The organism is Rosistilla carotiformis (assembly GCF_007753095.1).
In the GTDB taxonomy this organism is placed as follows: domain Bacteria; phylum Planctomycetota; class Planctomycetia; order Pirellulales; family Pirellulaceae; genus Rosistilla; species Rosistilla carotiformis.
This window is the reverse complement of the sequence record NZ_CP036348.1, coordinates 519,043-634,385: the sequence shown is the minus strand read 5'-3', so window position 1 is coordinate 634,385 and position 115,343 is coordinate 519,043. Positions and strand designations below refer to the sequence as shown.

Sequence of the window (115,343 nt, the reverse complement as noted above, 5' to 3'; positions counted from 1 at the left end):
ACAAGGTCAGCGTAACGACGCCGACCGACGCCCCCGACCCATCGGGGCAAGCCAAAGAACCGATTCCCGCGAAATACAATTCCAAGACCGAATTGGTTGTTGAAGTCACCGCTGGCTCCAATGACATCCTGCTCGAACTGACTTCGAAATAGTCATTCCAGCTCTCCTGCCAACGGGCAATGACGCCCCACGCAGCCTGCAACACTACACGTTTTTCTTATTCCTTTTCGTGGAGATATTCAATCGTGAAAAAACGCAATCCTCAACGAAGCCGTGGCGGCTTCACGCTTGTCGAATTGTTGGTGGTGATCGCCATCATCGGGATCTTGGTCGGCTTACTGCTACCCGCGGTGCAGGCAGCCCGTGAAGCAGCTCGCCGGATGCAATGCGGTAACAATCTGAAACAGATTGGCTTGGCGATGCACAACTATCACGACACTTACCGGGTCTTCCCCTCGGGATGTTTGGACAGCAACCCCGCCACAAGCACGCCTGTCGATGCTGCGAACAACAACAACGGACTCGGCTGGGCGACCTGCCTGCTACCATTCATCGAACAATCCCCACTGTACGATCAGATCGGCTCGGAAACCGGCAGCTTTGGCCGGTCGTGGCAAGATAAAAACGGCGATGGCACGACCAACGACCCCATCGATTCGTCAAAGGTAGTCGTCGATGCCTACGTTTGCCCTTCCGACCCAATGTCTGGGATTAATTCGGACAAATCGAATTACGGCAAATCGAACTACCTGGCAATTGCAGGGCACTCGGCGGTGCAACGAACGGGCAGCGGGGCGGACAAACCGACCCAAAACGGAATGTTCTACGAAAATTCAAAACGTAGCTTTCGCGACGTGACCGACGGAACGAGCAACACGATGTTTGTTTCGGAACGAACGACCAAGAACGACCGCGTCGGCTCGCTGCAATGCGGCGGCACCGACTGCAACTGGGCGGGTGGAATCTGGATCGGTCCGCGGCTAAACGGCAGCTCGGTTGGCTGGGATACTGGCGTCCAATTGCTGGACATCACCAACGTGGGCGGAGGTTCGTTAACCTATGGCCTCGGACGCACCACCGCCTCTTGGGCTGACGACTGGTCCGCCAAGGGCTGCCATCCAGGCGGGATGCAAGCGACTCTGGGAGACGGTTCGGTTCGGTTCATCACTGAAACGATCGATCTGACGATCTACCGCTACCTGCACACGCCTCAAGACGGCAATGTGATCGGCCCCTACTAAGCTCACGGTCCGAATGCGAATTTGAAGCCAGCAGGGCGTTGCGAACGACACATCGAGTGTTGGGCGCGACGCCCTTTTTCGTTTCTCAACGTCTGCATTGCGAAACAGCACCGGATCGCGGCCAACGTGGAAGTTGAGCCCCTCGCAACGCCCCCTCCTGTCGGCCGCGTGCATCCACACCAACTTTGACTAGAATATCTCCATGCTCCTTTCCGCAACGCCTTCCTGAGTCCCGCGCGATGTCAAAATCTAATCTGTCCGTGACACGGATCCCTCGATGCCTTGCCGTCTGGTGTGCGATCGCCTGGCCCGGTGCCTTGTGCGCCGAAGAGGTCGAGATCGATCGGTTTGAACGAACGACGGTCTACAGTGAACTGACACAGCCGATGGAATTGGAAATCGCTCCGGACGGGAGCATCTTCCTGATCGAAATCGCAGGTCTGGTCAAGCAGATCGATCCGCTAACGAGCAAGGCAACCGTCGTCGGAAAGCTGGAGGTCACCACCGCTCAGGAGAATGGTTTGATCGGCATGGCGTTGGATCCCAACTTCGCCGAAAACGGCTGGATCTACCTGCAGTACTCTCCACCCGATTTCTCGGGGCAACATGTCAGCCGGTTCGATTTCCGCGATGGCCAGATCGATTTGGCGAGCGAGAAGTTGATGTTCAAGTATGAAGAACAGCGACGCGAGTGCTGCCACCACGCTGGATCGCTGGAGTTTGGCCCCGACGGAAACCTGTTCATCGGCACCGGTGACAACACGAATCCCTTCAAGGATTCGCAAGGCTTCGCGCCGATCGACCAGCGCGAAGACCGGGGACCGTGGGACGCACAACGGACTGCGGGAAACACGAAGAACTACAACGGCAAAGTGCTGCGGATCCGCCCCGAGCCCGATGGCAGTTATTCGATCCCCGACGGCAACCTGTTCCCCAAGGACGGTTCGATCGGACATCCCGAGATCTACGTGATGGGTTGCCGCAATCCGTGGCGGATCAGCGTCGATCAAAAAACGGGATACCTGTATTGGGGCGACGTCGGCCCCGATGCCGGCAGCGACAACGATCGCGGCCCCCGGGGCTACGACGAAGTCAATCAAGCCAAGGCGGCCGGCAACTTCGGCTGGCCTTACTTCATCGGCAATAACTTTGCGTATCCGATGATCGATTTTGCCAGCGGCGAAATCCACCCCGCGCAAGACCCTGGCAAACCGATCAACGAATCGGTCAACAACACCGGCAACCGAGAGCTTCCACCAGCGCAGCCGGCGATGATCTATTACCCCGCCGCGCCGTCGCCGGAGTTCCCCGAAGTCGCTTCGGGTGGTCGAACCGCCTGCGCCGGGCCGGTCTATCACTACGATGCCCAATCGAAATCGACCACCAAGTTTCCCGCAGCCTATGACGGAACGTTGTTTGCGTTCGAATGGTCGCGGCACTGGATCATGGCCGTTCACATGGACAAAGACTCCAACGTCGAGCGGTTGGAACCGTTCCTGCCCGAGATGAAATTCGCCCGCCCGATCGACTTGCAGTTCGACGCGGCGGGAGCGCTGTACGTGATCGAATACGGCGAGACCTGGGGCGTCAATCCCGACGCGCGACTGGTCCGAATCGATTACGTCCGCGGCAACCGTTCTCCCGTGGCGGTGGCCAGCGCCGAGAGCACCGTCGGCCGCGAACCGTTGATCGTCAAACTGTCAGCCGCCGATTCATACGACAAAGATGGCGACAGCCTAACCTATCAATGGACATCGGTTCGCTCGGGCGTCACGCCTCCGGTACGGAAGCCGATCGCGACCGCGGCGACCGCCGAAGCCAGCTTCGAAGAGCCGGGAGTCTACACGATCGAATTGACAGTGACCGATCCATCGGGCGCAAGCAGCAGCATGTCGCTGCCCGTGATCGTGGGGAACGCGCGACCGGAAGTGAAGTTCCTGGAACCGCAGAACGGCGACTTCTTCAGCCCCGGCAAACCGATTCGTTACCGATTGCAGGTACGCGACATCGAGGATGGGACCAGCGATTTTGATGAAGCCGAAGAGGAGGGATGGCACTTGATCGAAGGTCTTGCCCCCACGCGGCTGTTTGTTGAAGCGAGCGCCGTCGCCGATGAATCGGCCGCGGCAAACGTTCCTCCGGGTCTCGCATTGATCCGCAAAAGCGATTGCCTGAATTGCCACGCAGCGAACCGTCGACTGGTCGGCCCCAGCTTTGTCGAGATCGCAAACAAATATCGCGACCAGCCGCACGAGATCGAAAAATCGGTAGCTCGCGTGCGCCAGGGATCGACCGGCGTGTGGGGCAAGATCGGGATGCTGCCGCACGGGCAACACACCGAAGCCGAAGTGCTACAGATGGTCCAATACGTCTACGCGGCGACCGCCGACGCCTCCGCCCCAACCGCTCAAGGATTCAACAACGAATTGGTTGCCATCGAGACGCCCGGCAAGATGCGACTCGAAGCGACCTACACCGACTTGGGCCGCGATGAGATTCCTAAATTGATCGGGACCGCGGAAGTCGTTTTGCGCAGCCGCAACTTGCAAGCCGAATCGGCCGACGAGATCTCCGGGGCGCGCGAGCTCGGGTCGGGCAAAGCGCAAGGGAAGAAGTTCATCGGCGCGATCAACCACGATGCTTTTCTAAAGTTCAACGATATTCCGTTCGATGAGCTCACGTCGATCGCCGTCCGCGTGACGAGCGCCGGGGCAGGGGGGACGATCGAAGTCCGCCGCGGCAAGGTCGACGGCCCGCTGTTGGGCAGCGTGATGGTCGAGGTCAACGGCAGCTGGGACGCGTATGAAGAGAAACAGATCGAGATCGATCCGAGCAGCGGCCGCGATTCACTGTTCATCGTCTTTAAAAACGAAGAGCAGCGGGGCGGCCTGATGAACATCGATTCCCTGCGACTCGAGTAGTCGCGCGACTCGAGGTGAGGTTCCTTGCCGATTCGGCGCGCACAGGTCCTGGAAGAGTGGTCTCTTCTAAAGCTCAAGCGACCACTCTTCCCGTTCAAACCTTTTGCGGAGCGCCCCGATGAACACGACACCGCCCCACGGCGAAACGAGCCCGAGTCGGACATTGATCCCATGGCCGCTGAAGCTGGCCTACACGGCGTTTACAGCGGTTCTGACCGTCTATTACTGGCGAGAGTACGGGCCGACCAACTTCCTGTACTTCTGCGACGTCGCGTTGTTCCTGGCAGCGATTGCGGTCTGGACTGAAAAACCGATCTATGCCTCGATGGCCGCCGTCGGAATCACGATCCCACAACTGATGTGGCAGATCGATTTTCTAGCCGCTTTTGCCGGAGTCCGGATCATCGGGATGACCGACTACATGTTCGACGATTCGATCTCGTTGATAGCCCGCGGACTCTCGTTCTTCCACTTTTGGCTGCCGATCCTACTGTTGTATCTCGTCTGGCGACTGGGATACGACCGCCGTGCACTGATCGGATGGACGATCATCGCCTGGACGGTGATGCTGATCGCCTACTTTGCCTTACCCGGGCCGGGCGATCCGTTGGCGTTCCCCAACCAACCGCACAACGTGAACTACGTCTATGGTCCCGATCCCGACACGGCGCAGACCTGGATGCCCGGATGGGCGTGGCTCAGTTGCCTGATGCTGGGTCTGCCAGCCCTGGTCTACCTGCCAACGCACGCGGCGTTGGCGTACTGGGACAAACAAACCCGGAGCACTCGCGTTGCCGCCGCACCGAAGCCCCGGGTGCAGGCAACCATGTAAGACTTTTAAGTCTTCTTCCCTCGCCACGCCGGCTTTCGCTTTCGGGCATTCGGATGATGTTTGACGGTCAAAGAATCGTCCGCCTTAAGGTCCAATTGCTTAGTGTAAGGACGGTTGGTCCGCCGGACGACGGTGGCGCGCAGATTGTCTTTTTCCCGCAGATGCTCCTGGTTAATCTCGAATTCGACGACCATCCCGATCTCGGGCAACATATCGCGATCGCTCTCCCAAACCGACATGTGGAAAAACACATCGCCACGAAAATCCTCGCCGCTGATAAACCCAAAGTTCTTCACAGGGTCGATGTTGCGGATTTCGCCAACTCGCTTGCGTTGGATGTATTCGTCGTCGTATCGGATGTTCAAAGTAGAGGTCTCACGTATCAAGCAATCGATGCGGACTAGCGCCGCGGGTTCCGATCCCGCATTCTAATTCAAAGCGGGATGCCGCGGAATGTGCTTTGCGCCGACCAAATGCGCTAAATGCAGCGTTGCCGATTTCCTAGCCAGGTCGGACCACATCCGTTCATCGGGTTCAAAGACCGCTTCGGGGGTCGCCGGAAGCACCCGCCACAATTCACTGGACAATTGCGACTGAAGATCTTTGATCGACCATTGCACATGCCCCACGATCAATCGGCAGGACAAGCTAGCATCTGCCAACAGTCGCTGCATGTGCTTTTGGCTGGAAGCCATATAGAGGCCGGCTCCCGTTTCCATTTCGGCCAGGTCGGCGCAGTCGTGCAGCGCAAAGACCGGCCCCACGTGTGGCCCCCCGAAATGGAGGCTCTGCTTAATCAACAGCGCCGGCGAATTCTCCTGTGGAACTCGTACTTCACCAAACAGAGGTCGGTTCAGAACGACTCCGATCACATTCTCTTGATCTTGGTGCAGCAGCAAGCAAACGCTTCGTTGAAACAGAGTTCCGTCCAACGCGGGGGCTGCAACTAACAAATTTCCAACGACTGAATTTTCCATTTTTGCAGTAAAATACAGATAACTGGGCCTTGAAGCTGGGCAAGCCTGTCAAACGGGCAGGTGCTTGAAATGCCAGGGCTCAGTTGTTGCAAAAATTGGGCCAATTGCGAGAAGAGAGGCAGAGAAGGGGACAGCGCAAAAAAAGAGGGTCATGGAAAGGCCCTCCCTGCCCGTCCATGACCCATCAATCGCTGGAACGATGGCACCGTCGTTCCACCCTCCCAATCCATGGTACTTTTGTTATCGGCAAGCTCCCCCAGCGGGCATTGAATAATTTGATCGAAAGCTGGAAATTCGTCGGTTAGCGGGGGATCGCTGGAGCTTTCCGCTGGGCCTGCTGAACAGATGTATTGTTTGGCGTCGAACAGCATTCGTCTGGCTGGGGACAGGCTTCCACACATTCCGGCTCGGCTGGGCAACAAACGGCCCGGGGCTGATGCAAGGTCGGTCCCGTGTAGCATTCTGGAGGTGCTGGCATCACCCGACTGCGACGCAATTGCAAGCTTTCCCGCATCTTCTCCGCAGGGTAGGTCGCCCACAGTCCTCGGTGGTGGCTTTCCGCTCGATAGACGCTTTCGATACTGCAGTCGACAAGCGGATCGCGGCCAATCGGTGGCGGAGGAACGCAGGGATCACGGCCGAAGAATGCCGCCATACAACATGCCTGGTCGCATCCGTCTTGGCATTCCACACACGCCGCCGGGCATGCTGGACCGCTGCATCCGCACGCAACGGCTTCTTCGTCCGACAAAATCTGGTTGAAGTCGACAGACATCGCCCCCTCGGCCGCAGGCGGATCCAGCACCGAGACTTCATTCGATTGAGGGATCGGCGGTGGTGGCACCGGATGCTGCATCAGTTGCGGCGCTGCCTGTTGGATCGGTTGCGGATAGCTTGTCGCCGGCTGAATCACGCGAATCGCTGATCCTGCCGCGGGTTGAGGGGCCGCAGCCGGGGATTGCGCCATCCGGTACGACTGTCGAGGATACCCTTGCCCCCAAGCGGGCAAATGCATCGCTGAAAGTACCAGACCGATTGTCAGAAGCTTCGCATGCATGTTCCGCATCCTTACACCATCCCAAACGCTAACCTTAAACACCCGTGAACACCTAGCCATAATGGGATATCGGCCGATCGCAGCGTGCAGACAAATGGGAACGCCCGGGAACGCGTGAGTAATGGGCATGGACATCGGGTCAGACACATTGCAGCGATTAAACGCATTGCCCCTTGCGAATCGATCGCAACGGCAAACGAACCGCAAATGAACCCGGCCAGCCTATTGTTCCAAACGTTTCACCGATTCGAGTAGATGCTCGCGGAGGATCTGTCGCCGCTGGGGTGAATCGAGCTTATCGCCGTTGAGTTCGGTGACATAAAAGACATCCACGACTTGATCGAGATGGGTCGAGATCTTGGCAAAATTCAGGACGACGCCGAGATTTGCCAACGCCTTGGCGATCGTGAACAGCAACCCGGGCCGATCGTAGGCGAACAGCGAAATGATCGTTGAACGCTCGGAGGTTTCGTTATCAAAAGTGACCCGCGTCGGCAACTGCTGCACTCCGGTGACCTGTTTCACGGCTGCCCGATTCCAACGTCGCCGGAACGTGGGGACCGGGATCTCATCGGCAGCTAAATTCTCCACGATGGCTTTGCAGACCGCATTCCGCCGCGCCTGGGACGTTTCCACTGCGTCGGGGTCGTTAACCAGGAACCGATCCCACGCCAGATTATCCCCCACGGTTTCGATGTCGGCGCGCAAGATCTCCAACCCCATTCCCGAGAGCGCCCCGGTGATCCGCGAAAAGGTGCCGATCGGGCGATCGTCCTGGCGAATGATCACCGTGTATTCCAACGCATGGCTGTCGGGAATCGAGCGGGGAATCACGACCGCAACGCGCTCGGTGTTGTTCAACTTGTCGGCCAACATCAGCTCTTCCAAAAGCTCATCGGCATCGTGATGTCGCAACATCGATGGCGACATGCCTTTGACACACTCGAAAATCGCCGGCGATGCGTTTGCTTTCTCCAACGCGGTCAACAATCGATTTTTGGTTTCCAGCACAGAGATGTCGGGATCGTCGGGCAATTCGCCGGTGCGGAAGTAGCGTTTCGTGTTTTCGTAAAGCTCCCGCAGCAGGCTCAACTTCCAGTCGGTTAAAACATCGGGGCCGACCGCCGTTAAGTCGGCGATCGTGTGCAGCACCAACATATCCAGACGCTGGGGCGACCCGACTTCCGACGCAAACATCGTTAGCATGTCGGGGTCGTTTAAGTTGTGTCGAAATGCGGTATGCGCCATCAGCAAGTGCTTGTGCACCATCCATCCCAACAATTCGCGGTCGTCTTCGGACATGTGCAACAGATCGGCCGTCTCCTCGGCGATTCGCTTGCCAACGTCGCTGTGATCCTCCTCAAACCCTTTCCCCAGATCGTGGATCAACAGACTCAGATGCAACCGCGTTTTATCTTTGATACTTCGATAAATCTGCCCCGGCCAATCGTCGTTGTCGATCAAGTGCGTCGCCGCTTCGACAGCCCGGATCGAATGCGCATCGACGGTATATTTGTGGTATTGATTGAATTGCAACAACCGCCGGGCATGCTTCATGCCTGGAATGATCTGCTCCAACACACGCAGTTCGTTCAACCGGCGCAACAGGTCCGCCAAACGCCCCGGCTGACTGATCAACGATAAAAAGTGTTGCGTCGTTTCTAGCGTTGGCGATTCGGGCTGCCGCACACGCATCGCGGTACGAATCGCTTGCCACGATTGATGCCGGATCCGCAGACAGCGTTGGTTGGCGATATCCATCAGATGCAACACGTCGGCGACACTGTTGGCAACGCGCTCCAGCGAACGTGGCTTGATCCAGATGTGATAGGGCCCGACCTTGAAGTCTTCGTCGACGGTCTTAGAAAACGTGCGATCGATCGCCGCACCAAATACCGAGCGGTTGCGGCAGGTATCGCGGAAATGCGACACGGCGTACCGGACTTCGCCGGTGTGTTCGAAATAGTCCCGCATGAACTCTTCGACAGGCAGCATCCCGGTTTCGCCGCGATACCCCCAACGATCCGCGATCTCAATTTGCAGATGCCGATCCAATAGATCCTGACTCTGTTTGCCCGACATGAAATGCAGTTCGTTGCGCAGCCGTAACAGAAACGAATTGCCCCGTTTCACATGGCGATAGTCGTCTTCGTTGAAGACTCCCAAATCGACAAGCTTTTCGATATCGGTTTCGCCCGCGTTGACAAACCCCAACCAGCGAATCATTTGAACGTCGCGCAACGTGCCTCGCGAACGTTTCACATTGGGCCGCAAAAGATAGGACGATTCCCCCCACTTTTCCCGCTCCTCCAACCGCGCCGCGATGATTCCGTTGGTCAACCGGGTCTTGCGACGCATCGCCCGCTGCCGCAGGGAATGGAAGAAGCGTTCAAAATGGTCTTGGTTGCCGTCCAATAAACGCGCTTCACAAAGCGACGTAAAGACAGGGATTTCTTTCCAAGCCCAAGCGTAGGCCTCGGCGGCGGTGCGCGCCGAAAATCCCAGCACATAGCCGACGTCGACGATATCGCGCGACAGCTGACTGATCAGCGGATTGATGTGCTTTTCCACCCTCGGGGTATGCAGCAACATCAGGTCGATATCGGAAAATGGGGACAACACCCCGCGGCCGTAACTGCCGTGAGCGATCAAGACCAGTTGATCGCTCAGATGCTCCAACTGGGCATCGCGAAGGCACTGCTGATAAAGCTCGACGACGATCTCATCGGCTAGCTGCGACAGCGCGGCGGAGACTTGCGGCCCCGGCGATCCACCATCGTGTTGAATTCGAAGCTTCTCTCGTTCGACGAGCAGGAATTGCTTCGAGCGTTGAACCACCTCACGTACAGGTGTCGTGCCAACCATATCAACCTAGCGGCAAGGAAAGGCTTGCCTCCGAAAAGGAGCAGGTAGTGTGCGACCCGCCATCACACGATAAAGATCGTCTTCCGCGATCCCAACTTTTACAGCGCGTCTTCGCCCCGTTCGCCGGTGCGAATGCGAATCGAATCTTCCAGATTGGTGACAAAAATCTTGCCATCGCCAATCTGGCCGGTCTGTGCCGTTTCCAAAATGGTATCGACGACGGTCTGCAAATTTTCATCGCTGCAGACGACTTCGATCTTTACTTTGGGGACAAAGTCGACGGCATATTCGGTGCCACGGTAAATCTCCGTATGCCCTTTCTGCCGCCCGAAACCGCGGACTTCACTGGCAGTCATGCCGTGAATCCCCTGCTCCGTCAATGCGTTTTTCACATCTTCCAGCTTGAAGTGGCGGACAATAGCTTCAATTTTCTTCACAGTAAAGTTCCTTTCGGAGACAGCAAGCCAACGATTCTCTGGGCGTCAAACTTCCGTTCGGGTCCGCCGCACTCGACAAATTGTAACATCGCGTGGCCAACCTTGGCGATACCGCGACGCCCCCCGTAAATCAGGGTATTTTTCATGCACTAACAATGCAATCGCATTCCCAGCAGCGGGTCGACCTTTGCTACCGCTACGCAATCGTTTCGCCAACCCAAATCGTATCGGCGATCCCGCCACGATGATTGATCGCTCGCGCAAGCACAAACAGGTAATCGCTCAAGCGATTCAGATAGATGACCACCGCCTGATACCCTTCGTCCGGATAGGCGTTCACCAACCTCACGGCAAGCCGTTCGGCGCGTCGGCCCACGGTTCGGGCCTGATGCACGCTGGCGGCCGCCACGCTTCCGCCAGGCAAGATGAAGTGCTCCAACGGCGGCAACGCTTCCTCGTGCCCATCGATCCACTGCTCCAACCGGGCGACGTCGTCCGATCCGACCAACCGAATCTTCAGTCGCTCGGGTTGCGTTGTCGCCAGCCGCGCGCCCACGGTAAACAGATCGGCTTGCACCCGTTCCAATTGTGCCGCGATGTCAGAATCCAAGGGATGTGCCCGGGCCACCCCCAAGATCGAATTCAATTCGTCGACCGTTCCAAAGGTGTCGATCCGGAGGTCGTCTTTGCCGACGCGGGGTCCGGCGAACAATCCGGTCGTTCCCGAATCGCCCGTGCGCGTATAGATCTTCATTTTGTCTTATTCTTTGTATAGCATCCGTTTGTCGACTGGCTTTGGGGAACCACCGCCAACGGGCCGCGCTGTTGAGTAGATCACGGCGGGAAATCGTGTCTCCCCACCAAACCCTTCACTCTATCACGCAAGGCAAGGCCCACGAAGCCTCCTGAATCCCATGATCCAAGCCGCTGGTTACCTCGTCTTTCGCGACCATCCGCGACGTCAGTTCCTGCTGATGCGACATGCCGACCGCTGGGACTTGCCCAAAGGGCACGTCGACGACGGCGAATCGATCCTGCAGACCGCCCGCCGCGAACTGTGGGAAGAAACCGGCATCGGCGCGAATGACTTCGTTCACGACAAGGACTTCTTATTTCAGATCCAGTACCGCGTCAAAGGCCGAAAATCGGGCAAGCCTCGCGACAAACGGGTCTCGATCTTCCTGGCTCAATTGACATCCGATGTCGAAATCGTGCCGACCGAACATCCTGGCTTCGAATGGTTCGATTGGGCGCCCCCGCACCAAATCCAACCGCAAACGATCGACCCGCTGCTGGCTTATGCGGAAGCCTTTTTCGATCAACACAACGCCACACAGCGATAAGCACAACCGAGACGGGCGATCAGTCTTTGATCGCGACGTCGATCTGCCCCATCACCTGTAAGACCGGCAGCAGACAACGGTATTCATTGCCCGAAGCCAAATCGGAAGAGACGACCATGATCCGATCGGCAAAGCGGGGCGGCTCGGCCAACGTCGCATCCAACACCTGCCAGCGATCCCCCGTCCAGATCAACGTCCACATGTGATAGGCCATCAACGGTTGCGTTTCCCCATCGGCGGGCGGCAGCATCAACAACCCCGCCGCCACGCGCGACGGAATACCAGCCGCCCGGCAGAGCGCTGCCAACAGAATCGCATGCTCGGTACAATCGCCTTCCGCTTCGGTGGCGACTTGCGCTGCCGACAGGAAACCGCGAGAGAAGTTCTTTTTACGAACGTGCCGGTGGACTCCCAACCGCAGCGTTTCCGCCTTTTGTTCGAGACTTGTCGATTCCGTTACCAACAAGCTTTTGAGCATTTGCAAAATCGTCGGATGATCGCTTTGGATCAATGCATTCGCGATTTCATCCTGTTCGCCAACCGGCTTGCTGTCAGCCGACAACGCGCCACTCCCATCGCAGACCGCTAAAACAGTGCGGCCGTCGATCGCAGTCACCGACTGGCTTGGCGAGCTTTCGAACAATGGAACGGGGTCTTCGGTTTGATGCTGAATGCGATAGGCAATCGGTGATCGTTTACGAATCGAAGACCAATCGTCGTCGGTCCGCACACGGATCGCGGTCGCAGTCAATAGATCATGCTTGGGCGTCCCCACCCGAGTCGCCGTTTCGCGATTGGTGCGAAAGGTGGAAAAATCGAGTGCGGGAGTATAGGTCTTCAGCACTTCGCCCAACTCGTTTGCCCACAGCAACTGGCTCAACATCACCTGATCGCCCACTTTCACCGTCGATTCGATCTCCAACAATTGCTTCGTATCGCCCTCCAGCATCGCGACATTGATCCGGTCGATCGCTTTTAAGTGAATCGTCCCCAACACATTCTGGATCGGCATTAAAGCACGCAGCAAACGCGTTTCTCCCGGCTGCATCGGTTTGCCGCGCAACGATTGCTGGAGTGCGAAAGGACCACGACTTTTCGCATCCCAGGGGATCGAATGCGTTTCCTTTTGGTCGCCACGACGCACCGTGATGTTCAATTGGTTGTAGCCCACCGCGCCTCGGCTGAGCACGATGTCTCCCCCCCGACTCAGCTCGCTCTCGAATTCCTGAAACGCCCCGCTGACGCTTTCGAGACTCGTTTGCTTCAGCCACTGTTGGACCACCTGCTTGCCGCGGCGAATCTTTAATTGTTCCTCCATGCTGAATCGCACATACGCCTCCCCCCCGCCAACCGGTTCGACTTTGGAAACACTGAATCCAATCGGTTCGCGGCCAACCAAATAGGCGTCCCACCACTCGAGTTCGCGGTCGACAATCTCCGCGGGGGCTTCGACCTGTTGTTGCTGGGCCTCTTTCGGCGCGATCGGCTGCGGAGTCGCTTCGACTTTGCCCTCTTCGGCAAAGTCGCGTGTTTCGCCTTCGGCATCGGCACCAAGCATCGGTCGCTGAGGCACTCGATCGCATCCGACAGCCGCGATCACACCCACAACGAACAACAGACACCACGACCAACTAGGCAACGTCCGCAATTGGGAAAAAAAAGGTTTCGATGCGTCGGGCATAGGTCGTGTCAGCCAAAGGGGGGTCGAGTGTCGGAACCAGGTCTCCAAATCCGCCACGAGGTAACGGTTGTGCCGAATCTGCGGCGTCGGCCGGTGGATTGGCGCGATGTTACCAACATTAATCAATCTACACGATTTAAGGATCGGGCGAATTTTGGGGTTTCGCAAAAAAATACGACAGAAGAAGCATTTGAGATCAACAACCGCTGTCGGATAGGTGACCTAACGTTGGGTATCAACCAAACTGATCCACCCATGCCGTACGCGGACGTTGTCGTTCGGGTACGTAAACGATGAGAGATACTATGGGCTTTCTGAAGCGCATCCTTCGCACTGGCGGTCCCGACACAACCACGAAAGAGGCATCGCCTGCCAGCTTCCAACAACTTTCCGAGGAAGAACTGCGCACTCACCTGGGCATTGCTACCTACGGAGCGTTCGAATTGACCGACGCGATTCGGCCTTCGTACGACTTGCAAGTGGTTCCCCGGCAGGGCTTCCGCCGCGATCAATACGTCGACGACGCATCCTCCACCAAGGTGCCCGTGCTGATGGCGTCGGCATCTCGCAACAACCTGATGCATCTGTTCATGGACCTCATCGAAACGCTGGGTCCAGTTGTCGATGTCGTCTTAGAAACCAGCCATCAGGCCGGCAATGGACACAACGACCTGTATCGCGAACACATCGACATGCCCGTTCTTAAAAGCACCCTTTGGGACTTCGAGGAACTGTTGCTGAACGATGGTTGCACCGGGATCGCGATCGTTAACCCGCGACGCAAACAGGAAGTCCAGTTCGACGAACACAAGCTGTTGATCTGCTACGGCGATCCGTTGAAAGACTTCGAACAGTCGTTGATCGCGCACGACGTCTACCCCGACAACGACATCCGTTTTGTCACCGAAGCGGAACACGTTCACAGCAGCAACGAAAAGTTCCAGCAGCAGTTCGAAGTCCTCAAGACGCGACTGGGCATGGACGACACGTGGTAGCTGCCGCGTTGTCGATCACAAGTTCGCTTGCGGTCGCTTCCACAACGAAAATCGGGATCGCGTCCCGACCAGCCAACCGCCGAGCGAGCGTTTCCCGCTGCGTAGGCACCGACCTCCACGCAACGCGAACCACGCGTTCGGTAGAAGTCTCGATTGGCATTCGCCTCGCGGATGCCGACGGTTATCGCACCAAGTCTTCTCCGCTAGAATCAGGGCATGAACTGCGATCTTCAGTCCAGCATTCCCGAGTGGATTATCGAGCACCCTGAGACGACACGCGTCTTCAGCGATCTTGGCCTGGACACCAGCTGCGCCGGCAAATCTTTGCAATACGTCTGCCAACACCAAGGCCTTCATCCCGCCACGGTCTTGCAATCCCTCGCCGACGCGATTGGGAAGGAACGGGACGTGGATGCGGCGAACCCGTTCGACGGACGGAATTGACGAATCTCCATGTCGGCAATACGCTTAGCTGCACCACGGGCCACCATCAGAAGTCTTTTCCGCGCCGATTCGGTATCGCCATGAAGCTCACCACGCAAACCGATTACGCTTTGCGGACGCTCATGTACTTGGCAACGCGCAGCACACGCGCGAACGTCGCCGACGTGGCCACACTGTATGGAATCTCGATCAATCACGTCGCCAAAGTCGTTAACTTGCTGGCTCGCGGGGGCTACATCCGCAGCACGCGCGGAATCGGCGGCGGGATCGAACTGGCACAACATCCCAGCGAGATTCGTTTGGGGGAAGTGATTGAGAAGATCGAAGGCGATCTGCATCTGTTATCGTGTGTCGGCGAGGATCGCAGCTGTGCGATCGATGCGTTCTGCAAACTGAAGGGCGTTTTGGCCGAAGCCGAACGTGTGCAGCGGGCTTATCTGGACACCATCACGCTCGCCGATGTGGCCCCCAGTCGCCGACAACTCGATCGCGTCGACTGAACCCTCGTCAACAAGCGCCGCCGTCGGCGAACCGACATTGGCGGCGAAGTCTTCACACGATCAGTGCGAGGTCGATTCCAACGCCGCTTGCGAAGCGTTGGGCCCGCACTTGCCAGGAATCGTTGGCACCGATTGATCAAACGAATCGATCCGTGCGACCTGCACCGTTTCCACCACGAAGGTCACACGATGCTCGGTTTGCGCTTCGCGCCGCAAGTAATCCATCATCAGATCACAAGCCTCTTTGGGGGCGATCACTTCGATTCGCACCTGCGGCTTCGGTTGCCCTGCGTTCTCAATCAGTTCGTGCCGGCCAGCCCCCATACAAGGAATCGACGTAAAGCCACTGGCTCCCAATCGGATCAAGGCGGCTTCGAGCTCCTGTTCGTTCTCTGGAGCGGTCATCACGGTCAGCCGCCGCACCGTACACAACCCCTTGCGGCGAGCTGATTGCGCGTGTCCGGCGAACGGCTGATGGGATTCGAGCCCGATGGTGGTGAAGATCAGCCCCTGTTGTTCGAAGTCGTTCTCCATCTCATGCAACTTATCCATCACCGTATGGTCGACCAACTGGACCGCCGAAAGGTCCAATTCGATGTTCTTACGTTCCAGCAAACCCAGACGTTCGATTTGACGACGGATCGGAATCCAGTTGCTAAAGACAGCCGAATTATAAGCGGTCAATCGTACGGTCTGACCATCGTCCTCGGAGACTTCGATCTCGGGTTTAAACAACGAACGCAAGGAGACGCCGTTGGCCATGTGGATCACCACCTTGGTCGCAATCCCAATCGCGATCCCGATCAATAGATCGGTCGCCAGTACCGCGACCAGTGTCACCACAAAGATCACCAACTGTTCGCGGCCGATCTTCCATACGTTCATGAATTCGGTGGGATGGGCCAGACGAAAACCGGTGTAGATCAGCATCGCCGCCAACGCCGCCATCGGGATCCGGTGCAAGACCATGGGAATGAACGCCACACAAACCAACAGAAACATCCCGTGCCAGAAATCGGCGAACCGCGTGCGGGCCCCGTTGTCGATGTTGGCTTTGCTACGCACGATCTCCGAAATCATCGGCAGCCCCCCGACCATGGAGCAACACAGATTACCGACCCCCACGGCAACCATGTCGCGATCCATATTGGTCTTTCGTCTCCAAGGATCGATGATATCGACCGCCTTGGCACTCAGCAGAGATTCCAGGCTCCCGATGATGAAGAACATGAACACCCACTTCCAAGCCACCGGTTGCTGCAACGCCGAGAAATCGGGAAGCGTCAACGAATCGAACATCCCAAACACGTGGCGGGGCATCTCCACCAGATAGTTTTCTCCCAGCTGGTATTCGTGGTTTTGCAACGTATACGAATGCTCGTGCATCAGATCGAACGACATGCCCATCGGAATCGCCACGATCAACACGATCAACGGCGAAGGCAAGACCTTCAACATCGGAAACTTCCGACCGACCACGGGCCAGATGAACATGATCAGCACGCTGGTTAAACCGATTGCAGCAATCGCCGGGTTCGCCGCCGCAATGAACTCAGGAATCTTGCGCAACAATTCCAACGGCCCCCCCGAAGCACTCACGCCCAGGGCTACCGGAATCTGTTTTGCGATGATGATCACACCAATCGCGGCCAACATTCCATGAACCGCCGAGATCGGAAAGAACTCACCCAAGATCCCCGCGCGGAAGATACCAAAGAAGACTTGCAAGACGGCCGCAGCCACGCCCACGGCCAACGCCGCGCGGTAGGCGTCCATGTCGGTTTCAGTCCACCCGCCAACCGTTCCATCGCCGCCAAACGCATTGATACAACCGACGGCAATGACGATCAAACCGGCCGCCGGCCCTTTGATGGTCAGTTCCGAATTGCTGATCAGCGTAGCGACCACCGAACCAATAATCGCGGTGAAGATACCGGCGATCGGCGGGTACCCGCTGGCGATCGAAATGCCCAAACACAACGGCAATGCGATCAGAAAGACCAACAGCCCCGAGATCAAATCGTTTTTGAAATACTTGGTGAACCCCTGCAGATTTCCTCGCGGGATTTCTTTGTTGGTTGCGACGGGCGCGGTCATGGTCACTGCTTTCTTGGAGAGAGGTTAAACCTGATTTGGATGTCGCGGTGAATCACAGCCACCACGTTGGATTCGATTCATTGAACGGAAACTTCGCCGCGGGGAACGATTTCCCGCTCGGCATCGGCCACATGCGCTGCAGTCATCGGATTGGTTTGCCGTTGCCGGGTGAGCGCTTCGGCAGCGTGATACCGCGACGCGACCCCCGGCTGCGGCACCAAGCCGCCTCCTAAGATCAACAGCGTCACGATCAATACCGCCACGCGTTCGGCAGGTCGCGCGTGCATCGGCACCAGCGTGCGGTTGTGGTGTCCGGTGAAGATTCGAAAGTAGGCAAAAAGGACCGTGATTCCGCTGAGCGCCGCGGCGATCACCACCATCGTTCCCACCAGTGGATAGACCTCGACGGCCCCTTCGATCAACAGCTCCATCCCGACAAAGCCGACCGTGGCCGGAAACCCGATCGACGCCAAGCCCGTCAGCAGAAAGAAGCCCGCCAACATCGGCATTTGACGGCACAGGCCGTGAAAATCGGCCAGCGAGACGCGGGAGATGCGAGCTTCGATACATCGAAGCGTGATTCCAAATCCGGTCAACGAAAGCCCGACCGACAACCACAAACACAACGCGCCGGTCAGACCGATCGGGGTAACCAGTTCCAAGCCCACCAGCACCAAAGACGATTGACTCAACAACAAAAAACAAAACATCCGCCTTGCTTCGCGTTGAATGAGCGCCATGGCGCCGCCATACACAGCCGTCACCAAGGAAAGTACGGCGATGCTTTGCAACGCCCACGACGGAGCCATCGGTAACACCAACCGCATCACGGCATAGGCCCCCACCAGCGGCGTCGTGAACAGGATCGCCGTGCCGAACGTGGCCTTTTCAAACAGATCGGTCATCCACAAGTGCAACGGGAAGATGCCACTTCGCAGCAGTGCCGCCGCAGTTAGCAACGCTCCGGCAATCAAGACCTGCGACGATCCCGCTTCGACGCGATTCAACCAGCCGAAGCCCACCACCAAAAGCATCGCGAAGACAGCCATGTGCAACACATAGATCCGCGTACAGCGTTGGCGTCGACGCAGCTCCAAATACGGCGGGATCGTGCCGGCGATCAGCAGCCCAATCAACGTCCACGACGACCGACAGCTGAAGGTCGCCAACACGAGCGTCTCGGAAATCAGCGTCAGTTTCAACGAAAACCGCGGCGCCTTGGTCCGCAGCGTCGACATCACCGTGACTAAAAAGATCAACGCTGCCAGCGGCAACTGGAACGCACTCAATTCGTCGACGACAAAGATATCGCGTTGAAACAACCAATCGAGAAACAACCAATGGTCGTGTGCTTCAAACGAACCGATCGAGACAAAGTCGACAAGTTCGCCAACGGTTAACGCCAACGTCACCCCGCAGATGGCGATTGCGTGCTGCAACACCGTCTCGCGATTGCCTAGCAGATGAATCCACAAGGCTCCAAACAAGGGAACCAGAATGGAAACTTCGATCCAAGGAAAATGAAGTTCAGGCATTGGTGCGAATCAATAGGTTGATTGGGTTTCGAAAACAGCGAGGGGCAGGGCACAAGCAAGTCGCGACGGCGGTCAGGCGACGTTCTTCAAATCTTCGGGGTGCAAGTCGGCGCTATCGGATTCACGCGATGGCTCATTCGAAATCGCGTCGGTGATCCGACGTTCCATCCGATCGAACCAGCCGAACGTTTGCAGGAATGGTCGCACGATCCATTTATCCAACGCGAGGTCCATGAATCCGCGATCGAACCCGAACCGGTAGCACCAACGTTGCACGCTCGCCGGCAACGACTTGGCTCCCGCCCACGGCGGATGCGGCAAACGCATGCCGATCTTGTTTTCCAGTTCGTTGTAATCGCGCAACAGAGTCGGCGCTCGCAACAGCTGCATCGTTCGCATACAGGCGTGACCGATGATGTGAATCAATGCCAAGTAGCGGAGCCCTAAGCCAATTTCCACCACAATGATTCCGACCTGCGTCAGCGAAGCGTAGGCCAGTGAAACCTTGATATCGTTCTGAACGCGCGACATCACTGCGCCACACGCAGCGGAAACGCCCCCCAACGCGATCACCATCAACTGCAATGTCAACGAAGCATCGAGGATCGGACTCAACCGCAACAGCAAGAAGGCCCCCAAGTGAACCGACAGCGCCCCGTAGAAGATCGCACTCGACGGCGTCGGTCCCTCCATCGCCCGCGGCAACCATCCGCTGAACGGAAACAACGCCGATTTTCCCGCCGCCGCGATCAGCAACAGCGACCCGACCAGCAAAGCCTGACTGGAACTGATCGCCGCGGTTCCTTCAGGCCACACGCCCGAACTCATCAAGCCACCAAAATCTCCTTCGCCACTCAAGTGGTGCATCGTGATCGCGGCGATCAAAAATGCGGCGTCGGACAAGCGATAGATCGACCACACGCGTTGCCCGTTGCGGACCGGATTGACCCGTTCATGAAAGTACGCGACCAACAGCGCCGACGAGAGCCCCACCAACTCCCAACCAACAAACAACGCTTCGATCGTGCCGGCCAACGATGACAACACCATCCCGCAAAAGAAGACGGCGTAATACAAGAAGAAGCGACGATAACCTTCCTCGCGATGCAGGTAGCGGCGAGTGAACGCACCGACAACACCGCACAACACGCACGACAACATCAGGAAGGGAATGCTCAACCGATCGAAAACGAACTTCACGTGAAAGTGAAAATCCTGTTCGGGGATCGTGACCCAGTTCCCTAGCTCGATCGGGACATAACGAATCCCCGTCGCCAGCATCAGGACCAGAATGCCAATCGCTGGCAGCAACGAGAACAGCACCGCGGCCTGGGTCAGCCGCGAGATCGAGGATTCGCTGAGCGACCAATTGAACAAGGCCGACAGCCCCAGGATCGCCAGTAGGATCGCGGGGCTGGCAACGACCGCTGTTCCCAGCAACTGAAAGATCGTATCGAGGTAATTCATGATGGCTTCTAAATGCGATGACCCGCGGAGTGGATCGTTGGGGCGTGTTGGCTAAACCGGATTTCCAATGGATGCAAATCCCAAGTGGCCGCGTTGTCCGCGATACCACTGGATCGACGAATCGACTTGCGGCAACTCGGTCGATTCGGGCGTGTAGGGCTGGTACTTTCCTTTGACATACCGCAACAGATTCGATGTCGCCGGATCGATCAGCGCCAACTGCACCCAGTTCCCTTGAATCAACCGCGCGATCCCAGGGTTCTCTGCGATGATCTTGTCCATTTTCTCGGGCGTCGTTTCGATGATGAAAAGGATCCGCACCGGCTCGTGAATCTCGACCATCTGCTGTGATAGTCCCGGTCGCAGATCGCTAGCCGCCCCCGTCATCACCCCCAGCAGCGACGCGACGTTGTGCGGCAGCTTCGACCCGCAGCCGTAACCTTCCACGTCGACCGTCGAGAAGTAATATTCCAGGTTGATGCCAGCACAAACGGGAATCGCCGCCTGTAGAATCCGCGTCAACACGCTGACGTCTTCGTCGTCGACCGACGGATCGTATTGCGTCAAAAACACGCGTCGATCCATGAACAGTCCACGCGTCCATTCGCGACGTCCCACCGTCACCAAAGCGTTTGTCGCGTGATTGTATTCGGGGCGTGCCTGCGACAGATCTTCGGCCCGCTGCTCGACATGCTCCAGCGCCGCCGCAGGTGTTAGATCCAACGGGGCCGATTCAAATCGCCGCGAACGTTCATGGGCGTTCCGCGCCCGCGTCTCGTTCACACTCTGTTCGATGCGACGAAACAAGGGACGATGGGTGCGAGGCAATAGATCCAAATCGTAGTAGTCGACGTCGTCGTTGCAGGTGTTGTGAAAGGCACCGACGAAACGGACGTCTTCGGGAATTTCGATGCCACGCTCGGCCACCAACCTGCGCACTCGAGGATCATTGGCCATCGTGGCAAAGGCCCGCGCGTTGGGGCCTCCGCGGCCACCGCTACAGGCCCCGCAGTTGTAAGCCGATTCATGCGGATTGTTCAAACTGCCGCTTCCGTGACCGAAAAAGACCAGGATTGCTGGAAAGTTATCGACGCAGCCGATGTCTTGAAGAATCCGAACAACGATCGCCGCCATTTCCGGCACGCTATACCCCAACGACTCCGGGTCCGATCCAGGCTCCGCCGCCGTGCGTTCGATATGCAGCTCCGTCGCGGGAGGACGCACCAACGTACCGACCGATTCCCGGATCCGCGACGTTAAGCGTGGCGCGAGAATCCGAGCGACCATCGGGAAGGTCGCCACAGCCCCGAAGATGCCTGTCACCCAACCACCGATCAAGGTTCGCGAATGGGCATGCACCTGGTGCGTGAACCATCCGATCTGACGCCGCCGCTGGGCACGTCGTTCGCTGACATCAACGGCTGAAAACAAAGGCTCTTCACGCACATAGTGCTGGGGTGTAATGATCGCGGGGCAGAGCGGTCGGTAGTGGGCATGATCGGCACCCTGGTAATACATCGCCACCGCGTAGAAACCAGCCGCCGACGCCGTCTCACATTCCGGATCGACCTCTTCCAAATGCCGCCGAAACGATTCCTCCCGATCGTCGATACAGAAGATCGCGATAAACGCCGGCTTGCTTGGGGCAGGGGGGGGAAGTTCGCGACGCCGCCGCGAATGGATCGCCAACGCGTCGAGCGTGGCCACTTGGTAGTGACGCTCGTAGGCGGCGTGCAAAATCCGCCGACGTTCGGTGGAATCGAACAATTCGATCTCGCGGACCAAACACGCCCATTGCTTACTGGTCATGGCGACCAAACTTTCGGGCGTCCAGCCTCCCGACTGCGCTAACTGAAAGACGGTGTAAGTTCGTTCGTCCGTCGAAGCGCCCCGTCGTCGCGGAAGCCTGCGAGTAGCCAGGCTTCGAATTTGGTGAAAGTCGCGAGTGCCCAATAGCCGCTGGCCAAGATCGGCAATTGCCCAGCGCTCAAGAATCAAACGAATCGCCAGGTATTCGTTCAACGAACCCGACGGAATCGGATGCGGCAACCAGGGCGTATTCGTTTCGGTCTGCCAGATCATCCCCGCCCAGCCCCGCAGCGCCAGCAACGTGCCGCACAGCGTTTCATCGACGTCGTTCGCCGCGATCCCCAACGCTGCCAGCGAATCGGCGATCGATGCCAAAGGATCCAACTCACCGGCCGCTATCGGTTGCAGCGCCTCGCGAATCCCTTGCATCCAGGCGGGCTTCACCGCCATTGGCTGCAGATACAATTTCGCAAACGCGATGGCAAATCCCTGTTCGCGATCCGGAAGCGACCAATCCGCAAACCCCTGATCGAGAAAGGCACCGCAAAACCGAATCATCACCTCGTTAACGGTGACATCGGTATCCTCACCGCATGCCTCCAACAACAAGTCGCGCAAGCGGACCGGATCGGTTTGGCGGGGGCCAGGCAAATTCGCCGCTTCGACACCGTCGCGGCAGACTCGCCACAACAGTCTCAAAACGAAAGCTTCCCACTCCGCATCGGACCACGTTTGAATCGAGTCGCAACGAGACTCGGCGAGCACCGTTTCGACCACCGAGGGCCGTTGGGACGCGGTTTCACCGACCGGCAGTTCCCGTTTGGTGATGTCGCGATGCCGCATCACCCAGCTGCGTGTGTGGGCAATCATCTGCTCGCGGCGTTGCTGCGAGATGTCCGCTTGAAATCGCTTCAACAAGTCCGACTCAGCCAACAACCACTTCAATTCGGCGTCGGGAGCGGAGTGCAATTTCATCTGCAACATCGCCAATTGCAACGTGTAACGCGTCCCAAAGCTGGCGACCAATTCGTCGGCGGCCTCATCCAGATCATCCATCAAAACCTGGCGGAGATCGTCGACCGAGATACGGCCACGTTGCAATTCGCTGCGATAGCGGTCTTCGGTCAAATAGGGCTGACACCCAAAGCGTTTGCCACCGACAAGCACCGCCTCTTCAAACGGCAGATGCTCCAAGGAGTGCAGGGTGTTGTGATGCACGAAGATCGAGATCGGTCCCTGTGCTGGCAAGTAATGGATCGCATGATCGATGGCATGTCGCAAACGGTCGAGGCTGCAACGCTCCGAAGCCTTGGCGTTGGAAGCGTCCTGTGACGACAGGATCGAAGTTGCATCGTGCATCAGAGTCTTCCTGAATCGCGAGGCTTGAAAGAAAGACGGGAGAACATGCGATGGAATCGCTACGCACGTAGTGCGGAATACATGCTGGCGATAAAGCAACGAGTATGCCAATCGAGGATGAATCGACGCAGGTTCCGATCTACGCGGTTCGACCGGGCAAATACCTTGGTTTTCTCTCTACCACCGACCTGAGGCAGATTGTCGCATCGCGGCGTGTGCGCGGGAATTCTGCAATCCTCTGCAGACGCGTGCAAAGAATTGCAGACGATTCATGTTTGCCTTCATTTGCACTGCGACAGGCCTATAATGAGCCGTTTGCCGATCGAGCGACGCAACGCCCCCAGCCAACGCGAACTTCTCATGAATCGAAAGCTAACGCGAATTGTCGCACTCACCTTATGGGGATGTTTGTCGGCAGCAGCGATGCCCCCCAGGCTCAGCATTGCTCAGCAAAGCGTTACCGATACCAATGCGTCGATCGCTGCACACCGTGTTCCCACCCAGCATCTACCCAACGCGGTGCAAGTCAGCAGCCAAGTGATCTCGGGGGGGCTACCGGAGGGCGAACAGGCGTTTGCGGAACTGCAGTCGCTGGGAATCAAGACGATTATCAGCGTCGATGGGGCCCAGCCGGATGTCGAAATGGCGAAGCGGTTCGGCTTGCGCTACGTTCACTTGCCTCACGGTTACAACGGCATCTCGACCGAGCGCACGCAGGAATTGGCCAAAGCCGTTCGCGTTCTTGAGAGTCCGATCTACATCCATTGCCATCACGGCAAACACCGCAGTCCGGCGGCAGCCGCAGTCGCCTGTATCGCCGCGGGACAGATCCCCGCCGCGGACGCCACGGCGATCCTGGAACTGGCGGGAACCAGTCGCAATTACCAAGGTCTTTATCGCGCGGCGATCGCGGCTCAACCAATCGCCTCCACCACCCTCGACGCGTTGGAAGTCGATTACAAGTCGAAGGTCGACCCTCCGCCGATGGTCGAACAAATGATTGCCATCGAGCACGCGCACGATCATTTAAAGCAATTCGCCGCCGACGCATGGAAGGCTTCTCCCAAGCATCCCGATCTCGATCCGGCACACGAAGCGTTATTGCTACGCGAACACTTCACCGAAATGCTCCGTGGAGAAATCGAGCGGCAATCGCCCGAGGCATTCTTGGAATCGATCCGCGACAGCCGGGATGCCGCGGCAGGTCTGGAAGCGGCGATCCGATCAGGTCTTCCGCATCGTGCGCGCCAGGCATTTGTAAATCGCATCCAGGCGAACTGCGTCGCCTGCCATCGTCGATTCCGGGACGTTCCGTTGTCCGAGTGAGCGCTTCGCGAGACGATCGAATCTCCCGCCACCATCCACACCCGGGATCGTCGTCGCAGACCGCGGTCGTCGATCGGATACGCTTTCGACTAGAAATCCACTTGGGCACGCATCGCGTAGAGTCCCGCTTGGCTGTCGCCATAGATGGGATTGTCCAACATCGCGTAGATGTAGTTGAACTGGAACTTGGTATAGGGGTTCAGATACCAGTTCAATCCGGCTGTCAGATCGTTCAACGTTCCGCCCAAAATGTCATCGTCGGTGAGGTCCAAATAGGACCAACGCCCTGCGATTTCCCACGCCCCGCAACCGCCACCGCGACCAACGCTGTTGTTGGGAATCACCCGGCCGAACACACCGTACTTCCCGTTATAGGTCCGCGACTCGCCGGTCAAGAAGTATCCCACTTGCGAATACGCTCCGGAGAATGCGACCGTGGATTGATCGGGGCGATCGACGACGGCGAAGAAAAACTCGTTTTGCGAGTAGAACGAACCAAGGGCTGTCGCAAATTCGACATTAAACAGATTGCTGTTGTTCGCCTGAAAGACTCCCGTGTCGACAAATGGCGGCAGAAACGTGGGGGCTGTCGCAGGCACACCGCCGCCGGTTTCGAACACGCCGAGCTCGGGCTGATTACGATATTGGAAGCTGTCGTTTGAGGGATCGACAAAGCTGTAGCCGCCACCGACATGGACCAGACCTTGGCCAGGGCCATTGTTAAGCAACGCCCCGGTCACCCGAGTCGCCATGCCATAGCCGCCGTTATCTCCGATGTTGCCACCATTAAAATCGGTGGGGAAACGGAATCCTGAAACCGCCCAAGTCATGACCTCATCGCTGTCATGACCATATAACATCGCACCGATCTGACGAAACGGCAGGAAGGCGAAGGGGAGGGCGCGCTCCATAAAAGTCATCTCCTTGACGCTCGTCAGTCCATCCATTCCAAAGGGCTGGCGAAACTGGCCGATTCGCAAATTGTTCGATCCGACCACGTCATCGATATCCAACCAGACATCCATAAAGCTTGGCCGCCCAGGGAAACCGAAATCCATCTCCAGCATATAGCTGACGTTGTCCCACGCTTGACCGGTTGCGGCCAAGCGGGCGCGGCGGAAATCCGCACCGTCTTGAATGTCTCCCACGACCGGATCACCGTCACCCAGCGTCGTCCGGTTGGCTTGGCTCTGATCGATCCAAAACGCATCGGCATGCATGAAGCCGGTCACTCGAACCGTTGGATATTTGGGCTTCGGCGGGAGGACGGGTTCGGGATTGCAAACCGCGGGAGACATCGCGCCCGCCCGGAGCTCATCGATCTGTTGTTGCAACCGCTGCAGTTCCAACTGAACGCTCGATTCGCTTGCCGCCCGTGAATCGTCGGGGACAACGGGTAGCATTGGGGGCTCGTCGGCGGCGAGCGCCACGTGACAGAAGAGCAGCGTGAATCCCATCGATGTCAACGTCCTGCGACACCAATCGCGAATACGTGGCGTTTGAACCAGACGGCAATCCATCACCCTGACTCCCCTTTCCATTCGACCTCTCGTTCCCAAGCATCCCTGGAGAACATACGACACAACTCGGCCAATCAAACCAAGCCGCTACACCCTTAAAATCCGATCCCATACAACCCGAACAACCGTCGAGGCGGCTCTGCAATAATTCGCAGACTGTCTGCAATTCATTGCAGACACGACGGCCCGAAGCCATCGAAAACCGACGTTCTCAGCTCCGGACGAATCCCGGCGTGCCGCCCTCCTCCAACCGCCGGAGAAGCTTAGGGTAAGGTCGCCGCATCAAAAGCATCTTCCATGCCAATCGCGACTGCTCCGTGGAGCGGACGGTTGGGCAACTTCCGGTGATGCCCTATATATGATGCAAGCGTTGCAGCTTCACTCTTCCGCCCCATCCCGTTCCCCAGGCGTCTCATCGCCCAAGCCACCGATGTTTGAAATTCACGATGGACGCATTGGCCGCGGGATCCGCCGCATCGCAGTATTGCTCGCGATTCTGAGCCTGACGTCGTTACTGCTGACCACCAAGATCCTCAGCGACGTCCACCATGAGCATGGCATCATGGCCCGCTTGGTGCTGCATCTGCCGCCCAGCGATGCCGTCGCCGCCGAGGGCCTGCTTGGGGAGTTGCGGCTCGATCGGATGCTGACCATCCTGCTGGTCGTCAACCTGATTGGCACGACGATTGCTTTGGCACTTGTCGTCCGCGGTTACCTGAGCAGCGAGCGGTCGCTGCGGGCCGTCAAAGTCCTCGCTACCGATATCCTTGCCAGCATGGATGCCGGAGTAATCACCACCGACCGCAACGGCATGATCAGCAGCACCAATCCTCGCGCACAGACGCTGATCGGCATGCCCGATGAAGGTGTCGGACATTTTCTGTCCGACTTGGGCGAATCGCACGCGCTACTGGATTCGATCTGCGCCGAAGTCCGCACGTACCACGAAGCCATTCGCGACCGCGACTATCGGGTCACCGAAAACGGGCACCGCCACACGTTTCGCGCCGGATGCACGCTTCTAAGCAATCAGCAGGGGGAAGATATCGGCACCGTGTTATATGTCCGCGATGTCACCGAGAAGGCGTTGATCGAAGAACGGCTGCGGAGAATGGAACGCTACATGGGGCTCGGCTCGTTGGCCGCTGGACTGCAACATGAAATCAAAAACCCGCTAAGCGCTGTTTCGATTCACATTCAATTGCTGTGCGAGCATCTCGCGACCGAGCCATTTGATCCGGAAGTTGCAGAACTGCTGGAAGTCCTGCAAACCGAAGTGCTTCGGATCAACAACGTCCTGGACGGGTTCCGCAATTACGCTTCGACCTCCGAGATCGGCCGATCCGCGGTCGACGTCACGCTGCTGATCGACAAATTGGTGCGGTTGCTTTGCCCGCAAGCCGACCGGCAGGGGGTGAAGATCAAAATCGAATCCCCGTGCGAAATGCTCGGTTTGATCCAAGCCGATTCCGTCCGATTAGAACAGGTCTTCTTAAACCTCGCCCTCAACGCGATGGCCGCGATGCCCAACGGCGGCCTGCTGCGATTCCGAGTCAGCCAACAGAACGACCAGATCCGCATCGATGTCGCTGATTCGGGCATCGGCATTCCCGCGGAGATTCAATCGCAGGTCTTTGATCCCTACTTCACCACCCGCAACGACGGAACCGGCATGGGGTTAGCGCTTTGCGACAAGATCGTCCAACAACATGATGGCAGCATCGATTTTCGCAGCAGTCCCGAGGGAACCGAATTCACCGTGCTACTGCCCCGAGGAACCCAGGAATGAAGTCATCCGAATTTAGCGTGCTGATCGTCGACGATGAACCCAACATCCGGTCGGGACTCGCCAAGGGTTTGAAAGGGGAAGCGGAACGTGTCGACATCGCCAGCGATGCCGAAGAGGCGTTGGCCAAGTTTGAACAATGGAGCTATCCGCTGGTGATTGCCGATGTGCGGCTGGGAGGCAAGATCGATGGGATCGAATTGGTTCGCCAAACGGCCCACAAGTATCCCGAGACCGCCGTCATCGTAATCACCGCGCACGGAACCGTGGAAACGGCGGTCGACGCGATGCGAGCCGGCGCGTTCGATTTTATCTCCAAACCGCTCGACCTGAACCTAGTCCGGCAACAGGTCCGCAAAGCCCGCCAACACTACGAACTGCGAATCGAGAACCAACAACTGCGCAGCCGCTTGGCCGACGCGGGGCAGATCTCCAACATCCTGGGGACCTGCGCCGCGATGCAGGATGTGTTTCATCAGATCCGCCAAGTTGCCACGACCGAAGCGACCGTGATGATCCAAGGAGAGAGCGGCACGGGGAAGGAATTGATCGCCCGAGCCGTCCACGATCTAAGCCCCCGCAACGGCGGACCGTTTGTTGCAGTCAATCTCGGTGCGATGCCCGAATCGCTGCTCGAGAGCGAATTGTTTGGACACGAGAAAGGATCCTTCAGCGGCGCGTCGCGGCAGAAGCCTGGCTGTTTTGAACAGGCCAGCGGCGGAACGTTGTTCCTGGATGAAGTCACCGAGATGTCGGCCAAGAGCCAAGTCGATCTGCTGCGCGTGCTCGAATCGGGACAATTCATTCGCGTCGGTGGCGAAGAACTGCTCTCGGCCAATGTCCGCATCGTCTCGGCGACCAACAAATCGGTTCCGGCGCTGATCGATGACGGCAGCTTCCGTGAGGATCTGTTCTACCGCCTCAACGTGATCCCAATCGAAGTCCCTTCGCTGCGACAACGACGCGAAGACATCCCGCTGCTGGTCGAACACTTCTTAAACCACTTCTGCGATCGGCACGGACGCCCCTTGAAACAGATCTCCCCTGAAGCGATGCAAACGCTAGTCGCTGCGCCTTGGCCAGGCAATGTCCGACAACTTCGCAACGTCGTCGAACGGATGGTCGTCACCCATACCGACGCCATCATCCACGACCACCAACTGCCGTTGGAACTGCAACAAAAGTCGGGATCGAATTCCCGCGCGACGCTCGCTTGCACTTTGTCCGACGCCGTCGAGCACTGCGAACGCGAAACGATCTCCGCCGCGCTGGCGGCTTGCGACTGCCATCGCGAAAACACCGCCAAGCGACTGGGGATCAGCATCCGCACGCTGCACTACAAGATGGGGCGCTATGGATTGCATTGAACGGCGTTCACCAAGCCAAAGCATCCAACCTTCGTCAGTCGCCAGCACCATCGAGACGCAAGCGTTCATCGCTGGCCACTTGTTTGTCGATCCGTTTCTGCAGTGTCGCTTGCCAACTGGGTGACAATGCGGCGACCGCGGCTAACCGCGACGCGTCATCGAGATTCTGCTTGTCGTGATGCATCACGCGATTGGCGGCTTCGATCGTCCAGGGATCCGAGGATCGATCGACCAATCCCAAACGCATCCCAGGTCCGACCAATCCTTCTTCGAGCACCCGAAAATACCAACCCGTCCGCCCCGTCTGCTGCACTTGATAGGCGAGGTCCTTGATCCCCCAGCGCCGCGCCAATTTCCAACACGGCTGACGCGGTTGAGATACCTGCACGACCGCATCGCCGACCGACCAAACGTCACCGATACAAACGTCCTGCTCGGTCAGATCGGAAACTGTAAAGTTCTCGCCAAAGGCACCGGCCCTCAGATCTTCGAGTCCCAGCGTTTCACGCCAGGTCGGAAAGTGATCTGCCGAATAGACACAGACCGCCTTGTGCGGCCCACCATGATTGACGAGATCGGCTTGGCCGTCGCCCTGAAGATTCGTCGTCCCTAGCCACAGCGGTTCACCGACCGGTTCTTTCCAGAACCCCGTCACCCAAGGCTTCTCCGCCGGGATGATTCGTGGCAGCCCAATCTGGACCGAAATCAGTTCCGCGTGGCATTGCACGGTCATCGATTCAGCGCCTCCAGCGCTGCACGCTTTTCCTCGATGAAACGCACATGATGCTGCAGATGATGGGTGATCTTTTCCAGCAGCGACGCCAGCGTTTGTGGTCCGGCTTCATTGTGATTCCCGATCCGCTGGAAATCGGCAGCGTCCAGCGTGCGGAGGATCCGAGCCATCGAGGCGCGCACCGCTTCGACCAATTGCAATTCCTCAACGGCATCACGCTGATCGTAGGCCAACGCCGCAGCAAACTGGTCGGGATCGCCCGCGAAAAAAGTGGGCTCCTGCTCAGCGATCACCCGCTTCATCCGATCGGCGTACACCAATTCAAAGTCCGCAACGTGGCAAATCACCTGACGCGTCGACCACTTTCCCGGGATCGGTGTCGCGTCCAATTGAGCACTGGTCAGACCGGTGACCGCCGCACGCAACTGCGCCCCGCCGGCAAGGTATTCATCGATCAATGGATTCGACGCCATGATGGACTCCTCAGGGTTCCCAAGCAAAATTCAGCAACGAAACGATCGTAGATTCCGCGGCCCAGCACCGGGGTCGCCACAACACTTCGCCAGACCGCATCACCGCTGCGATGGGGAATGCTCCAATTTCAGCGGCATCGAAATCAATAGCCCCGCGGTCCGATTGTGCGTGCTGGTGCGGTGTTTGACATGACATTTGAGGCACTGCGATGCTAATCGAATCGGGCCGGCGAAGCGATAACGGTCCCCCTCGACGCCGTCAAAATAAGGCTTACCGGCTGCGAGCGCCTTGACCGCCGCGCGTTCAAAGGCGTCCTCTGGGCGATGGTCGACATTCACGATGTCGGTATTCACCACTAACCATTTTAAATCGACTTGAAAACTATCGGCCAGTGCTTCGAAGACATCCTCCAACGAAGCCGACGGGATCGTGTGCGAATCGTCTTCGTCGAAAAAGTCGCGATGCACCACCTGCAAGGTCCCGTGCAGCGTCTCGTGCAACAACGTCGCTCGGCTACGCGCTTCCGAGAGCGTCGCAGGCGCGGCGACCTCCATGGCGGTCGGCTCCCCAGTCGGCTCATCGGCGGACACCGCTAGCAACGAGAAGCCGAAAGCCAACAACAATCCGATCGCTGTGAATCGATATTTCATCGTGGGGTCCAAAACAATGAGGCGAGAGAGGGCAGGGCAGGGGGGATGCGTAAGCGACACCGAGCTAGCTTAATCCGAGAGGCGGCAAAGCTGCAGATTCGATACATGTTTCTAACGCGTGCCACTTCAAGGGTCAACACAAAGCGACCACACCGATTGCCGCAACGCAGAGCATCGGTTGCTTGCAATAACGCCGCCCCACCGGCTAACGCTAGCAAACGAGGCTGAAAACGCAACGATTGCCACACCCGGGGGATTCGGTGCGCGCCGAACCGGCCCGATTGTGACGAATGAACTTGACAGTTCCACGGCTCGATGGGAGATTCCCCGACGTATCACTTCAACCACTGTGACAAGGATGTCGTTTGATGGACGAGGAACTCGCGTTTATTGATATTCACTGCCATTTGCTGCCGGGTATCGATGATGGCGCTAGGGACTGGGATGAATCGCTGGCCATGGCTCGGATTGCCGTTCAGGATGGCATTCGCTGCTCCGTATTGACTCCGCATCAATTGGGGCAATACTCGCTGACCACAGGCGAAGAGATCCGACGACTGACAGCCGAATTCCAAACCCGTCTTCAAGAGCAAGGTATTCGCCTGGCTGTTCGTCCGGGGGCGGATGTCCGCATCGATCTGGACATGATCCAACGGCTGGCCAGCGGCGACTGCGTTTCGCTAGCGGATCGTCGCAAGCACGTACTGTTGGAATTGCCACACGAACTCTACTTTCCTTTGGAACCGGTGATCGCCAATCTGAAGAAGCTTGGCATGGTCGGCATTTTGTCGCATCCCGAACGGAACGAGGGGATCTTGAAGCGGCCCGAATTGATTCCGCCATTGGTCGAAGCGGGCTGCTTGATGCAGATCACCGCCGACAGCCTGACAGGCGTTTTCGGGAGCGCTCCGAAGAAGATGAGTGAATGGATGTTGCAAAACGGGCTCACCCATTTCATCGCCTCGGACGCCCATGGCACCCGCCGTCGCAAGCCCCTGATGCGACGCAGCTTTGAACGAGCCAGCGAACTGGTGGGCGAACCGTATGCAAAAGCGATCTGCTGCCACAATCCGCTGGCCGTGGTAAACGGACAAGCGGTTGCCAAATTGCCTCAGGTGCGCCGACGCGGCTGGATGGAACGGATCCTCAAACGCCAAGCCGCCTAGACCGGTCGCGTGCCTCGCGACCTCAACGCCACTCTCCCGACCGACCTGCACGCCGACGGTGATCGCTTGAATACAAACCACCTCCTTCGCGCAACGCTGCTGATCGCCGCGGCGTTGTGCAGCCGCGGCGTCGACGCGCAATCCACTTCGGCCGATCGGTGGCCCTTTGAAGCGCAGATCGGCCAATTTGCAATCCACTCGGACTTTAACGTTGCCGCCAACCCGCAGTTCGTTGCCCAGCTGGGATCGCTGCAAGCGGACCTGAAAAAGACGCTGCAAATCGAGATCTATCCCGAACCCATTCATTTGATCCTGTTTGAACATCAGGCGAACTATCAAGGCTACATGCAGCGGTATTTCCCTACGGTTCCGTTTCGCAGGGCGCTGTTCATCAAACGCCGCGGCCCGGGGATGGTCTTTGCTTACAAGAGCGACCAGATGTATGTCGACTTGCGGCACGAGACGAGCCATGCGCTGCTGAACGCATCGCTTCCCTACGTTCCGCTGTGGCTCGACGAAGGACTTGCCGAGTACTTTGAAAGTCCGCCAACGGGCAATGCGAGACAACATACTCACCAAGCCACCACTCGACGGAAAGCCTTCTGGCGGCAAGTCCCCACCATCGAATCACTGGAAGCGGTCGGCGACCTCACCGCAATGGGTGCCACGGAATACCAAGAAGCATGGTCGTGGGTCCATTTTCTTCTACACGAGAGCGACCAATCGCGGGGCGTGCTGATTCGCTTCCTGCAAGAACTTCAGGCGCATTCTCCACCGGGGCAGCTGAGCCGCCGCGTTGCCACGGAACTACCCGACTGGAAAGAACGCTATCTGGCCCATTTCCAACGCTAGTGCCGCAGTGATTTCCTCCCGTCCGCAGCCTTCTGGAGGGGGAAAGTCGAAATTTCCGCGCACCCGCTTAGGATTGTGCAAGGTTCCTGTCGCACGCTTTGTAGCGACACTCAGGCGGCGTAAACCGCCCTCACCGATCCACGAGGACTCCGCATTACGTGCAACAATCATCCCATCAGAGGGGCATTGCACGTCTCAACGGCAAGTTGCTTGCCAAACGGCGGACATCCTAGGATCGCATTGATCGGCTGCAAATCGTGCAATAGAGCACACTTTGCACGACGGAGCATTTAGAATAGTGGTAGCGATATACGATATTGAACGAGGATTCACTGAGTACGAATTGTCTCGGGCCCCGTTTAAAAGGAAGAGAAGCAATGCCATCCCCACATCTGGGACCCCCGATCGGACGACACAAAATGACACTATGCCCACAAACGATTACGCGAATCGCAGTGGTCTTCGCCGCGCTGCTCCCGACGAGTTGGATCGCTGCTCAATCGAATGTCCCCAGCCAGACCCAATTGATTGACAAGCACATCAAGCAGGGCTGGATCGATTACGAACTGAAGCCATCGCCTACATCCCCCGATGGGAAGTGGTGCCGTCGCGTCTATCTAGACATCATTGGACGGATCCCGACGCCCGAGGAATTGGATGCGTTCCTGCAAGACAAAGGTGCCGACAAAGATCAACGCCTCGTCAACAGCCTGTTGCACGATGACCGCTACACCGAAGAGTATGCCCGCAATTGGGCGACCATCTGGACCAACATCCTGATCGGTCAAACCGGTGGGAACGAGCGTAATTCGCTGACCAGCCGCGCGGGAATGAGCAAGTACCTCCGCGATTCATTCGCTCGCAACAAACCTTACAACGACATGGTTTTTGAATTGGTCACTGCCACCGGCAGCACCAAGCCAGGAACCGAAAACTTCAATGGCGCGACCAACTTCCTCGCGATGAAGGTCAACGAGGACCAAGCGACGTTGGCGACCTCGTCCACATCGCGGATCTTCATGGGCCTGCAAGTACAATGCACCCAGTGCCACAACCATCCATTTAACCAATGGAAGCAACAGAAATTCTGGGAGTTCAATTCGTTCTTCCGTCAGACACGGGCATTGCGACGCTACGTCTCCGGAACGCGCGACGTCTCCCACGCGGAATTGGTCGACGAAGATTTTGCTGGCGAAGCAGGTGATCCTTCCAAAGCGATCGTCTTCTATGAACTCCGCAACGGCCTGACTCGAACCGCCGGCCCTGTCTTCATGGACGGTACCGAAGTCGATGTCAGTGGATATGTCAGCGATGTCAATCGCCGTGAAGCGCTCGGGAAGATGATGATCGAGAGCGAGTTCATGGACAAGATGATCGTGAATCGCATGTGGGCTCATTTCATGGGCTACGCATTCACCAAGCCTGTCGATGACTTGGGTCCGCACAACGTCGCTTCGCACCCGCAATTGTTGAACGAACTGGGTGCCGAATTCCGCAAATCCAGTTTTGACCTGAAGCAACTGATCCAATGGATCGCACTCAGCGAACCGTACCGCTTGAGCAGCCAGACCACCGGTTCAAACGCCTCGGACGATCCGCAACAAGGCGAACCGCCAAAGTTCACGCACTTCTACCTGCGTCAGATGTCGGCCGAACAACTGTATCAATCGTTGGTTTCCACGAACAAGGCGAGCGGACAAGGCTCGTACGAACAACAAGAAGAGAAGCGGAACCAATGGCTGCAACAGTTCGTGTCGGCCTTCGGAACCGACGAGGGAGACGAATCGACATCCTTTAACGGATCGATCCCACAAGCCCTGATGATGTTCAATGGAGATCTCGTCAAAAACGCGACCTCGGTCGAAAACGGCACGTTCCTGGGCGATTTGTCTCGGCAAAACCTCAAACCGGCAGACAAAGTCCATCGCCTGTTCCTGGCTGGAATGGGGCGACGCGCAACGCGTGACGAATTGACAATCGCAAATAAGTTGCTGGGCGCTCGCAAGGGAGACCAGGCCGAGATGCTACAAGATCTGTGGTGGTCGATCCTCAACAGCAACGAATTCATCCTTAACCACTAAACCGATTTACTCCCGGCGTGCCCCCGTATCGCCGGCCCCAATACAGCCTGTCTCGTCGACACGCACAACACTCGCAACAGCCCCACTGGAGACACCCGATGTTTAACAGTCAATGGTCCACCCCCGCCGGGATGACTCGCCGGCACTTTATGAATCACATGGCGGGCGCATCGGCCGCCATGGCGGGCACCGCATTTTCGTTGGGACAAACGCTCAAAGCGAATGCCGATGTGCTTAAGAAAAACCGCAAGGCGGCAATCCTGTTGTGGATGGGCGGCGGCCCTTCGACGATGGATATCTGGGATCTGAAACCAGGCGCACCGACCGGTGGTCCGTTCAAACCGATCAGCACTTCGGGTGACGTGCAGATCTGCGAGCACATGCCTCTGATGGCCAAGCAGATGCATCACATGGCGGTCATCCGATCGATGAGCACACGCGAAGCGGATCACGAGCGCGGCCGCTACTACATGCACACCGGATTTGTCCCCAACCCCAACATCGAACACCCTAGCTATGGCTCGGTGCTGGCACACGAATTGATTAACCAACGCCCCGAACTGGAGATCCCTCCCTTCGTGACCGTCGGTGGTGGTAGCGCAGGCCCCGGTTTCCTCGGCATGGCTTGGGCCCCTTTTGCTGTCACCAGCAATGGCCAAATCCGCAACTTGCAGATGCGTCTGGAACAACAACGTTTGATGCAACGCATGGCCGCACTCGATTTGATCGAGAAGGACTTCGTCAAGAAGAACCGTGGCACCGCGGCGGAAGACCACCAAAAGGTTTTGAAGAAGACCTTCGACCTGATGTCCAGCGATCAGATGCGAGCCTTTAAGGTCGACGAAGAACCCGAAGAGGTCAAAGAACGCTACGGCGCAACGGGCATGGGAATGGGTGGTCGTGGCTTTGGCCAAGGCTGCCTGCTGGCACGGCGGTTGGTCGAAGCGGGTGTTCCGTTTGTCGAAGTTGACCTTGGCGGCTGGGACAACCACGCCGACATCTTCAATACCCTGTCGGACCAACGCCTGCCCGTCCTCGACAAGGCGATGAGCGCGTTGACCGAAGATTTGGAACAACGCGGCATGCTGCAGGACACGGCCATCATCTGGATGGGTGAATTCAGCCGGACACCTCGCATTAACCAAAACGCCGGTCGCGACCACTGGGCCCGATCGTGGAGCGTGGTCGTTGGCGGTGCGGGAATCAAGGGTGGCATCGCGGTCGGTGAGACCAATAGCGATGGTACCGTCGTTGAAACCGAGCCGTACAGCTCCGAAGACGTGATGACATCGGTTTGCAATGCCCTTGGCATCTCACCCGACACGACGTATACCGCAAACAACCGCCGACCGATGAAGATCGCTGGCGGCGGCAAGATCATCAAAGACTTGTTCGCTTAGGACGAACGTTGAATGGTTTGGATCTCGCTCGCCCCGGAGGTTCAGAAGATATCAGCAAGCGATTGGATTGATCGGCAGTGTCGCAGGAAAGCGGAACTGATTTAAGCCCGCAGGAGTTGATCGTGCGCCATCAAGTTGGCGTGTGGAGATACCTGCGCTTACTCGGTTGCGACAACGCGACAGCCGACGACTTAACGCAGGAGACGTTCCTAACGATCCTGCGAAGACCACCGTTTAATCAGTTCAGCGACGAAGCGACGGCCGCCTACCTGCGGCGGATCGCTCGGAATTTGTTTATCTCACTGAAACGACGTGACAAACGAATGCATCTGGTTTCGGCGATCGAATCGCTCGATGCGGTTTGGGATCGTTGGATCGGTGCAGAAGAGGATGGCGAGGAATTTGTCAGCGCATTGAAAGATTGCCTCAATGGACTGACCGAAAGAGCCCAATTGGCACTGCGGATGCGGTTTACCGATGACGCCAACCGAGCGGACATTGGCGAACAATTGGGAATTACCGAACACGGTGCGAAAAATTTGGTGCAGCGAGCAAAACAGCAACTAAAAGAATGCGTTCAAACCAAACTGACATGAACGATCCAGCCTTCGACCAATTGCTGGAAACCATGCTTTGCGAAGCCCAAGATCAGGCTGCCGCGCCGGATGTCTCTGCGCAGGTACTGGCAATCCTGGAAGCTGAACGCAACCCCGTGGTCGGCTTACCGCAGATCGATACCACTCGCAATGTCAAGCGACGTTCGGATGCTTGGCTGCCGATGACCCTCGCCGCAGCGTTGCTAATCGCGATCTCTGGATACGTCTGGGAGCTGAACAACGGTCGCCCGCAACCGGCGGATACTTCAACGGTTGCTCACAACGCCCCCCCCAAGCCTCAAGCCGGCGCGGCCGCATCAAAACAAACCACCGGCACAGCGGACCCTCACGGCGCCGCCCGATCGACGCAACCCGCTGCTCCCGACAAAGCGATTGTCACGAACACGCCGCCGCGTGGGCATTTTGAAATTGGTCTGAACGACCTCCCGTTCAACACACCTGCGACAGTCCCCGCAAGCGAGCCACAACAACCTGCGATTGCCAAGCAGCCGAAGATCGACCGCCTGCCCCCCGATGAGATCATTCATCGCGTCGACGAACTGCTGGCCCAGGCGTGGCGTCGGATGGATATCCAACCACAGAACGAGATCTCGACCGATGAATTGACGCAGCGTTTGGCGAATGTCGTTGCTGGCCGTTCCCAGGGTGAGAAGCTCGACGCCCAAGCGGCCCGTCATTTGATCGCCAATGATACCGCCGCACTGATCGACGGTTACATCGACAACCAACAAACGGCGAATCATCTGGGCACACGCTGGGCGCAACATCTGCTTGGGGAAGCGGCGTGGCGTCGAATGTCCGAAGCGCAGCGAACCGCTGCCGGCAAGCTGTTCGCTGGCAACTTCCGTGGCGAACAACCTTTCGATACGCTCGTTCAGGAAATGCTCACTTCCGAGGGCCCTTCGTCCCCGGACGACCCCGCGTTTGAACCGGCAACGCTCTGGAAGTCGGGTTTGGCCGGAGCGAGTGCGATTCCGCTGACCAACCAATTTTGTGATGTGCTGCTAGATCTGGACGTTGCCTGTGGACGCTGCCACACGCATCCGCTGGAAGGCAACATCACGCAGCGCAACTACTGGAACCTCAATGCCATCTTCCAAACCGGCGTTCAATGGCAGTTAGGAAACCAAGGCGAACTGGAGATCGCTCAAGACCTGGAGCGAGATCGGTCGAAGGATGCCGTATTTTATGAGTCTCCCGACGGAATTCAAATGGTCGCCTCGCCCGCGGTCGTCGACGACTGGATCGGCGGTTCGGGAGCCACTAACGGACCGACAAACCTGCGCGAATTGGCGGCAGAGATCGAGCACAGCGATCGCTTAGCGCGGGCCACGATCAACGGCCTTTGGAAGGTCATCTACGGCAACCGCCTGGTAGGCCGGACCAGCGACCCGCTGGCACCGCCAGCCGACGAGGCGTTTGTGGCAGCACGAAATCTGATGGCTCAACAATTGCGAGCGTACAACTACGACCTCGGCGCGGCGGCGGCTTGGATGATTTCGGCACAGCCCATGCGACTGCAGTCGACGCTGTCGCTCTTCGATCAAGACTCTCTGTTTGCTAGCGAAGCGATCCTTAACAGCGCGGAAATCCAACAGCGTGCATTCGCCGGGTTTGCCAACGAACCACGGAATTGGTCGTTCGAAGAATTGATCGTGGCGACCGAAACGTTTAACAAAGCGAGTGGCCAGGGCTCTTTGGTGGCGCCCGCGGCACTGCTGGCTCAAGCGACCGATAGCAACGCCCCCGCCAAACCCGATCAAAAATCGAAAGCCCAACTGCGGCTCGAATCACTCCGCCGCGCGTTCCCAGCGAACGATGCTGCCAACACGCTGCCAGCGGGCTGGCTAGCTTCATTGAGCAAAAAACGCGGTTTCGAGCAGCAGGCGAAACATCTTTTCTATGTCGCGGGAAATCCACAAGTCAGCGATCAACAGATGGCAGCGGCCAAGCGGATTCGCCTCCTGACCGACACCGATGAAGCGGCACTGAACCAACTTTGGTGGGCGATTCGCTTGAGCGATGGCACTCCTTAACCGGAGTTAAATATGCCGATTTCCCTGACGATTTGCGTCACTCTTCCCGCCCGAACCGATCCCGCGGTGTCCCCATGACACGCATTGGTCCGCACCGCATTGCTTGCCTCCCGCCCCTTCCCGAATCCCCGCCTCCACGCCGGACACCTCCCCAACGGCACTTTTGCTATCAGTCGATCGAACTTGTGATATCTTGATCCCTGTTCTACTATGAACATCGTGGATCAAGGTTCGCCTGTCCGACGCCACGTGTCTTTACCAAATCGGAACTCAAGTATGGCTTCAATGACGTCCCCCAAAACTCGCTTTGTCCGGCCACTGTTGCTGTCGGCCTTTTGCACGATCACCTTCCTCGGCCCGCAAATCAATCCTTGCCTTGGTGAAGATCTTGTCGCGCCGACCAAGACCGACCAGAACGTGGCGAAGATCGTCGCGGCCCTACTGGAACGACGTCACGTATCGCGGACGGCGTTGAACGACGAACTGAGCGCTCGTGCGATGGAACTGTTCCTGAAGTCGCTCGACCCCATGAAGCTCTACTTCTACCAATCCGACGTTGATGAATTCAGCAAATACAATGTCACGATCGACGACATGGTCAAAGGGGGCGATCTCGATGTTGCCTACGTGGTCTTCAAACGCTTCCTACAACGGATCGATGAACGCGTCGCGGTCGCCGAAACCTTGCTGACCGAAGACTTCGACTTCACCGCCGACGAATCGATTGTTGTGGAACCCGATGCCGCTCGCTATCCAACGTCTCCCGAAGAGGCGAAAGATCGTTGGCGTCGTCAGATCAAATTCAATCTACTTGTCGCCAAAGATGAAGCCGTCGAACGGAAACGCAAAGCGGAAGAATCGGGCAAAGAATACAAACCGACCAAAGAAGACCTCGAAGACCCGAAAGCCAAACTGCTGCGTCGCTACAAGCGGAATCAAAAGCGTTGGCACGAGACCGATTCGGACCAACTGCTGGAGTTGTTCCTGACCTCGGTCACGACCAGCTACGACCCGCACACAACCTTCATGTCGCCCAAATCGCTCGACAACTTCCGGATCATGATGCGTCTGAACCTGGAAGGGATCGGCGCCGCGCTGCGTGAGAAAGATGGCTACACCGTCGTCTCGCGAGTGATCCCCGGTGGCGCCGCCGACAAGCAAGGCGAACTGAAGGCAGACGACTACATCGTCAGTGTAGGGCAGGGGACCGATGGCGAAATGGTCGACATCGTCGAAATGCCACTGGACGATGTGGTCGAGCAAATCCGCGGCCATGCGGGCACGATCGTTCAATTGGGCATCAAATCGGGCGGTACTGGCGAAACGAAGATCCTCACGATCACGCGCGCCAAGGTCGAGCTCGAAGACAGCGCTGCACGCAGCCAGGTTGTTGAGACCGATGGCGAAACCGGCCCCAAAATGAAGATCGGCTACATCAGCCTGCCCAGTTTCTACCTGGACATGGAAGCCGCTCGCCGCAACGCTCGCGATTACCGCAGCAGCACCAAGGACGTTCGCGATCGCTTGAATGAATTCAAAGACGAGGGGATCGCCGCGGTGGTCTTGGACCTACGGATGAACGGCGGCGGCAGCTTGACCGAAGCGATCAACCTGACCGGCCTGTTTATCGACGAAGGCCCTGTCGTCCAAGTGAAAGACAGTGATGGACAGGTCACCCCGTATGCCGATGAAGACAGTGGCGTCGCTTGGGACGGACCGCTTGTCGTTCTGACCAGCAAGTTCAGCGCAAGTGCCAGCGAAATCCTGGCCGGTGCAATCCAAGATTATGGACGCGGCATCGTCGTCGGCGACCTGGCGACTCACGGCAAGGGAACCGTCCAAACCCTGATGGATCTTGGCCAAGAGATCCTGCGCAGCAATCGCGCGCCGAACTTCGGCGCCTTGAAAGTCACGCTGCAACAGTTTTATCTGCCCGATGGCGAAAGCACTCAAAAGGAAGGTGTGAAAGCCGACATCATCCTGCCTTCGCTGACCACGCACATGGACGTGGGCGAAGCGGACCTGGAGTATGCCCTGGAACACGATCGTGTCGAAAAAACCAAGCATCGCAAGTACAACATGATGAGCAGCGATGTTCTGAATAGCGTACGAACCAATTCCGCCAAACGCATCGAGCAGTCCGAGGACTTCATCGATCTGCTGCGACGTATTGAATCGTACCAACGGCAGAAATCGGAGAAGTTTGTCTCGCTGCAAGAAGACAAGTTCTTCGCCCGACGCAAAGAACTCGATTCGCAGAAGGAAGAGGAGAAACAATTGTTGGACGCCGAAATGCCCGACGATGAAGTCTTCCGCCACAACTTCTACAACGACGAAGTCTTGAATATCACTCGCGATTACGTCGAAGCACTCAAGCGTCAGAACTTGGCACGAGCCAACTGAACGCAAGCGAATTGATCGATTCAACAACAGGTGGTGTTCCCTTTCCCGGCGGACATCACCTGTTTTCTTTTGCGCCACGCTACCGACAACGTACCCAACACTCGCGCCGTGCCCGCCTCGCAACAACGGGCTCTACACAGTGCAGCCCGCATCGAGGCTATCGACGTGGTGCGACCAAGATGGCATCGACGATGACGTAGTTCTTCGCCTTCTCGATAGCCACTTCGACCGACGCCTTCGCCGGCGAGAAGGAATACGTCCCCAAGCTGTTCCAAACACCGCCATCGCGCTCTTGATCGACGTGGACGGTCTTCGTTCCATCGTTGTGAGCGATGACAAACGGGACATCCTTCGCCCGTTGCCCTCGGGCACTCCACATCGCAAAGATCTCGTAAGTCCTTTCCTCAGCCAGGTTCAAATCGAAGCGAACCGCGCCACCAGCTGATGGATCGAGAACGAGATAGCTGTCGCCATGCCGCTCGGAATCGCGGTCGCTCGATCTCCAAGGCCCGGTGACGGTCACTTGATCGCTGTTGCCGGCATCCAGGATCGTATCGCCAGCTTGCGGCTGATACGGCGGCGGGACGGCCAGCGGTTTATCGGGCATCGTTAACGCGTCGATATCCTCCAGCTTGATCTTCAACACTTCCACCGTCTGCTTTTGCGTGGCGAAGGCGACCAGCAGATGGCCGTCCTGTTGAATCACATGGGGATAATCGACATGCCGCCCGCCAGCGAGATAGCCCATCTTCGTGAAGACAACACCGTCGTCGCTAACCGAAAGGGCCAACGGATCGCGTCGCTTTGGATGCGGATTGGAGACCAACACAAAGCGACCATCCGCCAACTGAACTCCGCTGAACTTCGACCGCGCATCGGGAAAATCGGTGCGGTGCGGCCGACTCCAGGTCCGACCGTTGTCTTCGGAAAACGAACGGTACAGATAGCCGCTGCGATGATTGTCGCGGAACAGCGCGGTCAAACGGCCATCGGGCAGCACCCACCAATAAGGCTCTTCGGCCGCCAGCCCTTGACTGGACCCAAGCACAGGAAACGAATCCCAGTCGTCGATCGCGTCGACGCCACCGACCAAAAAATCGACGCCACGTTTCTTGTAGTCGTACGTTCGACGCGACATCATCCAATCGCCACCGGGTAACAACTTGGGCGGGAAGTTGTTGATGGCGTTTTCGTGCACCAAGGCATGGTCGTTCCAAACGCCCTCGCGATCATCCCAGCGGAATGCCCGCAACTGGAGGCTTTTGCCGAAGAAGCCAGCCCCTTCGTCGAGCGAACACAGAGCGAGCAGTTCGCCATCGCGCTGCCAGAAGCCACGCGAGATCCAACGAAAGCCTTCGCTGCTGCGCGTGTTGTAATATCTCGAACCCTTCCCCGATCCCGGCAGTTCGGGCGTCAGGTATCGCGGCTTGCTCCATTCGAGCCCGTCCTTGCTGGTCGCGTACGAAACGCGCTGCCCAACACGATCCTCGACCGCTGGGCCATCGCTCCACATCGCCCAGTATCTCCCATCGTGGAAGGTCAAATAATTGTGCTGATGCACACCCTTGGACTTCCGAACATCGCTGATCACGACATGCTGCGACGGTATCCTCGGCAGGTTGTCGAAATCGATCCGATGAGGATCTTCCGGAACCCAGTCGCCCGAGAACATCACGGTGGAATACTCCTTGGCGACAGGTTCGTCCGCCCGAACAATCGAAGCTATCAGCCCCAAGACGAACAACAAAGGAAAGGCTGCAGAGCGAAACATCATGACAAACTCCAGGCGAGCAAAGGGAGAAGGGCAGGGGAGCCATGATGATAAACGCTCTGGGGCGGTGAGGTGAAATCGGCCGGGGATTCTCCTTCGGTCACGGTTCGAAAAGGAGCGAATGTCAACGACAACTTCGCACAAGGTTTAGCCTCGCTCGAAACTACTCGACACCCGCTTCAAGCTTCTTCTTGACGTCTTTAGAAAGCTGCTTGGCCTTTTTTTTGACCTGAGCTTCATCGCCCATGGTTGGATACTGTTGAACAAGCGCGGCTTCGCCCATCAGTCCCGCCTCTTCAAGCCCCATGGTCAGCCCCGTCAGCATTTCTTCATCGAACTGCCCCGTGGCGGCAATTTGATCGATGGTCGCAACCAATTGAGTCTTCTCGACAGGAGCGGGCAGCTCCACAACTTCTTCGGCTCCACATCCGATGGTAAAGGCGAGAAGAGACACAAATACAAAACGCATGATCGATTTCCTTTTGATGTAAATAGAGCCGTCGTTCCCATCAGAACCGGGAACGACGGCAGTGATTTTATTAAGAGCAGACGAATCGATTAGTATTCGCCTAGCGGGTTTCCGTCAGCAATCGAAGCCAAGTCGCGGTAGGTGATCAGGTCGATCGTTTCGCTGATAAAGTGAGACGATCCATCTCCAAACGCAAACTGGACTCCGCCCGGATGGGCACTGCTGAAGTTGTAGTTGCCAGCCTTACCATTAAGGCTGTAGTAAACCGACGCGTTGGCGATCGCATTGTTGTGGTAGTACGTACCCGTAGAATAGGCGCCGATCCAAATCGTCCCCTTTTTCACAAAGCCGCGACTCGCCTGATCGACGGTGCTCCGCTCACCAATGATCATCGCATTGCTCAGCCCGTCCAGCATGTCACGAAAGCGAATGAAGGAGTGATCGTAGAAGGTTCCGTTTGCACCACCCGAAGCAATGTAGTGTGCTCCCCCCACGCCGGTATAATTCGACTTACCGTATCCACCGAGATTTTCATTGATGCCACGCGAAGGGTCGGAAGGGCAGACGTAGGAATCCAAAACCATCTTCGCGTATGGCGTCGGCACTGCCGCGGTGCCAGTAGTCATTTCAGGCAACGTATACCAAGTCACATTGTACGCGCCCACGCTTTTCATCCCGTCGTAGACGGCCGATTGCTCGATGAACGGAAGTAGATACGTCGGCCACCCCATGCGATTCTGATTGGTCGAATCATCGATCCACCCTGGCGGCAGGGAGTTATATGTGTCGTGGTAATTGTGCAAAGCCAGGCCCATCTGCTTGATGTTGTTACTACACTGCATCCGACGCGCTGCTTCGCGTGCGGCCTGAACCGCCGGCAACAACAGACCAACCAAAATGCCGATGATGGCGATCACCACCAACAACTCGACGAGCGTAAACGCGTTTCTATTCTTAGTCGTTTTCATGTTTCACTTCCGAAAGGAGAGAGAGTTTTTCTGCAATGAAGGACAGAGCAAGAAGTGCTTCCCGATACTGGAACTGCGGCAAGTCTTGCGAGACGTCATCCGAAGCAATTCTTGATATGTCGTTTAGTCACGATCGCCGCGTCCCGATCGCATCTCAGATCCGGCGATGCACCTCAGAACCACCGAAACACGGCGAGAGATGGACAATCTATCCGGACACCATCTCTTGTCAATTTGCAACGGCACCACCAGCGAGAAGTTCACTATTTATTAACGTTTCCTGCAACGATGGCGTTATCCAAAACACGCAGCAGCTAAACTCGCACCAGACCAAACCTTGCAGAACGAACAAGAGCGGACTTTATATCCAACACGCAGCGAAGTGCGGGGGGCGCGCCTCCTCAAGTAGCGTATTTTTCGATCCGAACAGCAACGACGCGACCAGGCCCCACCACGAAAAGACAGGATGTCTCGCGAGCTAGACCAACTGGAGCGCCTGAGTTAGCAGACGGTCATCGCCATCGACCTGGTCCGCTTCCACACGTAGATAGACGTGCTCCTGCGCCGACGACTTCCCTTCGGGCAAGGCCCACGAGATCGCCTCACCCGCTTGTTCGTGAACGACGCCCTTCGCCGAAACAACTCGCAACTTGCTGGGGCCGCCTGAAATCTCCACATCCAACTTCCCATCGGCTGAACAGTGGAACCGCTTCAGTTCCAAAACACCATCCAAAGAAGCGTAGAAGTTGCCGTTGCGATAGGCTCGCAAACAGGCCGCTGGCATTTCGCTGGCGGGAGTCGCCGCATCGACCAACAACACGTTGCGGCCTTGAAACGCAGGATCGGAATTGTGGGCGTGATCGGAAACGGAGAAACCGTAACAGCGACGACCAGTTGCCAACACGGCATCCCATTCGTCCAACGACCAACCCGTTTGACTGAGAAATTCCGCGGTGCTATTCCAGATCTCAATTCCCATCACGCGCGGATCGAAATCCAAGAATTCCATTATTTGTTTTGGCGAAGTGTGACTCCACTTCGGATGGTTGATCGTGATCCCGCCACCATCGGCAAACTGCAGCCCATCCAACATCCGCCCAAATGCTTCGCGCCACGGCATCCCCGTCCCCATCGCATAGCCGTGGTTGTTCAGTTTGTAGTAACTGCGAACATCAAACGTTCCACTTGCGAAGTTTGATCCGACGGCGTTGAAGTGACCGTTGCAATCGGTCATCGAATGATGTTCCGCATTGGGACACAAAATGACTTCGGGAAGAATCTGCGTGAAACAAGGATTCCCCGATTGGAACGGCATCTTCTCCTGCATCGCAGTGGGAAGTTCATCGAACCAACCGGTCTCCGGATCGCGGATGATCTCGTTCCACGCGAATTCCCGCTCGACGTAGCCTTCCCCCTTGAGTGTGCAGAAGTCCTGCCCAACCTTCCACTGCCCAATCTGTTCGGTAGGGGAACAGGGAGCCGACGGGTAGTAGTTCGAAATCGCCAAGTGCGTCAGCCCGCGGCGACACAGCAAGTCGAGCGAGCGTTGCGAGCGACAATGGGCATGCGTCACCGAACCGATTCGCCGACAACGGTCCCAATCGATCTGCGCGTAAGGCTGGTCTTCCCGCGCGGCCGAACTGGCACCCCAACTGGAGCGCGGCTGCAAAATGCCAACTCCGGTTCCGGCGGCAAGCGATAGAAAGTTCCGACGGGTCGAAGCAATACGAGGCAATGAGGGCATGTTGTCTTAAAACTGAGTGGTGGGAGGCGGTCTTGGGCGGGAAACTTCAGGGGACCGAAAGTTCTATCAGCCACAATGCCCCAATGGCAACAATCGCGACCGCCAGTCACGACAAAATTCGCTCACTCTTAACCTGTCCTTCGCGAACCGTTCCTCGAACCAGAAACGACCAACCAGCACACCAGTCACAAACCGCTCAGCCCCCAGCCCCACATTAATCAACACCGTCCAAGATGCCGATTCGCAGGAGACCGGGGCAGGGCAGGGGGGGGATACATTTGCGCGATGCCAAACACTTGCCGGATGATCGCTTCCGGAAATCTGGCCACGGATTGGCGCGATGCAACGAAAGATGCCACCACAAAAGCAGAGGCGGCGTGAACAGCATGGCTCCGCCGGTGAGCCAACCGGAACGTGTTAGATGCAGTACTCGATCGTCTCGGGGCTGGCCACGCGAATCGGTTTCTGTTTGAGGATCGTTTGGACGACCGCCATCGCTTGCTGGCGAAGCTCGGGAACGGCAATCGTTTCCCACAGAGTCCCCTTCAAAATCGGACCGATCGCATACAGAAACGACGACGGGCGATCATCATCCCCAACGACCGCGAAGTCATCGGTGACGGCGATTCCCATGTCCATCGCATCCGGCTTGGCGATGCCGCGATCGAACAGGGCGCGATACAGCGGAATCTGTGAATCGGAAAACCGCGACTTCGGCCCGGTGCAATTGATCACCATATCGCCATGAATCCGATCGGGACCTTCGCCGCCGGCAGCCAGCTGAACTTCGATCGACGTCTCCCCCGCATCCAACGATTCGATCGTGGCGGGAAGGATCGTCAACTGCCCACAGTCCAACGAATCAGTGACCGCGTCGTGGATCGGCCCGGCAATGCGATGCCGGATCACATTCCAATCGGCCGCATAGTCTTTCAAAAACTGGCGTTTTTCATCGATCGAAAGATCCCGCCATAATTGCTGCGTCCGACTGCGCAGCTTGTCGACAGCGATCGCTGGGTTTTGACTGGCACCACGCAACCGCTGACAGTCCTGTCGGATCAGGCTGACCAACTCCTTCAACGATCGCGTCTGGCCGTCGTCGGGGATCGAGGTCGGCCAGGCGATGCCGCGGAAGTGACGCTGAGGCAGCATCCCATTCCGAGAGATCGCGGTGATCTTGCCGTTCCATCCTTTGTGCCGCAGCGTCACAATCACGTCGACGGCGGTCAGCCCGGTCCCCAAGATCACGATGTGTTTGTCGTCGCCGGGCAGGTTTTCGTGCCACGCCGTCCAAGGATTGCCGCAGTAGCGACGATCGTTGGCCAGTTTGCCCGATCCCGGCAGCCCAGCCGGCGGCTGATTGCCCGTTGCCAGCAGCACCGATTCCGCTTCGATCGGCTCGCCATGCTCCAACATCACCACACCGCCGTTTTCGCCGCGCGGCTGGATGTCGACGGCTGAATCCTCGACGACCTGACACTCGACTTGGCTGCGAGGATCGGCCCCGCCTAGGTAATGCGACGCCAACCCACGAACATAATCACCGAAGATCCGCCGCGGGATAAACGTCTCTCGCAGCACATCGTCGCTGAGGCCGTCGTAGTCGCAGCGCGATCGCAACCAATCGAAGAAGTGGCTGGGGTGGTCGGGAAACGCCGACATGTTCCGCGCCGCAACGTTTAACAAATGTTCGCCGCGAGTGGTTCCATAGGCGGTGCCGCGACCAAACGGGCGCCCCGAGTTGATAATCACGACGCGTTGAGGCGTGGTGGCGAAGCGAGCGAGATTGACGGCCGCCAGCGTTCCGCTGAAGCCGCCACCGATGATGGCTGTGGTTTGCATGGTAGGCATAACGTGGGGCAGGGCAGGGGGGGGGGTAGAAAATCCCAACGGGCGACCGAAAACCGGAGCCTCTATGGGCGCTAACGACCGATCCGCCAAAAATCGGCAAACAACGCTTGATCGCCGATTATTTTATCCATAAGATTTTACTGAGTCAACGTCTTTCAGCGTCTCCCCCACCCGCGATCGCCCCCCCCTCCTGCCTACGAGCATCCAACCGATGGACGACCTGCGTCACGAACTAAAACGCTGCCAACCCTTTGCGAGCGTTGCCCAAGAGGCGATTGTCAGCCTGGCACGAACCGGCGACCAACTAGACAATCAACTGTCACAATTTTTCCGTCCTCGTGAGTTGACGTTTTCGCAATACAACCTGTTGCGAATCCTGGACATGGAAGATCGCCCGCTAACCTGTGGCGAAATCGGTGACCGGTTGGTGCAAATCGTTCCCGCCGTCACCGCGCTGGTCGATCGGTTGCTGCGCCGCGATCTCGTCACGCGCGAGCGATCCGAAGAGGACCGGCGAACCGTCTATGTCGCGATCACCGACGCGGGCAGAAAGCTTGTTCGTCCCGCCAGCGAAGAGCTTCGCGAATTTGAAGACAACTTGATCAACGGCCTCAAACAGAAGGAGCAGAAAGAACTGATCCGCTTGCTGCAATTGGTTCGCGCCAGCATGAGCTGCGCCGCCAAGCAAAGAGCGGCCAGCGGCAACCGCCAATCAAATTAAGCGATTTCGTTTAAGCTGCAGTCCCCAAAGCTGTCGGCTTCCCCCACCATTCTCCCACCAACGACGAAAGTATTCACGATGAGCAACGAACCAGGTTCTCAACCATCCGACAACGATGCCGCCCCCGACGGTGATGACACGGTCACGTTGCCGCCGGAGCGCCACAGTTTATGGACCGACATGCGGACCGCCGAAGATTGGTGGGCGATTTGGTGTGCCGCACTTTTGTTGGTCTTTGCATTTGGTGCGGTTTGGCTGGGGCGGCCCGACGGGCTGGCCGAAAGCATCGGAATGGGAGAACCTTTGGAAGTCGTGAGCCCTCTGAAGGCGTACCTCTCCAAACCGGGCTCCTGGGAAGCGGATCCGCTGGCGTCGCTCGATGGCAAACTGGTCGGCATCGGCGGCGTCTTCCACGTGCTGGCGGTCCTGTGCGGTTTCGCGATGTGGTGTCGCGGCAAATCGGCAGCCGCCTTTCTGGCAGGGTTCCCGATCGTCTTCCTGCTCGCCACGCTGGCCTACGTGCTGGCCGGGCAAAGCGTGCTCAAAGCGTACAACCTGGAATACGCGTTGTGGGCATTGCTGGTCGGATTGATCATCAGTAACACAATCGGCACTCCAGCATTTCTGCGGCCGGCGATCATGACGGAGTTCTTCATCAAGACCGGTTTGGTGCTGTTGGGAGCAGAGGTCTTGATGAGCCGCTTGTTGGCTCTTGGCCTGCCCGGCGTCTTTGTCGCCTGGGTCGTAACGCCAATCGTCTTGGTATCCACTTACATATTCGGCCAGAAGGTTTTGAAGATCCCATCGCGATCGTTGAACATGGTGATCTCGGCCGACATGTCGGTCTGCGGCGTCTCCGCGGCGATCGCGACCGCAGCCTCGTGCAAAGCCAAAAAGGAAGAGCTATCGCTTGCGATTGGCATGTCGCTCAGCTTCACCGTGATCATGATGGTCGTGCTGCCCGCGATCATCAAAGCGACGGGAATGAGTCCGACTCTGGGCGGTGCCTGGCTGGGCGGGACGATCGATTCGACAGGCGCGGTCGCCGCCGCCGGTGCAGTGTTGGGCGACGAAGCGTTAGAAGTTGCCGCGACGGTGAAGATGATCCAGAACATCCTGATCGGCGTGACAGCCTTTTGCGTCGCGATCTACTGGGTGACGTATGTCGAACGCGATCCGTCGGCGCCCCGCGTCGGAGCCTCGGAGATCTGGTACCGCTTCCCCAAATTTGTCCTCGGCTTCGTGGCGATGTCGATCCTGTTTTCGGTACTCTATTCGACGATGACCGCCGGCCCTGAATTGATCAACGCGATGATCAAAGGCTCGACCAAAACGCTGCGTGGCTGGCTCTTCTGCCTGGCCTTTGTCAGCATCGGGCTGGAGACCAACTTCAAGCAACTCCTTCCGCAACTCAAAGGCGGCAAGCCGTTGATCCTTTACGTCTGCGGCCAGACACTGAACCTGTGCCTGACACTTCTGATGGCCTACCTGATGTTCGAAGTCGTCTTTGCCCCTGTGGTTGAACAATGATCGGTCTAACCGACACCAAAAAGCTGCTGTCATTGGTGCTTGCCATCGCAGCCGTCGCGGTCGTTTGGCTGGTGATCCTGCCAGCCTACGCCCGCCAACCGGCGATGACGAAGCACCTGCAGTGGCTCGACGATCAGGGAATCGACCCCAGTGCGATGTATTACACCGAACTGGAAGTCATGGAACAGATTTTACAACGGCAGCGAGCCGAACAACTTCTCGACAAGGCGTCCGATGAGCAACGATAACGTGAATTCAGAGAGCCAGAACGCCCCCGCCCAACCCGACACCGGTTTGGATCGAACGTTGATGGCGGAAGAGCGAACCTGTTCGGCATGGGTCCGGACCGGGCTGGCATCGATGGCGACGGGTTTGGCGATTGCCAAGGTGATGCCCAACGCTGAACCGCGATGGGCCGTCACCACGCTGGGAATGATCCTCGTATTCGTCGCCGTCCTCTCGTTTGCGATCGGATTTGTCGGATACGCTCGCGGCATCAAATATTGCCAACCAGCGGCCCGCAACGCGATGCCGTTCTGGGTGTTGGCCGTCTTCTGCAACCTATTGGCGGCAGCCGCGATCCTGACCGCCAGCTTCATCCTGCAAGACGAACCGACATCGGGCTCCACACCTGGAAACATTCACGTGCAACAACCATCGACACACCGCTGAACTGGCACGCATCCTCTGCAATCCGAAACAACGACACAGCCATGTCGGGGCCCGCTCCTATGCTAAAGACATTTGATCAAGCCTACCAATTTGTGCTGGCTCACAAAGTCTGCACGGTCTTTGGCAGCCAATGTTCGAACTACCCGTCGCTGTGGGACAACACCGATCTACCGGAGGCGAAGCCCAAGGAGGGCGGATGGAGCCCTAAGGTCAAAGCGGTTTGGGACTGGAAGACTCGGATTCCGCAGACCTATTCCGAATCGGTCTTCTACGGAAAAGTGCCCGGTGGCGATGCGGCGTTGATCGAGATGCAGCACTTCCGCGAGGTCCATTACCCCGCGGCGTTCCAACCGGTCTGCGAATTGGATTCGCTGGCACAAGAGGTCTACCAATTCATCCGCCTCGAACCCGACTACACCGGTCCGCTGCGGAAGCGAGCGATCGCACGACTCGCCTGCACGAAGAGCCAATTCGACACGGCGCTGAAGAAGCTGCAGGTCAGCCTGAACATCGTCCGCTCCAACGATCCCAAACTCAAAAACGACTTCTGGTTGCCGATGCATGAAGTCCATTTGGATATCGTCCAACAGCATCAACCGCCAAGCTAAACCTCACGAACGGGCAACCGTGTTGAAGTCGCCGGCTTACAAGAATTCACCCTCCCAAGCGCAGCTTGAAGGGGAGGGTCGAACGAGCGAAGCAAAGTTCGGGGAGGGAAGTTACGAGGTAAATCGACCGCGTTCAATCCAGCGGAATGGCCCTCCCCGGAAAACTCGCTAAACGCTCGTTTCCCGACCCTCCCAGCTCCGCCGGGCGGGTGAAGCTGGGCGTCGACAGATGCATCACTTCACCCTCCCCAAGCGCAGCTTAAAGGGGAGGGTCGAACGAGCGAAGCGATGTTCGGGGAGGGGAGTTGCAAGGTAAATCGACCGCGTTCAATCCAGCGGACCGGCCCTCCCCGGAAAACTTGCTAAACGCTCGTTATCCGACCCTCCCAGCTCCGCCGGGCGGGTCAAGCTGGGCGTCGCCAGATTGATCACTTCACCCTCCCCAAGCGCAGCTTGAAGGGGAGGGTCGAACCAGCGAAGCGAGGTTCGGGGAGGGGAGTTGCAAGGTAAATCGACCGCGTTCAATCCAGCGGAATGGCCCTCCCCGGGAAAACTTGCTAAACGCTCGTTTCCCGACCCTCCCAGCTCGGCCGGGCGGGTGAAGCTGGGCCTCGCCCGATGCATCACTTCACCCTCCCCAAGCGCAGCTTGAAGGGGAGGGTCGAACGAGCGAAGCGACGTTCGGGGAGGGGAGTCGCGAGGTAAATCGACGGCGTTCAATCCAGCGGACCGGCCGCTCCCGTGAAAACTTGCTAAACGCTCGATTTCCGACCCTCCCAGCTCCGCTGGGAGGGTGAATTAACGTAGCGATTCACCAGCGCTAGCCAATATCGACCAACTCGCGCAGCAGCGTCGTGGCGTAGGTTCCTTTGGGAAGATCGAATCGCAGCACGAGCGTCGAATCGGACTCCCAGGTCAGTTCCGCCGACAGCGGTCGCAGCCGCATCACACGCCGCTCTTGCCGCAGATTGAACTGAGCCAAACCGGCCAACAGATCGGGATAGGCAGCGACGACTTGCTCTTCCATCGCTTTGACTGCGGCTTGGCTCTGCAGCTCCCCTTCGCCCCATAGCGGTGCGGTTAACTCAAGAGCTCCCTGCCGCACGCGATCGGTTTCATCGCCATGTAGATTGTGCGGCAGGACGAGGCTGCGGTTATCGGCGAACCCAAACACGTCGCCCGACAGCGGCGTATCCCATGTCCCGTCGAGCACGCGATGGCCGACACAGGCGTTGAACAGATAGCTGCGGGCGGCGGACAACAGGATCCCGCGCAGCATGCGATCGCGGACTTGGATCTCGTCCTTGAACCATCGCAGCGCCTGAGGCACGTTCCCACCGTCGCGGCCAAATCGCTGGGTGCCAAAGTAGTTCGGAACGCCACGGTCGATCATCTGCTGCCATCGCGCGGCGGCAGCTTCTTTGGAGAACTCACAGCCGCGCAATCGGATCCAAAAGCGATTGCCATCGTGCGCGCCGCGATGCAGCTTGCGCAGGTGGCGCACGATCCGCAACACGCGAACTCCTTCAACCGTCAAATCCTCGGCCGACGGCGACGGCTTTCCGGGCAGATGCAGGCTAAACCACTGTCGCGTCACCGCCTCTTTGTCCTTCAAGCCGCAGTGGCTGATCAACCGCTTTCGCAGCCCCAGCTTGGTCGCCAGTTCTGACGCGACATCGTTGGTATTGCGATGCCGCTTCTCCAACCAAACCAGACAATGTTCCCCTTCGCCCGATGGTTCGAAGCGAAGCAGTTCTTCGACCTCAAAGTCCTCCGGCTGCGACTTGAAGATCACCGATCCCAACGAGGGACCAAGCAGACGGGGAGGATCGATCGGATTCATGGCGGTCCATCTCAAAACACTATCGGTTGTCATGACCGCTGTCGCTTGCGATCTCTTGCCGCGGCTGGCCGTGGACCAGAAAACTCCGCTCGCCCCGCGTCACGTAGACCGCGTCTTCGCTCAACCGCCCACACAGTTCGATCAGAAAAATGATCAACCGCTCAAACTCCGCTTCGCTGCCGAACGAGACCTCGAACCGCTCCATCACGTCGTGCACCAACTGGCCATTGAAATCGACCCAATAGCCTTTGACCGGCGTGGGAGAATGCGTGTACGCCCGGTAGCGATCCATCATGAAATCGTGAGTCGCCGTCCGCGCGGTCTGCGTTCCCTGGTAATACCGCGGATCGTCCAACTTGTGCGAAGGAAGATAAAAGACGGTCACCTTCCCCAGTTCGTAGAGATGCGACAACGGGGAGTTGGCAGAGTCGTCAGCAGGCTCAGGCATAGAAATAGAGACTCTTCAACAACAAGCGATCGGAGCAGGGCAGGGGAGTGATCCCACGAACGTGAGATTATAGTGAAAACACCTGATATCAGATACATCGCCCCACGCTAACTTCACCCGCCCGGCGAAGCTGGGAGGGTCGAAAAACAAGCGTTTAGCGAGTTTTCGGGGAGGGCATACCAGCAACCATCAACCGACCGGGATTTGATTCAAGAACTCCCCTCCCCGAACATCGCTACGCTTGTTCGACCCTCCCCTACAAACTGCGTTTGGAGGAGGATGAAGCGCTGTCGGCGACGTCCAACTTCACCCGCCCGGCGAAGCTGGGAGGGTCGGAAAACAAGCGTTTAGCGAGTTTTTCGGGGAGGGCATACCAGCAACGATCAACCGGCCGGGATTTGACTCAAGAACTCCCCTCCCCGAACTTTGCTGCGCTCGTTCGACCCTCCCCTACAAACTGCGTTTGGGGGAGGGTGAAGTGCTGCCGGCGACGTCCAACTTCACCCGCCCGGCGAAGCTGGGAGGGTCGAAAAATAAGCGTTTAGCGAGTTTTTCGGGGAGGGCATACCAGCAACGATCAACCGGCCTGAAATTGACTCAAGAACTCCCTCCCCGAACTTTGCTACGCTCGTTCGACCCTCCCCTACAAACTGCGTTTGGGGGAGGGTGAAGAAGCTGCTGTCTACGAGATCTTGAACGTCGTTTCGACGTTGCCGCGTAGAACTTGCGTGCCGAACTCGACAGCACGCTCTTCGCTCCACGATCGATCGATCACGTAATACTGCTCCAACACCTTGGCCAAGATCTTGCGATACATGTCGAACTTCGGTGCGACAAATTCCAACTTGTAAGCGTCGCTGTAATATCCGATCTGCTTCGTTCGCGGAACCGCTTCCAAGCGATGCGCCGCGTCGCGTTCGATGATGCTTGGCGTGTTGCTGTACCACCAGTGTCCGTTGGTGACAACGTTAGGGAAGATCCAAGCGTAACTGGCCAATTCCTGATTGGTGACACTCGCCAAAACGCTGATCGGGAAGGTGACCCGCGGGAAGGCGTTCAACAGTTGTTGATACTGGATCAACGAGACGCGGCTGTCGTAGAGGTCTTGCCCCTGGAAGACGCCCGTCGGGTAGACGCCACGATTGACGCCGATCATCAGGTCGAAGGGCAATTCGTATTGGTCGCACATCTCGGCCAAGGTCCAGAAGATGCGGTGGCTGAGCGCCCGCAGATGACTTTCGTCAGCATTAACGCCATCCTTTAGCACGGCATCCAACGCCGTCTCAACGCGGCCGTCGGAGACCGGTTCGGGAGCAAACGATGGCGGAATCGAGATCGCACACGCGCGGGCGTTGTTCGTCGTAAAGTGTTCGAACAGCACGCCGATCGCTTCCCGCAATTCGGTCCAACTGCCAACCGAGACTTTTGTCGCGGCTTCCAATCGCTGCCGCACCTCGGGTTTGCCAAGATGGAAAACCAGATCGTCGGTCCGCAGGCAAGGAACATATTTGGCGGTGTCGAAGCCGGCCAAGGGGTCGTCGAAGTCGTTGGTCAAAAAGACCGACTTGACGTTGCTGCGTCGCAGCACTTCATCGCTCCATCCCGCGTCGGCCATCTGCGCCTCCGACGAATCAAACAACGCTTCCCAGTTCGACGCGTCCAAACGGTCGCCCTCGAAACCGAAGAACCGCTGGCAGATATCGATCAACCAGCTGTACTGGATCGTGTTGTCGATCGGGCCAATGCCTTCGATCAGTCGGCCCACTTTTTCCTTCGCCGAGATGGCGGGGTCTTCGATCTGCTCGCGTGGCATGCCGGCCGAGTGGGCCAGTTCGGTGTAGTAGTGGTAGCCCAAGATATCGACCAGCGTGTGCGAACCGGCATCCAATGGGTTGATGTGCGTATGCGGGTCGATCAGTTCGACGCTGGCAAGTTGTTGATAGATTCGCTGTCGTAGTTCGCTGGTCATAAGTCTTGTTCGGCTCGCAAGTTGGGTTCAAATACAAAACGGGGCAGGGCAGGGGGGCGATCGGATTTCACCGCCGCTCAATCCTCCGCGCCAATCCGGTCGATGGGGATCGGATGTTCGGTCGTCGCGGGCCACGACGGCTGTTTGCCCAGCGCCCGCTGGAGAGCTACAAGATAATCGCAGCGATCGATTTCGACAGCGCCAAAGGCGAGCAAATGGGGCGAGGTTTGCTGAATGTCCATCAATTCAAAGCCGGCGTGACGCAAGACCGCGACCAGTCCACAGACCGCCGCCTTCGACGCATCACTCTGCAGATGGAACATCGATTCGGCCGAAAACGCAGCTCCAACGGCGATCCCATACAGCCCACCGCAGAGGGTTCCGTCGCGGTCGTAGACCTCGATGCAGTGGGCGTCACCGGATCGATGCAGCGACGAGATCGCATCGAGCAAATCGGGGCACAGCCAAGCATTTTCCTTGCGATCCCCCACGCTGGCACAATGCTGCAGGACGCTGTCGAAGCAGCTGTTCCAACGGAAGCGGAAGTGTCCAGCTCGCAATTTTCGTTGCAATCGCTTGGGAATCCGCACGTTATCCAGCGGCAGGATCGCTCGCGGATCGGGGCTGTGCCACCCGACAAACCACTGGTCGGCCCAACGGCACGGCCAGGGGAAAATTCCGTGCCGATAGGCGTCCAACATCCGCGGTCGATCGAACCGGGGGTCAATGGCAACCAAACCGTTACGATCGGCGCTCCAGGGAGGAGGGAAAAAGTGAGGCTTCGGCGGATTGGCCACTTTTTTAGTCGCGGGCTAAAGATTTCGTTACAATGAGACGCAAGGCGATTCGCTCGCGGATCGGCCATCTTCTCCTATTCAGCAGCCCCAGACCATTTGGTTGAGGTGTGAAGCGATGAATCACCTGGATTTCGACGTCGAACCGGCCGAATATTCGCGTCCCGCGGACGCCTGGCCCCAGTCTACACCTTCGCCGAAACCACCGAAAGAAATCCCTCCCCTGCGGAACCAATCCTCCAGCCCCGGAGCGGCCCAGGCCTTGGTCAGCCTGGTGATGCTGGGCGTTCTGCTGCTGGCCACCCGTTTCCTCGTCCCGACGCTGGTCGAAGAGATCCGTTACGCATGGCATCGAGGGGAATTGCGAGCCGAATATGAGTCGAGCGGCGAGGGGCTGCGCAATGTCTCGATGAATTCGCTAGCCCAAGCCTATCAAATGGTCACCCAACGCGTTGGCCCTAGCGTCGTCCACATCGACGTCGAACGGGACTTAACCGAACAGGAACGCGAACTTGCCGTCGCCATCCGCCGTGGTTCGGGGATGGAATTGCCAGGCGATCAAGGGAGCGGCGTGATCGTCGACGACCAAGGCTTTGTCCTAACCAACTATCACGTGATCGAAGGGGGTTCGGATATCCATGTCGGCCTCAGCGACGGACGCCGCGTTTCGGCAGAAGTTGTGGGGATGGACGCGCTGACCGACATCGCGATCTTAAAAATCGAAGCCAATGGCCTGCTGCCCGTTCGCTGGGGCGATAGCGATAAATCGGAAGTCGGCACGCCGGTCTGGGCCGTCGGCAGCCCCTTTGGACTCGACCGCACGGTCACCTTTGGCATCTTGAGCGGTAAGCATCGAGCGACCAAAGCGGGAACGCGATACCAAGACTTCATGCAGAGCGACGTCGCGGTCAACCCTGGCAACAGCGGCGGCCCGTTGATCAACTCCGCTGGCGAGTTGATCGGCATCAACACAGCCATCGTCGGAGAGACCTATCGCGGAGTTAGTTTCTCGATTCCCAGCAACGTCGCCAAGCAGGTCTATGAGCGACTGCGAAGTTCGGGCTACGTGAACCGTGGCTGGCTGGGCGTGGCATTGGACGAAGTTCCCGAATCGCGACGCCACGGCGACGATCCATTGATCCGAGGCGCACTGGTGCGAGGGCTGGCTAACGGTAGCTCGCCCGCTCGCAACGCCGGCATCCTGCCCGACGACATCATCATCGCCTTCAACAGCCAACCCGTCCGCGACATGGGCGCATTGATGCGGATGGTTGGCGACACAACCGGTGGTTCCACCGTCTCGATGGAAATCTATCGCGGCGACAGCACGCGGCTGCTGGATGTCGAGATCGGAATGCGTCCGGACGACCTGAAGCGATAATCCAATCGATTCTCAAGCGATCCGCATCTCGATGCGGATCGCGTTCTTGCGGCCACACACCGCCGATCATTCCCAGTCGTCGAGAAGATCATCGGGCAGCGGTTCACCGCCGCGCGGTGTGATCAAGCCGCGAATCTCCCCCGCTGACAGCGACTCGCTCAAGAAGTGATCGCGTCCGTCGCTAGTCGCCGCCGTCGCACCTCCTTCATGATTGCCACCGATCTCCACGCCATCTTTGCCGTTGATCGCGGGAACCATCTTGGCGACGTCCAGATCGGCTGGCTGAGTCCACAGCAGTTCGTTGCCCGCCATCGGATTCGCGGGCCGCGCGACCTCGACGACCAACAACGTCTGATCGGGTCGGTCGATCACATCGCGTGGGCTCAGCGGTCCCGACGCGGGGAAGAGCGTCCCTGGGCCGGTGATCAACATGTAATTGGGCTCGCTCCAGACATTGCTTCCCACCGCGGGAGATCCATACTCCGCCGGCCGACTGTAAGCGAGCGCCATGTTTGTCTCGGAACTCCACGGCTCCGCCAGATTGAACTGATCGTACAGCGACTGGTGGCCAAGATAGGGAAGGATCAAAACTCGCCAACTGTACATCGGCTTCCCCGCCGCATCGGTCACCATCGGCGTCGGATAGGTTCCATAATCATCGGCGTACGCGTTCAGCGCCGCGGCGATCAAACGAACGTTGTTGCGGCAGGCCCCGCGCAGCGAATTCGCACGAATCTGAGCGATCCCGGAAACGCCGTAACGAAACATCAACATCCCGCCCGCCAACACAACGACCGCCGCGACACAGATCGTGGCGATCAACCGAATCGGCCGGCCGATCGATTTCCGCGGTTCCATGGCGATGCTGCCGGTCTCCTCCTGAAAATCGGGGACCGTGATCGGTTGACCACACGCCGCGCAAGCTCCCGCCTGACCGGCGTACTGCGTTTCCACCAGCGTTTGCGTTTGGCAATGGGGACAGGTAAAGAGCAGCGGCATGGGAACGGCAACACAAAAAGGAAGAAGCGACAACGGAGCAGGGCAGGGCGGATGTCGCGTTTTGCCCTACAATCAGCCCCCGTTATTGTATCGCCTGAGGCCGATCGGTTCATCGCCACCGCAATCGTGAAGAAAAGGAAAGAGACATCGTGCGAGCTGTCATCCAAAGAGTTTCGGAAGCATCGGTTACTGTCGACGACCAAGTAGTCGGATCGATCGAGCTTGGGTTCCTTGTCTTGCTGGGAGTCGAAAATGGAGACACCGAGACCGACGCGAACTATCTGGCCGACAAGACGATCGGGCTGCGAGTGTTCGCCGACGCCGACGACAAGATGAATCTGGACATCGCGCAGGTCGGCGGCAAGGTATTGGCAGTCAGCCAGTTCACATTGTTAGGCGACTGTCGTAAAGGTCGCCGCCCGGCGTTCACCGACGCCGCCGATCCCGAGATCGCTCGGCAACTGTACGAACACTACTGCCAACGTATCCGCACCGCGGGAATCGAAGTCCGGACAGGCATCTTCGCCGCCGACATGCAGGTCCACTTGGTGAACCAAGGCCCCGTGACGCTGCTGTTGGACAGCCGCAAACGTTGGTAGACGGGAAACGATCCGCAACACCACCACGCCTGAAGTTCGTCAAACGCCCGGCCACACAAACCGCGGGGCAGGGCAGGGGACACGCGAAACGACGGGAAGACCGACTACTTCGTCAGCCAACCCTTGCGGTACAGATAGGCCAACAGACCGCCCGCCATCAACGTCATCAGCCCCAACGCAAACGGATACCCATAGGTCCATTGCAGTTCGGGCATATTCCATTTCGACACGTTGCTGTCGAAGTTCATCCCATAGATCCCGGCGACAAAGCTCATCGGAATAAAGATCGTCGCGATGATCGTTAGCACTTTCATCACATCGTTGTTCCGTTCGCTGAGCATGGCGAAGTAGAGCTCGCGGAGCTCGGCACAGGTTTCGCGATCGGTGTCGGCTGCTTCGATCAAATGCTGCAAATGATCTTGGCAATCGCGGAAGTACAACGCGGTATCCTCCTCCATCCGATAGCCCACATCGCGCAGCACAACATTAATTGCCGAGCGATGCTGGTTGACGACTTTGCGAATTAACAACAGATCGGCGCGGATCGCATGCAACTGCAGCGGCAGCGAACGGTCGCCTCCCTGCTGCAACACTTCGGCGGCGTCATCCAACACTTCGGCATACCGATCCAACAACGGAAAGTAGCCATCGATGACGGCGTCGATAATCGAATAGGCCAGGTAGTCGGAATGCCGCTCGCGAATCCGCCCCGCAGCGTTGGCGATTCGATGGCGAACCGGTTCCAAGCAATCCCCGGGTCGCTCTTGAATCGTGATCACGACATCACCGATCAGAAAGATGCCTACCTGTTCGGTATTGAATCCGCCTCCGTCGATCGGCATCCGAGCGACAAAAAACATCGTGTCGCCGTAATATTCAAACTTGGCATGCTGATGAACATTCACAACATCTTCCATCGCCAACGGATGGATATCGAACAACTTACCAAGCTCTTCCAACATCGCGACATCGCCGACACCATCGATGTCGATCCAAGTCGTGCGGCGAGCGTGTGCTGGCGTGGCACCATTGCCAGGAACGGTCGGCGCCAACCCAGCGTACGATTCGGGCGGCTTGCGATGCGACACCCAGTCGACCAACTCAGCCACCGATTCGACAACCTTGTCGGTCGACGAATGTTCGTTGTACTGGATTAGACGAATCTGTCCTTTGACGCTACCCGGATGCGATTCCAGCGCTCCCGGAATACCTCCGACGACAACCCGCGGACGCGACATCCGCTTCGATAGCTTGTCGATCGATTCGAGCATGATGTTTCGCGCGGCCTGTAGTGACACAATCGAATCCTAAATTTAGTGGAGTAAACCCTAATCTAGGCGACCGAATTGCGAAACACAATTTCCATCTCGGGGCAGGGCAGGGCCGTTAACTGGTTGAGCTTAGCCAGATTGGCCGCCACGCGTTCGCGTCCGGTTCCCTTGGACAACCGGACGCGAACGCGTGGCGGCTGATACCTCAAATTGAATCCGTGATTTGCACTGCGGGGCAGGGCAGGGGGGCGCGGCATATGCTTCCCCCCTCACCGAATCAGGCGGCGCTCCGCTGCTGCTGAGCATCGGGCAGGATCGCCTGGAGCGTTTCGACCGATTTGATATGGAGATCGCGTTGCGGGAAAGCGATCTCGATATTCGCTTTCTGAAATTCACGCGTGATCGCCAAATTCAATTCGTTGACGACATCCAAGTAGACATCCCGCTTGGCGATGAAGACTCGCAGTTCCAGGTTGAGCGTACTATCGCCAAACGATTTGAACAGCGTCGATGGCGCTGGTTCACGCATCACATACGGACACTCTTTCGCCAACCGCAACAGAATCCCCTGTGCCTTTTTGACATCGGTTCCATACGCGACTCCGACCGGCAACACGACGCGGCTGACTGGATCGGTGAGCGTCCAGTTGATGACGTTGTCGGTGATGAACTTTTTGTTGGGCACGATCAACTCGCGGCGATCGAAATCGGTGATCGTGGTTGCCCGCATCTGCATCCGCGTGACGTTCCCCGTCACATCACCGACGGTCACCAGATCGGTCAACCGGATCGGGCGTTCGAACAGGATGATCAATCCACTGACCAGGTTTGCAAAGATCTCCTGCAACCCGAAACCTAGCCCCACAGTCATCGCAGCGGCCAGCCACTGAACGCTGCCCCATGAGAGTCGGATGATGTGACAGGCGAACAACAGCCCGACAAGCGTCGCCGCGTAGCGAACCAAGATCGCCACTGCCTGACGGCCTCCTTGTTCCATCGGCAACCGTTCCAGCACAGCAAACTCCAACACGCCCGGCAAACGCCGACCGACCATCATCGTGGCAACGATCACCAACACGGCCATCAATGCATCGGTCAGTGTCGTTGGAACCGTCCGTTCACTCAGTTTGATCGACTCGCCGCCCCCCGAATCGACAACCGTTTCAGCAACCGATTCGATGTTCTGCCACAGCACCACGCGGTCCAACACTCGCAGGGCCGGAAAGACCTCCGACCAAATGAACCATCCCGCACAGACCAACAACATGATCCCCGCGTAACGCAACAGATCGCGAAATTCGCTGTCGGCCGATGCGTGCATCGAAACCGTCGCAATCGGTTCGGGCTGGACCACGACGCTCTCCTCCGACAGGCTTGAATCGATGACCAACCGGTCCTCGTCGTGGCGTACCGCTGGCGCATCGCGCAGGGCGCGGTTGTATCCAATCACTTCCAACCACCGCAGGGCGAGTGAATAGAGGACGATTGCCGCCACCACCGCCGCTCCGGTTTCGGCTAAACGGCCGGACAACTGATAGGCGGAGAAGTGATATCCGACCAGCGACAGGATCGCAAACGCAAGCGGTGCACCGGCGACAGCGCACCAGATGGGCTTCTTAAAACGCACAACAAGCGATTGAGGTGACTCCGCCGACAGACATTTCATCAATGGCCCGCGAGGCCGCACCAACCAACCGATCTGCAAAAAGAACAAGGCCAGAATCGAGATAAACAGCAACCGCTGCGAGCTCTGCTGGTCCGCCAATTCGCCAAACTGCGACAGCAGCAAGAACCCGAAGATCGGCGTTCCGACCAGCGCGGTGATCTCCAACGTATTGCGAACCGACGCGGTCGCCCGCTCAGGCCAACCAAACACCTTTTCGCCAACACCTTCACTGCGACACAGTTCACGCAACAACTCGCAGCCCATCAGGAAGAGGATCATCGTCAAACAGGCGTCGCCGACCGCTTGCGTCCATTCAGTCGACGCCGCCGCGGTCCGCAAGCGATAACCGACGACCAACAACAGGGCAGGCCAGCGAGCCGACAAGACCACAGCGATCATAAACGCAGCAGCATAGCGAGAGAACTTCGCTTCCTGACCGGCATCCGGCGGATCGGACAGATTGCTTTGCGTCTGCCGCAAGCGAGCGCGGAAGATGATCAACAGGATCACAAACGCCAACAGCGAAAGAGCGGCCGCGGGACGTCGCAACAGATCGACTCCTGCAACACGCAACACCTGTCCCCACCGAACGGGGTTGACCAACGTGCCGATCCCTTGGATCCCCGCCCGCACATCGTTCAATTCGATTGCATCGCTACTGCGAATCCACAACACACGCTGATTCAGATACTCACGAAAATCGCCAACCAACGTCTCCAGCTTGTGATCGATCAATTCCAGTTCATTCAAATCCTGCAGCAGCGTGTCCTGATCAGGGATCGCTTTGGCCAATAGATCGCGGCGGTCGCGGAGCACACGCACCAGCACATCGATGACTTGCTGACGATCGTAGTTTCCCAAGGATGCGTCGAGAGAATCAAACATCTCCGCCGCCGCTTCTTCGGGATCGGCGACAGCGCGCCGCAACTGCTTCCACTCCGTCAACTGCAGATGCGCCGCCGGCATCTCCGCATGAATGTATTTCGCTCGCTCTTCAAATTCCGACATCCGCGGCAACTCGCTGCGCTGCTTGCGCAACAACAACCCGGTCGTCGATGTCGTCCCCGCATGCTTCACCTTGTCGCGCAGCGTCTCGAAATCGGCCTCGTACTGTTGAATCTTTTCTTTCAGCTCTTTGATCGTTTTCGTGACGCGTTCGATCCCCGCCGCCGTGGCGATTCGACGCTCGGCGATCTCCGCGTTCTGTTCCGCCAGCGACTTCAGAGCCGGATGGGATGTCTCGGCAATCCGCCGCGCTTCGGTCGCCTGCCGCAGCGATTCCTCTTTCCGCCACTGGTCGATCGCCGTCTGCCATCGCGCCAACATCCGCTTGCGACCATTGAGGTTGCGCTGTGCCAGATCGTGCTCCAAGGGCAACAGCGTCCCCGTCTCATCCAACCGCCGTCGTTCCAATTTTGTGGTCACCAATTGCTGGTTCCGGCATTGCAATTTGGCTTTCAGTTCGAAAGCCTGCACATGGGCGTTCAAGTCGGTACCGGTTGCCGCCGCTGCCTGCTTGGTGTTGTCAGCGATCCGCTGTTCCAGATCCACCACTTCTTTTGCCAGTTCCGCCAACCTCGCGGTGCGTCCTTCAAGCTCTTTCCCTTTCGCTGCAAACTGCGCCTCATCCGCTTCCACTTGCTGGCGCAGCGCCGCCAACTGGCTCTCCAGTTCTGCGATCGTGTTGCCACTCGGGTTCGCCCCGAACTCGGCATCGGCAGGCTTCTCGAGCGCCGCCTTGGTCTCCGCGACAAGATCGCCGATCTTCGGCAGAAACGCCTCGATCTCCTGCTGACGCTTCCGCGACGCCTCTTCGCTGTCGATCCATTCCTTCGCTTTGCTCAACCGCTCGGTGCAGGCTTTGCGGATCTCCTCCGACAGATCCGTCGTCGCTTCGATCGCCGCCAACTCCGACGCCAGCATCTCGCGCGTCACCACCGCCGACTCGTGCGACGGCGACTCACTGAAGCTTGCCGGCACCACGCGTTGCGGCTCCACCGCCGCCGCGACAGGGACTGCACCCGGGACCACAACAGGCATCGCGCCCGCTGGCGGCACCGGCATCGCAGCGGGTGCAGCAACGGGATTGCTTGCAACGGGTGGCATCCGCCAACCATTCTCAACAGGCTGCGCCACGGCCAACCCAAGTGGACCTAACAGACAGCAGCAAACAAATCGAAGCGGAGTGTTGAAACGCATTGACTTTGCTAGCGGGAGAAGTGTGGAAAGAGATGAGAGACCTCTGCTCAGGCGCACACTATCAACCCTGGAGAGGCGAGGAAAGTCGAATTCGAGTCGCCCGAATCAGCCCCACCAAAGTCGTATCACGCGCCCAGGCTTCGACTTGCTATATTGAGTCGTTGCCATGCGTTTTTTTCCACAATCCAGCCCAAGAAATCGAAAATGAGTGCCGCGGAAACCCAGAACTGGTTCGGCCACGATGTCGCCCCGGGAGAGTCGCTGAGCACCGAACTGGTGGTCAGCGAAAGCTACAGCAGCCGAAACGTTTCGATTCCAGTCAACATCCGCCGCGGACTGCAACCAGGCCCGACCGTCTTTGTCACCGCCGCACTGCATGGCGACGAACTCAACGGCACCGGGGCGATTCGGACAATGCTATCGGACAAGGAATGGTCGCTGCAGTCCGGTACCGTGCTGATGATTCCGGTGCTGAATATGCTCGGATTCGAACGACACTCTCGCTACCTGCCCGATCGCCGCGACCTGAACCGCTGCTTTCCCGGATCGGCTTCGGGGAGCATGGCTTCGCGACTCGCCAAAGTGATTTTCGAATCGCTGATCGCCCGCTGCGACTTCGGCATCGACCTGCACACCGCGGCGGTCCGGCGGACAAATTTCCCCAACGTTCGGGCCGACCTCTCCCATCCCGACTGCCGCCGCATGGCCGAAGCCTTCGGATCGGGAATCATCCTGCATACCAAAGGCCCCAAGGGCTCGCTCCGCCGCGAAGCGACTCGCGCCGGCTGCCCAACGATCATCGTCGAAGGAGGCGAGGTTTGGAAAGTTGAATCGTCGGTCGTCGAATGCATGACCCGGGGGATCTTCAATGTGCTGATGGAGCTGAAGATGATGTCGGGCGAACCAGACATTCCCGACACCCAGGCAACGATTCGCGAAACCAAATGGATCCGGGCCGAACGAGGCGGATTCCTCGCCATGCATGTCTCGCCCGGCGACAGCATCGTCAAAGGGCAAGCGATCGCCACGAACAGCAACCTGTTAGCCGAAGACCAAAACCGCCTGGAGGCTCCCTTCTCGGGAATCATCATTGGCATGACCACGCTGCCCGCCGTCCAACCGGGCGAACCGGTCGTCCACATCGGCCGCCTGTCGAACCCCAAATCGGTCCGCCGACACGAAAAACAAGTCGCTGGCGACGAGATCCAACGAACCGCCCACGAACACCTCGCAACCAACATCCAAGTCGTCGAAGCTACCGTCGAAGAGCCCCGAGAAAACGCCGACTAAGTCCACGCTGCCCAATTCCAAAAACGGAGCAGGGTAGGGCGGCTAGGAATCTTCCGTTCACACAAGCCGAACCTTCGCTCCACCCCTAGGCCATGAAAAAGCAGCCACCACCAAAAGTCACGCACGCGACGAAATGCGCTCGCACGACAACCAAAAACAGACGGCTGCCTCCACGACCACTACTGAACAGTGCAACGACTAGACCCGACAGCCCGCCGAAGGCGAAATAGTTCCAGGGCCCAAAAAATGGAGCAGGGCAGGGGACTGAATTTTTTTGAGACCACCATGCCCGGCGATAGCAAAGCCCCCGATGCTAGCGCCAGCCCGGTTGCGGCGAGGGAGATTGCGGCAGCATCCACGGCTCGGCCATCTGCTCGAACTGCGGCGCCTCGGGGAGATGCTGGTGCAACATGAACGAGTGGTCGTGATAGACCATGTAGACCAAGATGCCAAGCTTCCCGTAGACCGAGACGTTGGCCAAAAAGTTGTTGCCCCAAAATTTCATCGCCGTCCCAAACGACTTTTTGAAACGGAGCCCCGTGACCCCAAATTCGATCGACCAAATTTCATCCAAAACGAGATGAACCATGAAGCCGAGGAAGACCCCCATGCTTTTGTAGATCCGCACATCCTCCTGCGCGCAATGCAGCAACAGATATGCGATCAAGCCGACCGAGACCGCCGCAGGAATGCTATGCCACATCCCGCGATGGACGGTGTACTTTTTGAAAATTTCGACGAGGACAAATCGCATCAGAACATAGACGACACCGGCGACCGCAATCATCGTCTCGCGACGCAGCCCCAAGTCCTGCAACCGATCGAGCAACATCATCGGAACCACGGCCGATGCGAACATCGCCGTTTCGCGCAGCGGCACACCTGAGTCGCTGTCCAAATCGGGCAGCATCCCGCTGACACTGCACAGGCCTCCGGCTAACAAGCACGATTCCAGAGACATCCCAAATTGGGTTGCTCCCAGATAACCGTATCCGATGCCGACGACGGTGCTTCCCGTCATGTGTGTCTTGAATCCGGCCATGCTATTAAATAACCGCGATCGCCCCTCGCTGCCAAGGCCGATCTGATTGATCTTCGCCCGCGGCGCGGACCTACGTATACTTGGCACCTTTGCTTCTTCGCCGCTCGAAATCCCCAATCCACCGATCATGGAAACCTACGACATCATCATGCTGATCGCGCTGGCTGCCGCCACGATCCTCGGCGCGATCAAAGGCTTCGCCTGGCAAGTCGCGTCGCTCGCATCGATCTCGCTCAGCTACTGGGTGGCGATGCGTTTCCGCGAACCGTTCTCGCAACAGATTCACGCCGAGCCGCCGTGGAATATGTTCCTGGCGATGCTCATCCTGTTCGTCGGCACGATGATCGCAATCTGGATCTTGTTCCGAATGCTATCGCGCACGATCGACCGATTGAGACTCCGAACCTTCGACCATCAACTGGGCGGAATCCTTGGACTGGCCAAGGGCGTGATCTATTGCATTCTGATCACCATGTTCGCGCTCTCGCTGCTGGGCGATTCGGTCCGCACGCAGATCGTGCAATCGCGGAGCGGATATTACATCGCCAAACTACTCAGCTACAGCGACAAAGTCATCCCGGCCGAACTGCAAGAGATCGTCGGACCGTATCTGGATCGACTGGACGAACAATTGCGAGCCGACAGCAACGCATCGACCGGTCCGGCCCAACCGCTGCCGTGGGGCAACAACGAATCGACGACCGGAGCGATCGTCGACGCGGTGCAGCAGAATCTGCAGCTGCCAAACGAAAGCCAGAACCTGATCCCGGCCGAGCTACTGACGCCCAAATTCTTCGACCAGATCCAGCCATGACCGCCGGCCCCAGTCGCTGCGGAATTCAGGGCGGGGGAACGTGAAATCCCCAGAACCAGAATGTTCGTAAAACCCAGGGAAAACGAGGGGCCTAATACAACATAAGAGGCATTATCGGACGTTGCGGGGCGGTTTCTAAGGGCCTGAAAACCAGGCCCCACCCCGCCGAAACGCCAGTCGCTGCAACGGCCACACCAAATGCTTTGCTTCCGAGCCGCGAAGACGCGAACGCCCGGAAGATCAGACAGCCGCTTCGGCCGCCTCCAGGAAGACGCCCATCCGGCGAAACTTCTCGTAACGCTGAGCCAGCAGCTCTTCGACCGGCAGCGATTCCAATTGTGTCAGCGTCCGCGTCAGATAGCTACGCAAACGCGAAGCCGCTTGATGATGATCGCGATGCGCACCGCCCAACGGTTCGGGCAACACGTCGTCGACGACGCCAAGTCCGGGCAAATCCTTCGAAGTGAACTTCAACGCCTTGGCGGCCTTCGGCGCGTGTTCGTGGCTCTTCCACAGAATGCCCGCACAGCCCTCGGGACTAATGACGGAATAATACGCGTTCTCCATCACGGCCACGCGATCGCCGACACCGATCCCCAAAGCGCCGCCGCTCCCCCCTTCACCGATCACGACACAGATGATCGGCGTCTTCAGCCGGCTCATCTGAAACATGCTTTCGGCGATCACTTGAGCCTGGCCGCGTTCCTCGGCTCCAACGCCGGGATAGGCGCCGGGAGTGTCGATGAAGCAGATCAGGGGCAGCCGATATTTCTCGGCCATCTTCATCTTGCTCATCGCCTTGCGGTAGCCTTCGGGATGGGCGCATCCAAAGTGGCAAGCGGCGCGTTCCTTATAGGTACGGCCTTTCTGATGCCCGGCGACGATCACCTTGAAGCGATCGATTTTCGCAAACCCGGTCAACAGCGCCCGGTCGTCGCCGAACTGTTTGTCGCCGTGCAGTTCGACAAACTCGTCGAACGCCAGTTTCAGATAGTCGTTTGTGTACGGACGGTCTTTGTGCCGCGCGACCTGAACCGTCTGCCACGGATCGAGATTGGCGTAGATCTGCCGCAGCTCTTCATTGATCTGCCGTCGCAGGTTTCGGATCTCCGTCTCCGCGGCGTCGCTACGATCGGTCTGCTTCTCGATCGCAGCAAGCTGCTGCTGCAACTCAGCCACACTTTTCTCAAAGTCCAAAGTCGTGCCAGCATCCATATCTTCGAGTTCTCTTTTTCAGTTGTATTTCGATCGGCCGTGCGGGCCGCGCTATTTCCATTGGATCGCAGCGTTCGCCGCCGCGAGATTTAATGTTTCAGCAGATCCTCGGGCGACTTGAATCCCGATGCGACATCAAACACGTCCACATCCAGCTTCTTGGGCTGCTTCTTGAACAACCGCATACCGCGGATCAGCTTCAGAAATTCCCACATCGATTCGGGGCGATGCTCTGGCTTTTTCGAGAGCATCCGCTTGATCAGATCCGCAAACTCTTGGGAGACGTTTTCGTTGCTGGTCAATGGCGTGGGGATCGGGGCGCTGAGATGTTTGTTCAACAAATCGTTAGGCGATTCGCCCGTATACGGCGGCTTGCCGGTTGCCACTTCGTACAACACGCACCCGTACGAATAGATGTCCGAACGCTCGTCCATGTTCTTGCCCCGAATTTGCTCGGGAGACATGTAGCTGCGCGTCCCTTGGATCTGGCTCTTCTTGCCGAACAGCTTCGACAACCCGGTTTTCTTCTTCTGGGAGATCTGGAAGTCGATCAGCTTGACGACCCCTTCCCGACTGACCAGAAAGTTGTCCGGTTTGACGTCGCAGTGCAGCCAACCCTTGGTATGCATGAAATACAAACCCTCGGCCGACTGTTCGACAACCTTGTTCAGCATGTAGGCCAGCGAATCGGGCCCGTGCCGCAACGCCTGCTTCATGTTCAATTCGCTGAACAGTTCCAGCACCAGATAGGCCGACTTCGGATCGGTCACAAAATCGTGGATCTTGATCAACCGCGGGCTCGGCCCAACCTGCGTGGCGACGTCGTATTCGTACTTCAGCCCCGCAACCTCCGCCTTGTCGCCTCGCAATTCATCGCGAAGCACCTTCAGCGCATACCGCTTCTGGTCCGCTTCGTTGATGGCTTCCCAGACCTGGCATGCACTGCCCATTCGGATCAGGCGTGTCAATCGATAGGAACCGAAGAAGTCCCGGGCCTTAGCCATACGGATTCTCGCTGCGAGATAAGATGAGTCGATTACGAAGAATTCAAGGAAAAATCCTTCCCGGACAATTCATCTTATTCACCTGCTGCCGATTACGGAAGATCATCGGGCTGCGGGAACAGGGCAAATCGCGGTTTCGATTCGAGGCATCCGCCGGCACGCGATAGGCACCCGGTACCACCGGACAAGACCACGCTAACTTGCCTAACCCCAACGACTTAACATCTCTAGCTGCAAAAAACTGGGGCCCCCTGCCCTAGCCCGCCCGTCTAGCTAGCGAGCGCCCAGGCAGCCCTTCGTCGCCTGGAACCGGCGAATCCCTGGGCGGATCAGTCCAAATTGAAGCCTTTTTCGCCCTTCTCCAGCTGATCAAACGGATGGACGTCGGGAATCCGAGGTGACTTTTTGAACAGTGTGATCGCCCGCAACTCCTTCAAGAACTCCCACATCGATGCCGGACGGCTCTCTTTTTTCTTTGCCATCATTTTTTTGATTAGCTCAGAAAACTCCGGCGACACATTGGGGTTTCCCGCCAATGGACTAACGACCTGGCCCGTCAGGTGCTTATTGAGCAGCTCGGTGGGACTGGTCGCGGTATACGGCGGCTTGCCGGTCACCAGCTCGAACAACGTGCAGCCGTACGAATACATGTCCGAACGTTCATCGATTCCCTTGGCCCGAATCTGTTCAGGGGACATATAGCTGCGCGTCCCTTGAACCTTCGGCTTGTAGAACATCGCCTTCAGCCCGGTTCGCTTCTTCTCGGCGATCCGGTAATCGATCAGCTTGACGTCCCCCTCGCGAGTGACCAGAAAATTGTCGGGCTTGATATCGCGATGGATCCAATCCTTGGTGTGCATGTAATACAAACCTTCGGCCGATTTCTGGATCATCTTCTGGAGCATAAAGCCGTAGGCGTCGACTCCCATTCGCACCAAATTGCGGAACGATGTCTCGCTGGCCAATTCGAAGACGTTGTGCGGGATCCCGTTTTCCACGCCGTGATGGAAGGCCTTCAAGACCAGCGGGCTGTTCATCGACGAAGCGACTTCGAACTCGTTCTTCAGCGATGCGATCTCTTCTTTGTCATCTTTGAAATTGTCTTTCAACAACTTGATCGCAACACGTTTGTCCGACGCATCTTCGACAGCTTCCCAGATCTGCGATGTCGCACCATTGCGGATCAAACGGACAAGTCGATAGTGGCCGAGGAAGTCGCGCATCTTCGCCATGGTGGATCACTCACAAGTCAATGAACATGTTTACATTGCATCTTCAGCGATCGCCGCCAGCGGAATCTGCCAGGATCTGCTGATAAATTTCTCTCAAACGGCTTGTCATTGTTTCGTGTCGGAACGCGTCCGTAAACCGTGCCCGCCCCTGCCCTCCTAAATCCGCACGCATTTTTTTGTCACCAACCAGTTCCACGATTCGGTCGGCCAAGCGATCGATATCCCCCGCCGAAACCAGGAACCCCGTCTCGCCATCGATCACAACTTCCGGAGCGCCATCGATCGCGTAACTGATCACCGGCTTTCCAGCGATCAACGCTTGAGGCAACGCGCGGGCAAGCCCTTCGCGATACGAAGTGTGAACCAACAGATCCATCGCTCCCAAATATTCGGGGATATCTTCGGGCGGCACCAAACCGGTGAAGCAGAATCGATCCTCCAGTCCCGCCTGGCGAATCTGATCGGTCAGTTCGTCTCGCAAGATCCCATCGCCGATCAACAGGAACTTGACGTTTGCGTGAGTCTTCACCACGGTGGTCGCCGCCTGGATCAGATCGGCATGCCCCTTCAGATGAAACAGCCGAGCGATCTTGCCGACGACAACTTCATCGTCGCCGATCCCCAACCGCTGGCGAACGGCCAACCGATGCGTGTCGGCCCACAGAAACGGATCGACGTTCATCCCGCTGTAGACCGTCGTGCACTTTTCCGCCGCGACAACTTCCGCGTCGGTCAGCAACCGCGTCATCGCATCGGCGACTGAAATCAGGCGATGGCATTGCCGGGCCGCTCGCTTCTCGCAAGCCTTATAAAACCAGCGGACCGGCGGCGATTGGTAGGGATGGAACGGCGCACCGTGAACCGTATGCAGAATCGCCGGGACGCCCAGATCGTGCGCCGCCTGACGCCCCAGGATCCCACCTTTCGCGCTGTGCGTATGGACGACGTCGGGCTGAAAGTCGCGCAGGGTTTGGCGGATCGCGCGCAGCGCCTTCCAATCGCGAACCGGATCGATCGCGCGGACCAAGTCGGGCAGCACGATCACTTTCAAACCTTCCGCCCTCCCCTGCTGCAACAGATCTCCTTCGGGGCCAAGGCTGGGGCCGGTGATCAAGATCACATCGTCGCCATAGATCCGTTGCAGATCCAAGCAGTTGAAGAGCGTATTCTCCTGAGCACCGCCCACGATCATCCGAGTAATTACATGAGCGACACGCATCCGACAAATTCCTTTTCCAACAATCACCATCCGCAACCGAATTCGCCAACGATAATCCAACCGCTCGCCCCGCGAAACCAACCGCCCGCGAAATCAGCCCCCCTGCCCTACCCCGCGTTTGATCGCCTGCTACACGATCTCAAACGTTTGAGTTCCAAACGGCTTGCCGTTGATCTGTAGAGTCAAATGATGCGTTCCCGGATACAAGGTGTAAGTCGTCGCGTTGGCTCGCAACACATGACGCTTCCGAAGCGTTGTCGACTCCCCTTTGCGCAGCTGCAACTGCTTGAGTTTATGAACCTTGGGGGAGAGCTTTCCGTTGGCCTTGACGAAGTCGATGACAAAATCGACCAACAGCGACTCCTCGCGATCCGCGGTGATCACAAACGAAAACTCGACAGCTTCCCCCGGACGGATCTCGTCAGAAGCCAATTCAAACTGGCTGACCTTAATCTTGGGGTTGGCATGGAAACCGAGAAACTGCAGCGCGTCGGCATCTCCCTGCTTCACCAACGTCCGCAGCGCATGCCGATTCATCCAATCCAGCTCCGCCGGATCTTGAGCCCCCTGCCCTGCCCAACGCTGCAACCGCTGCAACACCTGATCCGGATGCGACTTGGCGATGTCGTTCAAATGATTGGCAACCGATCGCGTGACATAACGGGTCGGATCGGCGTGCAACGTATCCAACAACGGCAGCGGTTCCAGCAGATCGATCGTCAACCGCTTCGACCATGGCAACTTGGGACGCGTCCCTTCGCTGACCAATCGACGAACGTGATAGTTCTTGTCGGTCGACCATTTTATTAGCTCCCCCATCGTCGCTTCGGGATGCTCGTTGATAAACGTGCGGATCGCATCCTCCATCGAAAACCGCTGCGTTAGCTGCTTCAAGGTCTTCAGCGACAGCGGCAGATGCTTTTTCGAAGTTCCGTTGCGAACCACAAACTCTCCAAACGGAGCGAAGATGAAATCGCCAAAGTCATCGTCGGTCTTTGTCGGATCCAACGGCGGCGGCAGCGCGTCGACCAGATGTTTTACCGCCGCACGATAATCGTTCGCCAAATGTTGTTCCAACATCTCGGCGATATGTGTGATCCGTTGCTTTAGCTCCAGCGACTTCAGCGACCGCATCGTATCGCGGACAAATCCCGACGCGTCGAAGCGATCGTCGGCGGCATGCAACAGCCCCGCCAGATATTCGACGCGATCTCGATTGAACAGATGATCCTTCAGACTAAAACCGGTACCGGTTTGCTCCTTCGCCATCGCCTTGCGATTCCTTTCTGTGATGAATAGATTTTTCGAGCGCATCGCTGGAGTCGAGGCTTTAGCCGACGCGAGTTCGACCTCATCGCTGGAGTCGAGGCTTCAGCCGATGCGAGTTCGACCTCATCGCTGGAGTCGAGGCTTTAGCCGATGCGAGTTCGACCTCATCGGTTCGGCTAAAGCCTACCACTCCAACAACTATGCTTGTTCGGCTAAAGCCTCGACTCCAACAACCATGCTCGTTCGGCTGAAGCCTCGACTCCAACGCTCGTGTCGGCTAGAGCCTTTAACTCCAGCGCGATGCTTGATCGACGATCGAGAGCGAGGTGTCGAGGACGCGTCGTCGCCATGCGGCCGATCGAGGACAAAAGCATTCTAACAATTCCGCCTTGGCGCGACGCTGCGCCTCGGTATCGCGAGGCCCTTGAAAATGGAAACGGTTCTCGCGACGGAGCGCCGCCAGGACGCGCAACGGTCCGTACGTCCCGAACTCGGCGAGTGCAAATCGATACGGTCGATCGCTGAATCGATCGACGAACCACTGACCCATCCCGCCGCGGACCGTATAAGCGGTTCGCTGGTGCGTCGCTTCGAATTCGAGCGAACGATCCGGGAACCCATCGATAAAAGCCGACGCCGGTGCCGCGTCGCTGACGACCGGCATCAACTGGCACTCCGCAAATCGCCCCAGTCCGCTGTGCAGATCGATATGAACAACCGACGGCGCGTCGCCGATCCAACGGGCGCAGTAGTCGCGGATCACGTCCATCGACGCGGCGGGCTGTGAGCCTCCAAAAAACAAGCCGCTTGGATATTCGTATTGCCCGCCGGCGACAGCGGACTTGAGCGTGGGCATCCCGTGACGCGCGATCAACGCCATCGCTTGCATCTGAAACGGCAACTCCCATCGCGTCGCTGGCGAAGCGGGATTCAAAAACCGGTCGAGTGTCGCGTATCCGGCGGGCGATCCTTTATATGTCTGCGGATCGATTAGAAAATTGCGGTTCAGATCGATGTTCGCTTCATCGAAACGACGCAGCTGATCAAAGCCAAACGGATTGATCGCGTGAATCAAGACGAAACGCAAACCACGATCGGGCGGTTGGCGGCGGAATCGATCCAACATCGCCAACTGAACCGCCGATCCAAAGAAGCCTTCGACTCCATGCACGCCCGACGAGACAACAACCGCTGGCGCATCGGCGGGGCCAAGCGTGGCGACGTCGATCGTCCGGCCGCCCTCCCCTGCCCCGATGACCTGATACGCATCGCACTTGGCCCCGATCGCATCAGCTGCGATTCGGAAGCGTTCCCGCGCTTGCAGATACGACGATGAAAAGTAGTCTTCGGCCATCGCAAGCTCTCTTAACGGGAATTGGCCCCATCGACGATGCGAATCATAAATGGAAGCAGCGTCAGGTTGGCGATGCTGCTGACGACCAAGGTGATGCTGACCAGTACGCCAAACGTCGCCGTCGGAATGAAAGGACTGGTCGCCAACGTGGAGAACCCGATCGTCAACGACAGCGTCGCCAAGATCACCGCGATGCCAACGGTTTGATAGACGCTGGCGATCGATCGCTGCACGCCGTGACCGATTCGATGCCGACGGTACGCACACAGAAAATGAATCGATCCATCGATCGAGATCCCAATCGAAACCGCCGCGATCATCGCGGTCCCCAGATTCACCGGCGTCCCCCAATAGCCCAACAACGCCAGGACGCCGAGAATCGGCAGCATGTTCGGCAGCATTCCACAAACGGCCAACTTCAGCGACCTGGCGACGATCCACAACATCCCGAACACGCCCAGCGACGCGACGCCGAAACAGATCCACTGATCGGCGACCAGCCCCGAGACGAGCCCCGTCAACAACACGTAATACCCCGTCACCTGCGGCTCGACCGCCGGCCGTTCCTCTTCAAACAACGCTTTCCAACGATCCGAAGCGGTATGCTCGCCAACGGTCTGCCGAACGCTGGCGATCAATTGCTGCTTCGTTTCCGCCGGCACCTGCTCGCTGCTGCGGATCATCATACGCAACATCGCCGGCTTGCCATCGGTCGACGGTCCAGCGACCAAGGCATCGATGAAATATGGCATCGACGCGCGCATGCCAGCGATCCGCAGCGACGGCGGCGCGATCGCAAGCAGCGGCGAAGAACTGGCCGCGGCGTCGGCGTCGGCGATACTAAAGACTTTGCTCAACCGAGTATCGGGCTGGTCGCCGATCGCACGCAGCCGATCTTCCAACTCGCGCACGCTGGCCAGGTATTCGCTGGAAAGGAGATCGGGAGCCGGCAACAAAACATCCCACACCCCCGCTCCGCCAAGATCCGATTCAACGATGCGGTAATCGATCGCAAGCGGATGGTCGGCGCGAAAGTTTCGAATGAAATTGGTCTCGATCGTCAGCCGCCCTAGCCCCAACGAGATCCCGATCGCCAGAAGGACAATCGCTGCGATCGCAATCCTCCGATGCAGCGTCAGCCAATGGTAACCGGCATACATCGCGTGCCGCACGCGGCGGTTGGTCTGCCGCGGACGCGAGCCTCCGCCAGCCGGTCCGATCGAGGCCAAGCCGGGCACAAACAAAACGATCGCGACCAACACGACCAACGCTCCGATCGCCATCATCCATCCGAAATCGCGAATCGGCCCCACGTCGGATACCGACAACGCGGCGAAGCCGACCGCATCGGTCAGACAAGCCCAAGCGATCGGCCGCAGCACACCGCGCAGCCCCAACACGGTCGCTTCGCGCCCCGACCTTCCACGCAGCCGCGCATTGCGGTCGGCCACCGCAAGATGAATGATCGACGCCACGGCGATCACGGTCACCACGGCGGTCAACATCGAACTGACAAGTGTTAACTGAAGACCGACTAAGGCGACCAAGGCTCTGGTGCAAACGACTGACCAACAGATCACAACCACTTGCACAAACACCCACCGCAGCGAGCGGAACATCACAAACATGGCAACCGACAACAGCGACAGCGTCACGAATCCCAAACGCCGACCATCGGCTTGGACCATCGAAAAACCTTCGCTCACCAAAACCGGCTCGCCGACCAGACTCGCCGGCTGGTGCTCGGCGGGTAGCGTCGCCGCGATTTCGCGAAGCCCAGCCACCGCGGTATCTTGGCCATCGACCGTCGTGCGCTGCGGGTCCAACATCACGACCAGTGCGGCATAGTCGCCATCGTCGGAGTGCGTGTAGCCGGCAAACAGCTCGCGAAACGCGGTGGCCAATTGATCATCGGCCAGGATTTGCGGAGCGGAATCGGCAGCGAAGAACAACGCGGCCGGACGCATCTTGGTCAGGGCAGTATCGACTTTGGCGAGACTCAACACACTCGCCACCCCCGGCAGCGCTTCGATCCGCTGCGTCAACTCCCGCTGCAACTTCAGCCCTGCCCCACCCCGATCGAACAGATCGGCGTTGGGATAGGTCAACATCGCGACCTCGTTACCGCCGAAGGTCTCTTTTAATTGTTGATAGGCCTGCGCCGCCGGATCGGCTTCGGGAAACATCCGCTCGATCCGCCGATCGAACTGCAACCGTTGATCGATCGACCAAGCCAGCGCAAAAACTGCAACCGCAATCGCAAGCAACAGATAGCGATTGGAGACGAGCAAGCGGGGGATGTCGGGCGCGCGGGAGATCATACTTTAAAGGGTATCGAGCGCCCCAGATGTCAGCAATGCGATCGGCCCCAATCGCCGAAGCGATCGATGGCACCGCGGCGCGACGCGAGTCAACGGGCAAGGTGAAGCGAAAAACGATTTTGCAGAAAATGGAAATTTGCGTTTTTGCCAATCGATTTGTCGCTGTACTTGGCAAGCCAATCCTCGTTACAATTGAGTTCGACGAGCACGCGTCCTCACGAGTCTACCCCACGGGAACGATTAACCGATGAAAACACAGACACCCGTCGAACGTGCCACCCTCCCCACGGCCTCCCCTCCTCCGTCGGCAAGCGAAGGGGCGTTGCAGGATGTAGCCCAAAAGATTGTCTGCGACGCCCATCGATCCCCTCGCGAGTACATTCGCCGTGCAAACACACAGCAACAAGGCGAATAGCGCCGTGGCAAGCCGGTTGCTGCGCCGACACATCGGGCTGGAAACCGAATACGCCACGGTCGTTCAAACGCCCGCCGACCAAGAACATCCGCCATCGCGACGCGAAGTTTACGACGCGGTCTGCAAGAGCCTGACGCAATCGGTTCCGACGGCCAAGGCGCGGTTCGATGATTGCCGATTGTTCCTCGCAACCGGCGGTGCGATCTCGCTGGAATCGTGCTTCGATTGGATGGACCAACCGGGCGGCTTGATCGAAGGAGCGACTCCCGAATGCAGCAGCCCACGCAATCTGCTGGTCTGCCAACGCGCTCAAGACCGATTGTTCGCCGACGCGGTCGCGGGGTGCGATCTCCCCGCTTCGGTCTGCCTGCTGAAGAACTCCCGCGATGCCGAAGACCATGTCTACGGATGCCAAGAGAATTATTCGGCCGACGTCGCCAGCGGCCCGATGCTGTGGGCCTACCGCGCCGGGATCTTGATGCTGATCCCGATGTACATGCTGTACGTCGCGATCTGCCTGACGCTGACCTTCTTAGGCGTTTCGCTGCTGGTCTCGCTGAAGAGTGCCGGCGCGATCGTTCGCGGACGTCGCCCCTGCCTCGAAAGCCTGTTGGACATTCCCAACTGGTGCATCCGCGCCGCCGCGGGACTGCTGCGAATCGTTCACGCCCCGCTGACGTGCCTGCTGTGGTTGGTCGCCCGCTTCACCGCCTTCCGCCAACAACGCCAAGGGCTCACCCCGTTCCTGATCTCGCGGACGATACTCTGCGGTACGGGACACTTGAATGCCCGCGGCAAGTTCTCGCTCTCGGGCAAAGCCGCCGCGATCAACAGCATGGTCGGGATGGGAGGCTACCTGAACGAACGGCCGATCTATGTCTTCGGTCACTGGTTGCAGACGATGTGCAGCGAATCGATCATCTCGCCCCGCTGCCTGCTGGAACTGCTGGGTCGACGCCAGCGACTGCAGATCGGATTGGCCGATTCAAACGTCGCCGATGCCGCGGAGTATTTAAAAGTTGGCGCGACAAGCCTCGTCCTGGACATGATCGAAGCGGGCTACGCCAAGGGGCTGCCCAAGCTGAAAAAACCGCTCGAGGCGTTGCAACAGATCGCCAGCGACTGGAGCCTGATTGCTCGCGTGGCGACTAACAGCGGCCCGATGACGGCGCTGGAAATCCAGCAAGCCTACCTGCACCGCTGTCGCCAATTTGTCTTCGACAGCGAAGAGCCGGCCAGCTCCGAAGCTTGGGACATCCTCGAACTCTGGGAACAGATGCTCGACGCAGCCGGGCAGATCCGCGAACTGCCAGTCGATTACGAACCCTCGCTGGCCAAGATCGACTGGGCTTCCAAAAAGTGGCTGATCGATCAGATGGGGAGCGATGCCAGCCTGGCGTCGCGGAAAAAGGTCGACCTGCGGTACCACGAACTCTCCCCCAACGGATATTACCACCGTTTAACGGGAGCGGTTCCCTGCTGTTCGATCGTCGATCTGGACGAGATTTCCAGCGCGATGCGGATGCCTCCCAAAGACACGCCGGCGTCGCGCCGAGGCAATTTGATCCGCGAATTTGCTGGTTCCGAGACCGCCATCTCCGCCTCGTGGTCGCATGTGATCATCGGCAGTGGCAAGAGCCGCAGGACGTTTGCGGTCAAACCGCCCCGACGCCCCGCTCCTTTGACGAAACGCGACCGGCATTGACGCCAGCCGAAGTTTGAGTAATCTTTTGGATTCTTATCCAATGCGGATGTGGTGGAACGGCAGACACGCTAGCTTGAGGGGCTAGTGCCTTCACGGGCGTGCGGGTTCAAATCCCGCCATCCGCACTCATTTCTTTTCTGGCTTTCGACGAAGGCCCTGGGGCAGCAGCGTTCGTTCAGGCTCGCCCCCGCGACGCGGAAGAATCGACGGCAACGGATCTCTTCCTCGCAATCTCGCATCTCGTGACGACAGCAAACAAACGAGTCAATCGGGATCAAAAATCGGTCCTCTGCAATGATGAAATCTTGCCAGGGGTGATCGTATCATCGATTCGACAACGCTAGAGTTTATTAGGGTTGGGGCAATGGCAAGCTGCGATTGATCCGACCGGGCTGGGCCCCTACCCTGCCCCAACATGCTTACTGAATCCGATCTCGTTCATTCCCCTGATGCGCCGTGAATAAACCGGAACCGTTGCCCGAAGACCGCTTCTTCAATCGCGAACTCAGTTGGCTGGAGTTTAACCAACGGGTGTTGGATCACGCCGACGATGAAAATAATCCCGCCCTGGAGCGGCTGAAATTCCTGGCGATCACTAGTTCCAACCTGGACGAGTTTTTTATGGTCCGCGTCGGCGGGCTGATCCTGCAAAGCCGCCGCCCCGAATCGTTCACCGACCCGTCGGGGCTGAGCACCGCGGAACAGTTGTCTGCGATCCGCACACGCTATCGCAAGATGGTCGACGATCAATACCGGATCCTGTTGGAAGATATCGAACCAACCCTGCTGGCTCACGGCATCGCGCGGGTCACGATGGACGATGCGGGAGAACAACATCAAAAGACAGCCCGCTCGGTATTCCAAACGCTGATCCAACCGGTCCTCTCCCCGCAAATCGTCAGCAGCGGCGAATTCCCGCTGGTCCAAGTGCTGAGCATCCAGCTGTGCGTTCGACTGAAAGGCCTGACCGAAGAGACGCCTTGGGACTACGCGATCATTCCGCTGGGCCGAGCCGTGGGACGCGTGGTCACGCTGCCAACCGAAGGGGGCTACGCCTACGCCCTGCTGGAAGATGTCGTCACGCACCACATCGACGAGTTCTTCAACGGGCGCGAAGTCGCCGAATGCATCGCGTTTCGCGTCACTCGCAACGCCGACATCGCGATCCAAGAGGACTCCGCTCGCGACCTGATGGTTGGAATGGAAGAACTGCTGGAGAGTCGCCGCACCTCGGGCTGCGTTCGTCTAGAAATCGACGAGCGCGTGAGCGAAGAGATGCTGCAGTTCTTGAGCGACAAGATGGATCTGTGCGATCAAAACATCACGTCGATGCGCGGCCCGCTGGACCTGACCTACCTGTTCCAACTGGCTGGGCTGAAAGGATTTTCGGCGCTCCGCGATCCGCACTGGGCTCCGCAACATTCCCCCGAGATCGATCCCGCCGAATCGATGTTCGACAACATCGCCCAACGCGACCTGTTGCTGCTGCACCCCTACGAACAATTTGACCCCGTCGTCCGGTTGATCCAAGAGGCGGCGGAGGATCCCGACGTGCTGGCGATCAAACAGGTGCTGTACCGAACCAGCCGCAACAGCCCGATCGTCGCGGCGTTGATGCGAGCGGCGGAGCGTGGCAAATACGTCACCGCAATCGTCGAACTGAAGGCCCGTTTCGATGAAGCCCGCAACATCGAATGGGCTCGCGAAATGGAAGCCTCCGGCGTGCAAGTCGTCTACGGCGTCCGCGGCCTCAAAACGCACGCCAAGATCTGCATCGTCGTCCGCCGCGAAACGCAAGGCATCGCCCGCTACGTTCACTTCGGCACGGGAAACTACAACGAAGCAACAGCCGCGCTCTACGGCGACGTCAGCATGATGACCTGCAACGAAGAATTTGGCGCCGACGCGACCAACTTCTTCAATTCAGTGATCGGTGCCAGCCAGCCGCAACAGTTCCATCAATTGTCGATGGCCCCGACCAGCTTGCGAACGCGCGTCTTATCGCTGATCGAAAACGAAACCCGCCGCCGCGCCCAAGGTCAACGCGCGGTGATCGTGGCGAAGATGAACGCGCTGGTCGACAACACGATCATCGATGCCCTCTATCGCGCCAGCCAAGCGGGCGTGAAGATCAAACTGAACATCCGCGGCATCTGCTGCCTCAAGCCAGGCGTCCCGGGGCTCAGCGAAAACATCGAGGTCACCAGCATCATCGATCGCTTCCTCGAACACGCGCGAATCGCCTACTTCCACCACGGCGGCGACGAAGCGGTCTTCATCAGCAGCGCCGACTGGATGCCTCGCAACCTCGACCGCCGCGTCGAACTGTTTGTCCCGGTGCAAGATACCGCCTGCCGGCAAAAGCTGTTACAGTCGCTGGACACCTATTTCCAGGACAATGTCAACGCCTGGCAACTGGGACCCGACGGCGTCTACACGCGAAAAACGCCGACCAAAGGCAAGCGTTTCCGGGCTCAAGAAGTCCTATACAACACGGTCGTTGCCGAAGTGAAAAAGGCGGAACACGTGCGGCGGACACACTTCGAAACGCACCAAGCCGAACCGAAGTAGTTCCAGAACCGCCCAAACGATGGTCGCGGATTAGGCCAGGCCGTCGCGGACCGTTTTCAGCATCGCCGCGAAGACGAGTTCGTTTTGATCGAAGTCGCGGTTTTCCGCCTGCATCTGCACCAACAGCACGTCGTCCTGATACTGCATCGCCAGCAGCCGTGAGGTGATCACTAGGCTTTTGCAATAGAACTGCATCTCCACCCCCACCTCCTCCGGAAACGCTCCGTCGGCGGCGTAGACCTCCGACTCCACCTCATCGTATTCGGCGTCCATCGCCAGACACGCTTGCTTGAGAATGTTTTCGTGGTCGTTGCGTCCCCCAAACCGGTTCAACGAGAAAAACATCCCCGTGGGGCTCTCGACGACATAACCCTCGCTGTCGCCATCTTCGACCGGCCCGGTTAATTCCCAATTGTCGGGGTACATCAACTCAGTACCCAAGAGGTCACATTTTTTCGGCACTTTTTCTAGCTCGCCTTCTATCGCAGTGGCAGACCATCGGTCTGGATGTCGTTATTGCTCGGGTACGCCTCAATCGCGCAACCTAAATACTTGAGAACACAATCAAGCGTTCATATTAGCTCAGTCGGCCTCGAATCGTAACGGTGACAACCGCTGCAAATCAAACCGCTTTGCTAGCAGCAGCTTCTCGCGCGAGCGGATCGATGATCCACCTTGATCCCCCTAGCCTCGCTTTGTTATGAACCCCAATGATTCCCACTGCGCGACGCGTGCGGTCCAGCAACCTCTCGAACCATCGCCCCGCGAATCCCGACACTTATCCAGACGGCACATGCGGTTGAAAACGGCCATCCTCCTGATCTTCCTCTGCCTGGGGCTCGCTCCAGGTTGTCGAGCGATCCGCCGCACGGTCGACAGCCGGCAATCGATCGAAGCTCGGCGGATGTCGCGCGAAGGTCTCGCCGCAATCCACCAAAATCGCTGGGAGGAAGCGGAAAAGCTGTTTGAAGCGGCACTGGAACTGAGTCATTCCGACGACCGCGCCTACTGGGGCTACAGCGAAGTCCTGTGGCAGAAGGGGCAGCACGCCGAAGCGATCAGTCACCTGGAACAGGCAGTCCGCCTGTCGGCCGGTGCGCCGGAACTGCGCGTTCGACTCGGCAACATGTACCTGGAAGAAGATCGCGTCGACGACGCGGCAACCCAAGTTGCACATGTGCTCGAATCGACTCGCGACATGGCGACCGCCTGGGCACTGCATGGCGATATTCTCGTCCGCCAAGAGAAACTGGAAGCCGCTTTGGCCTCCTATCACCGCGCGATCTCTCTCGACCGCCAATCCCCGCAAGTCCGGCTAGCGATCGCCGACATCTACAGCCGGCAACAGCGGCACGATCGCCTGCTGGCGACAGTCGACCAATTGGAAGAATCGACTATCCCAACCGAACAAGCGGCACAACTGGAAATGATGCGAGGGATTGCGATGCGGGAACTGGGACATCCCGATAGCGGGGCCCAACACCTGCAACGAGCGATTGCGTTGGGAATGAGCGGGCGGGAGGTCTATCACGAATTGGCCAAGACGGAGCTTGCCAGTCGCCGATTCGCTGCGGCGAGCCACGCGATCCGCAACGCCCTGCAACTGGCTCCCGACGACGCCGAAAGCCTCTCGCTGGCACAGAACATCCAACAAGCTCAAGCCCGACTGGCCGCCGATACCGCCACCGACGACCTGACGCAGGAGCGTTGATACGCACGAACCACCGCGGCTGATCTGCGGGCAAAACCGCCGCTAATTTTGCCTGGTCTACAATCGTGAGGTATTGTTCCTTGTGTTCTTGTGTGACCGTCCCTCAGAACGCTGCCGAAGCCCCTGCGGCCGAGGCACGCTTATTGCGTTTTGGACGGCAGAACCAGATTGCTCGTTACAATCGAAAGGGGCCCCATGCAGTCAACGACCCTCAGCCCTCCGGCAGAACCAACCAACACCTTTGTCGACCGACGCAGCGCACCGAACCCCAATGCTTCGGTTTCCGAACGTCGTCAGTTCGTCAGCTCGCACGACGGCCTGTCGGACGAAGCCAAAGAATTGGCGCTGGCGATCGACAGCTACAAACTGCAGCATCGCCGCCGCTACATCACCTTTGAAGAGATGCTCTCGGTCGTCAAAGGCCTCGGCTACTCGCGATAGCTCGCGTCCCACGCGCGCTCTCGCACCCGGGCGGTTTCGAACCGCCCTCCCCTGCCCCGAACTCCAGTTGCGGCGACACCGCGCATTCACGTTCGTCATGCCGCGTCGCAGGACGTGGAGATTTTGGCAGCAGAAAATGTGGAAGCCTTGAATGCGGCAGGCGATCAGCGATTGCCCAGTTGTTGGATGACCGACTGCGTAATGCGATCGCTGTAGGCGTTCAGCTTCCAATGGTCCGGAGACCAGCCCGCAAGAAAACGGTAAAAATCGGCCCAGGCGAACCGGTACAACGCACGCCATTCGCGTTCCAGTTCCGCGACGTCTACTTCGATGTGGCGGCCGGCGATGGCATTCCGTAACGCATCGAAATAGACATTCAGGAACGCAGCCTCCTGGGAGGCCGCGTCGTCTGCGCTCAAGCAACTGCTGACCAGATAGGCGACGTCCTTCATGCCGCAGCCGCGACCGACGTATTGAAAGTCCACCGCAGCAACGCGGCCACTGTCTCTGTCAGAAAAGCAGAAGTTCGCAACTTTGGCATCCCCGTGAACCAACGTCTGGAACCTTGCAGCATTTAAACGGCGATCGATCTCCGGTGCCGACGACTTTAAAGGGCCGGTCGGCAAGGCGGCGAGTTCGTCGGGGCGTGTGTCCAAGTGCCAGTAGGTGCCAATTGGCCACAAGCCGCTCGCCGAGCTTCCCAGGAACGTAGCGTGGAAGTTTGCCAGCCAAGTCAGACAGGCGCGGAGACCATGCAGGTCGAGATCGTTTTTGCGGCGATCGAAACCTTGAGCGTCGAGATCGATGAGCACAATCACCCAGCCGGCTTCGTTTGCTTTCTGGTGAGCTGCAACAAGGCCGGGGACCTGGCAGGATGGTCCGCATTGCCCCGAGTACTTCTCGTAGAACACCTGCTCGACTCCGTAGGAACGGACTTTCCGCAAGTGCGACGCGTCACCTCCCCAGCCTCGACGGTTAGAGCGTGCCCTAGAGACATCGATGTGTTTGATGACCACGGGAGTTGGCTCGCCCGATCCGTCGTCCTGGAGCCCTCGCAAGAGAGCACGCTGAATCACACCGTAGCCACTCCAGAGGCTCTGGATCGGTTCACCAAGCTGAACGGATTGTGCGCCGGTCATTCGCCGAACGATGTCGGAGAGCGTGTCTACCACGTTTCAAAAATCTTCGCGTTGCAATGAGGTCGCGTGACGGTCTTCCAACGTTCCAACTTCGCTGCAGTCTTTCATCGGAAGCAACAAACATGACTCCCTACGAGGAAGCGCGAGGCAGCCGAACGCCGAGCCCACTGTACCGAACTTTTCGTCCCGGATCGACCGATATCGCTTCGAGACGCTATCGACAGCTACCAGCCGATCGCCGCTACGCTGTCTGCCGCTCCCATCGCTGTTGGAACGTGGCACGAAGTGCGGGGAGGAAGAAGGGGACACGCAAAAAATGTTGCCCAGCACCTTTGAAGAGTTGCTCTCGGCCGCCAAAGGCCTGTCAGTTATACGTAAGTCATGGTGAGTTATCGCGACCGAACACTTGCCAGGCCAGTGGGAAGTCTTTCGTTCGTCGCAGACCGTTCCACATCGTATTTATCCGAGTCAGGGCCGCAGGCTCGACCGTTTGCATAGCCCAGGCCATCGGCCTGGGTTCTAGCGGCGATGATTGACATGGTTGGGCTGTAGGCCCGGTCGATTGTCACCACCCCACCCGGGGCGTTGCCCCTTCACCCGTTGTGAAATGAAACCGGGCACCGTCGACTGATACCCAGCCCTGCAGGCTCGGCTATGCAAATTGCTGGACCTTCGGCCCGCGCCAGGCGTGCCAGGAACGTGGCTGTCCCTTTCGCCTCCCTTTCGCCCCTTGCTTTCGCCGTTGCCTGCGACTTGCGTATAACTGACAGCGTCAAAGGCCCTCGGCGACTCGCGACAGCGCGCGCCCAACCGCTCCCCACCTCCAGCCGCTTTCAAACCGCCCTGCCCTGCCCCAAGCTCCAGTCGCGACGCCGCCCGTTCACATTCGTTGTGCAGCGTCGCAGGATGAGGAGATTTTGGCAGAATGATTTGTGGCACGAGGCGAAGTCTATCGACTTTGAATCAACCGTGACATAGAGACTCGCCACGCGCAATCTTTGTTCTACGAATCAGCCGAACCGCCGAACGAGCGGAGTGTGCGACCTGTCGCATCTGGTGTCGATGCACCATAACGGGTGCAAAACAAAACTTCGGCAGAATGATGGGGGCAGAATAATCCATCCCACGAAGCGACGTGCATTTGCGCTGCGACTTCCGCAACGAACAACTCTCGCTCCCCGCATTTTTTTTCATTCTGCGCCAATCATTCTGCCTGCGTTCCCAGAACCAACGAGAGGATTCGCAGAACGATGGCTCGGGGCGCCGCGGCGTCCACGTGGTAGTGCGATTTGCGTTAATTCTCAAAGCGCGAACCCGCCCTGCCCTGCTCTGACAAGCGATCGCAATCAAATCGCCCCCAATAACGTGACCACCCCAACTCTCATTCGCGGACAGATACGGCTCCCCGTTTACTGCCGCCCCATGGGGCGAAGCTCCAGCCCATGATCCCGCAGCCAGGCCCAACAGAGCTAGCCTGGCGGGCCGTATCTACACCAAAGCGATCTAGCCTGCCTGAATCGGAAGCTGCTTCAACTGAGACGCAAATTGTGTCGCAAACTGATCCCACGTTCGCACAAACGTTGCCTGCATCGCTTCGATCGCCTGCAAGTACTTCTGCTGGTGAACGTCGGCAAGAATCGCATCCATCTTAGCCTGCAGGGCGTAGTGCCCACACAAACGGTCAAACACCGCTTGACTACTAAACGCTTTCATGATGAACAGACGGTTGAAGAACGTGTCGCGATAACTGACTTTGAACGACGGTTTGCGATCGGTAATGTTCTTGTAGTAGTGATAGATTGCAACGAGTGGATCGGCCAGCGCGACACCACCAAGCATGTAATTCTTGAGCGATATCTCTGCATCGGTCCCTCCCCACCAGCGGACGTGCTCACTGAAACCACCGATGGAGTCAAAGTGACGACGGCTGGTGAACATCAAACCACCGGGACAGAGTGGTGTTTCATAAGCCGTTTCGAAACGACCAAGTCCGTAATAGTGCCACGTGGTTCGCGCGCCCCAGTCGCGCAGCGTATACCCAAACTGCTTTGATTCGATATTGGGTTCGCCGAGATTGTCGACATTCAAGATGTTCCCGCTGACCAGGCAACGATCACCATGCTTGCGCGATGTTTCCAACAGATGATCCAACCAATGATCCTGCACCAAAACATGGCTGTCTAAGAAGCATAAATAATCACCCGAGGCGGCTTCCGCCCCAGCGTTTCGGCCAACGATACAGCCGACGGCTTGACCTGTTCTCGATTCATCGTGGTCGCCTCGTGGTTTTCCCCAGTCGGGAATGCGTTCTACGGGCAATTCACAAGCCGAAACGACGTTCACCCCATCAAGATTGCGAACCACATCCACGCTGCCATCGGTCGACGCATCATCAAAGATCACGATCTCATACGCAGTGTCCGATTTTGCCGCCAACACGCTATGGACGGTCCGCTTCAACCAATCCCCTTCATCGTGCGTCGGAATCACCACAGAAACGACGGGCCGCGACGAGCCTTGCAGCCGGGAAACCGGTTTGCCAGCGCAAGCAACTTCCATCAAAGGATGCTGTTTTGGCGGCACGTCAGACTCCGCACTGTCGCCTGCCGTGCGCAGCGACACCGTCGCACCGTCAAAGACTGCCAGCGATGGTTGCTGGCCGATCTCCTCAACGGCTGAACCCAGGTACCGATCACAGCACTGCCGTTCCAAGTCACGCTGGTAGTCGTGAACAAATAAAACACTGCTGTTTTTTGATGCCAGCGAAGCGGCAAAAAGACTCTGTTGTCGACCGGGCATCGTATCGGTATGCCCTTCGGGGCCATCGACGATGATCACATCCCACGGCACATCCAACAGATTCCAAGGCATCCCTTCGGGGGCTGTCACATGATCGCGAACTCCCGCACTGCGAACGGTCGAGTAGTGAACGTGAAAGGACTCGCAAGAAACATCCTGGATCGCGTCGAGCCACTTCGCATGCCGCTCCAGAACAACCGTCCGCCCACCAGGATTGGCATCGACATACATCGCCGTATCGGCCCCAGCGCCAAAGACAAGCACATTGGCGGGCGCGCGGGCGATAATTTCCAACACGATCCTCGCGTACTGGAGCACTAGCATGCCCCCCGATTTGGAAGAACATCGCTGCAAACCATTGGCTACCGTCGCGGCAGAAAAAGCAGGATTCGACATACTTATGAGATAATCGTAGTCTTTTGGGAGAGGGGGGACTGCTTCAATTTCACTTAACTTCACGGCACTCCAGGCCGGTTGCCGTTCGTATCGACATAACCGACTTTGCAATCTCGATCGCACGCCAGCCCATAACTAAACCCATTCCATTGCTTCACATCGCGGCGAGGCAACTTGCTGACAACCTTGCCATCGATTCCATAAATGAAACAAGCCTCTTCCGCGAACTGCCCCTCGGACCAGCGGTTCAGAATGGCGTGACCGGGCCAAAAGCTTGCTCCGACCCCGCTCATTCCTCGATTGGGCTCCACAACCCAATTGCCATCCGTATCGATGACACCAAACTGCAAAACAAACCCTCCTCCCATCCGCGGGTCAGCGAGGTCGGGCCCGCGAAAATAAAGTCGTCCTTGAGCAAACCCGTCAAAACAGGCATTGGGCATATGCCATGAAAGAGGGAACTCACGCAATTCGGCCCCGTCGACATCGATAAAAAAACTTCGCGGGCGATCGTGCTTCCAAACCAATGCCATCCCCTGATCAAACCAAGCCGAAACCCCTTTGTATTGAATCGGCACGGCGACATTTCCATCCAAGTCCAAATAGCCCCATCGGTCGTCAAGACAGACGGGAGCACGCGGTGGGTCGCCAAAGTAGGCTTCAGCATCCTGATACTTCGGCTCGATCACAATTCGCCCCGTGCGGTCCGCATAACCATATTTTTCACCCACCTGGATTGGTACCCGACCAGAATTCATGCGGGCCATAGGGGCTAGTTGAAACGATTCGGTCGGCCGCCATTTACTTTCGGGATCAACAACCATCGCACGATACCGATTGTCTCGGTCGGTAGGCATGAGCGCAAACAGGCCGTCACCTACGTTGTATGCAAAGCGAATGGAGAAGATCGACACCGTAGGCTCGACCCGCTCGGCACCACCTTCGTGACAGTAATACCACGCGTCGCGACTCAACAGCAAAACGCGATCCTGCCCGACAAAGTAGTCATAACTGACAATCGATGCGTTCGCGAACCCTTTGGAGACCTGGGAAAAAGCTGGCGACACAAGCGTCCTTCCATGCCGATCGATCAACCCAAACCCCTTGCTCCCTTTGCGGATGGGAAACAGCGATTTGACCCCAACCGGAAATGCATCGATCGAGACTTCTTCGACTACGGGTTTTGCTTTGGCTGCCGATTTCGGGCGTGGCTTTGCCACCACGGTGCTGCGATCGGAATGATCGCAACCGACACCGAAGAGCAAAGAAACGAAGGTTGCGAGAACCACGATTCTTGTGCGAACGGCGCCTGCTCCGCAACCTCTTCTATTCCGACAGTTCATTTCGACCTTCTTCCAATTCCTGCTCAAGCTGCAGGCATTTCCCTTCACTCTGCTGCAACTGTTCACGCAACGAAGCAACCAATTCAGGATAAGTCGGCTCTGTACCATCAAACGTTTCCGACTCCCGCCCGATATCCCTGCGATATTGCTCCAATACTCGCAACACGTCTCTATTCTCAACAACCCGGACCGTCGCCTCCAAGCCTTTGATTAACTCCGCATCGGTCCCGCCCAGGATCGCAAACAAGCAATGTTCCGAACGCATCACCTCCCCTAGTGCATGTGAACACCCGTCGCGAGCCGCTTCCAATTTGATAATTTTTTGCGATTGAGCGCTGATCTTTCGCTGACCCGCTACAACAACAGATGACAAAACCACGACCAAAAGCATAAGAACTGCGACGACTCCAAGAAGCAACCTTGGCATCCTCCCGAACCTAATAGCGTTTAAACTCTCGGACTCATTCATCGTCTATCTCCGGCCAAATCACATTCAACGAGCCACCCGCATCCGCTTCCACTTTCGGCTTGATGATGGCAAATGCGTCAATCGGGTTATCCGACAGACGCTGTTCTAAATCCAAAAACGCTTGGCGCATCTTGCGGACCAGATGCTCTACGCCGCTAAGCAGCAAGCAAAGAGTTTTCTAGTTTAACCGCGCGGGCATCGCCCCGCGTTTTTCAGGGCCGCGCGGCCCGATGGGCTCGCGGTTAAACGAAAAAATACAATGCGACCTGCTTAATCGTACCGGGGTGCAGGTGCCGCGTTTCGATCCCACCGGTAAAACAAACCGTCTCGCCGATCACCGGAACGAGGTTTTCGTACGGAACACTGTTCCGATCGTCGTCAGCATCCTCGATCCATTCGCCATCCGTGTAAGTAGGAAGAAAAGGAAGAAGGGGACACCCATAAAATGTTGCCCAGCACCTCTGAAGAGATGCTCTCGGCCGCCAAAGGCCCTCGGCTACTCGCGACTGTTCGCGCCAACCGCTCGCCCACACCCAGCCGCTTTCAAACCGCCCTCCCCTGCCCCAATCTCCAGTCGCGAGGACGACGCGTATTCACATTCATTGTGCCGCGTCGCAGGACGAGGAGATTTTGGCAGAATGATTTGTGGCACGAGGCGAAGTCTATCGACTTTGAATCAACCGTGACGAAGAGACTCGCCACTCGCAATCTTTGTTCTGCGAATGAGTCGAACCGCTGAACGAGCTGGATGTGCAACCTGTCGCATTTTCTGTCGTTTCGTCGACGAACTGGGTATAATTCCGTTTATGACCAACATGAACGAAATCTTGACCGCCGCGCAGTCGTTGCCTGCATCGGATCGCGCCCAATTGATCGCAAACCTTTGGGACAGCGTTTCTCCACTTGACTGGGTGCCCCCCGATTCCCAATGGATCACCGAGGCCAATCGACGCAGCGACGCTTGCGACGCGGGTGAAATGACCAGCACACCATGGGCTGAAGTGCGCCAGCGCGCTCGACGCAAGGCTGGCCTGGATGGCTAACGTCACGATCTGTTCGGCGGCAGAGGACGACTACACGGAGTCCCTGAAATGGTACGCCGAGCGAAGCATTGAAACGGCAAACGATTTCGATGCGGAATTCGATCGGGCGTTATCGCAGATCGCGGATGCTCCCGAGCGGTTTCCAAAGTGCGACTCTCGCCATCGCTACTTTTTGCTGCGACGCTTCCCGTTTCGGATTATCTTCCGAATTGAGGGAGCCGACATTGTGGTGGTCGCTGTTGCCCACGGATCGCGGTCTCCCGACTACTGGACTGACCGGTGAGATAACGACTCTTGCAAATGCACCTGCTAATCATCCTCTGCCCAGCAGGTGCTCCGCTGAACGAGACGGTTGCGTCCCCCTGTCGTATTTAGTGTCGACACACGATGACGGGGCGGAACAAAACTTCGGCAGGATGATAGGGGCAGAATAACCAATCGCACGAGGCGAAGTCTATTTGCGCTGCAGCTTCCGCGAAGAACAACTCTCGCTCCCCCCGCTTTTCTCATTCTGCCAGCAAGCATTCTGCCATCGTTCCCACAGCCAGCGAGACGATCCGCAGAACGAGGTGGACCGCGGAGCGATGGCTGGGGGAGCCGCGACGTCCGCGTGGTAATGCGTGTTGTATTAATTCTTCAGAGCGCGAACCCGCCCTGCCCTGCTGCTGTCTTGACCGCAGGGCTTGCCTAGTCAATAATCGAAGCGGCCTCCCGTTCCACCTTATTTGCGACGTCTTCCCAATGACCATCCAACTGCACCTCCTATCGCTATACTTGCGACGCGCTGCCAAGGGCGAGTGCTAGGGGAACGATTGGATTCGCAAAACCGCGAACGTAACAAATCACCAAACCCCGTGGCTCGTCGATGAGCCGCGGGGTTTTTTTATTGGACGAATCCGACTCAGCATTTCCAGGACCTTTTCCATGCCAGTCAACGATAACGAATCGACCGAAACACGCCACATCAAGATCTTCGACACGACGCTTCGCGACGGCGAACAATCGCCCGGCGCGAGCATGAATCTGAACGAGAAACTGGAAGTCGCTCAGATGCTTGTCGAATTGGGCGTCGATGTGATCGAAGCCGGTTTTCCGATCGCGTCGCCTGGCGACTTCGAAGCCGTCCGCGAGATCGCGCAAACCGTTCGCGGCGCCACGATCTGCGGCCTGGCTCGCTGTGCCGAAAAGGACATCGACCGCGCCTGGGAAGCACTCAAAGGCGCTCCACAGCCGCGGATCCACGTCTTCTTGGCGACTAGCGCGATCCATCGCCAGTTCAAATTGAAGATGACAACCGACGAGATCGTCGAACGGGCGATCGCGGGCGTCACGCGTGCCGCCAATGTCTGCGACGACGTCGAATTTTCGCCCGAAGATGCAGCCCGTACCGAACCCGATTTCTTGTGCCGCGTCGTCGAAGCAGCGATCACCGCTGGAGCGACAACGATCAACATCCCCGACACCGTCGGCTACACCACTCCGACTGAATTCCACGCGCGGATCAAAATGTTGATCGACCGCGTGCCCAACATCGACAAAGCCGTCATCAGCGTCCACTGCCACGACGACTTGGGGATGGCGGTCGCCAACAGCTTGGCGGGAGTTCAAGCGGGTGCCGGCCAAGTCGAATGCACGATCAACGGGATTGGCGAACGAGCCGGCAACTGTTCGTTGGAAGAAGTCGTGATGGCGCTCCGCACCCGATCGGACTTCTACAAAGTCGACACTCGGATCAACACTCAGCGCCTGGTTCCGGCAAGCCGATTGGTCAGCAGCACCACCGGAATGTCGGTCCAACGCAACAAAGCGATCGTCGGCCGCAACGCCTTCGCGCACGAATCGGGGATCCACCAAGACGGGATGTTAAAAGAACCAACCACCTACGAGATCATCCGCCCCGAAGATGTCGGATTTGCCAAGACCGACCTCGTGTTGGGCAAGCACAGCGGTCGAGCGGCGCTTGCCGATCGCGCACGCCAGTTGGGTTTCCAGTTGACCGGCGAACAATTACAAGCCGTCTTCGAACGCTTCAAAGATCTGGCTGACAAGAAAAAAGAGATCTACGACGGCGATATCACTGCGTTGATTCAACAACAGATCTCCGGCAACAACCAAGCCGAATGGTCGCTTGTCGATTACGAAGTTCGCAACTCGCGGACCAGCACGCCGACCGTGAAGCTGACGCTCCGCCGCGGCGACGAAGAACACTCGGCCGAAGTCAACCAAGGAGACGGACCGATCGACGCCGCATTTTGGGCGGTTGAACAGATCACCGGCATGAAAGTGGTCTGCAAGGATTTTCAAGTCCACAGCGCCACGCTGGGTCGCGACGCGCAAGGCGAAACGACGCTGGAGATCGAATATAACGGCAAGACCTATCGCGGGATCGGCGTCAGCACCGACACGGTCGAAGCGACGATCCTGGCGATGCTCAACGCCGTCAATCGGATCGCGGCGGAGACCGAAAACGCCTCCGAAGCGTGATCGATACGGACGGCCGCTGAAGGCCGCCCACGTCCCCAACGCTATGGACGATTCCCATGCGTCTGTTAATCGACGGATACAACCTGCTGCACCAATCCGACCTGATGGGGACCGGTCGGGGAGCAGCATGGTTGGAACGGGCGCGGCAGCGATTGATCGATACGATCGCTGCCTACTTGGAACCGCAAGACCTTCCCCAAACGACGATCGTCTTCGACCGTCACTCGGGAAAACGGATCGACGCCCACCAAGTCGACTCCAGCGGAATCCAAATCTTCTATGCCGTCGACCACCCCGAAGCGGACGACTTGATCGAAGACCTGATCGCGAAGAGTTCGCACCCCAAGCAATTGACAGTTGTCTCGTCGGACCATCGGCTTCAAAAAGCGATCGATCGACGCGGCGGGAAATCGGTCGACGCCGACATCTGGTACGAACGACTGCTCGCCGGCCAAGTCACTACCGGTGCGAAGAAAAACAAACAAGGCCGTGGCAATCGACAGGCCAAGCGAGGCAAATCGCACAAGCCCGACAGCCCGCTGACCGACGAACAATTGGCCCGCTGGTTGGATCGGTTTAATGCCGACGCGATCCAAGACGAACTCAGCTCGCTCGCCGCAGAACCTTCGCCAATTCCCGAACCACGCCCCCCTGCCCTGCCCCAGCCCAAAGCAAAGCCAGCTAAAAAAGCAACCAAACAAAAACCGCAGCCCAAGCCACCCAAGAAGCCAGCGCCGCCGCGGAGCCAAAAGAAGCAGCCTCCAACGAAACCGGAGGATCTCAGCAAACGCAAGCTGCAGCAAGAGAACTACAACCCCTTCCCCGAAGGCTACACCGACGACCTCTGGGAGGAATGAGACAACACGCCGCGCGGGAGTCGAGGCTTCCGTATTTCAAAATCTGAAGCTTGCATAGCCTGCAGTGCCAACCAGCCGCGACCTATCGCAGAAACACTAATCCGTCGCCGGCGTGTCTTGAGTTACCATCACCTTTTCGAGGATCAAGCGAGAAGATTTCAGCATCGCCAACTTTGCTCCAGGCGGTGGCTTGATGCCAGTTTTGGTAGTTCCTTCCTCCATGTCTCTGTCCCAAAACAAGTGCGTATATCCCAGGTCTTTACCCGTCAAATCGTAAAACGAAACGGTGACTTTCCCAGCGGTTTTGGAGTAGCCTTTCCCCTTGCAATGAAAAGAATACCTGGCCTGATCGTCCACTGCGAAAAATGAACTTCCGCCGCTCGTTCCACATTTCAACACGGTTGCCCCATCGGACCGAACGTACAGCCGCCCCTCCGAACCTGGATCCCATCCGCTGAGATTGAACTTGCCATATCGAAAATCGGGGTTCCCATTTACCGTCCCCTCCGACGTCTCTCGCTCCAGAACGATCTCATCGATCCAGACCTTCCGTCCCCGCGGCAACAGTTTCAATTGCAGCGTTTCAGCCTCAGGTGGTGCATAAAAGACAGAGACGAACTCGTGCAGTTGCCCCGAGATGATCGAGATGTGATCGGTCCGCATCCGAATTCTTCCATACAACAGAAACGACGTCTCTTCACCATCGTTGTCGAAGAACGTCAATTGGCAGGCAGCAAAACTCTTGCCGCCATTCTTGGCAAGGATCTCGGGCAACCGGTCGTTGGTTTCGACGGTGTCAGAATCGTCGACGGCAGCTCGAATTATGAGCTTGTATTTTTGTAACCGTTGCACGCCGATCGGCTTCAACGCGCGAGCGTCAACATCACCGCCGATGACGAGACAGCGTTGGTTATCAAACACGGGCTCTACCACCAGCTCATCGACCGGGGCGACGAAGTGCTGGAGATCGTCGTCGCTGTCAAAGGGAATGCTCAGCAGAGTTTGTGCGTGCGCCGTTGCGGCTCCCGACAATAAACAGAGTCCGGCGAGTTGTAGGATCGTTTTCATGGGAGCGAATTTCAGGTGTAATTTCAAGATGAAGGCGTCTGCACAACAGCGAGACAGAACGGCCCGCGAGACGAATAACAAACCGATCGCATGACGCAGGAATCAGCGGTCGACTGGGAACAGCTAATCAAACTGAAACGGACTGCGTAACAGTTTGTGCTCGGTGAAGATGCCGCGACCGTCGTAAGTGCTTTCCTCCCGTTTGGCACTCTGAGGATGGACGACCCTGCTGAACTTGCCATCGATATCGATGTTGTCTCGATCCGCGCCGATATCTTTCAGTGGAACCGCCAGCAGCACCGACCAACGCCCTTCTCCTCGATCGTGCTGTGCACGAACCTTGTTATTCCAGGCCGACTCCGCCGTGTTCCAGTTTTTCAGCAAATAAGTTCCGCGATCCTCACCGACTGCCAAATAGTAGGTGTCGGCACCGGACCGAAGTACAATTTCGACGCGATCCCCCTGCGGGAAAGCATCCGACGACTGCGAGGCAACCGTCACCGGATCGTCATTCGCAAAAGCATCGATTTTGAAATACAGATGATCCTTGTCCCGCATCATCGCAACCGTTGTTGGGTACTGCGTCGGCGTATCCTCAGCGAGTGGCTCTGCATTAGCGATTCGCTTGAATCCGCTGATCTCATGAGCCTTGTACCAGTGTGGCGAATCGTATTGGCTCCATTGCTCGGTCGATTCGGGAACCAACGGAACCGGCAGGCGATTGAGTCCGGCAGCGTAGTGGTCAAACTTTTCGAGAACTCGCTCGACCAACTTTTGAGTTTTTGAATCGGTTGCAATCGATCGAGCTTCTAACAACGCGGCCCGCGCACGCTTCTCAACTCCAGGATCGACGATGAACTTCTGGAACAATTCCGCAGCCGGCGTGTGACAATTCACCGTCGTGGGATTGCTGGAATCGTGCCATGAATCGTTGATGATCTGGTAGAACTGCCGCATCGGTTCGGACGCTTCGCGGTAGGTGCGAGTGATGTATTCATCCCGCAGCGCCGCCGGATCCAAAGTCGGATCCCATTGCAGTTTTGCGATCGCCCATTTCTCGCAACCGTCGACATCCCAGCTGCTCGTGTCGGTCGAATCGACAGCAAATCCTTCGCAATGTGCATGGATGCCGCCCATCTCGGCTAGCGCCTCGTAGTCGGGACCGGCTGTGTCGGCCAGTGCGTTGAAACCTGCAGCGTAGTAGTAGCCAAAAAATCCAAACCGGACATCTTGCTCTTCGCTCCACTGTCGCATCCGCCTGCCCCAAACAGCGCCCGGTTCGGAGGGCTGTTCCAAGATGGGATAGCGTTCGTTTTTCGTCGGGTATGCAGCGAAGTGAGGCACGATAGCCGGATGCAGTTTCACCTTGGGCGGCTCGGCGGCAAAAATGTAGGCGTGCGTATGCAGCTCCAGGCCGGGATAATCCTTGACCAACTCTTCCGCCATCCGATTCAGCATCATGTAATTGCGAGTCGAAAAGAAAAGCGGATCTTTGATACTGCTTGTCGCTTTGGGAGCCAATTCACTGCCGTCGGCCAGCGGAATCGGCTGCATGCAATCGGGGCAACTACAGACCTCCCAGTTGTCTCCCACTCGCGAGATAAGAAACTCAAGCTTACGTCCCGGCACACTTTCCAGCATTTCGCGGGCGGCGTCGGCCATGACTTTGGGAACGTCACTGTGCGTGTAACAGGGCTGACGCCACATGTTGCGCAGGCGGTTGCCATTGACCAGCGGGTATAGCGTTTCGTCCTCTTGCTTCAGCCCCATGAAACTCCAAATGTAGCCGCCTCCTGCGCCGATCGTCGCTCCCGACAACCAATTCAGATACTGGAACCCTTTCCCTAATTTCATCGGCGAGTTGCCGCCGTTGCGGCCGATCCAGTCGTGGCTGATCACGGGATTCCGATCGCCACCGGGAAAGGAAATCTGACGCACCTTAAACGCGGGTCGGGAGATTAGATCAGTCTGCGAGAATTCGATTTCGGGTACATGTGAATATACCGCGACGAAATCCGGATGCGGCCGCGGCCAGATGATGTCGGTGTTTTTCTCTAGCAGCGCATGAACGCCAAACAACGTCCCGCGTGGGTGGCTTCCAAATACATGGATCCTGTTTCCGCTGCGGCGGATGGCATATCCATCGGATCCCGCCAGATAGTCGATGTCGTTTTGATATTCCTGTGCCCACTTGGCCCCAAGCAAAAACTTGGTGTTGTCGCGTTGGGAGGGCTGCGCGAGCAGGACCAGCCGTTTGCCGGTAATCTCCCGGATCCAATGACACAGCTCGTGAGCCGCCCGAAGCTCGCGTGGATCGGCTCGGCTGTCGAGCACAACTTCGCCAGGGTACAGCGGAAGATCCGTCTCGTCCGCGACAGCGTCGGCATCAACTGGCCGCAGCCCCACACCCGTGATCGTCTTTGTTCGGTAAGCAGGGATGTGGTCAAAGCTGGTCTGATACAACAACCGAAGATACGCCGCCCGTTCGGGAGTCTTCAGTTCGCGGTGGCGGTTGTAGGGAGCCGGCGTTAGAAGATGCATGTCGGAATCGTAAGCCAAGACGTAGTTTGGCATCGCCGACCCCGCGTCAAAGCGATAGTCCGCTCCGCCAACCACCGGAATGCGATCGGTCAACGCATAACCGTTGTGCTCGATCTTTAAGGCTGTCTTGCCGTCGACTTCGACAAAACGCGTGTTGAGTGTTTCCGACCAACCGGAATAGTTTCCGGCCCCTTCGCTGAAATCTCCGTTCACAAACAATCCATCCAACGTCACCGCCTGCAGTTGCACGTCGCTGACTTGAGGCAGTTTCCCTTCGCCGCGAACCGCAAGATTGACCGTTGTGGCATTCGGTACCGTGCGAAACACATGAACGTAGTGGCTTTGCTCGGGCGTGATCTGTTGCCACGCATCGTGGTGACTGCCCGCGTGCGGGACATCCCCCTGTTCATCGATCGAGTCGAGTAACCAAGTCGCAGATTCGCCATCGACCTCCGCGTCGAACTGCAAGCGATAGCAAGTGTTCGGCTCGACCGCCAAACTTGCAACGATGGTTTCATCCGCAGCCACCATGTTCGCCAACAGGCAACCAAATAAAGCGGCAAAAAAGGGAATGCGTTTACGCATGATCTAATCCGTGGTGTGACTGCGTTTGTTCGGGAGAACTGCAGTTTCTGGGCGATGCGATCTCAATTCCGCACAAGCGAATCGCCGATCGACGGCATCATCAAAGTGCAACCGGAGAGAATCGAGAAGGCTAATCGAACGCACCAGTGATAGCAAGCCGCAAAGGATCGCAGCCCCACGCTAACCGCCGGCGAAGAACGCATTCCTTGCCACAGAGTGAGCTAGGCCCCGTGTCCCCCTTTGCTTCCGACACAGCGTCACGTCGCCTCCATAGCGCTGGTCAAAAACAACGGCTCCTTTAGCGCGCCGGATTGGGTTCGCTTTACACCGCCGAAAATCATTTTCGTCGCGGAATAGCAAGCGTCACGCTGTAATCGCCCGAACCGTTTGGCGAGTCGCAGATGTACAGATCGAAACCGTCGGGCGTATGTTCCAGTGCGATCACGTCGCGACCTTTTCGCTTGGCGATCCATGCCTTGGACAGATCCAAACGAGTTCCGAAATCACGCCACGGTGCCGGTGTTCGATCCAATTTCGTCCAAGGTTCACCGTCGAAGAGAACACGACTCGGGGGCTGCCAGCTTTTGTGTTCGTAACGCACGACACGGCGAGTGAACCGGATTCGCCCACTGCCGTCAAAACGCCCCGAAATTCGCAACAGCTTTGGTTGCGCACTGAGGGCTGCATCGAATGCTGTCGCGTTGTCGCTTCGTTCTGGTGAAGTGCCAACGTCGTCGAGCGACTGTGCGCCGTAGCTCAATCCAGTGGCCACGATTAGACACAACATGATCTGAAGAAACGTCTTCATTCCAGTACCTTTCGATTCGACAAAACGAGTATGCGATTCATCATCCATCCACCGATGGCATGGACTTGACACATGACCGAAGGCGAATGGAAACCAACATTCAAATCAACTTCCGGCGCAGGCACGAATCGCTCTCCTGTTGCCAATCAACCTCCCTCGATCCGCAGCGTCATCTGGTTCGTGGCAATTCCCGGCGTTGCTCACCGGACGCTTCGACTCGTATTAAAAAAGGCTCGGCAGGCAAATGAATCGAGACATCAACGTCCCTGGAACACACGTGATCCACGCGGACCACCATCTCATATCATTCAACCACCACATCTCTTCGTTTCTTCAACCTTCCATATCGGTTCTCGCCTATCAGCCACACTTGCAGCTTCCCTTTGCTTTGAAGCATATCTGCGGGAATGACAACTTTCCCCGCTTGCCGTTCTTGATCGGAAACAAACACGTTGTGTTCTTCGTAGCTGTTTGCGTCGCTCTTAAAGTACACAATGATGACGTCCATGTTTTCGGAGTCGATATCGATCTCCCATGTTTCCCCTAGGGCTATCGCATCGACGGGCATAGTGAAATCAAGATCACAAACAGCGAATTCGCACACCTGGCTGAGCGAATCGTCGTCCAGCACGCAGTGCGCAGTGTAGTCGCCACAAGTTGAAAAAGAGCGTTCGATGACCCCCTTGCCGGGCCGGTTGATTGTTTCAACGACAGTGTCTCCCCGTTTAACAACAAGAGCTTTCACGCCCTGATCATCCCTGTCCATGATGTTGAACTTAACGTCCTGCCCTTTGTGGTAAGGGACCCAATCCCCAAGGTCGAGAAGCAAGACGCGGTTGATCTCTGGCGATGCGGAATCTTCGCGGTAGTTTGGAAACAGAAAGGATTCCGCTCGATTGCCTTCGCGCCAAGCGTCTAAATCGGTAATCCGCAACAATTGTCGCCCTCTAGCGCGAACATGCGAATTGAAGTTTTTGACGCTGCGGTTGTTATTCCGAGTCGTTTGGGGCCAGCTATCCTCGACACGGACGTGAGTTACTTTACCATCGGCGTCCCTGGTGAATCCTGTTATGAGCTCTACGTGTGAACCACCACCTGCTGTCGCCGGCGGCGTGTAAATGACGTCGCCCACTTCCGCGGTTTGAGCCGACGGCGAATCCACCACCCGAACTCCGTTGCGATGCGGCGGGCCATGCAACCGGCTCACATACCAGATGCCGCACTGCAAAGCATAGCTGGTATAAGAAGAACAGACCTTCCCATAGTAGCACTCTGCGTTGCTCACCTTACCACGCAAATTTTCGGTGTAGAGCACGCTACGGGGATTCTCGACTGCCGCCAAAAATGTCTTGAGGAAAATGTCGTATCCGACATATCGCCCCACAGATTTGACACTCGAATAGGGAACACCGGTGTATTCGACTCCTTTTTCGAAATACCCTCCTCGCTTCGGCATTCCGCTGGCGACGGGACTCCATTTCACTCGCGACATGATCCGCGCGTTCTCGACAACTTGTGCCTGCCACGACACGCGACTGCCTGCCGCTCTTGCGTTGGGGTTTGCTTCTTCAGCAGATACAATTCCATCTGCACCGATGCAACTCACCAAAATCAAGGACCAACAAGCAAGACACCGGTACTCAAAGATCATCGGATGATTCCTAGTGGGTTTCAAATCACGCATGCCGGTGGCGGCGAGTTGTCGCCCGTTGATGTGGAGACGACTCCTATTGATTCATTCGCGAGCTAATTCTAACTCGCCAAAGCAACACGTTTCAACTCGGACGTATTCGTCGACAGGTTAAACAGTGTTTCAAGAGGAGGTATCAGCCGGCACTCCGCTCGCTAGGCTCGCACCGTTTGACCAGAGCTATATGCAAATCGCCGGACCTTCGGCCCTCACCGCTGCACGGGGCTCGCGCGGCGTCCTCGCCCAACCTTTTCTGCGGCATGCGCCGCAGGCTTTATGCGGCCGGTGCTTCCGCGGTTTTGTTTCGGTCTGAGCGTCAGTTGCTGGGACTTCGGAGTTGCTTCATTCAACCCGCGGCGTCGGGTTCGGCGATGGCGACCGACATGCCGTCGACCAAGCGTTCGCCTGGATTAACGACAATGCGGTCGGTCGATTCGATCCCGGTGGCGATTCCCAACACGTTTCCGTAGTCGGCATCGACGTCGACCGCACGCAGCTCCACCAAGTTCTCGGCGTTGACCGTTGCGATCTGCGAACCGCTGGCGTTAAAGATCAACGCCGATGCGGGAATCAACATCGGTGGATTGGGACGACGCACCGGCAGGCGGACCTGCACGTACGCTCCTGGGAGCAGTTGGCCGTCGGAGTTGTCAAATTCGATTTCGATTCGCATCGTGCGGGTTTGCAAGTCGAGCGATCGCGCGGTGCGGGCAACTTGGCCGACGAAGGTCCTGTCCGCCATTTCACGCACTAACAGCTGAGCCTGTTCGCCGGGCTCGATGTTAAATGCATAGATCTGAGGAACGTGCACGACGCCCCGGACGCGGTCGGTTGAGACCAAACGAAACAGGGATTGAGCCTGCCCGCTGCCGGCGGTCACCAGCTGACCAAGATCGATCGAACGCTCGGTGATCGTCCCGGCGAACGGCGCGTAGACTTTCGCAAACGACTGCAATTCCTTGATCCGTTGCAATTCAGCCATTCCGGCGGCGATGTCGGCGTCCGCCACTTTCACCTGGTGTTCGGCCACCGCAAACTCCGCTTGACTCTCATCGTACTCCTGGCGTGAGGCAGCCTGCGACTGCAACAATTCATCCAACCGGGTCAGCGTGTAACGCGTTAGCCCCAACTTGGTCTCAGCCACTTGGCGACGCGCTTTGAGTTGCTCGACATTTGCCAAAGCCTGCTGCAACTGCTGATCGACCTCGGGCGTATCGATTTCGGCCAACAGTTGCCCCTGTTGGACGGTGTCACCGATGTCGACGTGCCACCGCTTCAAGTAGCCGCTGGTTCGCGCATAGATCACCGTCTCTTCGAGCGCTTCGATCTCGCCGGGGAAAGTGACTTCGACCGTCTCCAAGGCCGGCTTGGGCAAAACGATCTCCACGATCGGCAGCATCTCTTTCTGACGCTGGACCGTCTCGACTAGCGCTTGCTGGCGATGCGTCTTGGGCAACCAGCCGATAAAAAAGGCGGCGACGATTATTCCGGTTAGCGCAACGATCAAGAAAGCCAACTTCCACGCCGGCACGCTGGGCACCGGAGCGGGATCGCCGATGTCGTCGATCGTATCGGCGTCGATTGTTAATGTGTGTTCGTTCATGCTTTCCCAAATTCCTCGATTCGATCCAGATCTTCGATAGCTCGCGGTGGTTTGACGCGAATCAAGCTGTACATAACGGGCACGAAGACCAGCGTGGCAACGGTTGCCATCATCAGTCCCCCGATCACCGCGCGTCCCAACGGAGCGTTCTGTTCGGCACCTTCGCCAATCCCCAACGCCATCGGCAACATGCCTAGAATCATCGCTCCGGCCGTCATCAGGACGGGGCGAATCCGCGTCACGCCGGCCGCCCAAGCGGCATCGTGCGCGTTCTTGCCGAGTCGCCGTTGATCGTTAGCAAACGTAACGACCAGAATGGAGTTGGCGGTAGCAACCCCAACGCACATGATCGTCCCCATCAACGACGGCACGCTGATCGTCGTCTGCGTGACAAACAGCATCCAAATGATGCCGCACAACGCTCCCGGCAACGCCATCAAGACGATCAACGGGTCGGTCCACGATTGAAAGTTGACGACCATCAATAGATAGACCAACACGATTGCAAACAGCACGCCGTAGGAGAGTGCAGTGAAGGACGAACGCATGCTGTCGACTTGGCCGCGGACCTTCAGCGTCGTCCCCCGTGGTAATTGATCCTGGAATCCGGCCAGCACGCGATCGACCTCCGCCGCGACGCTCCCCAGATCGGTCCCCTCGACATTGGCAAGCACATCCAGGCTCGGCGCCACGTTGTAGTGGGTCACGTTGGAGGGCCCGACGCGGCGTGTCACCTGAGCCAGGTTGCCCAACAACTGGGACGCATTGGCACCTTCGCGCGATGTGATCGGAGTCGCCGAAATCGCGGCAACCGAAGTCACCTGGCGCTGTGGCGATTGCACGACCAACGGATACTGAATCCCCTTCTTCGGATCCAGCCAGTAGTTGGGAGCCGCTTGTTTGCTGGAGCTGAGCGAAACCAACACATCGTTGGCCAGTTCACGCTGCGAAATCCCCAACTGACTCAAAAGGGTCCGATCGGTTTCGATCTGCAACTCCGGCGCGTAGGGCACCTGGTGGATCCGCACATCGGCCGCACCCGGGATCTCTTGCAGCTGGTCGCGAATCTGTTTGGCGATTTCATAATTGGCTGCCAGATTCCTTCGCGGTCCCACCAGTTGGATATCGACGGGGGCCGAGAGTCCAAAGTTCAGGACCTGGGTGATGATATCTGGCGGTTTGTAGAAGAAGATCAATTCAGGAAAGCGGCGCATCAACTCGCCACGCAAATTCTTTTTGTAGACGTCGGTCGGCGCATGCCCCGGCCCCAGCGTGATCAGAATCTCACCGTCGGCCGACGACATCAACGTGCCATCGCTGAGCGCCAGATTGATTCCGCTGTTCGGAATCCCCATGTTGTCGATGATCGATTCGATCTCTTCGGCCGGGATGACTTCGCGAACCGTATCGACCACGCGGGCAAAGTGGCGTTCGGTCTCTTCGACGCGCGTCCCCGCGGGGGCCCGCACATGCAACCGCATCTGCCCCGAATCGACCGAGGGAAAGAAATCCTGCCCGATCATTGGCAGCAGCGCAAAGGACCCGAGCGAAAAACCGAGGAACAGCACTGTCACGGCGATCCGGTGCGCCAACAGCCACGACAAGCCACTGCCATAGATCCCCCGCATCCACTCAAAAGCGCGATTAAAGACGTGATGAAGTCGCATGAACAGCCCGGCTCCAGCTTCCGAAGCATCGGCCGTCACATAGCGGTCGACTTCCGCAGCCAACAGATAGCGGGTCATCGTCGGGACCAACGTCCGGCTCAACAGATAACTAGCCAGCATCGCAAAGACCACCGCCATCGCCATCGGCACAAACAGTGCGCGGGCGGTTCCGGTGATAAACCAGACGGGGAGGAAAACAATGCAGATGCAGAGTGTCGAAACCAGCGCAGGCATCGCAATCTGTTGTGCCCCATCGAGGATCGACCGCGTGAGCGCTTTCCTCTGATGCAGATTGCGATGGATGTTTTCGATCTCCACCGTTGCGTCGTCGACCAGAATACCAACGGCCAAGGCCAGCCCGCCCAAGGTCATCACGTTGAGCGAATGGCCCAGCGCGCCCATGACGGTGATCGAGGCGAGGATCGCAAGCGGGATCGAAATCACAATGATCAGCGTGCTACGCCACGACCCCAAGAACAACAGAATCATCGCTCCGGTCAGCCCCGCGGCGATCGCCGCTTCGACCAACACGCCGTGCACCGCATTGCGAACAAAGATCGATTGATCGGCCAACAGCGTCACCTTCATCGCTTCGGGCAACGTGTTCAACACCGCCGGCAACCGATCGCGAACTCCGCGGACGATATCCAACGTCGATCCGCTGGACTTCAAAATCGGCTGCAACACGCCCCGCTTGCCATCGACATGGACGATGTTCCGCTGCGGGGCAAAACCATCGCGCACCACCGCCACGTCGCCGATCGTGATCGTTCGATTGCCAATCGATTTGATCGGCAGTTCGCTGATCGCCTCGACGGCCTGGGTGCTGCCGTTGAGCCGCACGTTCATCTCCTGAACGCCGATCTTCACCGATCCGGAGGGAAGGATCAGATTCTGCACGTTGACCGCCTCGGAGATCTCTCCCGGCGAGATGCCCCAGGCGTGCAGTTTTTGCGGATCGATATCGATCATGATCTGACGCACCTTGCCGCCGTAGGGCCAGGTCAGCTGGGCACCGCGGACCGGTGCCAATCCAGGGCGCATCGTGTTGATCGCCAAGTCGTACAGCTGCTGTTCGGTCAGCACATCGCTGCCGATCGACGCCTGCACGATCGGCACGTTGGCGGCGTTATACCGCATCACCAGCGGCGGAAAAATTCCCGGCGGCATCGACTTCAGCGACTGCTGCGAAGTCGCGACGATCTGCGAAATCGCCGCTTCGATACTGGCCCCTTCCTGCAGGAAGACCTTGACGACGCTGATCCCGTTGAGCGACTGGCTCTCGACATGTTCGATATCGCTGACGGTGGAGAAGAGCACCCGTTCAAAGCTGCCGACGATCCGCTTCTCCATTTCGTCCGGCGGAATCCCCTCGTAGTTCCAAATGATCGCGACGACCGGAATATTGACTTGCGGAAAGATGTCGGTCTCCATCCGACGAATCGAGATCACGCCGGCGATGGCGATCAACATCGATGCGACGACGAAGGTGTAGGGGCGCATCAGCGCCAAGCGGACGATCCACATGACAGAACAATCTCAGGGTGGCAGGTCGAAATTCAGGTGGGATTTTTTGTGGATCGCCGATCGCGATCCAGCGGTGGGTTGGGTAGGGTTTGGCGAAGTCGGCTAGGACGATGTCTCTTGCGACTCCACGTGTTGCGTCTTTAATTGTGCGGCGGCTTCTTCAGCCCAAACGGCGGCAAAGGATTCCGAATGTTCGCGCAACAATCGCCCCGCTGCGTCCCCATCACCGCGTCGCAACGCAGCGACGATTGGCCGGTGTTCGGCGGCGCGTTCAACGATCGAAGGCATCTTGCGTATCAGGTTGATGCGGATCTTCGCTTCGAAACGTAATGAGTCCCAAGCCTGCAGCAGGACCATGTTGTCGGCCGCGACCACGATCTGGCGGTGGAAGTCGAGGTTGTGCCGGGCGTACCCATCGACATCCCCATCCGCCGCGGAATCACAAATCCGATCGACCGCTCGATCCAACGGTTCCACGTTGTTCTCTAATCGCGAGCCAGCCAGTTCGGCGGCGCGTTGTTCCAGGATCGCGCGGACCAGATAGACCTCGGTCATCTCCCGCGCGGTGATCTCGCGAACACGCGTCCCTTTGTAGGCTTCCGAATGAACCAAGCGGAGCGCTTCGAGTTCCCGCAGCGCCTCGCGAACCGGCGTCTGGCTGGTGCCAAACTCTTCCGCAATCGCCAGCTCGCGCAACCTCTCTCCCGGCTGCAGCGAACCGTCGTAAATCCGGCCCGCGATGCGATCGCGAATCACGTCGCTCATACACTTCCGTTCAAACATCCGCCCCTCGCCTCACAACAGATCACAATTCCTATATTATCGATAATCGAATAAATCACAAGAGAAATCGTGAAAAGCGGGCAATAAACCCTCCCATCACGGCAGCTGCGATACCATCCCAGCGCTCCACGCGGACACCTTTATGGTCCCCTGACGCACCTCCGGCACGGGCAGAAGGTCGCATCAAGCCCCAATCCGCAGCCCCCTGCCCTGCCCTTCCGTAGATGTTCCCCGTAGATGTTCCCCGAAGATGTTCCCCGAAGATGTTCCCCGAAGATGTTCCCCGAAGATGTTCCCCGAAGATGTTCCCCGAAGATGTTCCCCGAAGATGTTCCCCGAAGATGTTCCCCGAAGATGTTCCCCGAGCAAAGTTACGACGCACGAAAACGAAAATCATCGACGTGAGGTGATTCCGATCCACTTGTCGGAAAGAGGAACAGCAGAGGTGAGCAACAAGCAGCGGAACTTCGCCAACCAGCACCTACTCGCTAGCCGGAATCTCGACATTCTGCAGCGAGGTTTCCTGGGGCAGATCGAGCTCGAATTGGTAGTTCGCCAACGGCGCGGCCTGTTCCGCCTCATCGGCAGTCAGCCCTGCTTTTGTCGCAATCACCAAAACGCGGTGCGGCCCACCCACAACGCCGATCCCACCGGATGCCGTATCGTATTTGCCATCAACGATGTTGGCGCTCCCCTGGGGTCCCGAGTTACCTTTGGCGGTATCGGGCGTGAAAATGATCGATCCGCCGGGAGCCGGTTCTCCCTGAATGGTCACCTCTCCAGAAACGCGATACCGCTGCAAGCCGCCCTGATCGCAACCGGACAGTAGCGTCGCGAACAAAACACAAATTGGCCAGCACAATGATTTCGAAAGTGAATGATGCATGAATCGAGGATCCGTGGTGTGAGCGATGGAATGACGTTCTGAAAATTTCTTAGAATCCGATAATTTGGGACTCGCCACCGTCTCGACTGGCGGTTGCCAAATACAAGTCCATGTCCACGGTCTCCGACATAAACTTGACACTGCCATCGACGATCGCTGCCAATGCACCACCAGGGTGCTGGCTACTGAAACTCATGCTATTAAACTCTCCCGACACAAACCCCAAGACGTTGATCCCATACTTCACGTTTTTGCTCATCCCGCACGAGTGATCCGCACACCCACGTGACCACGCGCGCGGCGCGACTGCGCCGGCGGGAATTTTCATCGCAGACAACTCACCCACCATGATCGTGTTGGAGGTGCCGTCGGTCACCGCTGCAAAACGGACACAATTCTGCGCACCAAGAACTCCTTGCGCGGAAACTTGATTGCTTGACTTGCATGCCGGTGCCGGGGTACTGCCGTCCGCATCACATTGCAACGTATACCCCGTGCCGATCGGTCCCATGTTGCCGACATAATGCCCCGCAAACATCTGCCCAATAGCCTGGGTACCAGCGGCGTTGAGAATCGTCTCGTCTACATGATCGGAGCGTTCATTGGCCGAACTCGGGCACTGGTAGACACTCGGGACGGATGTCACCGCCTGACGATTCGGCTTACCACGCCATCCTTGGATCGTGTTGAATCGGTCATACAAATTGCCCTCTTCGGCAAAAGATAAGATCGAAACCAGATAACTATGACTGATGGCCCCAAAGGCCGTGTACTCATTCGTACTGGAACTATTCGCATGACGGTGGCTGAATCCGCCCGGCGGCAGCGTACGATAGGTGTCGTGATAATTATGTAACGCGAGTCCGATGTTCTTCATGTTGTTTTGACAGGACATTCGCCGCGCCGCTTCTCTTGCCGCTTGAACGGCTGGCAGCAGCAGGCCGACCAGGATGCCAATGATCGCGATCACGACCAACAATTCGACCAACGTAAAGCCAACAGCACGGCGAGCCCGCGGAATGAAAACAATGGGACGCATTTGAATTCCTTCAAAATGGGGTCAGAACAAAACAGAACAGAATCGATGGCATGAGCGCAAAGAGACTCAGGTGGCAAATGCTTCACGAATCACCTCACCACCAAGGACCGTGGGAATTTCTTCGCGATTGTTGTGCAGATAGATCAGTTTGTGTTGATCAAGTCCGAGACCGTGTAACATCGTGGCATGCAGGTCGTGTGGGGAGAGCGGACGATCGATGGGGACGTACCCCAATTCGTCGGTCGCGCCAATCACTTGGCCTCCCTTGATGCCGCCGCCAGCCATCCACATCGTGTACCCCGCAGGCGAATGATCGCGACCGCGTGCATCGCCGGTGCGACTCCCTTCCGTGGTTGGTGTTCGCCCAAACTCTCCGCCCCATATAACCAAGGTTTGATCCAACAGGTTGCGTTGCTTCAGGTCTTGCAGCAGGCCGGCGACAGGCATGTCGGTGGCCCGACAGCGGTTGATGTGATTCCCTTTCAAGGATCCGTGCGCGTCCCAACCGCCGTTCCTCAGTTGAATGAAACGCACACCTTGCTCGACGAGCCGACGTGCCAAAAGGCAATGGCTGCCGAACAAACTGCTGGCCTTCTGGTCGATCCCGTACATCCGCTGGGTCGCTTCGGTTTCGCCGGACAGGTCCAGAATTTCGGGAGCGTTCAACTGCATCCGAAAACCTAATTCGTAAGATTCGATCCGCGCTTCGAGTTCGGTGTTTTCATCTTGCCGTCGGAGATGTTGTTGATTCATGCTGCGAATGAAATCGAGCTGATTCCGACGATCGGAAACCGAATACAGATCGGGGAGTTCGGAATAAGGCACGCCCCGCTGGTTGTCCAACTGAGTCCCTTGGAACCGGGCTGGCAGGAATCCGCTCCCCCAGCCAGGCCGCTGGGGTGCGGGCCCCGACGAATTGGACGAAAGGACAATAAATCCAGGCAAATCCTGAGCTTCGCTGCCTAACCCATAGGTGACCCAACCGCCCAAGCTAGGCCGTTCACCGAGCGAAGATCCGGTCAACGTGAAGTTTTCCCCAGGCCCATGCACCGGTATCCTGTGGTTCAACGAACGTATCACGCACAGATCGTCGACGTGACGCGCTGTGTGGGGAAGCAAGTCGGACACCTCGATTCCCGACTCGCCATACTTTTTAAAGCCAAACGGCGAGGCCATCAATTTCGATCCGACCCCCGCCCGCGGAATGTTGGGGACCGTCGCGGCGATACTGCCAGGAACGTACTCACCATCCATTTTCGACAACACCGGCTTCGGATCAAAGGTATCCATGTGGCCTGGTCCGCCCGACATGAACAAAAAGATCACGCTCTTGACCGTTGGCGGAAAGTGCGGCTGCTGCAAAAACGGTTGACTGGAAGTGTTGCCCGCCGCATCGGCGCCAAGCAGAGAATTAAAAGCGAGCGATCCCAAGCCGATGCCCGCGGTTTCGAAGAACGCTCTTCGGGATTGAGTGAATGGAGTCACGATGGTCCGGTGGGTTGAAGTGCTAGGAAGGGTTCCGTCGATTGACAATTAGGGGATATAGACGAATTCGTTGAGGTTCATCATGGAGTGGCACAGGCGAATCAGCTCGGGGGAAACGTTCCCATCAGCCCCCCCTACCCCGCTGTCCGTGTCACTACGTTCCAACAAGCCCATGGCAAGTCGAACCTCCGCCGCCATAGGAGCTCTGCCGAGTGTTTGTTCGAACACGACATGAATCTGTGCTTCGGGATCGTCACCCGCTTGATCCCTAACGATCCTTGCCAACTGCTCAGCTCGCTTGACCACAAACGGACTGTTCAGCAGATACAATGGCTGCAACGCGACGGTTGACACCTCGCGCCGCGAACAACTGCGAACACCGTCGGGGGCATCAAACATCGTCATCACGTCGGGCATTTGGCTGCGACGCTGGGACAAATAGATCGTCCGTCGCAATGCCTGTTCATCCCGCTGCGGTGCCACGCTTGGCCCGCCGACCAGTCGGTTCAATTCGCCCGTGGCAACTAAGATGGAATCGCGAATCACCTCGGCTTCCATCCGTCGCTGAGGCCATCGCCACAAGGTCTTGTTGTCCAAATCAAGCTCAAGATTGGCCGCAACCGACACGCCCGATTGTCGATAGGTTGCCGAGGTAACGATCAAGCGATGAATATGTTTGGTACTCCAGTCGTTGTCGATCAATTCCGAGGCCAACCAATCCAACAGCAGAGGATGCGTTGGCGCCGCGCCGTGCGTACCAAAGTCGCTCGGCGTTTCAACCAACCCGCGGCCAAAGTGGGACTGCCACAGCCGATTCACCCAGACACGCGCGACCAACGGATTCTGTGCACTGGACAACCAATCGGCCAACGCCTGACGCGGTGTGGGAAGAAGCTGCGAAGGCGTTTCCCCCAGTACCGCAGGCCACGCTGGTTCAACGCGCAGCCCCGGACTGCGGACGTCCCCACGAATCAATACATGCGTTGTCTTCTCGGAGAGGAAATCGGGGGAATAGGGCAACGGAGACCGATTCACCACCGGAAGATGCTGCACCTGTTTGTCACCCGTTCGCGGAGAATAGAATCCCCACGTGTGTACGGGATAGTCGCCGGGAACGACCTTCCGCTTTTTGGCTTCCGAAAGATAAAAACGATAGGAATCGCTGGTGAACCAGTTTTGAATTTCGTCAGCGGGCACGGACGGCGTATCGCGCAGCTTATAATTCCCCAATTGCCCGTTCGCGAAAAACGCCATCAACGCATAGTAGTCGCGTTGCATGATGGGTTCGAATTTGTGGTTGTGGCACTGAGCACACTCCATCGTCAGCCCTAACAACGCGCTGGTCGTGTTGTCGACGATGTCCATCATCACGTCGGTTCGCTGCTGCAGCTTGTCCAATTGATTGCCACTGATGCGAGCCGCTGCGAGGAAGCCTGTCGCGATCAGTGCGTCGTCGGTATAGGGTTGCAATTCATCGCCCGCAATCTGTTCTCGCAAAAACTGGGCATATGACTTATCAGAATTGAATGCGTCGATCACATAGTCGCGATAGCGCCACGCAAAGGGGCGGGGGATGTCATGCTGGTACCCTTGGCTCTCGCCCCACCTAGCCAGATCGAGCCAGTAGCGGGCCATCCGCTCTCCATAATGAGGCGACAACAACAGTGCGTCGACCAATTTCTCATAAGCATCGGCAGAGGTGTCGTTAACAAACGCTTCGGTCTGTGCAACGGTGGGAGGCAAACCCAACATGTCGAGATACAAACGCCGTACGAGCGTTCGACGATCGGCCGGCGCGGTGGGTTGGACACCGATCTCTTTTTGCCGGGCGTGAATGAACACGTCGATCGGATGCCGTGAACCGGTCGTTTCATCGTCAACGGGACCGGTTGAACGGACAGGCACCGCGGGACGCTTGATCGGCAAAAACGCCCAGTGATCGGATTCTATCTTCGGCGTCGGCAGGAGCGCATCGTCCCATTTCAACCCCTGGTCAATCCAAGCTCGAATTTTCGCCACCTCCATGTCGGCAAGTGGCGCTTCATCGGGAGGCATCCGCTCCGCTTCCGACTTGGTTGTCAACGCTTTCAACAGAGGGCTGCTGTGACTTTCTCCTGGGATGGCCAACACATGCCCGGTACTGAACCCAAGCAATTCGTTTCGAACATCCAAACGAAATCCCGAATCGGGATAGTCGCCCGCGTGACAGCCAAAGCAACGATCTCGTAAGATCGGAAAAATATCGGTGGTGAAATCGATGGGATGATCCCATGTCACCGCCGGCGGATTCATGGCGTGGTGAAGTGAAGAGGGATCGGTGGAATCACTCAGGAACGTAAATGCGTCTTGCCACGAACGGGATAGAACCACGTCGTCCACACGGATTCGGTCCTCACGTTCCGTCTTGCCTCCCGTCGCAAAACCGATCCAACGGAATTGGTGGATACCATCTTGGTTACTCAACGAAAGGATCGGTTGCTCGGCATCATCGGATTGCGGGTCGACCCACAGTTGGATTTGGCTGTAACCATTGCGTGTTCCCGCGGTCTGCTTGGAGAGCTTGGCAATCACACGATAGGTCTTCCCGGGCTCCATCTCGGTGCGACTCCACGCGACTTGCCCCGCCCCGAACCGCACCATAAAGACGTTTTTACCACGACTGGGGCCACGATCTGCCATATGAATCCCGATGTTGGGCACCCCAATGCTATGGACCGCCTGATCGCTTCCTTGAGTGCGATCGAGCCACAGCACAAAGAATTCGGGGTCGATTCCTTGATCAAGCTTGGCAGGCTCGTAGAGAAACCGAAACCCAACAAACAGCTGATCCTCTGCGTACGTTCGGCTCAGCTCCCGACGCAGTGGATTGTTTCGCTGATTCGTTCCGGCGATCACGACATTGGGTTGCGAACCATTGGAATGAGACGGTTCGACAGCGTCAGCAAATTTAGCGGGCCGAATTTGCGACAACTGCCACGGCGCGGCGAAGCCCGAAGACAGGTCGCCCGGCGCGTTCTTGCCAAAAGCGTGTTGAGGAATGAAGCGATCGGCCGCCAACCGATCTTCCGCGACAGAAAGATTCACAGCTCCAGCTGCCAACCAAACGAGCGTGGCAAGGAATAGAGGCAATCGTTTTTGAGGGATGCAGTTCATAGATCGCAGGCGGGATTGTGGTGGGTGAAAATGAACTATCGAGTTTCGTCGGAAGGTTCTGCTGGCGTTGCAGGACTCGCTGCTTCCGCGGGAAAAACTTCGGCGAGCGTAAGGCCACACACCAAGCGGTCCAGCAAGAGCTTGTCTTGAAGCTCGGTATCGAGCCCCATACGAATTCCCAGATAGGGAATCGAGTGGATTCGCTGGCCCTCTTCGAACCGCGCCGATGCGTCGGGAGCGCCAAGCCTCGTAGAGTGGGGGTTGACCCACAGCCGGATGTCGCTGAAGCGGCCTTGAGCGTCCTTCCGTAGTTGCCCGACCAAGAAGAACGTCGCATTGTCTTGGGGCCTACCGTGATACCCTGAATGCTGCGCGGTAATCCGAGCAAAGTACTCGCCAAATCGAATCCCCACGTTAGGCTGCCCACCGTGGCTCACCGAATCGCCGACGCAATCGTCAAACCACAACGAAAAAAAATCGTCATCGTCCAACCCTTGGTAGCGACCGAGGAAGCTAAAGTAGAAGTCCTCGGTGATTGGTTTCGACAAGTTGGTCTGCAACCGATTGGCAATCGACGGAAAGGCGCTGTCGCGACCATCGATTTCAATCGCGTACCGACCGCCATCCATGGATTGCCAACGCAACGGCTCGGCCAGGTTGACGACCCGCGCGAACCTGGAATCGAGAATCCAACGATGGGAAACGCTCTCCCCGGAGACCGACGCTGGTTCGGGGAAAAAGTCTTCGCCCACCAACGCCCCCTCAGGAATCGAGCTGGAACTTGGCATGGGCCCCACCGGAAGCGTCACCGCCGAAGCGATCTCAAGCATTTCCGAACGCTCAAGAGGAGGGTATTCACCACTCCGCGCGGCCAGCAATTGCTCAAGAGTTGGCACCGACA

Annotated in this window: 87 protein-coding genes, 1 tRNA gene and 1 pseudogene (2 of these 89 only partly in view); 36 read left to right on the top strand and 53 right to left on the bottom strand. The window is 57.7% G+C overall.

From position 1 onward, the window contains the following. The 4 genes from Poly24_RS02340 to Poly24_RS02325 all read left to right on the top strand — a co-directional run. On the top strand, positions 1-152 hold the final stretch of the coding sequence (locus Poly24_RS02340; protein ID WP_145089905.1) for a transthyretin-like family protein. It extends 223 nt beyond the left edge of the window; only the last 152 of its 375 coding nucleotides appear in the window; its start codon lies off the left edge, out of view; its stop codon occupies positions 150-152. Between the two features lie 93 nt (positions 153-245). Continuing rightward, positions 246-1,241, top strand: a complete 996-nt coding sequence (locus tag Poly24_RS02335; protein WP_231753430.1) for a DUF1559 domain-containing protein — start codon at positions 246-248, stop codon at positions 1,239-1,241. 239 nt (positions 1,242-1,480) lie between these two features. Beyond that, positions 1,481-4,162, top strand: coding sequence for a PQQ-dependent sugar dehydrogenase (locus Poly24_RS02330; RefSeq protein WP_145089899.1), 2,682 nt, complete (start codon positions 1,481-1,483; stop codon positions 4,160-4,162). A 118-nt stretch (positions 4,163-4,280) separates the two neighbouring features. Continuing rightward, positions 4,281-4,994, top strand: coding sequence for a hypothetical protein (locus Poly24_RS02325; RefSeq protein ID WP_231753429.1), 714 nt, complete (start codon positions 4,281-4,283; stop codon positions 4,992-4,994). A gap of 5 nt (positions 4,995-4,999) precedes the next feature. Here the strand turns inward: Poly24_RS02325 and Poly24_RS02320 are convergent, their stop codons facing one another. From Poly24_RS02320 to Poly24_RS02295, 6 genes are all read right to left on the bottom strand, one after another. After that, the gene (locus tag Poly24_RS02320) at positions 5,000-5,359 is read right to left on the bottom strand and encodes a cold shock domain-containing protein (protein WP_231753428.1); all 360 of its coding nucleotides are present in this window, start codon (positions 5,357-5,359) and stop codon (positions 5,000-5,002) included. Between the two features lie 63 nt (positions 5,360-5,422). Further along, positions 5,423-5,971 carry a YqgE/AlgH family protein gene (locus Poly24_RS02315; protein WP_145089896.1) on the bottom strand — a complete coding sequence of 183 codons (549 nt, stop codon included), beginning with the start codon at positions 5,969-5,971 and terminating at the stop codon, positions 5,423-5,425. A gap of 301 nt (positions 5,972-6,272) precedes the next feature. Further along, positions 6,273-7,028 (bottom strand): hypothetical protein, encoded by a 756-nt coding sequence (locus tag Poly24_RS02310; RefSeq protein ID WP_145089893.1) that lies wholly within the window; start codon positions 7,026-7,028, stop codon positions 6,273-6,275. Positions 7,029-7,250: 222 nt separating this feature from the next. Beyond that, positions 7,251-9,866 carry a [protein-PII] uridylyltransferase gene (gene glnD, locus Poly24_RS02305; protein WP_231753427.1) on the bottom strand — a complete coding sequence of 872 codons (2,616 nt, stop codon included), beginning with the start codon at positions 9,864-9,866 and terminating at the stop codon, positions 7,251-7,253. A 125-nt stretch (positions 9,867-9,991) separates the two neighbouring features. After that, positions 9,992-10,330 carry a P-II family nitrogen regulator gene (locus tag Poly24_RS02300; protein WP_145089887.1) on the bottom strand — a complete coding sequence of 113 codons (339 nt, stop codon included), beginning with the start codon at positions 10,328-10,330 and terminating at the stop codon, positions 9,992-9,994. 196 nt (positions 10,331-10,526) lie between these two features. Then, positions 10,527-11,084 (bottom strand): cob(I)yrinic acid a,c-diamide adenosyltransferase, encoded by a 558-nt coding sequence (locus Poly24_RS02295; RefSeq protein WP_145089884.1) that lies wholly within the window; start codon positions 11,082-11,084, stop codon positions 10,527-10,529. 160 nt (positions 11,085-11,244) lie between these two features. On the opposite strand from Poly24_RS02295, the gene Poly24_RS02290 reads away from it, so the two are divergent. Continuing rightward, a complete protein-coding gene (locus Poly24_RS02290; RefSeq protein ID WP_145089881.1) occupies positions 11,245-11,673 on the top strand; it encodes a bis(5'-nucleosyl)-tetraphosphatase in 429 nt (142 codons plus the stop codon). Positions 11,674-11,692: 19 nt separating this feature from the next. On the opposite strand, the gene Poly24_RS02285 is transcribed toward Poly24_RS02290, so the two are convergent. Further along, on the bottom strand, positions 11,693-13,354 hold the full coding sequence (locus tag Poly24_RS02285; protein WP_145089878.1) for a transglutaminase-like domain-containing protein: 1,662 nt from the start codon (positions 13,352-13,354) through the stop codon (positions 11,693-11,695). Positions 13,355-13,659: 305 nt separating this feature from the next. Here Poly24_RS02285 and Poly24_RS02280 point away from each other — a divergent pair, with 305 nt between their 5' ends. The 3 genes from Poly24_RS02280 to Poly24_RS02270 all read left to right on the top strand — a co-directional run bounded on the left by Poly24_RS02280 (position 13,660) and on the right by Poly24_RS02270 (position 15,293). Next, the gene (locus tag Poly24_RS02280; RefSeq protein WP_145089875.1) at positions 13,660-14,349 is read left to right on the top strand and encodes a hypothetical protein; all 690 of its coding nucleotides are present in this window, start codon (positions 13,660-13,662) and stop codon (positions 14,347-14,349) included. Between the two features lie 216 nt (positions 14,350-14,565). After that, positions 14,566-14,793 carry a DUF542 domain-containing protein gene (locus tag Poly24_RS02275; RefSeq protein ID WP_145089873.1) on the top strand — a complete coding sequence of 76 codons (228 nt, stop codon included), beginning with the start codon at positions 14,566-14,568 and terminating at the stop codon, positions 14,791-14,793. Positions 14,794-14,873: 80 nt separating this feature from the next. Continuing rightward, positions 14,874-15,293, top strand: coding sequence for an RrF2 family transcriptional regulator (locus Poly24_RS02270; protein WP_145089870.1), 420 nt, complete (start codon positions 14,874-14,876; stop codon positions 15,291-15,293). A 60-nt stretch (positions 15,294-15,353) separates the two neighbouring features. Here Poly24_RS02270 and Poly24_RS02265 read toward each other — a convergent pair whose 3' ends face one another. From Poly24_RS02265 to Poly24_RS02250, 4 genes are all read right to left on the bottom strand, one after another. Then, positions 15,354-17,390, bottom strand: a complete 2,037-nt coding sequence (locus Poly24_RS02265) for a SulP family inorganic anion transporter (protein ID WP_145089867.1) — start codon at positions 17,388-17,390, stop codon at positions 15,354-15,356. A gap of 77 nt (positions 17,391-17,467) precedes the next feature. Continuing rightward, on the bottom strand, positions 17,468-18,925 hold the full coding sequence (locus tag Poly24_RS02260) for a proton-conducting transporter transmembrane domain-containing protein (protein WP_145089864.1): 1,458 nt from the start codon (positions 18,923-18,925) through the stop codon (positions 17,468-17,470). Between the two features lie 72 nt (positions 18,926-18,997). Then, positions 18,998-20,392 carry a proton-conducting transporter transmembrane domain-containing protein gene (locus Poly24_RS02255; protein ID WP_145089861.1) on the bottom strand — a complete coding sequence of 465 codons (1,395 nt, stop codon included), beginning with the start codon at positions 20,390-20,392 and terminating at the stop codon, positions 18,998-19,000. 51 nt (positions 20,393-20,443) lie between these two features. Then, complete coding sequence (locus Poly24_RS02250) at positions 20,444-23,560, bottom strand: DUF2309 domain-containing protein (RefSeq protein WP_145089858.1); 3,117 nt, start codon at positions 23,558-23,560, stop codon at positions 20,444-20,446. 360 nt (positions 23,561-23,920) lie between these two features. Between Poly24_RS02250 and Poly24_RS02245 the strand changes: the two genes are divergently transcribed. Next, positions 23,921-24,886: a protein-tyrosine phosphatase family protein gene (locus Poly24_RS02245; RefSeq protein WP_145089855.1), complete on the top strand. Its 966-nt coding sequence runs from the start codon at positions 23,921-23,923 to the stop codon at positions 24,884-24,886. Positions 24,887-24,975: 89 nt separating this feature from the next. Here the strand turns inward: Poly24_RS02245 and Poly24_RS02240 are convergent, their stop codons facing one another. Then, complete coding sequence (locus Poly24_RS02240) at positions 24,976-26,406, bottom strand: OprO/OprP family phosphate-selective porin (protein WP_231753426.1); 1,431 nt, start codon at positions 26,404-26,406, stop codon at positions 24,976-24,978. Positions 26,407-26,836: 430 nt separating this feature from the next. On the opposite strand from Poly24_RS02240, the gene Poly24_RS02235 reads away from it, so the two are divergent. Beyond that, positions 26,837-28,195, top strand: coding sequence for a two-component system sensor histidine kinase NtrB (locus tag Poly24_RS02235; RefSeq protein WP_145089849.1), 1,359 nt, complete (start codon positions 26,837-26,839; stop codon positions 28,193-28,195). Then, positions 28,192-29,559 (top strand): sigma-54-dependent transcriptional regulator, encoded by a 1,368-nt coding sequence (locus Poly24_RS02230; RefSeq protein ID WP_145089847.1) that lies wholly within the window; start codon positions 28,192-28,194, stop codon positions 29,557-29,559. Before Poly24_RS02235 ends, Poly24_RS02230 begins: the two co-directional genes overlap by 4 nt. A 34-nt stretch (positions 29,560-29,593) precedes the next feature. On the opposite strand, the gene Poly24_RS02225 is transcribed toward Poly24_RS02230, so the two are convergent. The 3 genes from Poly24_RS02225 to Poly24_RS02215 all read right to left on the bottom strand — a co-directional run bounded on the left by Poly24_RS02225 (position 29,594) and on the right by Poly24_RS02215 (position 31,416). Next, positions 29,594-30,292, bottom strand: coding sequence for an MOSC domain-containing protein (locus Poly24_RS02225; protein WP_231753425.1), 699 nt, complete (start codon positions 30,290-30,292; stop codon positions 29,594-29,596). Further along, positions 30,289-30,765, bottom strand: a complete 477-nt coding sequence (locus Poly24_RS02220; RefSeq protein WP_145089844.1) for a DinB family protein — start codon at positions 30,763-30,765, stop codon at positions 30,289-30,291. The genes Poly24_RS02225 and Poly24_RS02220 overlap by 4 nt, the downstream gene beginning before the upstream one ends. 99 nt (positions 30,766-30,864) lie before the next feature. Beyond that, positions 30,865-31,416 carry a c-type heme family protein gene (locus Poly24_RS02215; RefSeq protein ID WP_145089842.1) on the bottom strand — a complete coding sequence of 184 codons (552 nt, stop codon included), beginning with the start codon at positions 31,414-31,416 and terminating at the stop codon, positions 30,865-30,867. Between the two features lie 368 nt (positions 31,417-31,784). Between Poly24_RS02215 and Poly24_RS02210 the strand changes: the two genes are divergently transcribed. From Poly24_RS02210 to Poly24_RS02180, 7 genes are all read left to right on the top strand, one after another. Next, positions 31,785-32,582: a tyrosine-protein phosphatase gene (locus Poly24_RS02210; RefSeq protein ID WP_145089839.1), complete on the top strand. Its 798-nt coding sequence runs from the start codon at positions 31,785-31,787 to the stop codon at positions 32,580-32,582. Between the two features lie 66 nt (positions 32,583-32,648). Continuing rightward, positions 32,649-33,434 carry a DUF1570 domain-containing protein gene (locus Poly24_RS02205; protein WP_145089837.1) on the top strand — a complete coding sequence of 262 codons (786 nt, stop codon included), beginning with the start codon at positions 32,649-32,651 and terminating at the stop codon, positions 33,432-33,434. A 419-nt stretch (positions 33,435-33,853) separates the two neighbouring features. Beyond that, complete coding sequence (locus tag Poly24_RS02200; protein WP_145089834.1) at positions 33,854-35,515, top strand: DUF1549 domain-containing protein; 1,662 nt, start codon at positions 33,854-33,856, stop codon at positions 35,513-35,515. A 98-nt stretch (positions 35,516-35,613) separates the two neighbouring features. Beyond that, positions 35,614-36,915, top strand: coding sequence for a DUF1501 domain-containing protein (locus tag Poly24_RS02195; RefSeq protein WP_231753423.1), 1,302 nt, complete (start codon positions 35,614-35,616; stop codon positions 36,913-36,915). A gap of 122 nt (positions 36,916-37,037) precedes the next feature. Beyond that, positions 37,038-37,511, top strand: a complete 474-nt coding sequence (locus Poly24_RS02190; RefSeq protein ID WP_231753422.1) for an RNA polymerase sigma factor — start codon at positions 37,038-37,040, stop codon at positions 37,509-37,511. Beyond that, positions 37,508-39,568: a DUF1549 domain-containing protein gene (locus tag Poly24_RS02185; RefSeq protein WP_197452259.1), complete on the top strand. Its 2,061-nt coding sequence runs from the start codon at positions 37,508-37,510 to the stop codon at positions 39,566-39,568. The genes Poly24_RS02190 and Poly24_RS02185 overlap by 4 nt, the downstream gene beginning before the upstream one ends. A 285-nt stretch (positions 39,569-39,853) precedes the next feature. Further along, positions 39,854-41,971, top strand: a complete 2,118-nt coding sequence (locus Poly24_RS02180) for a carboxy terminal-processing peptidase (protein WP_231753421.1) — start codon at positions 39,854-39,856, stop codon at positions 41,969-41,971. Positions 41,972-42,128: 157 nt separating this feature from the next. Here Poly24_RS02180 and Poly24_RS02175 read toward each other — a convergent pair whose 3' ends face one another. From Poly24_RS02175 to Poly24_RS02155, 5 genes are all read right to left on the bottom strand, one after another. Next, positions 42,129-43,745, bottom strand: coding sequence for an exo-alpha-sialidase (locus Poly24_RS02175; protein ID WP_145089826.1), 1,617 nt, complete (start codon positions 43,743-43,745; stop codon positions 42,129-42,131). Between the two features lie 160 nt (positions 43,746-43,905). Further along, a complete protein-coding gene (locus tag Poly24_RS02170; RefSeq protein ID WP_145089823.1) occupies positions 43,906-44,211 on the bottom strand; it encodes a hypothetical protein in 306 nt (101 codons plus the stop codon). An 89-nt stretch (positions 44,212-44,300) separates the two neighbouring features. After that, the gene (locus Poly24_RS02165) at positions 44,301-45,179 is read right to left on the bottom strand and encodes a DUF1559 domain-containing protein (RefSeq protein WP_145089820.1); all 879 of its coding nucleotides are present in this window, start codon (positions 45,177-45,179) and stop codon (positions 44,301-44,303) included. Between the two features lie 478 nt (positions 45,180-45,657). Next, a complete protein-coding gene (locus tag Poly24_RS02160; protein WP_145089818.1) occupies positions 45,658-46,923 on the bottom strand; it encodes a hypothetical protein in 1,266 nt (421 codons plus the stop codon). Between the two features lie 417 nt (positions 46,924-47,340). Then, positions 47,341-48,765, bottom strand: coding sequence for an FAD/NAD(P)-binding protein (locus Poly24_RS02155; RefSeq protein ID WP_145089815.1), 1,425 nt, complete (start codon positions 48,763-48,765; stop codon positions 47,341-47,343). A gap of 220 nt (positions 48,766-48,985) precedes the next feature. On the opposite strand from Poly24_RS02155, the gene Poly24_RS02150 reads away from it, so the two are divergent. From Poly24_RS02150 to Poly24_RS02130, 5 genes are all read left to right on the top strand, one after another. Then, positions 48,986-49,495 carry a MarR family winged helix-turn-helix transcriptional regulator gene (locus tag Poly24_RS02150; protein ID WP_145089811.1) on the top strand — a complete coding sequence of 170 codons (510 nt, stop codon included), beginning with the start codon at positions 48,986-48,988 and terminating at the stop codon, positions 49,493-49,495. Positions 49,496-49,573: 78 nt separating this feature from the next. Continuing rightward, positions 49,574-51,025, top strand: coding sequence for a YeiH family protein (locus tag Poly24_RS02145; RefSeq protein WP_231753420.1), 1,452 nt, complete (start codon positions 49,574-49,576; stop codon positions 51,023-51,025). After that, positions 51,022-51,273, top strand: coding sequence for a hypothetical protein (locus tag Poly24_RS02140; RefSeq protein WP_145089808.1), 252 nt, complete (start codon positions 51,022-51,024; stop codon positions 51,271-51,273). The genes Poly24_RS02145 and Poly24_RS02140 overlap by 4 nt, the downstream gene beginning before the upstream one ends. Further along, positions 51,260-51,697 (top strand): DUF202 domain-containing protein, encoded by a 438-nt coding sequence (locus Poly24_RS02135; RefSeq protein WP_145089805.1) that lies wholly within the window; start codon positions 51,260-51,262, stop codon positions 51,695-51,697. Before Poly24_RS02140 ends, Poly24_RS02135 begins: the two co-directional genes overlap by 14 nt. Positions 51,698-51,756: 59 nt before the next feature. Further along, on the top strand, positions 51,757-52,305 hold the full coding sequence (locus Poly24_RS02130) for an AlkZ-related protein (RefSeq protein ID WP_145089802.1): 549 nt from the start codon (positions 51,757-51,759) through the stop codon (positions 52,303-52,305). Between the two features lie 820 nt (positions 52,306-53,125). On the opposite strand, the gene truD is transcribed toward Poly24_RS02130, so the two are convergent. The 4 genes and pseudogenes from truD to aat form a co-directional block, all read right to left on the bottom strand. Further along, positions 53,126-54,148: a tRNA pseudouridine(13) synthase TruD gene (truD, locus tag Poly24_RS02125; protein WP_197452258.1), complete on the bottom strand. Its 1,023-nt coding sequence runs from the start codon at positions 54,146-54,148 to the stop codon at positions 53,126-53,128. A gap of 19 nt (positions 54,149-54,167) precedes the next feature. Next, a complete protein-coding gene (locus Poly24_RS02120) occupies positions 54,168-54,596 on the bottom strand; it encodes a hypothetical protein (protein WP_145089795.1) in 429 nt (142 codons plus the stop codon). 682 nt (positions 54,597-55,278) lie between these two features. Next, positions 55,279-56,568, bottom strand: a pseudogene (locus Poly24_RS02115) (glucuronate isomerase); the annotation flags it as partial. 74 nt (positions 56,569-56,642) lie between these two features. Then, on the bottom strand, positions 56,643-57,266 hold the full coding sequence (aat, locus tag Poly24_RS02110; RefSeq protein ID WP_231753419.1) for a leucyl/phenylalanyl-tRNA--protein transferase: 624 nt from the start codon (positions 57,264-57,266) through the stop codon (positions 56,643-56,645). A 211-nt stretch (positions 57,267-57,477) separates the two neighbouring features. Here aat and Poly24_RS02105 point away from each other — a divergent pair, with 211 nt between their 5' ends. Then, positions 57,478-58,740 carry a S1C family serine protease gene (locus Poly24_RS02105; RefSeq protein WP_145089786.1) on the top strand — a complete coding sequence of 421 codons (1,263 nt, stop codon included), beginning with the start codon at positions 57,478-57,480 and terminating at the stop codon, positions 58,738-58,740. A 66-nt stretch (positions 58,741-58,806) separates the two neighbouring features. On the opposite strand, the gene Poly24_RS02100 is transcribed toward Poly24_RS02105, so the two are convergent. After that, positions 58,807-59,739 carry a DUF1559 family PulG-like putative transporter gene (locus Poly24_RS02100; protein WP_197451521.1) on the bottom strand — a complete coding sequence of 311 codons (933 nt, stop codon included), beginning with the start codon at positions 59,737-59,739 and terminating at the stop codon, positions 58,807-58,809. Between the two features lie 149 nt (positions 59,740-59,888). Between Poly24_RS02100 and dtd the strand changes: the two genes are divergently transcribed. Then, entirely contained in the window at positions 59,889-60,338 is a 450-nt protein-coding gene (gene dtd / locus Poly24_RS02095) for a D-aminoacyl-tRNA deacylase (RefSeq protein ID WP_145089783.1), read from the top strand. A gap of 104 nt (positions 60,339-60,442) precedes the next feature. Here the strand turns inward: dtd and corA are convergent, their stop codons facing one another. After that, on the bottom strand, positions 60,443-61,636 hold the full coding sequence (gene corA, locus Poly24_RS02090; protein ID WP_231753418.1) for a magnesium/cobalt transporter CorA: 1,194 nt from the start codon (positions 61,634-61,636) through the stop codon (positions 60,443-60,445). Positions 61,637-61,886: 250 nt separating this feature from the next. After that, positions 61,887-65,381, bottom strand: a complete 3,495-nt coding sequence (locus Poly24_RS02085) for a mechanosensitive ion channel domain-containing protein (RefSeq protein WP_145089780.1) — start codon at positions 65,379-65,381, stop codon at positions 61,887-61,889. A gap of 297 nt (positions 65,382-65,678) precedes the next feature. Here Poly24_RS02085 and Poly24_RS02080 point away from each other — a divergent pair, with 297 nt between their 5' ends. After that, a complete protein-coding gene (locus Poly24_RS02080; RefSeq protein ID WP_145089777.1) occupies positions 65,679-66,764 on the top strand; it encodes a succinylglutamate desuccinylase/aspartoacylase family protein in 1,086 nt (361 codons plus the stop codon). Positions 66,765-67,077: 313 nt separating this feature from the next. Here Poly24_RS02080 and Poly24_RS02075 read toward each other — a convergent pair whose 3' ends face one another. After that, positions 67,078-67,893 carry a metal-dependent hydrolase gene (locus Poly24_RS02075; RefSeq protein ID WP_231753417.1) on the bottom strand — a complete coding sequence of 272 codons (816 nt, stop codon included), beginning with the start codon at positions 67,891-67,893 and terminating at the stop codon, positions 67,078-67,080. 40 nt (positions 67,894-67,933) lie between these two features. On the opposite strand from Poly24_RS02075, the gene Poly24_RS02070 reads away from it, so the two are divergent. Then, positions 67,934-68,620: a CvpA family protein gene (locus tag Poly24_RS02070; RefSeq protein ID WP_145089774.1), complete on the top strand. Its 687-nt coding sequence runs from the start codon at positions 67,934-67,936 to the stop codon at positions 68,618-68,620. Positions 68,621-68,860: 240 nt separating this feature from the next. Here Poly24_RS02070 and Poly24_RS02065 read toward each other — a convergent pair whose 3' ends face one another. From Poly24_RS02065 to Poly24_RS02035, 7 genes are all read right to left on the bottom strand, one after another. Continuing rightward, on the bottom strand, positions 68,861-69,835 hold the full coding sequence (locus Poly24_RS02065) for an acetyl-CoA carboxylase carboxyltransferase subunit alpha (protein WP_145089771.1): 975 nt from the start codon (positions 69,833-69,835) through the stop codon (positions 68,861-68,863). Positions 69,836-69,924: 89 nt separating this feature from the next. Next, positions 69,925-70,839 (bottom strand): serine/threonine-protein kinase, encoded by a 915-nt coding sequence (locus tag Poly24_RS02060; RefSeq protein WP_145089768.1) that lies wholly within the window; start codon positions 70,837-70,839, stop codon positions 69,925-69,927. 329 nt (positions 70,840-71,168) lie between these two features. Continuing rightward, complete coding sequence (locus Poly24_RS02055) at positions 71,169-72,071, bottom strand: serine/threonine-protein kinase (protein ID WP_145089765.1); 903 nt, start codon at positions 72,069-72,071, stop codon at positions 71,169-71,171. A 43-nt stretch (positions 72,072-72,114) separates the two neighbouring features. Further along, positions 72,115-73,290, bottom strand: a complete 1,176-nt coding sequence (locus tag Poly24_RS02050) for a glycosyltransferase family 4 protein (protein WP_145089762.1) — start codon at positions 73,288-73,290, stop codon at positions 72,115-72,117. Between the two features lie 129 nt (positions 73,291-73,419). Continuing rightward, complete coding sequence (locus tag Poly24_RS02045; protein WP_145089759.1) at positions 73,420-74,559, bottom strand: hypothetical protein; 1,140 nt, start codon at positions 74,557-74,559, stop codon at positions 73,420-73,422. 286 nt (positions 74,560-74,845) lie between these two features. Then, positions 74,846-75,913, bottom strand: coding sequence for a M14 family metallopeptidase (locus Poly24_RS02040; RefSeq protein WP_145089756.1), 1,068 nt, complete (start codon positions 75,911-75,913; stop codon positions 74,846-74,848). Between the two features lie 11 nt (positions 75,914-75,924). Next, a complete protein-coding gene (locus Poly24_RS02035; protein ID WP_145089753.1) occupies positions 75,925-78,234 on the bottom strand; it encodes an efflux RND transporter permease subunit in 2,310 nt (769 codons plus the stop codon). A 419-nt stretch (positions 78,235-78,653) separates the two neighbouring features. Between Poly24_RS02035 and Poly24_RS02030 the strand changes: the two genes are divergently transcribed. The 3 genes from Poly24_RS02030 to ppk1 all read left to right on the top strand — a co-directional run bounded on the left by Poly24_RS02030 (position 78,654) and on the right by ppk1 (position 82,925). Next, entirely contained in the window at positions 78,654-80,354 is a 1,701-nt protein-coding gene (locus Poly24_RS02030; RefSeq protein WP_197452256.1) for a proteasome accessory factor PafA2 family protein, read from the top strand. 42 nt (positions 80,355-80,396) lie between these two features. Beyond that, a tRNA-Leu gene (locus tag Poly24_RS02025) sits at positions 80,397-80,479 on the top strand. Between the two features lie 331 nt (positions 80,480-80,810). Beyond that, entirely contained in the window at positions 80,811-82,925 is a 2,115-nt protein-coding gene (gene ppk1 / locus Poly24_RS02020) for a polyphosphate kinase 1 (RefSeq protein ID WP_145089747.1), read from the top strand. 30 nt (positions 82,926-82,955) lie between these two features. Here the strand turns inward: ppk1 and Poly24_RS02015 are convergent, their stop codons facing one another. After that, positions 82,956-83,351: a hypothetical protein gene (locus Poly24_RS02015; RefSeq protein ID WP_145089744.1), complete on the bottom strand. Its 396-nt coding sequence runs from the start codon at positions 83,349-83,351 to the stop codon at positions 82,956-82,958. A gap of 373 nt (positions 83,352-83,724) precedes the next feature. On the opposite strand from Poly24_RS02015, the gene Poly24_RS02010 reads away from it, so the two are divergent. After that, on the top strand, positions 83,725-84,636 hold the full coding sequence (locus Poly24_RS02010; protein WP_197452255.1) for a tetratricopeptide repeat protein: 912 nt from the start codon (positions 83,725-83,727) through the stop codon (positions 84,634-84,636). A gap of 195 nt (positions 84,637-84,831) precedes the next feature. Then, complete coding sequence (locus Poly24_RS02005) at positions 84,832-85,077, top strand: hypothetical protein (protein ID WP_145089739.1); 246 nt, start codon at positions 84,832-84,834, stop codon at positions 85,075-85,077. Between the two features lie 164 nt (positions 85,078-85,241). Here Poly24_RS02005 and Poly24_RS02000 read toward each other — a convergent pair whose 3' ends face one another. The 5 genes from Poly24_RS02000 to Poly24_RS26815 form a co-directional block, all read right to left on the bottom strand. After that, positions 85,242-86,216 carry a phosphotransferase gene (locus Poly24_RS02000; protein ID WP_145089736.1) on the bottom strand — a complete coding sequence of 325 codons (975 nt, stop codon included), beginning with the start codon at positions 86,214-86,216 and terminating at the stop codon, positions 85,242-85,244. Positions 86,217-87,719: 1,503 nt separating this feature from the next. Next, positions 87,720-89,411 (bottom strand): glycosyltransferase, encoded by a 1,692-nt coding sequence (locus tag Poly24_RS01995; RefSeq protein WP_145089733.1) that lies wholly within the window; start codon positions 89,409-89,411, stop codon positions 87,720-87,722. A 59-nt stretch (positions 89,412-89,470) separates the two neighbouring features. Further along, entirely contained in the window at positions 89,471-90,631 is a 1,161-nt protein-coding gene (locus tag Poly24_RS01990) for a WG repeat-containing protein (protein ID WP_197452254.1), read from the bottom strand. A gap of 106 nt (positions 90,632-90,737) precedes the next feature. Next, positions 90,738-91,223 carry a hypothetical protein gene (locus Poly24_RS26820; RefSeq protein ID WP_197452253.1) on the bottom strand — a complete coding sequence of 162 codons (486 nt, stop codon included), beginning with the start codon at positions 91,221-91,223 and terminating at the stop codon, positions 90,738-90,740. Further along, positions 91,216-91,389, bottom strand: coding sequence for a hypothetical protein (locus Poly24_RS26815; protein WP_197452252.1), 174 nt, complete (start codon positions 91,387-91,389; stop codon positions 91,216-91,218). Before Poly24_RS26815 ends, Poly24_RS26820 begins: the two co-directional genes overlap by 8 nt. 649 nt (positions 91,390-92,038) lie before the next feature. On the opposite strand from Poly24_RS26815, the gene Poly24_RS01985 reads away from it, so the two are divergent. The 4 genes from Poly24_RS01985 (at position 92,039) to Poly24_RS01970 (ending at position 95,607) form a co-directional block, all read left to right on the top strand. Further along, entirely contained in the window at positions 92,039-92,266 is a 228-nt protein-coding gene (locus Poly24_RS01985) for an addiction module protein (protein WP_197452251.1), read from the top strand. Beyond that, positions 92,259-92,549 (top strand): type II toxin-antitoxin system RelE/ParE family toxin, encoded by a 291-nt coding sequence (locus Poly24_RS01980; protein ID WP_145089723.1) that lies wholly within the window; start codon positions 92,259-92,261, stop codon positions 92,547-92,549. The genes Poly24_RS01985 and Poly24_RS01980 overlap by 8 nt, the downstream gene beginning before the upstream one ends. A 641-nt stretch (positions 92,550-93,190) precedes the next feature. Then, on the top strand, positions 93,191-94,750 hold the full coding sequence (locus Poly24_RS01975; RefSeq protein WP_145089720.1) for a 2-isopropylmalate synthase: 1,560 nt from the start codon (positions 93,191-93,193) through the stop codon (positions 94,748-94,750). A 56-nt stretch (positions 94,751-94,806) separates the two neighbouring features. After that, positions 94,807-95,607 (top strand): NYN domain-containing protein, encoded by an 801-nt coding sequence (locus tag Poly24_RS01970; protein WP_145089717.1) that lies wholly within the window; start codon positions 94,807-94,809, stop codon positions 95,605-95,607. A 96-nt stretch (positions 95,608-95,703) separates the two neighbouring features. Here Poly24_RS01970 and Poly24_RS01965 read toward each other — a convergent pair whose 3' ends face one another. The 12 genes from Poly24_RS01965 to Poly24_RS01910 all read right to left on the bottom strand — a co-directional run. Next, a complete protein-coding gene (locus tag Poly24_RS01965; RefSeq protein ID WP_145089714.1) occupies positions 95,704-96,675 on the bottom strand; it encodes a hypothetical protein in 972 nt (323 codons plus the stop codon). 123 nt (positions 96,676-96,798) lie between these two features. After that, the gene (locus Poly24_RS01960; RefSeq protein WP_145089711.1) at positions 96,799-99,801 is read right to left on the bottom strand and encodes a DUF4838 domain-containing protein; all 3,003 of its coding nucleotides are present in this window, start codon (positions 99,799-99,801) and stop codon (positions 96,799-96,801) included. A 337-nt stretch (positions 99,802-100,138) separates the two neighbouring features. Then, a complete protein-coding gene (locus tag Poly24_RS01955; protein WP_145089708.1) occupies positions 100,139-100,609 on the bottom strand; it encodes a hypothetical protein in 471 nt (156 codons plus the stop codon). A 304-nt stretch (positions 100,610-100,913) separates the two neighbouring features. Continuing rightward, positions 100,914-102,260: a hypothetical protein gene (locus tag Poly24_RS01950; RefSeq protein WP_231753415.1), complete on the bottom strand. Its 1,347-nt coding sequence runs from the start codon at positions 102,258-102,260 to the stop codon at positions 100,914-100,916. A 385-nt stretch (positions 102,261-102,645) separates the two neighbouring features. Then, positions 102,646-103,902: an efflux RND transporter periplasmic adaptor subunit gene (locus Poly24_RS01945; RefSeq protein WP_145089705.1), complete on the bottom strand. Its 1,257-nt coding sequence runs from the start codon at positions 103,900-103,902 to the stop codon at positions 102,646-102,648. Further along, on the bottom strand, positions 103,899-107,096 hold the full coding sequence (locus tag Poly24_RS01940; protein WP_145089701.1) for an efflux RND transporter permease subunit: 3,198 nt from the start codon (positions 107,094-107,096) through the stop codon (positions 103,899-103,901). Before Poly24_RS01940 ends, Poly24_RS01945 begins: the two co-directional genes overlap by 4 nt. 102 nt (positions 107,097-107,198) lie before the next feature. Continuing rightward, on the bottom strand, positions 107,199-107,861 hold the full coding sequence (locus tag Poly24_RS01935) for a GntR family transcriptional regulator (protein WP_197452250.1): 663 nt from the start codon (positions 107,859-107,861) through the stop codon (positions 107,199-107,201). Positions 107,862-108,360: 499 nt separating this feature from the next. Then, positions 108,361-108,765 carry a hypothetical protein gene (locus Poly24_RS01930; protein WP_145089694.1) on the bottom strand — a complete coding sequence of 135 codons (405 nt, stop codon included), beginning with the start codon at positions 108,763-108,765 and terminating at the stop codon, positions 108,361-108,363. 49 nt (positions 108,766-108,814) lie between these two features. Further along, on the bottom strand, positions 108,815-109,735 hold the full coding sequence (locus Poly24_RS01925; RefSeq protein WP_231753414.1) for a DUF1559 domain-containing protein: 921 nt from the start codon (positions 109,733-109,735) through the stop codon (positions 108,815-108,817). Positions 109,736-109,870: 135 nt separating this feature from the next. After that, positions 109,871-111,289: a DUF1501 domain-containing protein gene (locus Poly24_RS01920; RefSeq protein WP_315852230.1), complete on the bottom strand. Its 1,419-nt coding sequence runs from the start codon at positions 111,287-111,289 to the stop codon at positions 109,871-109,873. A gap of 48 nt (positions 111,290-111,337) precedes the next feature. Next, positions 111,338-114,373, bottom strand: coding sequence for a PSD1 and planctomycete cytochrome C domain-containing protein (locus Poly24_RS01915; protein ID WP_231753413.1), 3,036 nt, complete (start codon positions 114,371-114,373; stop codon positions 111,338-111,340). 104 nt (positions 114,374-114,477) lie between these two features. Further along, a protein-coding gene (locus Poly24_RS01910; protein WP_145089685.1) for a FecR domain-containing protein crosses the window boundary here: on the bottom strand, positions 114,478-115,343 show its 3' end. The gene runs 898 nt beyond the window's last position; only the last 866 of its 1,764 coding nucleotides appear in the window; its start codon lies beyond the right edge, outside the window; the stop codon is at positions 114,478-114,480.

Bases quoted from the DNA above. Each gene is read 5' to 3' on its own strand.
- Poly24_RS02330 (WP_145089899.1), top strand. From the start codon at position 1,481: ATGTCAAAATCTAATCTGTCCGTGACACGGATCCCTCGATGCCTTGCC.
- Poly24_RS02325 (WP_231753429.1), top strand. From the start codon at position 4,281: ATGAACACGACACCGCCCCACGGCGAAACGAGCCCGAGTCGGACATTG.
- Poly24_RS02315 (WP_145089896.1), bottom strand. From the start codon at position 5,971: ATGGAAAATTCAGTCGTTGGAAATTTGTTAGTTGCAGCCCCCGCGTTG.
- Poly24_RS02310 (WP_145089893.1), bottom strand. From the start codon at position 7,028: ATGCATGCGAAGCTTCTGACAATCGGTCTGGTACTTTCAGCGATGCAT.
- Poly24_RS02295 (WP_145089884.1), bottom strand. From the start codon at position 11,084: ATGAAGATCTATACGCGCACGGGCGATTCGGGAACGACCGGATTGTTC.
- Poly24_RS02290 (WP_145089881.1), top strand. From the start codon at position 11,245: ATGATCCAAGCCGCTGGTTACCTCGTCTTTCGCGACCATCCGCGACGT.
- Poly24_RS02285 (WP_145089878.1), bottom strand. From the start codon at position 13,354: ATGCCCGACGCATCGAAACCTTTTTTTTCCCAATTGCGGACGTTGCCT.
- Poly24_RS02280 (WP_145089875.1), top strand. From the start codon at position 13,660: ATGGGCTTTCTGAAGCGCATCCTTCGCACTGGCGGTCCCGACACAACC.
- Poly24_RS02275 (WP_145089873.1), top strand. From the start codon at position 14,566: ATGAACTGCGATCTTCAGTCCAGCATTCCCGAGTGGATTATCGAGCAC.
- Poly24_RS02270 (WP_145089870.1), top strand. From the start codon at position 14,874: ATGAAGCTCACCACGCAAACCGATTACGCTTTGCGGACGCTCATGTAC.
- Poly24_RS02265 (WP_145089867.1), bottom strand. From the start codon at position 17,390: ATGACCGCGCCCGTCGCAACCAACAAAGAAATCCCGCGAGGAAATCTG.
- Poly24_RS02260 (WP_145089864.1), bottom strand. From the start codon at position 18,925: ATGCCTGAACTTCATTTTCCTTGGATCGAAGTTTCCATTCTGGTTCCC.
- Poly24_RS02255 (WP_145089861.1), bottom strand. From the start codon at position 20,392: ATGAATTACCTCGATACGATCTTTCAGTTGCTGGGAACAGCGGTCGTT.
- Poly24_RS02250 (WP_145089858.1), bottom strand. From the start codon at position 23,560: ATGCACGATGCAACTTCGATCCTGTCGTCACAGGACGCTTCCAACGCC.
- Poly24_RS02245 (WP_145089855.1), top strand. From the start codon at position 23,921: ATGAATCGAAAGCTAACGCGAATTGTCGCACTCACCTTATGGGGATGT.
- Poly24_RS02240 (WP_231753426.1), bottom strand. From the start codon at position 26,406: ATGGATTGCCGTCTGGTTCAAACGCCACGTATTCGCGATTGGTGTCGC.
- Poly24_RS02235 (WP_145089849.1), top strand. From the start codon at position 26,837: ATGTTTGAAATTCACGATGGACGCATTGGCCGCGGGATCCGCCGCATC.
- Poly24_RS02230 (WP_145089847.1), top strand. From the start codon at position 28,192: ATGAAGTCATCCGAATTTAGCGTGCTGATCGTCGACGATGAACCCAAC.
- Poly24_RS02225 (WP_231753425.1), bottom strand. From the start codon at position 30,292: ATGACCGTGCAATGCCACGCGGAACTGATTTCGGTCCAGATTGGGCTG.
- Poly24_RS02220 (WP_145089844.1), bottom strand. From the start codon at position 30,765: ATGGCGTCGAATCCATTGATCGATGAATACCTTGCCGGCGGGGCGCAG.
- Poly24_RS02215 (WP_145089842.1), bottom strand. From the start codon at position 31,416: ATGAAATATCGATTCACAGCGATCGGATTGTTGTTGGCTTTCGGCTTC.
- Poly24_RS02210 (WP_145089839.1), top strand. From the start codon at position 31,785: ATGGACGAGGAACTCGCGTTTATTGATATTCACTGCCATTTGCTGCCG.
- Poly24_RS02200 (WP_145089834.1), top strand. From the start codon at position 33,854: ATGACACTATGCCCACAAACGATTACGCGAATCGCAGTGGTCTTCGCC.
- Poly24_RS02195 (WP_231753423.1), top strand. From the start codon at position 35,614: ATGTTTAACAGTCAATGGTCCACCCCCGCCGGGATGACTCGCCGGCAC.
- Poly24_RS02185 (WP_197452259.1), top strand. From the start codon at position 37,508: ATGAACGATCCAGCCTTCGACCAATTGCTGGAAACCATGCTTTGCGAA.
- Poly24_RS02180 (WP_231753421.1), top strand. From the start codon at position 39,854: ATGACGTCCCCCAAAACTCGCTTTGTCCGGCCACTGTTGCTGTCGGCC.
- Poly24_RS02175 (WP_145089826.1), bottom strand. From the start codon at position 43,745: ATGATGTTTCGCTCTGCAGCCTTTCCTTTGTTGTTCGTCTTGGGGCTG.
- Poly24_RS02170 (WP_145089823.1), bottom strand. From the start codon at position 44,211: ATGCGTTTTGTATTTGTGTCTCTTCTCGCCTTTACCATCGGATGTGGA.
- Poly24_RS02165 (WP_145089820.1), bottom strand. From the start codon at position 45,179: ATGAAAACGACTAAGAATAGAAACGCGTTTACGCTCGTCGAGTTGTTG.
- Poly24_RS02160 (WP_145089818.1), bottom strand. From the start codon at position 46,923: ATGCCCTCATTGCCTCGTATTGCTTCGACCCGTCGGAACTTTCTATCG.
- Poly24_RS02155 (WP_145089815.1), bottom strand. From the start codon at position 48,765: ATGCAAACCACAGCCATCATCGGTGGCGGCTTCAGCGGAACGCTGGCG.
- Poly24_RS02150 (WP_145089811.1), top strand. From the start codon at position 48,986: ATGGACGACCTGCGTCACGAACTAAAACGCTGCCAACCCTTTGCGAGC.
- Poly24_RS02145 (WP_231753420.1), top strand. From the start codon at position 49,574: ATGAGCAACGAACCAGGTTCTCAACCATCCGACAACGATGCCGCCCCC.
- Poly24_RS02140 (WP_145089808.1), top strand. From the start codon at position 51,022: ATGATCGGTCTAACCGACACCAAAAAGCTGCTGTCATTGGTGCTTGCC.
- Poly24_RS02135 (WP_145089805.1), top strand. From the start codon at position 51,260: ATGAGCAACGATAACGTGAATTCAGAGAGCCAGAACGCCCCCGCCCAA.
- Poly24_RS02130 (WP_145089802.1), top strand. From the start codon at position 51,757: ATGCTAAAGACATTTGATCAAGCCTACCAATTTGTGCTGGCTCACAAA.
- truD (WP_197452258.1), bottom strand. From the start codon at position 54,148: ATGAATCCGATCGATCCTCCCCGTCTGCTTGGTCCCTCGTTGGGATCG.
- Poly24_RS02120 (WP_145089795.1), bottom strand. From the start codon at position 54,596: ATGCCTGAGCCTGCTGACGACTCTGCCAACTCCCCGTTGTCGCATCTC.
- aat (WP_231753419.1), bottom strand. From the start codon at position 57,266: ATGTTGGACGCCTATCGGCACGGAATTTTCCCCTGGCCGTGCCGTTGG.
- Poly24_RS02105 (WP_145089786.1), top strand. From the start codon at position 57,478: ATGAATCACCTGGATTTCGACGTCGAACCGGCCGAATATTCGCGTCCC.
- Poly24_RS02100 (WP_197451521.1), bottom strand. From the start codon at position 59,739: ATGCCGCTGCTCTTTACCTGTCCCCATTGCCAAACGCAAACGCTGGTG.
- Poly24_RS02085 (WP_145089780.1), bottom strand. From the start codon at position 65,381: ATGCCACCCGTTGCAAGCAATCCCGTTGCTGCACCCGCTGCGATGCCG.
- Poly24_RS02080 (WP_145089777.1), top strand. From the start codon at position 65,679: ATGAGTGCCGCGGAAACCCAGAACTGGTTCGGCCACGATGTCGCCCCG.
- Poly24_RS02070 (WP_145089774.1), top strand. From the start codon at position 67,934: ATGGAAACCTACGACATCATCATGCTGATCGCGCTGGCTGCCGCCACG.
- Poly24_RS02065 (WP_145089771.1), bottom strand. From the start codon at position 69,835: ATGGATGCTGGCACGACTTTGGACTTTGAGAAAAGTGTGGCTGAGTTG.
- Poly24_RS02060 (WP_145089768.1), bottom strand. From the start codon at position 70,839: ATGGCTAAGGCCCGGGACTTCTTCGGTTCCTATCGATTGACACGCCTG.
- Poly24_RS02055 (WP_145089765.1), bottom strand. From the start codon at position 72,071: ATGGCGAAGATGCGCGACTTCCTCGGCCACTATCGACTTGTCCGTTTG.
- Poly24_RS02050 (WP_145089762.1), bottom strand. From the start codon at position 73,290: ATGCGTGTCGCTCATGTAATTACTCGGATGATCGTGGGCGGTGCTCAG.
- Poly24_RS02045 (WP_145089759.1), bottom strand. From the start codon at position 74,559: ATGGCGAAGGAGCAAACCGGTACCGGTTTTAGTCTGAAGGATCATCTG.
- Poly24_RS02040 (WP_145089756.1), bottom strand. From the start codon at position 75,913: ATGGCCGAAGACTACTTTTCATCGTCGTATCTGCAAGCGCGGGAACGC.
- Poly24_RS02035 (WP_145089753.1), bottom strand. From the start codon at position 78,234: ATGATCTCCCGCGCGCCCGACATCCCCCGCTTGCTCGTCTCCAATCGC.
- Poly24_RS02015 (WP_145089744.1), bottom strand. From the start codon at position 83,351: ATGTACCCCGACAATTGGGAATTAACCGGGCCGGTCGAAGATGGCGAC.
- Poly24_RS02005 (WP_145089739.1), top strand. From the start codon at position 84,832: ATGCAGTCAACGACCCTCAGCCCTCCGGCAGAACCAACCAACACCTTT.
- Poly24_RS02000 (WP_145089736.1), bottom strand. From the start codon at position 86,216: ATGACCGGCGCACAATCCGTTCAGCTTGGTGAACCGATCCAGAGCCTC.
- Poly24_RS01995 (WP_145089733.1), bottom strand. From the start codon at position 89,411: ATGTCGAATCCTGCTTTTTCTGCCGCGACGGTAGCCAATGGTTTGCAG.
- Poly24_RS26820 (WP_197452253.1), bottom strand. From the start codon at position 91,223: ATGAATGAGTCCGAGAGTTTAAACGCTATTAGGTTCGGGAGGATGCCA.
- Poly24_RS01985 (WP_197452251.1), top strand. From the start codon at position 92,039: ATGAACGAAATCTTGACCGCCGCGCAGTCGTTGCCTGCATCGGATCGC.
- Poly24_RS01980 (WP_145089723.1), top strand. From the start codon at position 92,259: ATGGCTAACGTCACGATCTGTTCGGCGGCAGAGGACGACTACACGGAG.
- Poly24_RS01975 (WP_145089720.1), top strand. From the start codon at position 93,191: ATGCCAGTCAACGATAACGAATCGACCGAAACACGCCACATCAAGATC.
- Poly24_RS01970 (WP_145089717.1), top strand. From the start codon at position 94,807: ATGCGTCTGTTAATCGACGGATACAACCTGCTGCACCAATCCGACCTG.
- Poly24_RS01965 (WP_145089714.1), bottom strand. From the start codon at position 96,675: ATGAAAACGATCCTACAACTCGCCGGACTCTGTTTATTGTCGGGAGCC.
- Poly24_RS01960 (WP_145089711.1), bottom strand. From the start codon at position 99,801: ATGCGTAAACGCATTCCCTTTTTTGCCGCTTTATTTGGTTGCCTGTTG.
- Poly24_RS01955 (WP_145089708.1), bottom strand. From the start codon at position 100,609: ATGAAGACGTTTCTTCAGATCATGTTGTGTCTAATCGTGGCCACTGGA.
- Poly24_RS01950 (WP_231753415.1), bottom strand. From the start codon at position 102,260: ATGATCTTTGAGTACCGGTGTCTTGCTTGTTGGTCCTTGATTTTGGTG.
- Poly24_RS01945 (WP_145089705.1), bottom strand. From the start codon at position 103,902: ATGAACGAACACACATTAACAATCGACGCCGATACGATCGACGACATC.
- Poly24_RS01940 (WP_145089701.1), bottom strand. From the start codon at position 107,096: ATGTGGATCGTCCGCTTGGCGCTGATGCGCCCCTACACCTTCGTCGTC.
- Poly24_RS01935 (WP_197452250.1), bottom strand. From the start codon at position 107,861: ATGAGCGACGTGATTCGCGATCGCATCGCGGGCCGGATTTACGACGGT.
- Poly24_RS01930 (WP_145089694.1), bottom strand. From the start codon at position 108,765: ATGCATCATTCACTTTCGAAATCATTGTGCTGGCCAATTTGTGTTTTG.